This is a genomic window from Pantoea pleuroti (assembly GCF_014156615.1).
Taxonomy (GTDB): Bacteria; Pseudomonadota; Gammaproteobacteria; order Enterobacterales; family Enterobacteriaceae; genus Pantoea; species Pantoea agglomerans.
This window is the reverse complement of the sequence record NZ_SBFD01000002.1, coordinates 119,746-230,696: the sequence shown is the minus strand read 5'-3', so window position 1 is coordinate 230,696 and position 110,951 is coordinate 119,746. Positions and strand designations below refer to the sequence as shown.

Annotated in this window: 120 protein-coding genes and 6 tRNA genes (2 of these 126 only partly in view); 81 read left to right on the top strand and 45 right to left on the bottom strand. The window is 56.0% G+C overall.

Going from position 1 to position 110,951, the window contains the following annotated elements:
• Positions 1-307, top strand: partial view of a TfoX/Sxy family DNA transformation protein gene (locus EPG66_RS05125; RefSeq protein ID WP_182686133.1) — the 3' portion only. It extends 323 nt beyond the left edge of the window; only the last 307 of its 630 coding nucleotides appear in the window; its start codon lies beyond the left edge, outside the window; its stop codon occupies positions 305-307.
• Here the strand turns inward: EPG66_RS05125 and yccS are convergent.
• Entirely contained in the window at positions 304-2,463 is a 2,160-nt protein-coding gene (gene yccS / locus EPG66_RS05120; RefSeq protein WP_052270880.1) for a YccS family putative transporter, read from the bottom strand. The two genes, EPG66_RS05125 and yccS, sit on opposite strands and share 4 nt — an antisense overlap.
• Positions 2,447-2,887: a YccF domain-containing protein gene (locus EPG66_RS05115; protein ID WP_010669786.1), complete on the bottom strand. Its 441-nt coding sequence runs from the start codon at positions 2,885-2,887 to the stop codon at positions 2,447-2,449. Before EPG66_RS05115 ends, yccS begins: the two co-directional genes overlap by 17 nt.
• A gap of 123 nt (positions 2,888-3,010) precedes the next feature.
• Here EPG66_RS05115 and helD point away from each other — a divergent pair, with 123 nt between their 5' ends.
• On the top strand, positions 3,011-5,065 hold the full coding sequence (helD, locus tag EPG66_RS05110; RefSeq protein ID WP_182686131.1) for a DNA helicase IV: 2,055 nt from the start codon (positions 3,011-3,013) through the stop codon (positions 5,063-5,065).
• A 1-nt stretch (position 5,066) separates the two neighbouring features.
• Here the strand turns inward: helD and mgsA are convergent, their stop codons facing one another.
• Positions 5,067-5,525 (bottom strand): methylglyoxal synthase, encoded by a 459-nt coding sequence (mgsA, locus tag EPG66_RS05105; RefSeq protein WP_010246657.1) that lies wholly within the window; start codon positions 5,523-5,525, stop codon positions 5,067-5,069.
• 69 nt (positions 5,526-5,594) lie between these two features.
• Positions 5,595-6,236 (bottom strand): YccT family protein, encoded by a 642-nt coding sequence (locus EPG66_RS05100; protein ID WP_182686129.1) that lies wholly within the window; start codon positions 6,234-6,236, stop codon positions 5,595-5,597.
• Between the two features lie 176 nt (positions 6,237-6,412).
• Here EPG66_RS05100 and EPG66_RS05095 point away from each other — a divergent pair, with 176 nt between their 5' ends.
• Positions 6,413-6,832 (top strand): CoA-binding protein, encoded by a 420-nt coding sequence (locus tag EPG66_RS05095; protein WP_182686127.1) that lies wholly within the window; start codon positions 6,413-6,415, stop codon positions 6,830-6,832.
• A gap of 31 nt (positions 6,833-6,863) precedes the next feature.
• On the opposite strand, the gene hspQ is transcribed toward EPG66_RS05095, so the two are convergent.
• Positions 6,864-7,181 carry a heat shock protein HspQ gene (gene hspQ / locus EPG66_RS05090; protein WP_010246651.1) on the bottom strand — a complete coding sequence of 106 codons (318 nt, stop codon included), beginning with the start codon at positions 7,179-7,181 and terminating at the stop codon, positions 6,864-6,866.
• Between the two features lie 59 nt (positions 7,182-7,240).
• Positions 7,241-8,431 carry a 23S rRNA (cytosine(1962)-C(5))-methyltransferase RlmI gene (gene rlmI / locus EPG66_RS05085; protein WP_022625919.1) on the bottom strand — a complete coding sequence of 397 codons (1,191 nt, stop codon included), beginning with the start codon at positions 8,429-8,431 and terminating at the stop codon, positions 7,241-7,243.
• Positions 8,432-8,516: 85 nt separating this feature from the next.
• On the opposite strand from rlmI, the gene yccX reads away from it, so the two are divergent.
• Positions 8,517-8,795, top strand: a complete 279-nt coding sequence (gene yccX / locus EPG66_RS05080; protein WP_010246647.1) for an acylphosphatase — start codon at positions 8,517-8,519, stop codon at positions 8,793-8,795.
• Here the strand turns inward: yccX and EPG66_RS05075 are convergent, their stop codons facing one another.
• Both EPG66_RS05075 and yccA read right to left on the bottom strand, forming a co-directional pair.
• Positions 8,796-9,122: a TusE/DsrC/DsvC family sulfur relay protein gene (locus EPG66_RS05075; protein WP_010246645.1), complete on the bottom strand. Its 327-nt coding sequence runs from the start codon at positions 9,120-9,122 to the stop codon at positions 8,796-8,798.
• Positions 9,123-9,226: 104 nt separating this feature from the next.
• Complete coding sequence (gene yccA / locus EPG66_RS05070) at positions 9,227-9,880, bottom strand: FtsH protease modulator YccA (protein ID WP_003850014.1); 654 nt, start codon at positions 9,878-9,880, stop codon at positions 9,227-9,229.
• A 220-nt stretch (positions 9,881-10,100) separates the two neighbouring features.
• Here yccA and EPG66_RS05065 point away from each other — a divergent pair.
• The 3 genes from EPG66_RS05065 to agp all read left to right on the top strand — a co-directional run bounded on the left by EPG66_RS05065 (position 10,101) and on the right by agp (position 12,303).
• Positions 10,101-10,188: transfer RNA gene (locus EPG66_RS05065), tRNA-Ser, on the top strand.
• A 67-nt stretch (positions 10,189-10,255) separates the two neighbouring features.
• Positions 10,256-10,343: transfer RNA gene (locus EPG66_RS05060), tRNA-Ser, on the top strand.
• A 271-nt stretch (positions 10,344-10,614) separates the two neighbouring features.
• Positions 10,615-12,303, top strand: coding sequence for a bifunctional glucose-1-phosphatase/inositol phosphatase (gene agp, locus EPG66_RS05055; protein WP_182686125.1), 1,689 nt, complete (start codon positions 10,615-10,617; stop codon positions 12,301-12,303).
• A gap of 65 nt (positions 12,304-12,368) precedes the next feature.
• Here the strand turns inward: agp and EPG66_RS05050 are convergent, their stop codons facing one another.
• Genes EPG66_RS05050 through wrbA form a run of 3 tightly spaced genes read right to left on the bottom strand, consistent with a single transcriptional unit; the run spans position 12,369 to position 14,646 of the window.
• Positions 12,369-13,742, bottom strand: a complete 1,374-nt coding sequence (locus EPG66_RS05050; RefSeq protein WP_109653171.1) for an NAD-dependent succinate-semialdehyde dehydrogenase — start codon at positions 13,740-13,742, stop codon at positions 12,369-12,371.
• A 53-nt stretch (positions 13,743-13,795) separates the two neighbouring features.
• Positions 13,796-14,026 (bottom strand): YccJ family protein, encoded by a 231-nt coding sequence (locus EPG66_RS05045; RefSeq protein ID WP_010669794.1) that lies wholly within the window; start codon positions 14,024-14,026, stop codon positions 13,796-13,798.
• 20 nt (positions 14,027-14,046) lie between these two features.
• Positions 14,047-14,646: an NAD(P)H:quinone oxidoreductase gene (wrbA, locus tag EPG66_RS05040; protein ID WP_022625914.1), complete on the bottom strand. Its 600-nt coding sequence runs from the start codon at positions 14,644-14,646 to the stop codon at positions 14,047-14,049.
• A gap of 300 nt (positions 14,647-14,946) precedes the next feature.
• Between wrbA and EPG66_RS05035 the strand changes: the two genes are divergently transcribed.
• Both EPG66_RS05035 and EPG66_RS05030 read left to right on the top strand, forming a co-directional pair.
• Positions 14,947-15,120: a con-10 family general stress protein gene (locus EPG66_RS05035; RefSeq protein ID WP_010246636.1), complete on the top strand. Its 174-nt coding sequence runs from the start codon at positions 14,947-14,949 to the stop codon at positions 15,118-15,120.
• 96 nt (positions 15,121-15,216) lie between these two features.
• Positions 15,217-16,131, top strand: coding sequence for a DMT family transporter (locus EPG66_RS05030; RefSeq protein ID WP_010669796.1), 915 nt, complete (start codon positions 15,217-15,219; stop codon positions 16,129-16,131).
• A 4-nt stretch (positions 16,132-16,135) separates the two neighbouring features.
• On the opposite strand, the gene rutG is transcribed toward EPG66_RS05030, so the two are convergent.
• The 6 genes from rutG to rutA are packed head-to-tail and all read right to left on the bottom strand — an operon-like array spanning position 16,136 to position 21,075.
• Positions 16,136-17,464, bottom strand: coding sequence for a pyrimidine utilization transport protein G (rutG, locus tag EPG66_RS05025; RefSeq protein WP_182686123.1), 1,329 nt, complete (start codon positions 17,462-17,464; stop codon positions 16,136-16,138).
• Between the two features lie 46 nt (positions 17,465-17,510).
• The gene (gene rutF / locus EPG66_RS05020; protein WP_029518970.1) at positions 17,511-18,026 is read right to left on the bottom strand and encodes an NADH-dependent FMN reductase RutF; all 516 of its coding nucleotides are present in this window, start codon (positions 18,024-18,026) and stop codon (positions 17,511-17,513) included.
• A gap of 19 nt (positions 18,027-18,045) precedes the next feature.
• Positions 18,046-18,855 (bottom strand): pyrimidine utilization protein D, encoded by an 810-nt coding sequence (gene rutD / locus EPG66_RS05015; protein WP_083068515.1) that lies wholly within the window; start codon positions 18,853-18,855, stop codon positions 18,046-18,048.
• Complete coding sequence (gene rutC / locus EPG66_RS05010) at positions 18,855-19,250, bottom strand: pyrimidine utilization protein C (protein ID WP_010246626.1); 396 nt, start codon at positions 19,248-19,250, stop codon at positions 18,855-18,857. The genes rutD and rutC overlap by 1 nt, the downstream gene beginning before the upstream one ends.
• 20 nt (positions 19,251-19,270) lie before the next feature.
• On the bottom strand, positions 19,271-19,984 hold the full coding sequence (gene rutB, locus EPG66_RS05005) for a pyrimidine utilization protein B (RefSeq protein ID WP_010246624.1): 714 nt from the start codon (positions 19,982-19,984) through the stop codon (positions 19,271-19,273).
• Entirely contained in the window at positions 19,984-21,075 is a 1,092-nt protein-coding gene (rutA, locus tag EPG66_RS05000) for a pyrimidine utilization protein A (protein WP_010669800.1), read from the bottom strand. Before rutA ends, rutB begins: the two co-directional genes overlap by 1 nt.
• 306 nt (positions 21,076-21,381) lie before the next feature.
• Between rutA and rutR the strand changes: the two genes are divergently transcribed.
• On the top strand, positions 21,382-22,017 hold the full coding sequence (gene rutR / locus EPG66_RS04995; protein ID WP_003849991.1) for an HTH-type transcriptional regulator RutR: 636 nt from the start codon (positions 21,382-21,384) through the stop codon (positions 22,015-22,017).
• A 38-nt stretch (positions 22,018-22,055) separates the two neighbouring features.
• Positions 22,056-23,030 (top strand): metal-dependent hydrolase, encoded by a 975-nt coding sequence (locus EPG66_RS04990; protein WP_031593545.1) that lies wholly within the window; start codon positions 22,056-22,058, stop codon positions 23,028-23,030.
• Between the two features lie 47 nt (positions 23,031-23,077).
• Here the strand turns inward: EPG66_RS04990 and cycA are convergent, their stop codons facing one another.
• On the bottom strand, positions 23,078-24,472 hold the full coding sequence (gene cycA / locus EPG66_RS04985; RefSeq protein ID WP_022625909.1) for a D-serine/D-alanine/glycine transporter: 1,395 nt from the start codon (positions 24,470-24,472) through the stop codon (positions 23,078-23,080).
• A 286-nt stretch (positions 24,473-24,758) separates the two neighbouring features.
• Here cycA and EPG66_RS04980 point away from each other — a divergent pair, with 286 nt between their 5' ends.
• The 3 genes from EPG66_RS04980 (at position 24,759) to EPG66_RS04970 (ending at position 28,082) form a co-directional block, all read left to right on the top strand.
• A complete protein-coding gene (locus EPG66_RS04980; protein ID WP_069026041.1) occupies positions 24,759-25,454 on the top strand; it encodes an extensin-like domain-containing protein in 696 nt (231 codons plus the stop codon).
• A gap of 1,171 nt (positions 25,455-26,625) precedes the next feature.
• Complete coding sequence (locus EPG66_RS04975) at positions 26,626-27,348, top strand: autoinducer binding domain-containing protein (protein WP_031593542.1); 723 nt, start codon at positions 26,626-26,628, stop codon at positions 27,346-27,348.
• 122 nt (positions 27,349-27,470) lie between these two features.
• Positions 27,471-28,082 (top strand): acyl-homoserine-lactone synthase, encoded by a 612-nt coding sequence (locus tag EPG66_RS04970; protein ID WP_029518973.1) that lies wholly within the window; start codon positions 27,471-27,473, stop codon positions 28,080-28,082.
• Between the two features lie 33 nt (positions 28,083-28,115).
• Here EPG66_RS04970 and EPG66_RS04965 read toward each other — a convergent pair whose 3' ends face one another.
• On the bottom strand, positions 28,116-28,340 hold the full coding sequence (locus EPG66_RS04965) for a DUF2594 family protein (protein ID WP_003849983.1): 225 nt from the start codon (positions 28,338-28,340) through the stop codon (positions 28,116-28,118).
• A 432-nt stretch (positions 28,341-28,772) separates the two neighbouring features.
• On the opposite strand from EPG66_RS04965, the gene uvrY reads away from it, so the two are divergent.
• The 6 genes from uvrY (at position 28,773) to EPG66_RS04935 (ending at position 32,312) form a co-directional block, all read left to right on the top strand.
• Positions 28,773-29,432 carry a UvrY/SirA/GacA family response regulator transcription factor gene (gene uvrY / locus EPG66_RS04960; protein WP_010246608.1) on the top strand — a complete coding sequence of 220 codons (660 nt, stop codon included), beginning with the start codon at positions 28,773-28,775 and terminating at the stop codon, positions 29,430-29,432.
• The gene (gene uvrC, locus EPG66_RS04955) at positions 29,425-31,257 is read left to right on the top strand and encodes an excinuclease ABC subunit UvrC (RefSeq protein WP_182686120.1); all 1,833 of its coding nucleotides are present in this window, start codon (positions 29,425-29,427) and stop codon (positions 31,255-31,257) included. Before uvrY ends, uvrC begins: the two co-directional genes overlap by 8 nt.
• 69 nt (positions 31,258-31,326) lie before the next feature.
• Positions 31,327-31,875, top strand: a complete 549-nt coding sequence (gene pgsA, locus EPG66_RS04950; RefSeq protein ID WP_010246604.1) for a CDP-diacylglycerol--glycerol-3-phosphate 3-phosphatidyltransferase — start codon at positions 31,327-31,329, stop codon at positions 31,873-31,875.
• Between the two features lie 150 nt (positions 31,876-32,025).
• Positions 32,026-32,101, top strand: a tRNA-Gly gene (locus EPG66_RS04945).
• 40 nt (positions 32,102-32,141) lie between these two features.
• Positions 32,142-32,215: transfer RNA gene (locus tag EPG66_RS04940), tRNA-Cys, on the top strand.
• 10 nt (positions 32,216-32,225) lie between these two features.
• A tRNA-Leu gene (locus EPG66_RS04935) sits at positions 32,226-32,312 on the top strand.
• Between the two features lie 612 nt (positions 32,313-32,924).
• Here EPG66_RS04935 and EPG66_RS04930 read toward each other — a convergent pair.
• Both EPG66_RS04930 and EPG66_RS04925 read right to left on the bottom strand, forming a co-directional pair.
• Complete coding sequence (locus EPG66_RS04930) at positions 32,925-33,227, bottom strand: hypothetical protein (protein WP_083068401.1); 303 nt, start codon at positions 33,225-33,227, stop codon at positions 32,925-32,927.
• A gap of 85 nt (positions 33,228-33,312) precedes the next feature.
• Entirely contained in the window at positions 33,313-33,585 is a 273-nt protein-coding gene (locus tag EPG66_RS04925) for a hypothetical protein (protein ID WP_069026044.1), read from the bottom strand.
• A gap of 387 nt (positions 33,586-33,972) precedes the next feature.
• Here EPG66_RS04925 and EPG66_RS04920 point away from each other — a divergent pair.
• Both EPG66_RS04920 and EPG66_RS04915 read left to right on the top strand, forming a co-directional pair.
• Positions 33,973-34,045: transfer RNA gene (locus EPG66_RS04920), tRNA-OTHER, on the top strand.
• 179 nt (positions 34,046-34,224) lie between these two features.
• Positions 34,225-35,076 carry a substrate-binding domain-containing protein gene (locus EPG66_RS04915; RefSeq protein WP_083068398.1) on the top strand — a complete coding sequence of 284 codons (852 nt, stop codon included), beginning with the start codon at positions 34,225-34,227 and terminating at the stop codon, positions 35,074-35,076.
• A 31-nt stretch (positions 35,077-35,107) separates the two neighbouring features.
• Here EPG66_RS04915 and EPG66_RS04910 read toward each other — a convergent pair whose 3' ends face one another.
• On the bottom strand, positions 35,108-35,275 hold the full coding sequence (locus EPG66_RS04910) for a hypothetical protein (protein WP_010246480.1): 168 nt from the start codon (positions 35,273-35,275) through the stop codon (positions 35,108-35,110).
• A 193-nt stretch (positions 35,276-35,468) separates the two neighbouring features.
• On the opposite strand from EPG66_RS04910, the gene EPG66_RS04905 reads away from it, so the two are divergent.
• Positions 35,469-35,669: a DUF6404 family protein gene (locus EPG66_RS04905; RefSeq protein WP_010669807.1), complete on the top strand. Its 201-nt coding sequence runs from the start codon at positions 35,469-35,471 to the stop codon at positions 35,667-35,669.
• Positions 35,670-35,703: 34 nt separating this feature from the next.
• Here EPG66_RS04905 and EPG66_RS04900 read toward each other — a convergent pair whose 3' ends face one another.
• From EPG66_RS04900 to EPG66_RS04885, 4 genes are all read right to left on the bottom strand, one after another.
• On the bottom strand, positions 35,704-37,209 hold the full coding sequence (locus EPG66_RS04900; RefSeq protein ID WP_022625901.1) for a SulP family inorganic anion transporter: 1,506 nt from the start codon (positions 37,207-37,209) through the stop codon (positions 35,704-35,706).
• A 139-nt stretch (positions 37,210-37,348) separates the two neighbouring features.
• On the bottom strand, positions 37,349-37,609 hold the full coding sequence (locus EPG66_RS04895) for a biofilm/acid-resistance regulator YmgB/AriR (RefSeq protein WP_010246474.1): 261 nt from the start codon (positions 37,607-37,609) through the stop codon (positions 37,349-37,351).
• A gap of 391 nt (positions 37,610-38,000) precedes the next feature.
• Positions 38,001-38,408 (bottom strand): DUF2000 domain-containing protein, encoded by a 408-nt coding sequence (locus tag EPG66_RS04890; RefSeq protein ID WP_039387486.1) that lies wholly within the window; start codon positions 38,406-38,408, stop codon positions 38,001-38,003.
• A gap of 41 nt (positions 38,409-38,449) precedes the next feature.
• The gene (locus EPG66_RS04885) at positions 38,450-39,298 is read right to left on the bottom strand and encodes an AraC family transcriptional regulator (RefSeq protein WP_031594524.1); all 849 of its coding nucleotides are present in this window, start codon (positions 39,296-39,298) and stop codon (positions 38,450-38,452) included.
• 145 nt (positions 39,299-39,443) lie between these two features.
• Between EPG66_RS04885 and EPG66_RS04880 the strand changes: the two genes are divergently transcribed.
• The 23 genes from EPG66_RS04880 (at position 39,444) to EPG66_RS04770 (ending at position 58,853) form a co-directional block, all read left to right on the top strand.
• Positions 39,444-39,875, top strand: coding sequence for a MarR family winged helix-turn-helix transcriptional regulator (locus EPG66_RS04880; protein WP_182686118.1), 432 nt, complete (start codon positions 39,444-39,446; stop codon positions 39,873-39,875).
• A gap of 2 nt (positions 39,876-39,877) precedes the next feature.
• Positions 39,878-41,563: an MFS transporter gene (locus EPG66_RS04875; protein WP_115758923.1), complete on the top strand. Its 1,686-nt coding sequence runs from the start codon at positions 39,878-39,880 to the stop codon at positions 41,561-41,563.
• On the top strand, positions 41,560-42,654 hold the full coding sequence (locus tag EPG66_RS04870; protein WP_182686116.1) for an HlyD family secretion protein: 1,095 nt from the start codon (positions 41,560-41,562) through the stop codon (positions 42,652-42,654). Before EPG66_RS04875 ends, EPG66_RS04870 begins: the two co-directional genes overlap by 4 nt.
• A complete protein-coding gene (locus tag EPG66_RS04865) occupies positions 42,651-44,036 on the top strand; it encodes an efflux transporter outer membrane subunit (protein ID WP_031594528.1) in 1,386 nt (461 codons plus the stop codon). The genes EPG66_RS04870 and EPG66_RS04865 overlap by 4 nt, the downstream gene beginning before the upstream one ends.
• Before the next feature lie 266 nt (positions 44,037-44,302).
• Positions 44,303-44,689: a lipoprotein gene (locus EPG66_RS04860; protein WP_033771404.1), complete on the top strand. Its 387-nt coding sequence runs from the start codon at positions 44,303-44,305 to the stop codon at positions 44,687-44,689.
• 230 nt (positions 44,690-44,919) lie between these two features.
• Positions 44,920-45,651 (top strand): beta-ketoacyl synthase chain length factor, encoded by a 732-nt coding sequence (locus EPG66_RS04855; RefSeq protein WP_182686114.1) that lies wholly within the window; start codon positions 44,920-44,922, stop codon positions 45,649-45,651.
• Positions 45,644-46,444, top strand: a complete 801-nt coding sequence (locus EPG66_RS04850) for a lysophospholipid acyltransferase family protein (protein ID WP_022625895.1) — start codon at positions 45,644-45,646, stop codon at positions 46,442-46,444. The genes EPG66_RS04855 and EPG66_RS04850 overlap by 8 nt, the downstream gene beginning before the upstream one ends.
• A 13-nt stretch (positions 46,445-46,457) precedes the next feature.
• Positions 46,458-46,715, top strand: a complete 258-nt coding sequence (locus EPG66_RS04845; protein ID WP_010669816.1) for a phosphopantetheine-binding protein — start codon at positions 46,458-46,460, stop codon at positions 46,713-46,715.
• Positions 46,716-46,731: 16 nt separating this feature from the next.
• Entirely contained in the window at positions 46,732-46,986 is a 255-nt protein-coding gene (locus EPG66_RS04840) for an acyl carrier protein (protein ID WP_010246453.1), read from the top strand.
• Positions 46,987-46,993: 7 nt separating this feature from the next.
• Positions 46,994-47,557, top strand: a complete 564-nt coding sequence (locus tag EPG66_RS04835; protein WP_083068396.1) for a COG4648 family protein — start codon at positions 46,994-46,996, stop codon at positions 47,555-47,557.
• Positions 47,554-48,873, top strand: a complete 1,320-nt coding sequence (locus tag EPG66_RS04830; protein WP_182686429.1) for an AMP-binding protein — start codon at positions 47,554-47,556, stop codon at positions 48,871-48,873. The genes EPG66_RS04835 and EPG66_RS04830 overlap by 4 nt, the downstream gene beginning before the upstream one ends.
• Positions 48,860-49,207: a 3-hydroxyacyl-ACP dehydratase FabZ family protein gene (locus EPG66_RS04825; protein ID WP_083068393.1), complete on the top strand. Its 348-nt coding sequence runs from the start codon at positions 48,860-48,862 to the stop codon at positions 49,205-49,207. The genes EPG66_RS04830 and EPG66_RS04825 overlap by 14 nt, the downstream gene beginning before the upstream one ends.
• Positions 49,201-50,910, top strand: a complete 1,710-nt coding sequence (locus EPG66_RS04820) for a glycosyltransferase family 2 protein (RefSeq protein WP_182686112.1) — start codon at positions 49,201-49,203, stop codon at positions 50,908-50,910. The genes EPG66_RS04825 and EPG66_RS04820 overlap by 7 nt, the downstream gene beginning before the upstream one ends.
• Complete coding sequence (locus EPG66_RS04815; protein ID WP_064704819.1) at positions 50,903-51,316, top strand: acyl-CoA thioesterase; 414 nt, start codon at positions 50,903-50,905, stop codon at positions 51,314-51,316. The genes EPG66_RS04820 and EPG66_RS04815 overlap by 8 nt, the downstream gene beginning before the upstream one ends.
• Positions 51,310-51,918 carry a LolA family protein gene (locus EPG66_RS04810; protein ID WP_010246442.1) on the top strand — a complete coding sequence of 203 codons (609 nt, stop codon included), beginning with the start codon at positions 51,310-51,312 and terminating at the stop codon, positions 51,916-51,918. Before EPG66_RS04815 ends, EPG66_RS04810 begins: the two co-directional genes overlap by 7 nt.
• On the top strand, positions 51,905-54,211 hold the full coding sequence (locus tag EPG66_RS04805; RefSeq protein WP_083068386.1) for an MMPL family transporter: 2,307 nt from the start codon (positions 51,905-51,907) through the stop codon (positions 54,209-54,211). The genes EPG66_RS04810 and EPG66_RS04805 overlap by 14 nt, the downstream gene beginning before the upstream one ends.
• Positions 54,208-54,780, top strand: a complete 573-nt coding sequence (locus tag EPG66_RS04800) for a DUF3261 domain-containing protein (RefSeq protein WP_039387464.1) — start codon at positions 54,208-54,210, stop codon at positions 54,778-54,780. Before EPG66_RS04805 ends, EPG66_RS04800 begins: the two co-directional genes overlap by 4 nt.
• The gene (locus EPG66_RS04795) at positions 54,777-55,937 is read left to right on the top strand and encodes a beta-ketoacyl-[acyl-carrier-protein] synthase family protein (protein WP_083068384.1); all 1,161 of its coding nucleotides are present in this window, start codon (positions 54,777-54,779) and stop codon (positions 55,935-55,937) included. The genes EPG66_RS04800 and EPG66_RS04795 overlap by 4 nt, the downstream gene beginning before the upstream one ends.
• Positions 55,927-56,403: a hotdog family protein gene (locus EPG66_RS04790; RefSeq protein ID WP_083068382.1), complete on the top strand. Its 477-nt coding sequence runs from the start codon at positions 55,927-55,929 to the stop codon at positions 56,401-56,403. Before EPG66_RS04795 ends, EPG66_RS04790 begins: the two co-directional genes overlap by 11 nt.
• The gene (locus EPG66_RS04785; protein WP_083068380.1) at positions 56,400-57,131 is read left to right on the top strand and encodes a 3-ketoacyl-ACP reductase FabG2; all 732 of its coding nucleotides are present in this window, start codon (positions 56,400-56,402) and stop codon (positions 57,129-57,131) included. The genes EPG66_RS04790 and EPG66_RS04785 overlap by 4 nt, the downstream gene beginning before the upstream one ends.
• Positions 57,128-58,363, top strand: coding sequence for a beta-ketoacyl-ACP synthase (locus EPG66_RS04780; protein WP_181882715.1), 1,236 nt, complete (start codon positions 57,128-57,130; stop codon positions 58,361-58,363). The genes EPG66_RS04785 and EPG66_RS04780 overlap by 4 nt, the downstream gene beginning before the upstream one ends.
• A 133-nt stretch (positions 58,364-58,496) precedes the next feature.
• Positions 58,497-58,640, top strand: a complete 144-nt coding sequence (locus EPG66_RS04775) for a hypothetical protein (RefSeq protein WP_010246429.1) — start codon at positions 58,497-58,499, stop codon at positions 58,638-58,640.
• A gap of 39 nt (positions 58,641-58,679) precedes the next feature.
• Positions 58,680-58,853 carry a hypothetical protein gene (locus tag EPG66_RS04770; RefSeq protein WP_010246427.1) on the top strand — a complete coding sequence of 58 codons (174 nt, stop codon included), beginning with the start codon at positions 58,680-58,682 and terminating at the stop codon, positions 58,851-58,853.
• Here the strand turns inward: EPG66_RS04770 and EPG66_RS04765 are convergent.
• On the bottom strand, positions 58,841-60,004 hold the full coding sequence (locus EPG66_RS04765) for a glycoside hydrolase family 1 protein (RefSeq protein ID WP_182686110.1): 1,164 nt from the start codon (positions 60,002-60,004) through the stop codon (positions 58,841-58,843). The two genes, EPG66_RS04770 and EPG66_RS04765, sit on opposite strands and share 13 nt — an antisense overlap.
• Positions 60,005-60,159: 155 nt before the next feature.
• On the opposite strand from EPG66_RS04765, the gene EPG66_RS04760 reads away from it, so the two are divergent.
• Entirely contained in the window at positions 60,160-61,620 is a 1,461-nt protein-coding gene (locus EPG66_RS04760) for a phospholipase D family protein (RefSeq protein WP_182686108.1), read from the top strand.
• Between the two features lie 218 nt (positions 61,621-61,838).
• On the opposite strand, the gene mdoC is transcribed toward EPG66_RS04760, so the two are convergent.
• Positions 61,839-62,972, bottom strand: coding sequence for a glucans biosynthesis protein MdoC (gene mdoC, locus EPG66_RS04755; protein ID WP_182686106.1), 1,134 nt, complete (start codon positions 62,970-62,972; stop codon positions 61,839-61,841).
• A 268-nt stretch (positions 62,973-63,240) separates the two neighbouring features.
• Between mdoC and EPG66_RS04750 the strand changes: the two genes are divergently transcribed.
• The 3 genes from EPG66_RS04750 to EPG66_RS04740 all read left to right on the top strand — a co-directional run bounded on the left by EPG66_RS04750 (position 63,241) and on the right by EPG66_RS04740 (position 67,695).
• Positions 63,241-64,776 carry a glucan biosynthesis protein G gene (locus EPG66_RS04750; RefSeq protein WP_182686427.1) on the top strand — a complete coding sequence of 512 codons (1,536 nt, stop codon included), beginning with the start codon at positions 63,241-63,243 and terminating at the stop codon, positions 64,774-64,776.
• Positions 64,769-67,321: a glucans biosynthesis glucosyltransferase MdoH gene (mdoH, locus tag EPG66_RS04745; RefSeq protein ID WP_115758933.1), complete on the top strand. Its 2,553-nt coding sequence runs from the start codon at positions 64,769-64,771 to the stop codon at positions 67,319-67,321. The genes EPG66_RS04750 and mdoH overlap by 8 nt, the downstream gene beginning before the upstream one ends.
• Before the next feature lie 134 nt (positions 67,322-67,455).
• On the top strand, positions 67,456-67,695 hold the full coding sequence (locus EPG66_RS04740; protein ID WP_010669829.1) for a YceK/YidQ family lipoprotein: 240 nt from the start codon (positions 67,456-67,458) through the stop codon (positions 67,693-67,695).
• Here EPG66_RS04740 and EPG66_RS04735 read toward each other — a convergent pair.
• The 3 genes from EPG66_RS04735 to EPG66_RS04730 all read right to left on the bottom strand — a co-directional run bounded on the left by EPG66_RS04735 (position 67,686) and on the right by EPG66_RS04730 (position 69,936).
• The gene (locus tag EPG66_RS04735) at positions 67,686-68,087 is read right to left on the bottom strand and encodes a MysB family protein (protein WP_064704827.1); all 402 of its coding nucleotides are present in this window, start codon (positions 68,085-68,087) and stop codon (positions 67,686-67,688) included. The two genes, EPG66_RS04740 and EPG66_RS04735, sit on opposite strands and share 10 nt — an antisense overlap.
• A 130-nt stretch (positions 68,088-68,217) precedes the next feature.
• A complete protein-coding gene (locus EPG66_RS22970; protein WP_052270943.1) occupies positions 68,218-68,484 on the bottom strand; it encodes a hypothetical protein in 267 nt (88 codons plus the stop codon).
• 528 nt (positions 68,485-69,012) lie between these two features.
• The gene (locus EPG66_RS04730) at positions 69,013-69,936 is read right to left on the bottom strand and encodes a Kdo(2)-lipid IV(A) acyltransferase (protein WP_010246409.1); all 924 of its coding nucleotides are present in this window, start codon (positions 69,934-69,936) and stop codon (positions 69,013-69,015) included.
• 252 nt (positions 69,937-70,188) lie between these two features.
• Between EPG66_RS04730 and trhO the strand changes: the two genes are divergently transcribed.
• Positions 70,189-71,238, top strand: a complete 1,050-nt coding sequence (trhO, locus tag EPG66_RS04725) for an oxygen-dependent tRNA uridine(34) hydroxylase TrhO (RefSeq protein ID WP_010246407.1) — start codon at positions 70,189-70,191, stop codon at positions 71,236-71,238.
• A gap of 39 nt (positions 71,239-71,277) precedes the next feature.
• Here the strand turns inward: trhO and EPG66_RS04720 are convergent, their stop codons facing one another.
• The 9 genes from EPG66_RS04720 to grxB all read right to left on the bottom strand — a co-directional run bounded on the left by EPG66_RS04720 (position 71,278) and on the right by grxB (position 77,662).
• On the bottom strand, positions 71,278-71,853 hold the full coding sequence (locus tag EPG66_RS04720) for a YceI family protein (RefSeq protein WP_010669831.1): 576 nt from the start codon (positions 71,851-71,853) through the stop codon (positions 71,278-71,280).
• A 1-nt stretch (position 71,854) separates the two neighbouring features.
• The gene (locus EPG66_RS04715) at positions 71,855-72,430 is read right to left on the bottom strand and encodes a cytochrome b (protein ID WP_029519566.1); all 576 of its coding nucleotides are present in this window, start codon (positions 72,428-72,430) and stop codon (positions 71,855-71,857) included.
• Positions 72,431-72,725: 295 nt separating this feature from the next.
• On the bottom strand, positions 72,726-73,838 hold the full coding sequence (gene solA / locus EPG66_RS04710; protein WP_064704829.1) for an N-methyl-L-tryptophan oxidase: 1,113 nt from the start codon (positions 73,836-73,838) through the stop codon (positions 72,726-72,728).
• A gap of 94 nt (positions 73,839-73,932) precedes the next feature.
• Complete coding sequence (gene bssS, locus EPG66_RS04705; RefSeq protein WP_003849911.1) at positions 73,933-74,187, bottom strand: biofilm formation regulator BssS; 255 nt, start codon at positions 74,185-74,187, stop codon at positions 73,933-73,935.
• Between the two features lie 247 nt (positions 74,188-74,434).
• Positions 74,435-74,707: a hypothetical protein gene (locus EPG66_RS04700; protein WP_010246397.1), complete on the bottom strand. Its 273-nt coding sequence runs from the start codon at positions 74,705-74,707 to the stop codon at positions 74,435-74,437.
• Between the two features lie 145 nt (positions 74,708-74,852).
• The gene (gene dinI / locus EPG66_RS04695) at positions 74,853-75,098 is read right to left on the bottom strand and encodes a DNA damage-inducible protein I (protein WP_010246395.1); all 246 of its coding nucleotides are present in this window, start codon (positions 75,096-75,098) and stop codon (positions 74,853-74,855) included.
• Between the two features lie 62 nt (positions 75,099-75,160).
• On the bottom strand, positions 75,161-76,204 hold the full coding sequence (gene pyrC, locus EPG66_RS04690) for a dihydroorotase (RefSeq protein ID WP_060679927.1): 1,044 nt from the start codon (positions 76,202-76,204) through the stop codon (positions 75,161-75,163).
• Between the two features lie 133 nt (positions 76,205-76,337).
• Positions 76,338-76,901, bottom strand: a complete 564-nt coding sequence (locus tag EPG66_RS04685) for a lipoprotein (protein WP_010246390.1) — start codon at positions 76,899-76,901, stop codon at positions 76,338-76,340.
• 113 nt (positions 76,902-77,014) lie between these two features.
• Complete coding sequence (grxB, locus tag EPG66_RS04680; protein WP_033757257.1) at positions 77,015-77,662, bottom strand: glutaredoxin 2; 648 nt, start codon at positions 77,660-77,662, stop codon at positions 77,015-77,017.
• A gap of 299 nt (positions 77,663-77,961) precedes the next feature.
• On the opposite strand from grxB, the gene rimJ reads away from it, so the two are divergent.
• From rimJ to murJ, 4 genes are all read left to right on the top strand, one after another.
• Entirely contained in the window at positions 77,962-78,552 is a 591-nt protein-coding gene (gene rimJ / locus EPG66_RS04675; RefSeq protein ID WP_031593649.1) for a ribosomal protein S5-alanine N-acetyltransferase, read from the top strand.
• Positions 78,553-78,568: 16 nt separating this feature from the next.
• Complete coding sequence (locus EPG66_RS04670) at positions 78,569-79,207, top strand: YceH family protein (RefSeq protein WP_182686104.1); 639 nt, start codon at positions 78,569-78,571, stop codon at positions 79,205-79,207.
• A 1-nt stretch (position 79,208) separates the two neighbouring features.
• Positions 79,209-80,129, top strand: coding sequence for a Gfo/Idh/MocA family protein (locus EPG66_RS04665; RefSeq protein WP_182686103.1), 921 nt, complete (start codon positions 79,209-79,211; stop codon positions 80,127-80,129).
• Between the two features lie 121 nt (positions 80,130-80,250).
• On the top strand, positions 80,251-81,789 hold the full coding sequence (gene murJ / locus EPG66_RS04660; protein WP_010246379.1) for a murein biosynthesis integral membrane protein MurJ: 1,539 nt from the start codon (positions 80,251-80,253) through the stop codon (positions 81,787-81,789).
• 702 nt (positions 81,790-82,491) lie between these two features.
• On the opposite strand, the gene flgN is transcribed toward murJ, so the two are convergent.
• From flgN to flgA, 3 genes are all read right to left on the bottom strand, one after another.
• Positions 82,492-82,923, bottom strand: coding sequence for a flagellar export chaperone FlgN (gene flgN, locus EPG66_RS04655; protein WP_010246377.1), 432 nt, complete (start codon positions 82,921-82,923; stop codon positions 82,492-82,494).
• A 5-nt stretch (positions 82,924-82,928) separates the two neighbouring features.
• Positions 82,929-83,237: a flagellar biosynthesis anti-sigma factor FlgM gene (flgM, locus tag EPG66_RS04650; RefSeq protein WP_010246375.1), complete on the bottom strand. Its 309-nt coding sequence runs from the start codon at positions 83,235-83,237 to the stop codon at positions 82,929-82,931.
• A 104-nt stretch (positions 83,238-83,341) separates the two neighbouring features.
• Positions 83,342-84,001 carry a flagellar basal body P-ring formation chaperone FlgA gene (gene flgA, locus EPG66_RS04645; protein WP_010246373.1) on the bottom strand — a complete coding sequence of 220 codons (660 nt, stop codon included), beginning with the start codon at positions 83,999-84,001 and terminating at the stop codon, positions 83,342-83,344.
• Positions 84,002-84,156: 155 nt separating this feature from the next.
• On the opposite strand from flgA, the gene flgB reads away from it, so the two are divergent.
• The 11 genes from flgB (at position 84,157) to flgL (ending at position 94,128) form a co-directional block, all read left to right on the top strand.
• On the top strand, positions 84,157-84,570 hold the full coding sequence (gene flgB / locus EPG66_RS04640) for a flagellar basal body rod protein FlgB (protein ID WP_009090882.1): 414 nt from the start codon (positions 84,157-84,159) through the stop codon (positions 84,568-84,570).
• A 2-nt stretch (positions 84,571-84,572) separates the two neighbouring features.
• The gene (gene flgC, locus EPG66_RS04635) at positions 84,573-84,977 is read left to right on the top strand and encodes a flagellar basal body rod protein FlgC (protein ID WP_013357440.1); all 405 of its coding nucleotides are present in this window, start codon (positions 84,573-84,575) and stop codon (positions 84,975-84,977) included.
• Positions 84,978-84,989: 12 nt separating this feature from the next.
• Positions 84,990-85,664, top strand: coding sequence for a flagellar hook assembly protein FlgD (flgD, locus tag EPG66_RS04630; RefSeq protein WP_031592458.1), 675 nt, complete (start codon positions 84,990-84,992; stop codon positions 85,662-85,664).
• Between the two features lie 26 nt (positions 85,665-85,690).
• Positions 85,691-86,947: a flagellar hook protein FlgE gene (flgE, locus tag EPG66_RS04625; protein ID WP_182686101.1), complete on the top strand. Its 1,257-nt coding sequence runs from the start codon at positions 85,691-85,693 to the stop codon at positions 86,945-86,947.
• Positions 86,948-86,967: 20 nt separating this feature from the next.
• Positions 86,968-87,723: a flagellar basal body rod protein FlgF gene (locus EPG66_RS04620; RefSeq protein ID WP_010669843.1), complete on the top strand. Its 756-nt coding sequence runs from the start codon at positions 86,968-86,970 to the stop codon at positions 87,721-87,723.
• A 17-nt stretch (positions 87,724-87,740) separates the two neighbouring features.
• The gene (gene flgG, locus EPG66_RS04615) at positions 87,741-88,523 is read left to right on the top strand and encodes a flagellar basal-body rod protein FlgG (protein WP_003849881.1); all 783 of its coding nucleotides are present in this window, start codon (positions 87,741-87,743) and stop codon (positions 88,521-88,523) included.
• Positions 88,524-88,583: 60 nt separating this feature from the next.
• Positions 88,584-89,294 carry a flagellar basal body L-ring protein FlgH gene (locus tag EPG66_RS04610; protein ID WP_029518984.1) on the top strand — a complete coding sequence of 237 codons (711 nt, stop codon included), beginning with the start codon at positions 88,584-88,586 and terminating at the stop codon, positions 89,292-89,294.
• Between the two features lie 9 nt (positions 89,295-89,303).
• On the top strand, positions 89,304-90,413 hold the full coding sequence (locus EPG66_RS04605; protein WP_031592460.1) for a flagellar basal body P-ring protein FlgI: 1,110 nt from the start codon (positions 89,304-89,306) through the stop codon (positions 90,411-90,413).
• The gene (flgJ, locus tag EPG66_RS04600) at positions 90,413-91,375 is read left to right on the top strand and encodes a flagellar assembly peptidoglycan hydrolase FlgJ (protein WP_010246357.1); all 963 of its coding nucleotides are present in this window, start codon (positions 90,413-90,415) and stop codon (positions 91,373-91,375) included. Before EPG66_RS04605 ends, flgJ begins: the two co-directional genes overlap by 1 nt.
• Positions 91,376-91,498: 123 nt before the next feature.
• Positions 91,499-93,148: a flagellar hook-associated protein FlgK gene (gene flgK / locus EPG66_RS04595; protein WP_010669846.1), complete on the top strand. Its 1,650-nt coding sequence runs from the start codon at positions 91,499-91,501 to the stop codon at positions 93,146-93,148.
• Between the two features lie 14 nt (positions 93,149-93,162).
• Positions 93,163-94,128: a flagellar hook-associated protein FlgL gene (gene flgL, locus EPG66_RS04590; protein ID WP_031592461.1), complete on the top strand. Its 966-nt coding sequence runs from the start codon at positions 93,163-93,165 to the stop codon at positions 94,126-94,128.
• A 339-nt stretch (positions 94,129-94,467) separates the two neighbouring features.
• On the opposite strand, the gene rne is transcribed toward flgL, so the two are convergent.
• Positions 94,468-97,908: a ribonuclease E gene (gene rne / locus EPG66_RS04585; RefSeq protein WP_182686099.1), complete on the bottom strand. Its 3,441-nt coding sequence runs from the start codon at positions 97,906-97,908 to the stop codon at positions 94,468-94,470.
• 573 nt (positions 97,909-98,481) lie between these two features.
• On the opposite strand from rne, the gene rluC reads away from it, so the two are divergent.
• Complete coding sequence (gene rluC, locus EPG66_RS04580) at positions 98,482-99,438, top strand: 23S rRNA pseudouridine(955/2504/2580) synthase RluC (RefSeq protein ID WP_031592464.1); 957 nt, start codon at positions 98,482-98,484, stop codon at positions 99,436-99,438.
• 11 nt (positions 99,439-99,449) lie between these two features.
• On the opposite strand, the gene EPG66_RS04575 is transcribed toward rluC, so the two are convergent.
• Positions 99,450-100,037 carry a Maf family protein gene (locus tag EPG66_RS04575; RefSeq protein WP_163657309.1) on the bottom strand — a complete coding sequence of 196 codons (588 nt, stop codon included), beginning with the start codon at positions 100,035-100,037 and terminating at the stop codon, positions 99,450-99,452.
• Positions 100,038-100,177: 140 nt separating this feature from the next.
• Here EPG66_RS04575 and yceD point away from each other — a divergent pair, with 140 nt between their 5' ends.
• The 14 genes from yceD to ptsG form a co-directional block, all read left to right on the top strand.
• Positions 100,178-100,699, top strand: a complete 522-nt coding sequence (gene yceD / locus EPG66_RS04570) for a 23S rRNA accumulation protein YceD (RefSeq protein WP_010246346.1) — start codon at positions 100,178-100,180, stop codon at positions 100,697-100,699.
• Positions 100,700-100,713: 14 nt separating this feature from the next.
• Positions 100,714-100,884, top strand: a complete 171-nt coding sequence (rpmF, locus tag EPG66_RS04565; protein ID WP_003849870.1) for a 50S ribosomal protein L32 — start codon at positions 100,714-100,716, stop codon at positions 100,882-100,884.
• A 25-nt stretch (positions 100,885-100,909) separates the two neighbouring features.
• A complete protein-coding gene (plsX, locus tag EPG66_RS04560; RefSeq protein ID WP_039392475.1) occupies positions 100,910-101,950 on the top strand; it encodes a phosphate acyltransferase PlsX in 1,041 nt (346 codons plus the stop codon).
• Positions 101,951-102,904, top strand: a complete 954-nt coding sequence (locus tag EPG66_RS04555) for a beta-ketoacyl-ACP synthase III (protein ID WP_182686097.1) — start codon at positions 101,951-101,953, stop codon at positions 102,902-102,904.
• A 16-nt stretch (positions 102,905-102,920) separates the two neighbouring features.
• A complete protein-coding gene (gene fabD / locus EPG66_RS04550; RefSeq protein ID WP_182686095.1) occupies positions 102,921-103,853 on the top strand; it encodes an ACP S-malonyltransferase in 933 nt (310 codons plus the stop codon).
• Positions 103,854-103,863: 10 nt separating this feature from the next.
• Positions 103,864-104,598, top strand: coding sequence for a 3-oxoacyl-ACP reductase FabG (gene fabG / locus EPG66_RS04545; protein ID WP_010246337.1), 735 nt, complete (start codon positions 103,864-103,866; stop codon positions 104,596-104,598).
• Positions 104,599-104,752: 154 nt separating this feature from the next.
• Positions 104,753-104,989 carry an acyl carrier protein gene (gene acpP, locus EPG66_RS04540; protein WP_003849865.1) on the top strand — a complete coding sequence of 79 codons (237 nt, stop codon included), beginning with the start codon at positions 104,753-104,755 and terminating at the stop codon, positions 104,987-104,989.
• Positions 104,990-105,074: 85 nt separating this feature from the next.
• Positions 105,075-106,316: a beta-ketoacyl-ACP synthase II gene (gene fabF, locus EPG66_RS04535; protein ID WP_022625869.1), complete on the top strand. Its 1,242-nt coding sequence runs from the start codon at positions 105,075-105,077 to the stop codon at positions 106,314-106,316.
• Positions 106,317-106,407: 91 nt separating this feature from the next.
• Positions 106,408-107,223: an aminodeoxychorismate lyase gene (gene pabC, locus EPG66_RS04530; protein WP_182686093.1), complete on the top strand. Its 816-nt coding sequence runs from the start codon at positions 106,408-106,410 to the stop codon at positions 107,221-107,223.
• Positions 107,220-108,239, top strand: a complete 1,020-nt coding sequence (yceG, locus tag EPG66_RS04525) for a cell division protein YceG (RefSeq protein ID WP_031592470.1) — start codon at positions 107,220-107,222, stop codon at positions 108,237-108,239. Before pabC ends, yceG begins: the two co-directional genes overlap by 4 nt.
• Entirely contained in the window at positions 108,229-108,861 is a 633-nt protein-coding gene (tmk, locus tag EPG66_RS04520; protein WP_033766939.1) for a dTMP kinase, read from the top strand. The genes yceG and tmk overlap by 11 nt, the downstream gene beginning before the upstream one ends.
• The gene (gene holB / locus EPG66_RS04515; protein ID WP_182686424.1) at positions 108,861-109,850 is read left to right on the top strand and encodes a DNA polymerase III subunit delta'; all 990 of its coding nucleotides are present in this window, start codon (positions 108,861-108,863) and stop codon (positions 109,848-109,850) included. Before tmk ends, holB begins: the two co-directional genes overlap by 1 nt.
• An 18-nt stretch (positions 109,851-109,868) precedes the next feature.
• Entirely contained in the window at positions 109,869-110,660 is a 792-nt protein-coding gene (locus tag EPG66_RS04510) for a metal-dependent hydrolase (RefSeq protein ID WP_033757273.1), read from the top strand.
• Between the two features lie 289 nt (positions 110,661-110,949).
• Positions 110,950-110,951: a 2-nt sliver of a PTS glucose transporter subunit IIBC gene (gene ptsG / locus EPG66_RS04505; RefSeq protein ID WP_010669858.1), read on the top strand. 1,435 nt of this gene lie beyond the right edge of the window; only 2 of the gene's 1,437 nt are visible here; the start codon is cut by the window's right edge — 2 of its three bases fall inside, at positions 110,950-110,951; its stop codon lies off the right edge, out of view.

The following is a 110,951-nucleotide window of genomic DNA, read 5'->3' as shown; positions in this document are numbered from 1 at the left end:
GTTGCAGGAACGCCAATCCTCACCGCGGTTAAAAGATCTGCCAAATCTCAGCGTACGTATGGAGATGATGCTGTACGAGGCGGGCGTCATGAGCGTCAATCATCTTTACCAGATGGGGGCTAAACAGTGCTGGCTGAAGCTAAAAGCGATCAACCAGCACGTTGGGTTCCAGACGTTACTTGCGCTGCAAGGGGCCATCACGGGCCACCATGCCGCCGCGTTGCCGCAGGCGACACGGGCGGAGCTGAATGCGTGGTTCCAGCGCACGCTTTTATCAAACCCCAATCTCAGCGGCGGTGAAGGCTAATCAGTGATTAGCGTGCGGCGCAGGCGAGCCACATCGGGCATTAATGCCACCAGCAGACCGAGTTGCTGGAGCACCAGCGGCGCACGCGTATCCGCATCTGCGGCCAGCTGGCTGATTCGCTGAGCCAGTTGATGGCGCATCGTTTCAACGTGCTCATCGCTGACAACTTCCGTCTGAAGGACATCCTCCACATAGCAAACCGTATCATCCAGCAATGTCAGCAGTTCGGGTGCGGTAATTTTATCGCGATGCGCGCCCAGCGCAGAAATGTAACTCAGAAACGAATGGTTGGAGCAAAGCAGCTGAAAAGCCGAATCGCGCAGCTTCTGGCTGGTGCGGCTTTCACTGCTCATATTTGAGACCACCGACGCCAGTTCAGCATCCGCGTTATGCGCATCACGTCGTGCAATGCGATAGGCGAGACGGTTATCTTTGCCCTGATGATATTGCTCCATGATCGCGTCCAGATAGCGACAATTCGCTTTCAGCGTTCGTTCTGCCACGGCAGGTAACTGACGAAAGCGCCAGTCAGGCCAGATAAACGCGACAGCCAGCCAGGCCAGGCCACAGCCCAGTAAGGTATCCACTACCCGTGGCAGGGCAACTTCAAACCCTTCACCCAGCAGGTTAAAGCAGAGCAGCACCAGCAGAGTGATAAACAGCGTGGCCTGTGCATACTGCACCTGCCTGAAAGCGAAGAACAGTACGCCCGTGATCACTATCAGGATTAACTGACCTTCAATCGAAGGCACCAGCCATAAAACGGGCAGACCAATCGCAATCCCCGCCAGCGTTCCGCCGATGCGCAAGGCCAGTCGTCGCTGCGTTGCATTGTAGTTGGGCTGGCAGACAAACAGGCTGGTCAGCAAAATCCAGTATCCCCGCTCCAGTCCGGTTACCTGAATAAAACCATATCCAATACAGAGCACCACTGACATGCGGACCGCATGCCGGAACAGCGCCGATGCGGGAGAAAGGTGGCGGCTGAAGCGCAGTCGGATATCACTCCAGCCACTCAATCCTTCGCGTGACAGCAGATTGTCACTGTGCTGAGGATCTTCACCGGCCAGCGTCTGTTCTGATTCAATCGAAGCAAGCTGTGCGTCGATGGCGCGCAGGTTGCGCAGCAGCCAGAAAAGAGCACGGGTATGCGTAGCGTCGGGATCATGCTGCTCCAGACGTTCTATCGCTTTCTGTAATCGTTCAAATGCACGCTCAAAACGGCTGTCATGCACCCACCTTTGACGCATCAGAATGCAATGTGCAAGCTGGCGACAGGCCTGAGCCTGCATATTCAGCAGGCGCTGAAAGCGAAACAGAATTTCGTTGTAGCGCCAGTCGCCGCGCAGCAGATGATATTGCAGATGGGAAGAGCTGGCCCGTTCATGAATATCCTGCGCCACAAAGTAGTAGTGCAGACTACGGCGGGTGCCGCGCGACCCGCGATCGCCGCGCAGACGACTCTGCAGTGTGGTCTTGGTCAGATTAAGTTGCGCCACTAACTGGCTGTTGACCATCGCCGCATCGATAAACGCGGCATCATCCTGATCGCCCGCGTCGGGATCGAAAAGATTCGCTTTGGCATCAAGGTAACGCGCCAGTTGTGAAAAACTCCCGGCCAGCTGTTCCTGCACCGGCCGGACCGGAAACATCAGATGGCCCAGTAATGTCAGCAGGTTGTACCACAGCGCGCCGACCAGCAGCAGCATCGGCTGCATATACCACTGGCTGAACAGTCCAATGCCGAGCATGGTATAGACCGCAATCAGCAGAGCACCAAAGGCGATAGTCGCGTAGCGCTGGCCAAGGGCGCCCAGCAGAATAAAGCCCCAGGTCGAGATTGCCAGCCCGATAATAAAGGCGAACGGATAGGGAAACAGTAACTCGACTGAAACCGAGGCGATGCAGAAGCAGAGCAGGGTAATCAGCAGATTCTTCAGGCGACCGGCCAGGCGATCATCGAGATCGGCCAGCGCAGCAGCGACCACTCCCAGCGTCAGAGGGATCGTCCACTCAATCTGATGCAGCCACCAGGGAATGGCGGCGCAGCCACTCAGTGCAAACAGGATCCGCAGCAGATAGCGCCACGTACTGTTAAACAGATATTTGCGCCAGCCTGGCACGGCATCCGACATCATATTAGTAGCGGCGGGCATTGGCTTCGCGCGCGGCACGCGCCTCTTCCACCGACACCACCCTGCGCCCAACCGGCCAGAGCGCGATAGCGGCGATCTTAAAGTTCGCAATTCCTACCGGAATACCGATGATACTGATGCACTGCACAATCCCTACGGAGATATGCGAAAGGCAGAGCCACCAGCCGAAGAAAATCAGCCAGAAGATATTCAGAAAGGTGCCGCCGGTATTCAGGATATGACTCTTACTTTCCGGACGCAGCACATCAACATGCACCGCCTCGTTGCCAAACGGCAGCAGCGAGAGTTTGGTGATTTCCCAGCAGGAGCGGGTCAGTGGCAGGGTAAAAATCAGCACGATGCTGATTAACGTGGCAAACAGCCAGCTCAGGGTGGTGAAAAAACCGCCCAGAACAAAATTAAGAATATTTAAAACGGTGCGCATGATCTTCTTTTCCTTTTGCATTCCGCAAGATGTGACGCCAAGTTTAGCCTGTTTTAAGGCTGGAGCGCTAAGGGTCTGACAGGTAAACTCCCCCTAATCCTATTCTCTGACGTTGGTGTCGGCGTGGAACTGAAAGCAACCTCGATGGGCAAACGGCTTGCCCAGCATCCTTATAATCGTGTCCGTTTAATGGCGGCAGGCGTCGAAGTCAGCGGCGATAAGCATGAGTATCTGATCCCCTTTAACCAGTTACTGGATATCGCCTGCAAGCGCGGGCTGGTGTGGGGCGAGCTGGAGTTTTTGCTGGCCGATGAAAAAGTGGTCCGCCTGCATGGCACGGAATGGCAGGAAACGCAGCGCTTTCACCACTATCTGCTGCAGGCCTGGCAGAGCTGGAGTCTGGAGATGAGCGCAGTGTGCTGCGAGGTGCTGCAGGCGCTACGCGACGAAATCGACGCGTTTGGCGCACAGGATCGCTGGCTGAACCGCCACGAGTTGCAGGCGCTGAAAACCAACATCCTCAAACAGTTCGATGCGTTGCCGATGCCGCTCTCCCGCTTAAAAGATTTTGCTGACTGCCGGGATAACTGGCAATTCTGTCAGCGCTGGCTGGAGCAGGGCGAAACGGCGTTGCGGCAGCGAAACCGTGACTGGACGGCCGCCATGCTCACCCGCTATCAGGATTTCTTTGCCAGCGTCGAGAGCACGCCACTCAATCAGTCGCAATGTGAGGCTGTGGTTAATGGCGAGAATTCTCTGCTGGTGCTGGCAGGTGCGGGCAGCGGTAAAACCTCGGTGCTGGTGGCCCGTGCAGGCTGGTTAATGCAGCGCAAGCTGGCCAGCGCCGATCAAATCCTGTTACTGGCATTTGGCCGCCAGGCGGCTGAAGAGATGAACGCACGTATCCAGTCGCGGCTTTCCGCCGCTGACATCCAGGCGCGGACCTTTCATTCTCTGGCGCTGCATATTATTCGCGAAGGCAGTAATAAGCAGCCGGTTATCAGCAAACTTGAGAGTGATGCCGATGCACGTCGCACGCTGCTGATCCAGCAGTGGCGGCAGCAGTGTCATGAGAAGAAGGCACAGGCAAACGGCTGGCGTCAGTGGCTGCGTGATGAACTGGAGTGGGAGTTGCCCGATGGGCCATTCTGGGAGGACGACAGGCTGGCAAACCGGCTGGCGTCACGACTGGAGCGCTGGCTCGGTCTGATGCGTATGCATGGCGGTGCGCAGGCAGCGATGATCGCCGACGTGCCCGAAGAGATCCGCGATCTCTTCAGTAAGCGCATCAAACTGATGGCACCGTTGCTGAAAGCGTGGAAGAGCGCATTAAAAGAGGAGGGCGCGGTCGATTTTTCGGGTCTGATTCACCAGGCGATTGCCATTCTGGAAAAAGGACGGTTTATCAGTCCGTGGAAACACATTCTGGTGGATGAATTCCAGGATATCTCGCCTCAGCGTGCCGCGTTGCTGAGCGCATTACGCCAGCAGAATAAGCGTACTGCACTGTTTGCTGTTGGTGATGACTGGCAGGCTATCTACCGCTTTAGTGGGGCGGAGATGACGCTGACGACGGCATTCCATCACTATTTTGGTGAGGGAGACCGCTGCGTACTGGACACAACCTACCGTTTTAACGACCGCATCGGCGACATTGCTAACCGGTTTATACAACAAAATCCGCAGCAGCTGGCAAAACCGCTGAACAGCATTACCAAAGGCAATAAAAAGTCGATTTCGCTGCTGGCGCAGGATCAGCTGGAAGCCTTGCTGAACAAACTCAGCGGTTACGCGAAGCCTGATGAGCGAATTCTGCTGCTGGCTCGTTATCACTATCTGCGGCCGGATTTACTCGATAAAGCCAGAACCCGCTGGCCAAAGCTCAATCTGGAATTTATGACGATTCATGCCAGCAAAGGTCAGCAGGCGGATTACGTTATTCTGCTGGGATTACAGCAGGGTAAAGAGGGCTTCCCGGCAGAGGCGCGCGAATCGATTATTGAACAGGGCTTATTACCGCAGCCAGAAGCGTTCCCTGATGCAGAAGAGCGCCGTCTGGCCTATGTGGCACTGACGCGTGCGCGTCAGCAGGTTTTTCTGATGTTCGATAAGGCAGCGCCGTCACCGTTTGTCGATCACTTCCGCGAGCTGGGTGTGCCGGTGTTGCGTAAAGCCTGAGTTACTTCAGACGATCGGCCAGATAGCGCTGATAGTCGGGGATCATAATCTCAACGCTTTGCGCAAACAGTGGCGACTGAATGATAAAGTCAGCCGTGGAGCGGTTAGTGGCTACCGGGATATTCCATACGGTAGCCAGACGCAGCAGCGCTTTGACATCCGGATCGTGCGGCACTGCGTTGAGTGGATCCCAGAAAAAAATCAGTGCATCGATCTTCCCTTCCGAAATCAGCGCACCCACCTGCTGATCGCCGCCCATCGGGCCGCTCAGCATGGCTGTCACATTCAGACCGGTATCGCGATTGATCAGATTACCGGTAGTGCCGGTGGCATAGAGGATGTGCGATTCCAGCGCGGGCTGGTTTTGTTTCACCCAGTCAAGCAGGGCGGCTTTGCAGTGGTCGTGGGCGACCAGCGCGATATGTTTTGTGGTGCCGAGGGTACGAACAGTCTGTTCCATAAAGGCGTCCTGGTAAGGCTCATGCGCAAGAAGAGAGAGCACGAGTGTACCTCTGGCCTTTCAACTCTATCAACTCGTACGTAGCATTTTGACCAGCGTCAGAAGCTGCTGACGCGTGGCTTCATCGAAGCGGTGAAACCAGCGGTGCAGCGAGGGCAGTTCGGCCTGAGTGGTCCAGTCCAGATCGGCGGTAAGCCGGACGGAAGAGAGCGTAGCAGAAGTGGTATTTGCAAACCGGGGCACAGAGGCAATCTGGCGGGTGCGATTATAATTCAGCATCGCTTTTTCCATATCTGCGGATGTGGTGACCGGCAGGTGGTCGCGCACGCTGGTAATCTCCGTGCCTTTTTCATCCACCAGCTGAAAGTTCAGGCTGCGGTCAAAATGATAACGCTCGCGTTTTGTCTCCAGCGCAGGCAACCGAATGGTGATGGTTTTGGCTACCGCGGTGAACGTGACGATCATCGGCACCGATTGATAAGCGATGACGTTCTCTTTCTGACCTTTGCGCTGCTGCTCTACCCGAAACAGAAACTGATGCTGACCGCGGTCCAGCTCCAGGCTGTCTGCGCCTTTGAGGAGGGAGCCTGAAATTTTTCGACCATCCAGCACCAGCAAATCGATCTGAGGATCGAGCTTTAATGTGATGGCAGAACAGGACGCCGAAACGAGGAGGGTAAGTAACCCCGTTACAGCCAGCGACAGCTTCATTTCAACTCCGGTAACTGAAGACACAAAGGATGGTGTGTAGCAAATTCTTACATTATGGCAGTTAATTTACATTTAAACATATTTATTCGTGTGCGGGTTCAATTAATTTCGCTGAGGGCTTACCCGCTAAAGGGCACGCCAATCTACACTCAACACTGGCCTGAAAGGAGATAAACATGAACGATCAGACAATTCGTGAGGTGCTGACGCGCACCCAACGTATCGCCTTAGTCGGGGCAAGCGACTGCCCCGAACGTCCCAGTTACGGTGTGATGAAATATCTGCTCGACCAGGGATATGAAGTGATCCCGGTCAGCCCGAAACTGGCAGGGAAAACGCTGCTGGGGCAGCAGGGGTATGCCAGCCTGGCGGATGTACCGGGCAAGATTGATATGGTGGATGTCTTTCGCAATTCTGAAGCCGCGTGGGGCGTGGCCCAGGAGGCTATCGCCGTGGGGGCAAAAACATTATGGCTGCAGCTGGGTGTGATTAATGAGCAGGCGGCGGTACTGGCACAGGATGCGGGCATGACGGTGATTATGGATCGCTGCCCGAAGATTGAAATTCCGCGTCTGGGAATAACGCGTCAGAAATGATGAGTGTGGCGGCAGAGCGTGCCGCCACTAATTAGTGTCGCAGATGAGGTGCCTGTAATTGCTGACGTACCGATGCTGCCAGCTCATCCATTGAAGGCTGTTCAGGGTGTTCAATGCTGGTTTCGCCGGAAAGCTGAATCTCAGCAACATAGGTATGTACCTGATCGCCTTCCTCATCTTCCATCACCACATGATACCAGGGCGCGGTGCGCATTTTCTCTTCCGCGCCAACATCTTCAATTTTAGGCTCATCTAACGAGTATTCAGGATCGACATCGACGATAACGCCCAGTACGCCGGACAAACGATGACGAACCTGCTGACCAATACCAAATTTACTGGCAATCATTGTGACCTCCGAAAAAAAAGCTCTCTTACCAATATGGGGGCAGGAGCCGTTTTTTCAAGTCACATGACGCGGCAGGCGAAACCTTTCAGGTAGAGACCTTCCGGATAGCTGGCGATCACCGGATGATCTGCGGCCTGGCGGAACTGCTCAATAAACTGCACTTCACGGCCCGCATCCAGCGCGGCATCGGCGATGATCTTCTGGAACAGATCGGTGGCCATCAGACCGGAGCAGGAGAAGGTCATTAATACGCCGCCCGGATTCAGTAACTGAATGGCGAGCATATTAATGTCTTTATAGCCGCGACAGGCGCCCATCAACTGGCTTTTGTTTTCGACGAACTTTGGCGGATCCATAATGATCAGATCAAATTTCTCGCCACTGTCACGATAACGACGCAGCAGTTTGAAAACATCATCACGCTCAAATTGCGCGCGGGAGAGATCCAGCTCATTCAGTTCAACGTTCTGACGGGCAACGTCCAGCGCTTCCTGGGAGGTATCCACGCTGATCACTTCTTTACAGCCACCCATTAGCGCAGAAACCGCGAATCCGCCGGTGTAAGAGAAGCAGTTAAGGACGCGGGCATCCTGCGCGTAACGACGGGTGGCGAGACGGCTATCACGCTGATCAAGGTAATAGCCGGTTTTGTGACCGCCCTGGATATCTACCAGCAGCTTCATGCCATGTTCAGTAATCGGCAGCAGCGGCGGTGGCAGTTCACCGGTAACGGTGCCCTGCGTCAGCGCCAGACCCTCTTTCTTACGAACGGCGACGTCAGAACGGTCATAGATGGCGCAGCCAGGGAAACAGTGCTGCAGGGCGGTGATGATCGCTGCACGCTGATATTCTGCGCCTGCTGAGAGCAGTTGCATCACTAAGAAGTTGCCAAAGCGGTCGATGGTAACGCCCGGTAAACCATCAGATTCACCGGCGATCAGGCGATAGCTGTCCAGACCATCGCGTGCCGCCAGCCATTCGCGCCACTGCTGCGCCTGTTCAAACCGGCGGACAAAGAAGGCGATATCGATGGATTCATCGGCCTGCCAGCTCCAGACGCGGGCGCGGATCTGCGACTCGGGTGAATAAGCGGCGCGAGCCAGCCATTTACCGTTGCTGTCACAAACGTCAATGGTTTCACCCAGTTGCGCTTTACCTTCCAGACGCGCAACGGCACCTGAAAAGACCCATGGATGGCGACGGAGCAGGGACTTTTCACGTCCCTTTGCGAGAATCAATCTGACTGTCATAGTTTGCTATGCTTACCTGAAAAAATGAGGCGCCATTGTCCGGTGGATAACGGGAAATTGCAACGAACAGCAGCAGGAGAGAATAATGTCAGCAGCCTGTTTTAAAGCATGGGTTCATGGCCGCGTCCAGGGCGTCGGGTTTCGTTACAGTACTCAGGCAGAAGCCAGGACGCTGGGCGTACTGGGCTATGCGCGAAATCTGGATGACGGCAGTGTCGAGGTGCTGGCCTGGGGTGAGGCGGAGCAGGTCGATGCGCTGATCGCCTGGCTTAAAGCGGGCGGGCCACGCAGCGCGCGCGTTGAAAAGGTGCTGGTGGAGCCGCACCAGCCCGCAGAGCCGCCCCGCGATTTTACGACCGGTTAATTACAGACATTTCGCCGGTTTAGGCAGGCCGGCGATTTTCGTCGCCTGTTTAGCCGGCCCTTCAGGGAACAGGCGGAACAGATAGCGGCTATTGCCTTTCTCTTCGCCATATTTCTGCGCCATCGCCTTCACCAGCATTCGCACGGCGGGTGAGGTGTTATATTCCAGATAAAAGGCGCGCACAAAATGGACCACTTCCCAGTGTGCTTCAGTCAGGGTCAGGCCTTCCTGATCGGCGATGTGGACAGCCAGTGCTTCACTCCAGTCGCCGGGATGCTTCAGATAGCCTTCGGCATCGACGGCGATTTCGTTACCGTTAAAATTCACGTGACATCCTCTTAGTAAATGACGGCGCAGTTTATCAAACCTGGCGGGCAGTAAAAGCAAAAACCCCGCCGAAGCGGGGTTTTACAGGCTACTGTCACTGTGGATTAGTTACTGCGGGCAAATCCCAGCAGGCTCAGCAGGCTGACAAAGATGTTATAGAGCGAAACATAGAGGCTGACCGTCGCCCGAATGTAGTTGGTTTCGCCCCCGTGAATGATGTTGCTGGTTTCCCACAAAATCGCACCGGCTGAAAACAGAATGAACAGGGCGCTGATGGCCAGATGCAATGCAGGCAGCTGCAGGAAGATGTTGGCTACGACAGCAACCAGCAACACAACGAAACCTGCCATCATCATGCCGCCGAGGAAGGACATATCACGACGGGTGGTCAGCACGTAGGCCGAACAGCAGAAGAACACCAGCGCCGTGCCGCCCAGCGCCAGCGCTATCACGTCACCCATGCCTGCGGTTAAGAATGAGCTCAGGATAGGCCCCAGGCAATAACCCAGGAAGCCCGTAAAGGCAAAAGCGGCCAGGATGCCCATCGGGCTGTTAGCCAGACGGTAGGTTAAAAACATCAAGCCATAGAAGCCAACCAGCATCAGGATTAAACCCGGCGCAGGCAGGGCCAGCAGGGTGCTGGCGGTAGCCGTAACGGCTGAGAAGGCCAGAGTCAGTCCGAGAAGAAAATAGGTATTGCGCAGAACTCTGTGCGTAGACAGCAGTGAGGACTGCGATGAGGTGACAATTCTTTCCATGTTGCGCTCCTTTAAGCAGAACACCAAATATGTGCCGAGAATACGCAGGCCATTAAAGAGGGAAAAGGCGTTTTACCCTTCTTTACGCGCTAAACTGCTAATTGTTTGAGCAGAGTGGCGATTTTGACACCGAAAAATCACAATCTGGCTGTTTTTCAGGCGAATAGACAGATAGGTGCTTTACATCCCTAAACGGGGTGTTTATAGTGCGCGTCATTGCGGAGGGGTGGCCGAGCGGCTTAAGGCAGCGGTCTTGAAAACCGCCGATGGGAAACCATCCGAGAGTTCGAATCTCTCCTCCTCCGCCACTTTATCTGCCCTGGGCAATAAAGCGGCAAAAATAAATATTTTGCCAATGCAGTACAGTTTCAAAACGGAGGGGTGGCCGAGCGGCTTAAGGCAGCGGTCTTGAAAACCGCCGATGGGAAACCATCCGAGAGTTCGAATCTCTCCTCCTCCGCCACATTTTACAGGCCAGCACTCAGTGCTGGCCTGTTTCGTTTCTGCCCTCACTGTTTCTTCTTCCTGTCCGAAAAAAGCGTGTCTCTCTCTGTGACGCGTGGCTGCGCATTCATCTCTCCGGTGCATCTCTGCTATAGTCCACTCACCGTTTTTGCAAACATCTGGCGCTTTTCTGAGGCGAGCTGAGTTACACTGTTGATTACATCGCTCTGAGGCGAGCTAATCGGTTGATAGCCAGAGTGTTTCTTTACTGAATGAATGGAATAGGCACAATGATCAAGAAACTGAGTCTTTGCGCATTGTCAGTGCTCGCTGCATTGCCGGTCGGAACGGTAGCATTTGCTGCTGAGGGTGATATGCAGCTGCAACAGGTGCTGATGTTAAGTCGCCACAATCTGCGTGCACCGCTGGCTGATAATGGCAGCGTGCTGGCGCAGTCGACCAAAAAGAGCTGGCCGCAGTGGGATGTTCCCGGCGGACAGCTGACCACTAAAGGTGGTGTGCTGGAAGTCTACATGGGTAACTACACCCGTCAGTGGCTGGCACAGCAGGGCCTGGTGAAGAACTGCAGCTGTCCTGACAGCAATAACGTCTTTGTTTACGCCAACAGCCTGCAGCGCACTGTGGCCACCGCCCAGTTCTTTGTTAATGGCGCCTTCCCGGGCTGTGACGTCGCTGTCACTCATCAGGATGAAATGGGCTCCATGGATCCTATTTTCAATCCGGTTATCACAGATGGCAGTGAAGCATTCAATAAGAAAGCGCTGGCTGAGATGGCCGCTGCGAATGAAAAACTGTCGCTGAAGCCTGCCTTCCAGCGCCTGGAAAAGATTGTCGACTACAAAGCATCGCCTGCCTGCAACAATAAAAAGCAGTGTGACCTCAGCAGTGGTCAGAACACCTTCAGCGCTGAAAATGGTAAAGAACCGAATGTCAGTGGCCCGCTGAAAACGGGGAATTCCCTGATGGATGCGTTCACGCTGCAATATTACGAAGGTTTCCCGCTGGATCAGGTTGCATGGGGCCAGATCAAAACGCCTGAGCAGTGGAAAGAGCTGTCAGCGATTAAAAATGGTTACCAGGACGCGCTGTTTACCAGCCCGGACATTTCCCGTGAAGTGGCGGCACCGCTGGTGGACTACATCCGCAGTCAGTTAGTGGATCAGGACAAAGCCAACGCGCCAAAAATTACGCTGATGGTAGGCCATGACTCAAACATCGCCTCGCTGCTGAGCGCGTTGCAGGTCAAGCCTTATGAACTGCCTGATACCTTCGAAAAAACGCCGATTGGCGGTCAGGTTGTTTTCGAACGCTGGCATGATGCGAAAAATGATAAAGACCTGCTCAAAGTTGAGTATGTCTATCAGAGCGCCGATCAGCTGCGCAACGCAGACGTGCTGAGCCTGAAGAACCCACCGAAGCGCGTTACGCTGCAGCTGACGGGTTGTGAGACCGATGCAAACGGCTATTGCAGCTGGGATCAGTTCTCTCAGGTGCTGAATGCTGCGCTGCAGGGCACGCCAATGCAGCCAGCGGCGGCACCACAACCGGTAGCCCAGTCTGACAACGACAGTGCGAAAGCCGCAGCGACGAATGACGCTGCTGCTGATAAGGCTGAAGCGGATAAAGCGACCGCAGCCAAAGAGAAGGCTGACGCCGATAAAGCTGCCGCTGAGAAGTCTGAAGCGGATAAAGCCGCCGCTGAAAAAGCAAAAGCGGACAAAGCAGCAGCCGAGAAGGCAAAAGCGGACAAGGCAGCAGCCGATAAAGCTTCAGCCGAAAAGGCAAAAGCGGACAAAGCAGCAGCCGATAAAGCCGCCGCTGAGAAAGCGAAAGCGGACAACGCGGCAGCGAAATCAGCCAGTGCCGATAAAAGCGCGGCTGACCAGGCTAACGCCTCGAACACGCCTGCAACAGCGCACAACGACGAATCAAAGTCAGCGGCTGTGGCGGCACAGTAATCGCGCTATCCGGCCGATAATAAAAAACCCCGTCGAGACGGGGTTTTTTTATGGCTGCAAGGCGGTTAACCCGCCACGACCACCAGTTTCTGGTTAGCAAACTCTTTGATGCCCAGATCAGACAGCTCACGGCCATAACCTGAACGTTTCACGCCACCAAAGGGCAGTTCCGCTGAGGTGTCGCTCTGAGAGTTGATAAACACCATGCCGGTTTCAATGGCAGAGGCCAGTTTACGACCCCGTGTAATATCGCGTGTCCAGACCGAGCCGCCCAGACCATAGTGAGAGTCGTTCGCCAGCGCCACAGCCGCCTGATCGTCACCTATGACATAAACCTGCGCGACCGGACCGAAGAACTCCTGATAATAGGCGGGATTATCCGGGGTAATGCCAGTGAGAATGGTTGGCTGATAGTAGCAACCTGCACCGTCAACGGCTTTGCCGCCCGTGACCAGTTTTGCGCCATTGGCGACGGCTTCGTCTACCTGTTTCACCAGGCGGTCACGCGCGTCAGCGGAGGAGAGCGGGCCAAGCGTGGTCTTCTCATCCAGCGGATCGCCCAGCGTAGCGGAACTCAGTGCAGCGCTGAACTGGCTGATAAAGCGATCGGCAATCTTCTCATGCAGAATAAAACGTTTTGCGGCGGTACAGACCTGGCCGCAGTTGCTGAGGCGAGCCTGCACACCCTGACGTACCGCTTCGTCGAGATCGGCATCATCCAGCACCACAAACACGTCATTGCCACCCAACTCCAGCGTCGATTTCTTAAGATGCTTACCGGCCTGCTCAGCCACGGCGCTGCCAGCGCGCTCGGATCCGGTCAGGGCGACACCCTGCACCCGGTCGTCAGCAATCAGATCGGCGACCTGATCGGTGGAGATGAACAGGTTAGTCCAGGCCCCTTCAGGCGCACCCGCTTCACGAACCAGCTTTTCAAAGATATCGGCACAGTGCGGAACGATATTGGCATGTTTTGCCAGCACCGGGTTACCCAGCGCCAGGTTAGGTGCCAGCACGCGCATCAGCTGATAGTAAGGGAAGTTCCACGGCTCGACGGCGACTAAAACGCCAATCGGGTGATACTCAACCCAGGCTTCGCCCAGATCGCTGGGATAGGACTGCGGCTGCAGAATACGTTCCGCATTCTCTGCGTAGTAGCGGGCAATCTGCGAGCAGATTTTCACTTCTCCGCGGCTCTGACCAATCAGTTTACCCATCTCTTTACTGGCGATGGTGGCCAGTTCTTCCGCGCGGCTATCAATCAGGTCAGCCAGTTTTTTCAGTACCTGCAGACGCGGCTGAATATCACCTTTACTCCATGAAGAATGGAAAAGGCGATCGGCCACTTCGAGGGCATGGCTGACGGCGGCTTCATCGTGTGACGGCCAGCTTTTCAGCAACTGGTTGTTTGCGGGATTAATGCTTTGATAGGAAGACATAGCGTACTCCTTGGTGTGCTAAAAATTGAGGGCGGGAAAGTCCCGCCCCTGAATCAGACGTTCTTACGTTCTACGGGCTTGTCATCCCAGGTCAGGAGATCTTTATCGGTTTTTTCAAAGGCGCGAATCAGCACGTCATCACTGCCTTGCTGACGCCAGATCTCTTCTGCCAGTTTTTCATCGTAATTGGCCACTTCGAAGATGGCCTCAGCAATTTCAGGGGAGGTATGACGCAGACTGGCCCATTCGCCAACGTGATGTGCTTTTGATTGTTCAGTAGACATACTTTTCTCCTTTGATTAAATCAGTCCTGCAGTTTGACTGTCAGTCCGGCCACATGTTCACCCTGGAAACGGGCGATATTGAGTTCTGCTTCGGTAGGCTGACGCGAACCATCGCCGCCCGCCAGTGTGGTGGCTCCATAAGGCGTGCCACCGCGAACCTGAGAAATATCGAACAACTCTTTGGTGCCGTAGCCGATTGGCACAATCACCATGCCGTGATGCGCCAGGGTGGTCCAGACAGACGTGATGGTCTGTTCCTGACCGCCGCCGGTGCCGGTTGAGGTAAAGACGCTGGCAACCTTGCCAAACAGCGCGCCTGACGCCCAGAGTCCGCCGGTGCGATCCCAGAAGGTACGCATCTGTCCGGCCATGTTGCCGAAGCGGGTCGGGGTACCGACGATAATTGCGTCATAGTGCGGCAGCACCTCAGGCGTGGCTTCTGCTGCCTGCTGATCGGTTTTGCCGCCCACCTGTGCAAAGCGATCGGCCTCCATCGTTTCTGGTACCCGCAGGATATCCACTTCCGCGCCGGGAACCCGACGAGCGCCTTCTGCAACCGCGTTCGCCATTGTTTCAATATGTCCGTACATCGAGTAGTAGAGCACCAGAATCTTAGCCATTGATCTCTCCAGATGGTTTTGACGTCCAGAAAAAGTATAGAAGAGCTTTCGTTTTACGCAGGCGATGCCGAAGCCGAAGCGGAGGAGTCGGGCAATAAATCAGCAGCTAATCGGTTGTAAGTCGGCAGAGTGTTCGTTGTTTAGCCAAATTTCTGGTGATTACTCTGTTGCTAAATGTGACTGGCGGAAGAGTGAAAGGATAATCTGGCTATTATTTAAACATGGGCTGCTCCCGGGTTTCGGGCCGTCAGCCCTCTGTTTTTAATTCTTAATTATCGCACTACGCGACAGGAGCAAATCATGACAACACATCGTGGGGGTTCTGGAAATTTTGCTGAAAACCGTGAACGTGCCGCAGAAGCGGGACGTAAAGGGGGAAAAAACAGCGGCGGTAATTTTAAAAACGATCCGCAGCGCGCCGCGCGCGCGGGTGAGAAGGGGGGACGCAGCAGTCCTAAAAAACCGGACGCCTAACCCCACCCTGCCGCCGGTGGAGACCGGCGGTTAACGTCGTTGCTTTTCCCCCTCGCTCTCCCCACAATATTGTCCGGACACATCATCAGGTGAATTATGTCGGACACACTCCGTGGTTTAACCCTGCGCCTGACGCGGCAGGAGCTGGTATTACTATTCATAACCATGATCTGGGGCGGCACCTTTCTGGTGGTGCATCGTGCGATGCAACATTCCGGCCCGTTCTTCTTTGTCGGCCTGCGTTTTGCCACCGCCGCGCTGTTGCTGGCGCTCTTTTTCCGCCGTTATCTGGCAGGCATGACCTGGCTGGAGGTGAAAGCGGGCGCGCTGATTGGCCTGTCGATCGCCGGGGGCTATGGTCTTCAGACCTGGGGAATGCAGACCATCTCCAGCAGTCAGTCCGCCTTTCTCACCGCGCTCTATGTCCCTGTCGTGCCGTTGCTGCAATGGCTGTTTCTGCGCCGTCCGCCGGGATTGATGTCGTGGCTGGGGATTGTACTGGCGTTTACCGGCCTGCTGCTGGTGGCCGGGCCGCAGGATGGTCGCATCACTCTGAATGCGGGTGAAATAGCGACGCTGATCAGTACCCTGGCGATCGCTGCCGAAATCATCTTAATCAGCCGCTATGCCGGTAAGGTCGATGTGCGCCGTGTGACCCTGATCCAGCTGGCGGTGGCGTCGCTGTGCGCCTTTGGTCTGATGATCCCCAATGGGGAAACGGTGCCTGCCATCTCAACACCGCTGCTGCTCAGCGCGCTGGGGCTGGGTGCGGCCAGCGCCCTGATTCAGGTCACCATGAACTGGGCGCAACGCAGCGTTTCGCCGACCCGCGCCACGGTGATTTATGCCGGGGAACCGGTCTGGGCCGGCGTCGTGGGGCGTATTGCGGGTGAGCGCCTGCCTGCGCTGGCGTTGCTGGGCGGGGCGCTGATCGTCTGCGGGGTGATCGTCAGTGAGCTGCGGCTGAAACGAAAAAAAGCGGTGCAGCCTGCTGCCACACCGCTGGAGTAGTTAGTTAACCCTGCTGTCGCGCCAGTGGCTTGTCCTGCTTTGCCGCACTGCGTCGGCGCAGAATAGCATTGAGGATAATCGCGCCAAAGGTGGCGGTACCGATACCCCCCAGCGTGAAAGAACCGATTTTCAGCGCGAAATCACCAGCTCCGAGCACCAGTGTGGTCGCCACCATGATCAGGTTACTGTTCTGGCCTAAATCGACATGGTTCTGCACCCAGATGCGGGCACCCGCCACCGCAATCAGCCCGAACACCACGATGGATGCGCCGCCAATCACCGGGGCCGGAATGGTGTGGATCAGCGCACCAAACTTCGGCGAGAAACCGGCGAGGATGGCGATAACCGCCGCGGCGACAAACGCCAGCGTAGAGTAGACTTTGGTCACCGCCATCACCCCGATATTTTCGGCATAGGTGGTGACGCCACTGCCGCCGATCGAGCCGGAGAGCATGGTGGCCAGGCCATCGCCAACAAAAGCGCGTCCCATGTAAGGATCGAGATTGCGTCCGGTCATGCCCGCCACCGCTTTCAGATGCCCGAGGTTTTCAGCCACCAGAATGATCGCCACCGGGGCGATCAGCACCATCGCCTGCAGATCAAAGGTGGGAGCGGTGGTGTGCGGCAGGCCAAACCTGGCGGCCTGTGACAGCAGGGTAAAATCGACCGGCTTACCCAGCCCCAGACCGTTGGTCAGCAGCGCATAGATCGCCCAGGCCAGAATCAGGCCGACCAGAATCAGCAGTCGCTGAATCATCCCGTGGGTAAATACCGCTACCAGACCAATGCAGAGCACGGTCATCACCGCAACCCAGCTGTCGAATGACGAGGCGGAGACGCTGTGAACCGCAATCGGGGCCAGATTCAGCCCGATAGCCATCACCACTGCACCGGTCACGACCGGCGGCATCAGGCTTTCAATCCAGCGCGTGCCGGACTTCATCACCACCAGACCAATCAGCGTGTAGAGCAGGCCGCAGGCGATCACGCCGCCCAGCGCCACGCTGAGATTGGGATTCAGCCCCTGACCGCTGAAGCCGGTTACCGCAATGACCACGCCGACAAAGGCAGCGCTCGACCCGAGATAGCTGGGCACCCGACCGCCGGTGATAAAGAAGAACAGCAGCGTGCCTATACCCGAGACCAGAATGGCCAGGTTGGGATCCAGCCCCATCAGCAGGGGCATCAGCACCGTTGCGCCAAACATCGCTACCGCATGCTGTAAACCCAGCACCAGCGTCTGCCCCAGAGGCAGGGTCTCATCCGGGGCGATAATACCGTTTTCTGTTAATGCCGACTTCTTTTGCCATTGCGGAAACCAGGATCGTGCCATCGTCTACTCCAGAGCGTTATGAATGCCGGTGGGATTCAGGGAAGCGTTAACAGGCATCCTGCCGCAACAGGGGATGGTATCCCCGGTCAAACCACGCCAGACCGTGGGTGTCGTCATTGCGCACTAACCCCACGACTTCGCAGAACAGCGTGTCATGCGTACCGACGCTGACAATCTGAGTGATGCGACAGTCAAAGGACGCGACGGCGCCGCTCAGCACCGGCGAGCCGGTCACGGCCGTTGACCACTCAGCGGCAATAAAACGATCAGCCATTGGCGTTTTGCCGCCGAACAGATTGGAGAGCGTTTCATGGCCCGCTGCCAGCGTATTGACGCAGAGCTGCATGTTTTCGCGGAACACCGGGTAAACCGAGGCAGAGCGGTTAAGGCAGACCAGCAGCGTCGGCGGCGAATCCGTGACGCTGCACACCGCCGAGGCCGTAAAGCCTGCGCGTCCGGCCGGGCCTTCCGTGGTGATGATGTTGACCGCAGCACCCAGCCGCGACATCGCATTACGAAACTCAGTTTTCTCAACGGCAGGGGTAAGGGTATCCAGGCTCATCGTGTTCTCCGCGAAAAGGTTATCCGACGACGCGCTGCAGCGGCTGCACGTCATCAGTCTGATCCAGCCACTGCAGCAGCAGGGCATTAAAGTTTTCGGGGGCGGTGACGCTCATGGCGTGGCCGCCCCAGGCCATCATCTGTTCAGTAGCATTGGGCAGGGCCGCGGCCAGCTCAGTTGAGCAGCTCCACGGCACCAGCAGATCGTCCTGGCTGGCGATCACCAGCACCGGTTGTGGAATGGCCGCAGCCCGCGCGCTGAAGTCGGCGCTCATCAGGGCGTGCAGCCGCCGCATCAGATTTTCCATCCCCTGAAAATGTGCGACGTGATGGCTATCTTCCTGCTCCAGCCGCGTCTGATGCTGCGCCATCCACTCCGCTGGATAGAGAAACAGCGGCTGAGCGCGGACAAATGCCTCGACGCCGACGTTGAGCAGCAGGTCCTGACGCACCTGAAAGCAGCGACGGGTATGGGGATGCAGCGTCAGCCAGCCATTGATCACCGCGATCCGTTCGATCCGATCCGGATAATCCAGCGCCATCTGCATCCCCATCAGACCGCCCAGCGCGTGACCGATCAGGCTGAAGCGCAGGATGCCGTGCTGCGCCAGCGCGGCGGCCAGTTCCGCCGCCATCATCGCCATGCTGTAGCCTTCCGGCAGGCTGTCAGCGCTGCGGCCGGTGCCGCGCTGGTCATAGATCACCACCCGATAGCGTGCCGTTAGTGCGGCCAGCTGCGGCTGCCAGAAACCCGCCACGCCGCCCAGACCGGATGAGAGCACCAGCGTCGGTGCATCGGGATTTTGCAGACCCAGAATATCCAGCTGCATCAGACCTCCGCTTTGCCGATGTGCGCCACGCTGGCGATCTCAATCAGCGCATCAGGCTTGACCAGACCGCACTGAATACAGAAGCGCGCCGGTTTTTCGCCGGGAAAGTACTCGGCATAAACCTGATTCACCGCGGCGTAGTTCGACCAGTCAGTAATAAAAATCGAATTAAACGTCACATCGGCCATGCTGCCACCGGCGGTCTCAATTACCTTTTTAATGGTTTCCAGCACGTGGCGGGTCTGCGCTGCGGCATCACCCACATGCACCACGTTGTTGTCAGCATCAAACGGCAGCGTACCCGAGACATAGACCACGCCATCCGCCAGCGTGCCGGGAACGAACGGGGCGATGGGGGTGGTGGTGCCTGGCGGAACAATAATACTTTTCGGCATAGCGTCGTCCTTATCGTGGATTAGCGGGCATTCAGGCTTTCGCAGAAGGTATCGACATCTGATACCCAGCCAAAAAAGGTTTCGATATTGAACAGGGCAGCCTGCTGAGCAAAGGGCGGGCCGGCCTGATAAGTGGCGTCTTCCAGCACCACGCCGAAGTACTCCAGAAAGAAGCCGTCGCGCAGCGTCGATTCAACGCAGACGTTGGTGGCGATGCCGGTAAACATCAGATGACGGATCCCGCGGCTGCGCAGCATGCTGTCGAGCGGGGTGTTATAGAAGCCGCTGTAACGCGATTTCGGCAGCACGATATCACCGGGTTGCGGCACCAGTTCATCGACCAGCGCGTAATCCCAGCCGCCTTTCGACAGCAGCGAGCCCTGCAGTTCAGGCCGTTTGCGCATGGTTTTCAGGGCATTCGATTTATGGAAATTGGGGGAACCGGCGTCGCCCGCTTCTACATAGTCACTGTCCCAGCCGTTCTGGAACCAGATGATCTGAACGCCTGCCGCACGGGCCGCCGTCACCGCCTGATGGATTTTCGCAATCACCGGCTTTGTGGCGGAAACATCGAAGCCCGCCAGATCGAGATAGCCGCCTTCAGTGGCGTAGGCGTTCTGCATATCCACGACAATCAGCGCGGTCTGGCCAGGCGGAAAGGCGATCGGTTCTGGCCGCGCCGGCAGTTCAACCTGTGGAACATCCGGCGTGTGAGCACAATAAACGGTAGCCATCATGCCACCTCCTGCTGTGCGTCGAGCAGGGCGCTGCGACAGGCCATCAGCGGCTGAATGTGCTGCCCGAAGTTCTCGATACCCTGCAGGAAGTCATCAAACGTCAGCAGCACGCCGTGGGTGCCTTCGACCTGCGCAACCTCATCCAGCATCCGCGCCACGCTGGCATAAGATCCCACCAGAGTGCCCATATTGATATTGACTGCCGAGGTCGGATCCGCCATCTGGCGCACATTGGTGTCGCTGCCCGATTTGGTGTCCTGCTGACTCTGGGTGGTGAGCCAGGAGAGCGCCTCTTCATCCGCACCCGCTTTGTAGTGTTCCCACTTCGCCCGCGCTTCTTCGTCCGTTTCAGCAGCGATGATCATAAACAGCACATAGGAGCCGACATCGCGGCCCGCTTTTTCAGCGGCCTGCTTCATGCGAATCGAGGTAGAGCTGAACGCGGCGGGTGTGTTAACACCTTTACCAAAGCAGAAGTTGTAATCGGCGTGCTGAGCAGAGAAGGCCATACCGGCATCGCTCTGTCCGGCGCAGATCACCTTCATCGGGCGCTGCGGCTGCGGACTCACGCGGCAGTCGTTCATGGTGAAGAACTCACCTTTAAAGTCCGATTTTCCGGTGCCCCACAGATCGCGCAGCACGGTAACGTATTCGGTCAGATAAGCGTAGCGGCTGCTGAAGTACTCATCGCCAGGCCACATACCCATCTGTTCATATTCCGGTTTCTGCCAGCCGGTCACCAGGTTGACGCCAAAGCGACCGCCTGAAATGGAATCGATGGTGGACGCCATGCGCGCCACAATCGCCGGAGGCAGCGTCAGGGTGGCGGCGGTGGCGTAGATCTCAATGCGCGATGTCACGGCGGCCAGCCCAGCCATCAGGGTGAACGATTCGAGATTATGATCCCAGAACTCGGTTTTTCCGCCGAAGCCGCGCAGTTTGATCATCGAGAGCGCAAAATCGAAATGGTAATGCTCTGCTTTCAGCACGATCGCTTTGTTCAGTTCAAAGGTCGGCATGTACTGCGGCGCATTGGACGAAATCAGCCAGCCATTGTTACCAATCGGAATAAAGACGCCTATCTTCATGTGAAACCTCGTTGCGATGGGGGAAAGGTGTTTCACGCGCTGCACTGCATCCTGCATCGTCCATGTGGGCCGCGCTCAGTCACAATTCTGCAAACTGTGTGCCACTTTTTTTATTGTTTTATATAACAATGAGTTAAAATTAACCCGAAAGAGGTAAGTGGAGTAACTGGTCCATTTCAGACCGTCTGGTCAAAATTCGCTGCACGTTTTCCATGCAGGCTGAGCAAAAAAGGTGCAGGGCGCGGATTGGGCAGCGATGAATCCCTTTGCTATGATGCGCTGACACCAGAAGGATGAGGTAAACGTGTGAATACCGATGAAAAAAAGCCAACGCGTCGTTCGCGTGCGGTCGCAGCGAAGCGGGCCGCCATACTGGAAGCGGCATTAACCTTCTTCTCACAGTTTGGCATTCACGGCACCAGCCTCGATAAGGTAGCCGAGCTGGCCGATGTCTCTAAAACTAATCTGCTCTACTATTTTCCCTCTAAAGAAGTGCTCTATGTGGCGGTGCTTAAGCAGATTCTGGATGTCTGGCTGGCACCGTTGCGCGCGCTGGCGCACGATCAGGATCCATTGGTCGCGATTCGGCGCTACATCCGGCTCAAGCTGGAAGTGTCGCGCGATCATCCTCAGGCTTCCCGGCTCTTCTGTCTGGAGATGCTGCAGGGTGCTCCGCTTCTGAAAGGGGAGCTGGCAGGCGATCTTAAGCAACTGGTGGATGACAAAGCGGCAATTATTGAACGCTGGATTGATGAAGGACGTCTGGCGGGCGTACAGCCGCAGCATCTGATCTTTATGCTGTGGGCCACCACGCAGCATTACGCCGATTTTGCCACTCAGGTTGAGGCCGTTACCGGCCAGACGCTCAGCGATCCGGCGTTTTTCGATCAGGCGGTTGATAATGTGCAGCGCATGATCATCGAAGGGATTCGCGTACGCTAATTCAGGATACATCCACGGTTCAGGTACGGAGTTAATCAATGGATTCTGTTTCGCAGCTGGTGCTGGGTGCCTCAGTCAGTGTCGCAGTGATGGGACGTCGGGTACCGGTCTGGCAGGCCGCGCTGGTGGGCGGCGTCTGCGGTACCTTACCCGATCTCGATGTCTTTCTTGATCATGGCGATGCGATACGCAACATGACCCTGCATCGCACGGAAACGCATGCGCTGCTCTGGCTCACGCTGCTCTCGCCACTGATTGCATGGCTGGTGGCGGGGCTGTTTCGCCAGCGGGTGAAGTGGGCAGCATGGTGGCCTGCCATCTGGCTGGCGCTGATCACCCATCCGCTGCTCGATTTGATGACGGTGTATGGCACCCAGCTTGGCCTGCCGATCACCGATTATCCTTACGCCATCGGCAGTATCTACATCGTCGATCCACTCTATACGCTGCCGCTGCTGGCAGGCCTGGGCGTCGCGCTCTGGCGGCGCAGTGATAAAGGGCTGCGCGGAAACCGGCTCGGGCTGATGCTGAGTACCCTTTATCTGGTCTGGAGTGTGATGATTCAGGGCGTTGCAGGCTGGCAGATCAGAGCTTCGCTGGCGGAGCAGGGTATTCCGGACAATAAAGTGCTGGTGACGCCGACGGCCTTTAATACGCTGGTATGGCGCAGCGTGATTATGACGCCGGATCGCTATGGTGAAGTTTACTGGTCGCTATTGTCGCCCTCACGGCCACTGCAGGTGGCGTGGTACCCGCGTCATCCTGAGCTGTTCGACGCCTTTCGGGGCAGCTGGTATGCAGAACGTGTTGCCTGGTTCAGCCACGGCTTTTACGCCCTGCGTGAGCAGGACGGGCAGACGACGATTGCCGACCTGCGCATGGGCGAAGGCGATAAGTATACCTTCACCTTTGGTCTGGGCACGCCTCAGCAGCCCGATCCCCGGCCGCAGCGCTTACCTTATGAACGCCCCTCTTTATCCGCCATTTTCTCTGCGCTGGGCGATCGCCTGTAAAAAAAAAGCCCGGTCATCTGACCGGGCTTTGTTCATGATATTACCGATTAGCGGCTACGACGATTACGCAGCATCCAGCCTACACCAAGCAGGGCAAACCAGAGTGGCGTAACCATCAGCGCCTGGCGCGTATCTTCCTGCAGCGTCAGCAGCACCAGCACAAATGCGAAAAATGCCATGCAGACCCAGCACATGAATTTGCCCAGCGGCATCTTAAATGCCGACTCCGCATGGCGCTGCGGATGCTTTTTACGGTAGGCCAGATAGCTGCACAGAATGATGGTCCAGACGAACATAAACAGAATGGCCGAGACGGTGGTCACCAGCGTGAAGACCTTCATCACATCCGGGATCAGGTAGATCAACGCCACTCCAATCAGCAGGCACAGGCAGGAGAAAAACAGGCCGGTAGTCGGCACCGCACGGGCAGAGAGTCGGCCAAAGGCGCGGCTGGCCACACCCTGCTGCGACAGGCCATAGAGCATACGGCTGGTGGAGAAGATGCCGCTGTTGGCTGAGGAGGCGGCAGAAGTCAGCACCACAAAGTTAACGATACTCGCAGCAGCAGGCAGACCAATCAGAACGAACATCTCAACAAACGGACTGCGATCGGCCATCACCTGGGTCCAGGGCGTTACAGCCATAATCACCATCAGCGCCAGCACGTAAAACATAATGACCCGCAACGGAATCGCATTAATCGCGCGCGGTAACACTTTATGCGGATTGTGGGTTTCAGCCGCTGCCGTGCCCACCAGTTCAATGCCGACAAAGGCAAACACCGCAATCTGGAAGCCGGCAAAGAAGCCGCTGAGGCCTTTCGGGAACATGCCGCCGTGATCCCAGATGTTGCTGAGTGACGCTGTGCCGCCGCCCGGTGAAGGGTAGTGAATCGATACCAGCACAATCCCGGTTACGATCAGCGCCACAATGGCGACAATTTTAATGATCGCGAACCAGAACTCCATCTCGCCAAACAGCTTGACGGTGGCAATGTTGAGCGCCAGAAAAACCACCACGCAGAGCAGGGCGCTCATCCAGATCGAGAAGCCCGGAAACCAGAGCTGGAAATAGGCGCTGATTGCCACCACGTCGGCAATGCCGGTTACCACCCAACAGAACCAGTAGGTCCAGCCGGTAAAGTAGCCTGCCCACGGGCCAAGCAGATCAGCGGCAAAATCGCTAAAGGATTTGTACTCAAGGTTGGAGAGCAGCAGTTCCCCCATGGCGCGCATCACAAAGAACAGCATAAAACCGATGATCATATAGACGAAAATGATCGAGGGGCCAGCCAGGCTGATGGTTTTACCGGAACCCATAAACAGGCCGGTACCGATAGCGCCACCAATGGCGATCAGCTGGATGTGACGATTGTGCAGATTGCGCTGGAGTTTATCGGGCGTTTCGTGGGTGCTTGCGGTTTCTTTAGATTGATCAACCATAGAATTGTCTTTCCTGTCGTGATGTTGTGTTCAGCTCTGCTGGCTGTTAGTCAAGGCGTCTGCCTGAGGGCAAGTCGGCATAAGATAGAGGAAGAGAGCCGGAATCGGGTAACGCTTTTTTACCAATTGTGATGCCTGCCGTCCCGGAAGCAGCAATAAAGCGCGATTTTGTTCAAACCTTCGTCAGTCTGGGTAATTATTCATCACGTTATGTCAGTCAGGCGGCGTAAAGGGCGATGGGCTTCTACACTTTTTGTTTGCTAATCATCAACCTGCGAGAGGGACTATGCGCACGCTTATCCTGTTTTTGCTGTTGCTTGCGCTGGGATGGGTCAGCTTACCCTGGCTTAAGCAGCATCTGCCGCCGCAGTTTAATCCCTTTACGCCACTCTCTGTTACCGATCCGCCGGGCTGGATGACGCAGATTAAGATGAAAAGGCTGGCCAGCGATCCTGACGCATGTCTGGCGGTGATGCGCCGCGCTCAACAGGCGGGCTGGGTCAGCTTCAGCGAGCGTCCGGACGTCACGGGTCACTGTCCGCTCAGTCATCCGCTGCGGGTTCAGAAATTTGGCCCGGTCAGCCTCAGCAGCAGCTTTCTGGCCAGTTGCCCTATGGCCGTCGCCAGCACCATGTATGCTCTGCGCAGTCGTGAACAGATCGCCAGAGAGTTGCACAGTCCACTGGTACGAATTACCCATGTCGGCAGTTACGCCTGCCGTAATATTTATCATCGTGCCCAGGGGCGGCTCAGTGAACATGCCACCGCCGATGCCTGGGATGTGACAGGCTTCCAGTTGGCTGATGGCCAGCGGCTTGAGGTCAGTCGTCACTGGCAACAGCCGGAAGAAAAAGCGGCAATGCTTCATACGCTGTGGCGTGGCGGCTGTGAGGTATTCGGCAATGCGCTGGGGCCGGACTATAACGCCGCTCACGCCTCACATTTTCATCTGGGTATGCGTGGTGCAGGATACTGCCGATAAATCATCAGACAGGATTAATACCGTGTTTGATTAAGAAATGTTCTTATGGTGCCAGTAAAACCCATCCAGTTATCATTGCTGAACCTGATCCCTTACTGAAATAGTCTGACAACAGGTCAGGATGCTCCTAAAAAAACCGATTTCAGGGCCATTTGTAAGAATAAAACGATGCCTGCGGGATAAAACTCTTGCGCAAATTCTCAGCGTCATTTGCTCAGCGCCTGCTGGCGGCATGATGAAATTATTTCATGATTGCGCTGGCAGAAATAAGGGAAAGGTATCGCATAAATAAAAAAGTGCGTGATTAAGAAAAGAACGGATTTTACCTGCAAATTTATTTTCAGATGATTTAGTTGCGTGACTATCGGTAAAGTGATTTAACTGATTAAAATAGAGTCAGTGCTGAGCGTTACGCCGCAAATAGTGATCTTCGCCACGTATTGCGGCCAGGTAGCAGATTAAGTAAAGGTGACTATTACGGCCGTGCTGTCCTGGGTCAGGTACCCGCAGTCAGGTAAGTGGATAAACCACAGCAGGATATGAATCGACTGGCGCAGAGCACGGTCGGGCAGGGGAGAGCAGAAAAGGTTTATTAAACAGCCCATCGTTACGCTTACAGGGCTGCCACTGAAAACCGGGACAGGTCTGTAACCGGCAAGCGCGTGGCGCGGGCAGCAAGCCGGTTAGCTGCCTCAGCAGACGCCACAGGGGCAGCGGGGACGTCTGACGAAGCCTGTCCTGATGGCTGCAATGACATAGCCGGTCTTATTTCCTGATAAAAAATATGTCAGAAATTTGCCACTGCGGCTTCGCTTATAATGGAGTAATTAACGCCTTGTTTACTCGTTATTTACCCAACAATCAGCATCGCGATTCAATATTTTCAGCAGACTTTTCAAGTCTGAGAAAAAATTGCACCGGAGGTCAGGGATTGAAATCCTATCAGAAAAATCTTATTCTTCTGGGGTGATTGAAATTGCTGTGATCGGCCTCACCTTGTAAAGGCAGGAACACTTTTTCACTCCGCTCCAACGGTGAAAGGTTAAATGCGCTGTAGATCGGGACAGGTTCGTCCTGCACGATAAATTAGTTTTCTTCTGCAAATTTATTTTATCCGATGAATCTGAATGAATATTACCGGAAGGGCGAGTGAAATTAACGCTGAGGCAATATGAGTACTGAAAATTATTTCGCCTGGCGAGCTGAGGCGAAAGAAAAATTTCAGGCATTAACGGTTTCTTCTGAATTGAAGCCGTTATTGCAACAATTTATTGAATCATTAGGCTTCGATTATTTTGCCTTTTTGATTCAGCACCCGGTGCCTTTTACCCGACCGCGTATTCATTTACATAGCACCTATCCCAAACTATGGGTTAAACGCTATGAGAAGCAGAATTATTACGCTGTCGATCCGGTGCTCAGGTTGTGTCAGCGACCGGGCAGAGGCATGGCGTGGACGGAGGAACTGTTCGCTGACGCCAGCAATTTGTGGCGTGAGGCGAGAGAATATGGGCTGCAGAGCGGATTTTCTTGCTCTGCAATGGCACCAAATCGCGTCATTGGTATATTATCTATATCGTCGCAACAGCCCATTTCTGTCCAGCTCTGCCATGCTGAGCTGGAGGTGAAACTACACCTTTTAGCGGAACTAAGTCTGGATACGCTGGAACGCTTTAGCGATGATGCAATGATGGTACTAAAAAAAGAGTTTAGTCAGCGCGAGCTGGAAATTTTGAAATGGACAGCCGAAGGAAAAACGGCGGTCGAAATTTCACTTATTTTATCCATCTCTGAACATACCGTTAACTTTCACCAAAAAAATATGCAAAAGCGTTTCAATGTTTCCAATAAAACGCAGATTGCCTGCTATGCAGCGGCAATCGGACTGATCTGAACTTAAAGCAACGGCTACATTTAGCTGTTCCTTTGCACAGGTCTGTTGTCTATTCTGCGCCGGGACTTTGCCAGGCTGGCGCAAAGAAATCATTGCAAACATGGGGATGTCAGAGGCGCATGATGAAAATAGTGCAAACGCAATTAAAGGATATGCCATCCTCTTTGCTTGCCGAACTCGGCAGCTACCGATACAGCGTCTTTGCGCGCGGCGAAGGGTGGTCAATTCCGCCACGTCTGAGCACGCCAGGACAGGAATATGATCGCTACGATCGTTCAGATGTCACCTGGCTGATCGCATGGAATGCGCGGGAGGGCATCAGCGGCTGTGCGCGTCTGATGCCCTGGTTCGAACCTGAACTGAGTGAAGGCATCGTACTGCCTTTCAGCCATGAGAAAGTGTGGGAAATGTCGCGCTTCTCGGCACGGCTGGATGTGGACGCTGAGCTGCCACTGAATATTCTCTGGCACGCCGTGCAGCTGGCAGAATTGAACGGTATGGAATACATCATCAGTTCGGCAACGCCGATGCTGGAGAAGATGTTTGAAGAGCATCAGGTGGTGTATGAGCCGCTGACGCCGGGACTTATTCTGTCAGAAGATAATCTGTTTGCGATCCGTATTCCGGTGGTTCAGCCAGCGCTGGCTGAAAAGTATCGGGGAACGCGGCGCTTTAGTCCGGAAGAGGTGCTGCCTACGCTGGGCGTTTCGGTTAACTGGCAGGCGCATAGTTAATTAATTTGCCCCCGCGGCTGGGGGCAAGCAAGCTTACTGACGGTAGGCTGTTTTAATCTGCTTAATGGTATTGCTGAATACTTCGGCCTGGGGCTTGTCGCCCAGCGTCTGTACATAGCGTTCCATATTGATAATCACTTTGCCGGCATCAGCCTGGCCCATACCTTTCAGGATCAGGGTGATCATCATCTTCAGACCCGCGATTTCATCCGCTAATTTCCGGGCTTCCTGCGAAGTTGCAAAATCTTCATCGCTCATGCGTTTCTCCTTGGTGAATGACAATGTGTCGGCAATCTGTCCGAGCAGCAGTGCGTGAGTATACCACAGGGGCAGTAAGTTGCTGGAGCAGCCGGTTCGCTTCGCTATAAATAGCTGGTTTGTCCAGTACAACTAATCAATCGCTGAAAGTAATTACAGGCGTTGCCGGGCCAGATATCACAAGGGCCTGCAGCGATAAGGGACAGCCAGACTTGGTGTTAATGCCATGAAATACGAAGAGTTTAAGGATTATTCAGTACGCCTGTCGGTGGTAAGAAATCTCTGTTATTGCTGGCTGCACGGGGCTGGAAATCGTTATGCAAAGCGTCGACTGTTTTGGTTTGTTGATGTGCTTTTGAGGTAAAAACGGGTATGATTATCGCCTGTATTCATTAATTGCTTCCTCTTTTTTTAGCCTCTGGAGTTTCCCCGTTGATCAGTGTGCTTCTTGTTGATGACCATGAACTTGTCCGTGCCGGAATCCGTCGCATCCTGGAGGATGTCAAAGGTCTGGCCGTGGTCGGAGAGGTCAACTGTGGCGAGGATGCCGCTAAGTGGTGTCGTGCCAATCAGGTTGATGTGATCCTCATGGACATGAACATGCCGGGCATCGGTGGACTGGAGGCGACGCGCAAAATCGTGCGTTACAATCCCGATATCAAAATCATCATGCTGACCATTCACACGGAAAATCCGCTACCTGCGAAAGTGATGCAGGCGGGGGCTGCAGGCTACCTCAGTAAAGGGGCTGCGCCACAGGAGGTGATCAATGCGATTCGCTCGGTCAATGCCGGACAGCGCTACATCGCTTCAGATATCGCCCAGCAGATGGCGCTGAGCCAGATTGAGCCACAAAAAGCGGAATCCCCCTTCAGCTGTTTGTCGGAAAGGGAATTGCAGATTATGCTGATGATCACCCGTGGACAAAAGGTGACGGAAATTTCCGAGCAGTTAAATCTCAGTCCTAAAACCGTTAACAGTTACCGCTACCGGATGTTCAGCAAGCTGAATATCAGTGGCGACGTAGAGTTAACGCATCTGGCCATTCGACATGGCCTCTATAATGCGGAGCCGTTAATCAGTAGTGAATGACGTTTTTGATCCCAAAGCCTTTCTGAGTACGGTAACCAGCAAGCCCGGTGTTTACCGCATGTATGACGCCTCATGCACCGTCATCTATGTAGGCAAAGCCAAAGACCTGAAGAAGCGTCTGACCAGCTACTTCCGCACTCAGGTCGGCAGCCGCAAAACCGAAGCGCTGGTTAGCAATATCCAGCACATCGATGTCACCGTAACCCACACCGAAACCGAAGCGCTGCTGCTTGAGCATAACTACATCAAGCTCTACCAGCCGCGCTACAACGTGCTGCTGCGCGACGATAAATCTTACCCCTACATCTTTCTTAGCAGCGATACCCATCCGCGACTGGCGATGCACCGTGGTGCAAAGCATGCCAAAGGCGAATACTTTGGCCCGTTCCCCAACGGCTATGCGGTGCGTGAAACGCTGGGATTGCTGCAAAAAGTTTTCCCTATCCGCCAGTGCGAAAACAGCGTCTACCGCAATCGCTCCCGGCCCTGTCTGCAATATCAGATTGGCCGCTGTCTGGGTCCCTGTGTCGCGGGACTGGTCAGTGAGGAGGAGTATGCACAGCAGACCGATTACGTGCGCCTGTTCCTGGCGGGTAAAGACGATCAGGTTCTCAACCAGCTGGTCAAACGGATGGAAGAGGCGAGCACGGGCCTGCGCTTTGAAGAGGCGGCACGCCTGCGCGATCAGATTCAGGCTGTGCGACGGATCACCGAAAAGCAGTTTGTCTCGAATCAGGGCGATGACCTTGATGTGATGGGTGTGGCTTATGAAGCGGGCATGGCCTGTCTCCACGTGCTGTTTATCCGTCAGGGCAAAGTCTTAGGCAGCCGCAGCTACTTCCCGAAAGTGCCCGTCGATACCGATCTGGCTGAGGTCGTTCAGACCTTTGTCGGGCAGTTCTACCTGCAGGGCAGTGAGGCACGTACGCTGCCTGGCGATATTCTGCTGGACTTCACCTTGCCAGAACGTGAACTGCTGGCTGAGTCGCTCAGTGAACTGGCCGGACGTCGGGTGAGTATTCAGAGCAAGCCGCGCGGGGATCGCGCCCGTTATCTCAAACTGGCGCGTACCAACGCCGCGACGGCGTTAACCACCCGGCTGTCACAGCACTCCACAATTCATCAGCGGCTGATGGCGCTGGCGGAGTTTCTTGAGCTGGACAAAATTAAACGCATGGAGTGTTTCGATATCAGTCATACCATGGGTGAGCAGACCATCGCCTCCTGCGTAGTGTTCGACCAGAATGGTCCGCTGCGTGCCGATTATCGTCGCTACAACATCAGCGGTATTACGCCGGGGGATGACTACGCCGCCATGAATCAGGTGCTACGCCGCCGCTATGGTAAAGCGATTGAAGAAGATAAGATTCCGGATGTGATTCTGATCGATGGCGGTAAGGGCCAGCTGTCTCAGGCGAAGCAGGTCTTCGCGGAACTGGATGTGCCCTGGGACAAAAGCCGGCCGATTTTACTCGGCGTAGCGAAAGGCAGCGATCGTAAAGCCGGACTGGAGACGCTGTTCTTTGAAGCGGAAGGTGAGGGCGTTTCACTGCCACCCGATGCGCCGGCGCTGCATGTGATCCAGCATATTCGTGATGACGCTCACAATCATGCCATTTCAGGCCACCGTAAAAAACGGGCCAAAGTAAAGAACACCAGCGCACTGGAAAGCATCGAAGGGGTGGGGCCTAAACGGCGTCAGCAACTGCTTAAGTACATGGGGGGCCTGCAACCGCTGATGAACGCGTCGGTGGAGGAGATCGCCAATGTACCCGGTATCTCACATGCTCTGGCAGAAAAAATATACTACTCGTTGAAACACTAGCATTGAAACGGGGGGGGCAATGTAGGAACATAGGCTAAATTCTACCTATATCCAGACAGTTACCGGCATATGCAATTAAACATCCCGACGTGTCTCACCCTGTTTCGAGTCGTGCTCATCCCGTTCTTTGTGCTGGCTTTCTATCTGCCGTTCACCTGGGCGCCGCTGGCGACTGCACTGATCTTTGTTTTTGCTGCCATCACCGACTGGTTTGATGGCTTTCTGGCGCGCCGCTGGAAGCAGACAACACGCTTTGGTGCGTTTCTCGATCCGGTAGCGGATAAAGTGATGGTGGCCATTGCGCTGGTGCTGGTGGCTGAATATTTCCACGCCTGGTGGATTACGCTGCCCGCCGCCACCATGATTGCACGCGAGATCATTATCTCTGCGTTGCGTGAATGGATGGCGGAGATTGGTAAACGCAGCAGCGTGTCGGTTTCCTGGATTGGTAAAGTGAAAACCACTGCCCAGATGTTCTCACTGTTTGCCTTGCTGTGGCGTCCTGATGCCACCGTCGTGGCGATTGGTGTGGTGGCGTTATACATTGCTGCCGTGCTGACTTTCTGGTCTATGTTCCAGTATTTAAGCGCCGCGCGCGGCGATCTGCTCGAACCGTGATCGATACGATTTAAAAAGCAGCAAACGGACGCGCTGTGAGGATAATTTTATTGACTCATTGCGTCATCTAAGTAGAATGCATCGCATCGAACGGCAGCCAGGCTGCCAGAAGATAAATAAAATCAGCAGGTTCGACGAAATTGCTGAATTGCGGGAATAGCTCAGTTGGTAGAGCACGACCTTGCCAAGGTCGGGGTCGCGAGTTCGAGTCTCGTTTCCCGCTCCAGATTCGCAGGTCAGGTTAACCTGACGGCACATCAGTTTAAGGCGCGTTGGCAGAGTGGCTATGCAGCGGATTGCAAATCCGTGTACCTCGGTTCGACTCCGGGACGCGCCTCCAGTTACACCCTGCCCGGGTGGTGAAATCGGTAGACACAAGGGATTTAAAATCCCTCGGCTGTAAGGCTGTGCGGGTTCAAGTCCCGCCCCGGGCACCATATTTCTGCCGAAGAAAATCTAATAAAATAAAAGCAATATGCAGTAATGTCGTAACCGCCCAAGGGCGGTTTTTTTGTGCCTGTCATTCCGCAATAACTGTCTCCTTTCTGTCACAATGATCCTGCATCAGTTAACTGACTGTGAAGCAGTTGTTGTTCGCCACTTCTTTGTTTCCTGGTGATGCCTGGTAATTGATCAATGTGCCTGGAGAGGCAGAGCCTGAGCCGCCATTTCTCTGAGGAGCATTACGACATTCATGCAAACGACGTTGCACAGGTTCCGGATAGGAACCGTTTTCATTGATTGCGGATTGCCACATGTCCAGATATCTGAACAGCCCTTCAGGTGTAGCTGATCGGGCTGCTTAACTCATTCCTGAATCCCGAAGGAATGAAAGACTGGAAGAGTTGCAGTAAAAGCATTGCCACATGGTTTACATAGGGGAGGACATAACTGCAGATGATGTCTGCTCAGAGAAGTGAGATGTTGAAGGTTTAACGGCGCTAAAAGGCGGCCAGCTTAGAAATGGCTGGCCACATGTCTGACATTTTTATACTGTGTGAGAAAACGAACAGTTTAAAAAGATGTGCTACATTCCGATTAATTTTTTTTCAGCCGATATCTTTGAGGATACCCATAAAGAAACCCTCTGATTCTGCGGGTGTATGAGAGGCGCCATAAATCGCACCACCAATTCCGCCAATAGCCAGACCAGCCGCGACACCGACGAGTTGTGACAGGCCGAAAGTCAACAGGCCCGCAATCCCTCCAGCCCATTTGCCAAAAGAAAATGAAAGTATTGTTGCGCCAATTACTGCGCCATTTAAAATGGCTTCACCCGTTGCTTCAACTTCAATAGCGGTTGCGACACCGCCTGCAACGATGCTTATTTCATGATGACTCAGATGTCGCATAAGATATTTTCTCTGATTTAAAAATAAAAAAGAGTGCTATCCTGGATTCATTCCTGGTATAGCACTCTCCTGATGGCTTAACGTATTAACCAGCAAAATCCATGACGTTGTTGAAGAAGGTTTCAACCTGCTCGGATGTATGGGTTGCGCCATACAGTGCACCGCCGACCCCACCGATAGCAAGGCCCAGGAAGGTGCCTACGAGTTGAGCAACACCGAAGCTGGTGATACCTGAAGCCATCGCCCATTTACCACCGATAAACGCATAGGTCGTCGCGCCAATAACAGCGCCTTCAAAACTCTCCTGCCAACCTGCACCAGAAACCATTTCGATTTGATTTACGCTAAGCTCTTTCATGGTCATTCCCTTTTTTAATAGATGATATTGTTATGCCACCTCTGACATAACAGGGGGGATTATAAGGGGCCACTGATAATAATATAAATAGCAATATATCCAAAAGTTTCAATGTTTATCAATAAACCCCAGAAGTAGGTCACAGATAATGTTTGGGGCCTTAATAATTCATTTTCGGGGTAATGGATGTTGTAGAATTATATTTTTTAAAAAGCGGTGCACTTTGGTAATTTTAAAAATGTATATAGCGAGAAGATAACGTATTAATAGGTTTAATTAGCAACCAACTCATCCATGTTTTGAAAATAGTTACCGCTTGCGCTTGCCTGGTCAGAGAGTCGTACTACGCTTCCTGTTCACACAGCGCGGCTTTTCCAGGCACGCCATTCGGGCATGGTATAAAGGTATTACTGCAACTCTTAACGGGTTGACGATGCGGGTTCAACTCCTGCTGCCCGGTCCCTCTCCTGCATCTACGTAAACACCAGCCTTATCCCTTTAGGGGTTCTGCCGATCCATCCCAATTACATCCGATTTCACTCATTTTTGCGGCCTGTGTCGAACTCTGTAACCTGTTGAAACGGTGTGGTTTACCGTATTGTGGTAGCTATTGTTTGCCGCCGCAGAGAATTAACGCCAATGATTACACCTTTCACACCTGACTTAACTGAACCGGCGGTAGCCCCGGTTATCGGTGTTGTCGCCAGCCAGTTGCTCAATCCCTATCAACAAAAAATGCTGGACGAAGTGATGCGCCAGCTTAACGCGCGCGGTGTTATCACGGTGCTACTGAGTGCTGAAACCGAAGACACGCTGACCGCACTTATCCGGCAGGCTACACCGCTCGGGCTGCGTGGTTTGCTGTTACTCCCCGGTAACCGCGTTACTGATGCCTGCCATTTGCCAGTGCTTCAGATTGACGCTGAGCCTGAACTGCAGGCGGATGCACTGCGGGCGGGTGAGATGACAGCGGAATTATTGCTTAAACAGGGGCATCAGCGGTTTGGCTTCATGCAGGGTCAGCCAGGCGCACTGGCGCAAAAACAGGGCTATCGCGCCACTCTGCTGGCGGCGGGCATGGCGCTGAACGCCGAACTGACTGTAGGTAGTGATGATCGTGACTGCGCTTACCAGGCGATGATGTTTTATCTGAAAAAGACACGTGCTGCTGAGCGTATTCAGGCACTCTTCTGTGAAAGCGACCTGATGGCCTTTGGTGCAATGCAGGCGATTCGGGATTTTGGTCAGGGCATCCATCTGGCAGTGGCAGGTTTTGGCGATAGTGAAGAAGCCCGCAGCTCAACCTGGCATCTTACCAGCTGGTCACCTGACATCCGGCAGATCGCTGGCCGCGCGCTGGATCGCTGGCTGGGACAGCAGGCAGGCAACAGCAGTGCTGAAGAGCAGGAGCAATTACAGCGGCGTCACTCTCACGCAGGCAAAGTGCTGCCGGGTGAGATGTCAGCCTGCGGCTGCGCCTTCCGGCATTAACCAGCCCGCAACGCAGGCTGGCAGAATATTGTCAGGCCTGCGGTTGTCCTGCCGGGCCGCTGCCGCCAGGTGCGCCCACCGGCTGCTGCCCGCCAGGTGGCGGCGGTGGCGGGGCATCTCTGCCCGGTGGCGGCGGTGCACAGGCCGTAAGCGTGGCGAGGATAGCCAGTGTGGATAACAGATAAGCAGTACGTTTCATCGTAATTCCCCGATCAGGTAAGCGGAACGTTGAGTATAGAGAATCGCAACAAAATCGCCCGGAGAGGGCTAAATCATCAACACGCATGGCAAATTGTCGACGATTATTTGAGACGCCTCGCAACTCGTGCATGCTGGCAATGCGTTTCAGACCGGAGCGCGCTAAGGTAGCGCTTCATTTAAGAGGAGTCGTTATGAATGGCATGATGAAGTTCGTCCGCGGGTGGCTGGTGTTCTCTGTACTGTGGGGCGTATTCATGTGGTTTATGTCATGGCATCAGCAGGGCAAAGAGCCTGGTCTGGCGATTCTGACAAGTCTCTACGCCGGTTTAATCTACCAGGCGCTGATTACCATGGTTGGCCGCTACCGCGCGCGGCGGCAACAGGCTGAGTGAGTTCTGCTGCCGGAGAGGCAGCAGAATGGCGTTTTTAGCCGAAATTACCGGTCAGGCGCTGATGGAAGTCCGTGCTGCGTGGATCCAGCCCCTCAATGGTTACCTCTGCGCCATAACGCTGATAGCGATACTCAATGCCATCCAGCGCCGCGACGCTGGACGCATCCCAGATTTGCGCGTGCGTTAAATCGATAGTGACCTTTTTAGGGTCATGGGCATAATCGAAATGCTCGAACAGATCGTTGCTGCTGGCGAAAAACAGCGGGCCGCGCACCACATAGCGCACCGACTCGCCATCTTCGCTCAGCTGACGCTCCGCATGAATAACGTGCGCAATACGGCGGGCAAACAGCAGCATAGCCAGAATTACCCCAGCCAGAACGCCCAGAGCCAGATTACCTGTCCAGACAGTCACCGCTACCGTCAGCACCATAATCAGCGTCTCTGACCACGGCATACGTTTCAGGGTAGCGGGTTGCAGGCTATGCCAGTTAACGGTTTTTACGGCCACCACCATCATGATCCCGGCCAGTACCACCATCGGGATTTGCGCCATAATCCTGCTCAGTCCGGTCACCAGTAACAGCAGCACCAGACCGGCGGCTACGGTGGAAACCCGGCTACGCGCCCGGCCCAGTTCAACATTGACGATGGTCTGACCTATCATCGCGCACCCGGCGATACCGCCATAAAAGCCCGCCAGAATATTCGCCACACCCAGGCCCCAGGACTCACGACGCTTACTGGAGGGGGTATCGGTCAGGTCATCGACCAGTTTGGCGGTCAGCAGTGACTCCATCAGCCCGACAAAGGCGATGCTCAGGGCCGTGGGCCAGATAATCTGCAGGGTCTGCAGGTTAAGTGGCACCAGCAGGCTGTTAAAACCGGGCAGACCGGGACTCATCGGCCCTTCATCGCCCACGTTCGGCATGCGATAGCCCATTAACAGCGCGACGGCAGTCACTACCACAATGGCAACCAGCGGTGAAGGAACACTTTTTATCAGACGCGGCAACAACAGCACGATAGCCAGTGTGACGGCAAAGAAGATCCACACCAGTGATGACTGCCCCCAGACGTGCGGCACCTGAGCAAAGAAAATCAGCACGCCGAGCGCATTCACAAATCCCAGCATCACCGAGCGGGGAATATAACGCATCATGCGCGCCAGACCAGCCACACCAAACAGAATCTGAATGACGCCGCCCATCACCACCGCGGGCAGAATATATTCAACGCCGTGCAGATGGACCATCGGCCCGATAACCAGCGCCACTGAACCCGCAGCCGCTGTTACCATCGCCGGGCGTCCGCCCAGTATCGACAGGGTCAGGCAGAGCACCACCGAGGCGACGAGGCTGACTTTAGGGTCTACACCGGCAATAACGGAAAAGGAGATCACTTCAGGGATCAGCGCCAGCGCGGTAATCACCCCGGCCAGGCATTCGCGGGTCAGCAGTGCAGGCGAACGCAGAACGCGCCCTACACTGATATCGCCCGCCACAACGTCGGTTGCGGCAATATCATTGGTTTGAGTCATAAAGGATTGCAGGCTCTTTAGTTATTTTGCTCCCGCGCGAGGGGCGGGAAGATCAGGATAAACAGTGAGGGGCAGATAGTACCGGGCGACTGGCGAAGATACCAGAAAAAGGCGGATGACTCCCTCCGTGGAGTCGATGCTACAGTGAAAAATCGTCCGGGGTTTTATGGACCACCAGTTCAAGCAGCTGTCGATAGATATCCAGTAATTCCCTGTCGCTTTCCAGCTCCAGCCGATGAATAAGCTTTGAGATAATCGCTTTATTGTTCACTGGCATGCCTGACTGCAAAATTTCCGCAACCAGGATACCCAGCATCTCCATCTCGCTGGCGGGTTTATTGGCGGCAGGATTAAAATAATCAGCGATTTCCTGATTGGTCCGGGGAAGAATATATTGCATGTGTAAGCCCTTCAGAACAGCCCGATTCCGGTTCGGATGTCAGGACAAAAGCGATCAAAAAAACCACCGCATGGACAGATGCGATGGTACCAGTGTCACAAATTGAACAGAAAAAATAACCTCTGAAGGTGGAAATCCACTGACACCTTCAGAGGCGACGCAAGTGCATCATTCGTTACAGAGTCGCATGACAACTCGTGGCAGTAAACTTATACAATGAAGCCCAATCTGTACAAACGAATTCTTTAACAAAGTGTGCTATTTGACACTTATCAGCAGCTTATAAGGACTATTCCGAAACGAAAGCTGTACAAATAACCTGTACAAACGGCGGGGCTGAGGGGCGGGATGGGCAAAAACGGGAAGCCATGGCCAGCTTCCCGCAAAAAGATTAGCTGAATAGCGCCAGTTTTGCCGTCAGCTTTCGCAGGGCTTTTTTATCGCCGACGATGGCGACGCCCAGCAGGCGCCACTGCTGACGCGGTTGCTGTCGCAGGACGGCGCTCAGCGCCTGATAATCGGTGGTGGTCTGGCCCTCTTCCGGAAACAACACCAGATCGTATTCAGCCTGTTCGCACTGTTCCCGCAATGCACTGAGCTGTTCTTCAGTCGCGGCCAGCACCGGAATCCCGGTGGTGATCAAACCTGGGGAAGGGCGCCTTTCAGCATCCTCCAGGGTGTCGCCAACCAGCGCCGGATGTCGCTGTCCCAGTGTTAATGCCATCACGGCGGCAGCATTGGTGGCTTTGCCTGGCGGCAGAGCGGCATTGAGTATCATCACACAGCGTGGGTCTTGCATTGCGCTTCTCCTGATTAAAAAAGCGCATTGTGGCAAGTGGCTTAACCCAGGTCTGGAAGATTTGTGCAGGCGTGCTGATAACGGGATGGGGTAAGCTGGCAGGCGCGTTTGAACCAGCGGCCCAGGTGACTCTGATCGGCGAAACCCAGCGCGGCTGCCACATCGGCGACGGGCTGACCCTGCGCCAGCTGACGACGCGCCTGGCTCAGCCGCCACTGCACCAGCCAGGCGTGGGGCGGCAAACCCCAGTGAGCCTGGAACAGGCGCGATAACCGGAAGCGATCCACCTGCAGGTGCTGCGCCATCTGCTCCAGGCCGGGATTATCCGCATGATGGGCAATCAGCCAGTCACGCGCCTGCAGCGCCAGCCGGGCATCTTTATCCGGTGTCTGAGCGGGCAGTGACCACTGCCGGTGCGGAGTAAGCTGACCAAACATCCGGTCCAGCGCCGCCTCTTTGATGATGGCGGGATGGTTGTGCCACAGCGCATCAAACGCATGCCAGACGGCATAAGCCAGTGGACGCTCGTCGCGCAGCGTGGCGGCAAAACGTAGCTCACGCAGTGAGGGTTTATCAGCCAGCATCGGAGCCAGGTGCTGCGCAATCTGCTGCGGCGAAAGATAGAGCATCCGGTAGGTAAAACCGCTGTCGTTGATGGCATCCCCGTCATGCAGCTCCTCCGGCTCCAGCATAAAGACCGTGCCTGGTCGGCTCTGATGCTGTTTGCGCCGCGAATGAAACTGCTGTACACCTTGCTCGGTCACGCCAATCAGATAACTGTCGTGCCAGTGAGGATCATAGGCGTGTCCGGTAAAATGGGCGCGTAGCGCCTCGATACCGCTGACGGCGTCACGGCGCAGATCGACCCAGTTTGCTGATGCCTGTTTCATGTTATCCGGCTCCCGGTTGCGGCCTCTGGACATTCTGCCGCGATCCACTAATTTTTAACAGACCGGACGCTTTTCATTGGCGTTTCGCTTTGCGTATAATAACGCCACCACTCAATTAGAACTCTTACTATTAGGCTGCTAACATTTGTCTCAGCACACGCGTACCTTTACCCACTTATTGCATCTGACCGCACATGCCTGGCGCCTGGCGGTGGATCGTCACCTTAAAGATAGCGGCTTAAGCATGAGCAGCTGGATGGCCATCGGGCTGATTGCCAGTGAGCCGCAACGCATGACCCAGACCGAGCTGGCACAGCTGCTGGGGCTGGAAGATGCCAGTATGGTGCCGCTGGTGGATCGGCTGGTGAAACAGTCACTGCTGATGCGGGTACAGCCGCCAGAAGATCGACGTAAGCGTCATCTGGTGCTGACTGAAAAGGGTAACGAAGCGTTCGCCAAAGTGAAAACCGAGGCTGACACACTCCGTACTGAAATGCTGGCCGATATTGACCCTCAGGATCTGGCCGTGACCGAGCGCGTATTGCAACAACTCCTGAGCCGCATGGGAAGTATGTAGCAGTGGCAAAGCGAAATCCCTACGCTGCACGCGAGTGGTTGCCGCACGAAAAACCGATGCTGCCGGGATCGCCCTCGACGCCGCTGCATCCGATGCCAAAACGCCTGGCATTTGGCCTGATCGGTTTACTTATCTCGCTGACCGGTGCGCTGAGTAACGCGCTGGTCACGGCGAATCTGGTCAACCTGCAGGGTACCTTTGGTGCCTGGTCGAATGAAATTGCCTGGCTGCCTGCAGTCTACGTAATGGGCAACATCTCTATTAACCTGCTGCTGGTGAAATTCCGTCAGCAGTTTGGCCTGCGTGTCTTTACCGAGGCGTTTCTGGTGCTGTATGTACTGGTGGCGTTTTTCCATCTCTTCGCCAACGATCTCAGTTCGGCGATCATTGTGCGCACCGCTCACGGTATGGTAGCTGCGGCGCTCAGCTCTCTGGGCATCTACTATCAGGTACAGGCCTGGCCTGCGAAACATCGCCTGAAAGCGCTGGTGATTGGCCTGACGGTATCGCAACTGGCTATCCCGCTGGCCCGCTTATTCTCTTCGGAATTGCTGCAGCTCAACGAGTGGCGCGGTCTCTATCTGTTTGAACTCGGTCTGGCGCTGATTGCGCTGGGCGGGGTACTGCTGGTGAAATTGCCACCGGGCGATCGCATCAAAACCTTTGAAAAGATGGACTTCGTCACCTTTATCCTGCTGGCACCCGGTATGGCGCTGCTGTGCGGCGTACTGACGCTGGGCCGTATTGAGTGGTGGTTTACCACGCCGTGGCTCGGTATCTGTACCGCGATCGCCCTGACGCTGATTGTCGCTGCGATCGTCATTGAGCATAACCGGCGCAACCCGCTGATCAATACCCGCTGGCTCAGCAGCGGCATGATGGTGCGGCTGGGCATTGTGATGATCATGATCCGTATCGTACTGGCGGAACAGAACACCGGCGCAATCGGCTTTCTGCAGCAGGTTGGCTTGCAGAACGATCAGATGCGCGGTCTGGCGCTGGCGATCATGGCCGGGGTTATTGCGGGCATCGCCGCCAGTGCGCTGACCATCAAGCCCAATCATCTTAACTGGCCGATTGTCACCTCGCTGGTGGTGATGATTATCGCCTCGCTGATGGATGCGCAATCCAGTCCGCTGACCCGCGCCAGCAATATGTATTTCAGCCAGTTTCTGCTGGGCTTCAGCAGCGCCTTTTTCATGGCACCCGCGATGCTGATGGGCATTGGCAGCGTGGTGACTCAGCCGAAAAATCTGGTGAGCTTTGTGGTGCTGTTTGGCATGAGTCAGAACCTCGGCGGGCTGATCGGCTCGGCTATTCTTGGCACGTTTCAGGTCTGGCGGGAAAAATATCACTCCAGCCTGCTGGGCGATCAGCTGTCACTGCTCGATCCCAACGTCACCGAACGGCTCAGCCAGTATAATGCGCTGTTTAATTCGCTGGTGGGTGACAACGTTCTGCGCGGGGCGCAGAGCACCAGCCAGTTACAGGTAATCGCCACGCTGCAGGCCAACGTGCTCGCCTATAACGACACCTACCTGTTAACTGCCGCGCTGGCACTGGTCACCCTGATGTGGGTGATCTGGCGTTTGACCCGTCGTCGTTATCTTGACTGGCGTCAGGCGCAATTTAACCTGCGTGAGCAGCAACAGCTGGCCGCATTACAGGAATCAACGGAGAAACAATGAGTCAGCAGGATGAGCTTCAGGCGGCGGAACGCGAACGCGCGAACCGCCGTCGTATTCTTTCTATCGCCGCAGGCAGCGGCATTGTGGTGATTGGCGTACTGGTTATTCTTTATGCCTGGCAACTCTGGCCCTTCACCAGCGCAATACAAAGCACCGAGAATGCCTATGTGCGCGGTCAGGTGACCTTTATCAGCCCGCAGGTTAATGGTTATCTCACCTCAGTCGAGGTGATCGATCTGCAGCCGGTGAAAAAAGGGCAGTTGCTGATGACGATTGACGACCGTATCTATCGCCAGCGGGTGCATCAGGCGCAGGCGCAGCTGGCGATGAAGCAGGCGGCGCTGAACAATAACCTGCAGCAGCGTCGCAGCGCAGAAGCGACCATCCAGAGCAATAAAGCGGCACTGGAGAATGCCAAAGCACAGGCGCTGAAAAGCGGCTTCGATCTGAAGCGTGTCGAAAATCTCACGGCGGATGGATCCCTGTCAGTGCGTGAGCGCGACGCCGCCCGGGCCGCAAATGCCCAGGCGCAGGCGCAGGTACGTCAGGCTGCGGCGCAGATCGCCGTCGCCCAGCAGAATCTGCAAACCGTCATCGTTAACCGTGACGCGCTGAAAGGCGATGTCGACAGCGCCCGCGCCGCGCTGGAGCTGGCAGAGATCGATCTGGCGAATACCCGGATTACCGCGCCCGATGATGGCCAGCTCGGCCAGCTGGCGGTCCGCACCGGCGCCTATGTCACGGCAGGTACGCGCCTGACCTCGGTGGTGACCAATCACAAATGGATTATCGCGAATCTTAAAGAGACCCAGCTGGCAAATATTCGTCCTGGCCTGCCGGTGACGATTCGGGTCGATGCGCTGGATGGCAAACGCTTTACGGGGCAGGTTGAATTTATCTCTCCGGCCGCAGGCTCAGAGTTCAGCGCGATTTCGCCCGACAACGCCACCGGAAACTTCGTTAAAATTGCGCAGCGCATTCCGGTTCGCATCCGCATCAATGACCAGAATATGCATCAGTTACGTCCGGGTATGTCGGTCGAAGTCAACATCGACACCGCCGCACAACCTGCTGGTGAGGGCGCGCCATGATACGGCGCGGCTTAATGGTAAGCGCGCTGGCACTCCTTCTGACCGGCTGCACCACGCAGGTTGAAAAGGCACCCGCCTCTCTGCCGATCCCCGACGCCTGGCGCAATAGTGTGGGGCCATCTGCTGCGCCGGAGGCGGAGTGGTGGCGTGCTTTTCATGATGAAAATCTCAACCGGCTGGTGACGCAGGCGCTGCGCAATAATCCCGATATCCTCACGGCGCGATCCCGGGTTGACCAGTATCGCGCCCAGCTGCGCGCCACGCAGGGCGATAACTTTCCGACCCTGAGCGCTGGTGTGGCCGCGACCCGGGAGCGTACGCTCTCGTCAGTGACGGGCCAGCCCTATGAAACCGATATTTTTCAGGGCTTATTACAGGCGAACTACGAGGTCGATCTCTGGGGAGCACGCAGCAGCAGCATCACCGCATCGCAGGCGAGTTTAGCGGCGCAGCAGGCCGCCGCGTCTGCCGCGGAGCTGACCATCGCCAGTTCGGTGGCATCAGGTTATCTCAACCTGTGCGCGCTGGATGAGCAGTTGCGGGTCACGGAGGCGACGCTGGCGACCCGCAATAATTCGCTGAAGCTGGCACAGCGTCAGTTTGAAACCGGCTACACCTCCAGGCTGGAGTGGATGCAGGCCGCCTCGGAATATCAGTCGGCCAAAGCGCAGATGCCCCAGTTGCAGCACCAGATCACTCAGCAGGAGAATGCGCTGAGCCTTCTGGTCGGTATGAACCCGCGCAGCATCGCCCGTCGTCAGCAGTTTGACCAGATTTCACCGCAGCGGATGCCGTCGCTGCTGCCATCAGAGCTGCTTAATCGCCGTCCGGATATTGTGCAGGCTCAGCGTCAGTTACTGGCCGCAGATGCCAGCCTGGCATCGTCGCGCGCTAAGCTGCTGCCCGGGCTTAACCTCACCGCGACCGGCACTCTGCAGAGTTCGGTGCTGCACCAGCTCGCGGATGATCCGTTCCGGCTCTGGAGCGTGGGCGGCAGCATCCTGGCACCGCTGCTGAACCGTGAAGCGCTGACGGCGCAGGTGGATGTCTCAATGGCGACGCGAAATCAGGCACTTTATGGCTATGAAAAAGTGGTGCGCAACGCCTTCTCGGAAGTTAACGATGCAATAGACGCTATCAGGCAGCGTGAGGCACAACTTCAGGAGCTGCAAAAGCAGGAAGCCTATGTAACGGAGGCGCTGCGCATTGCCCGCAATCGCTATCAAAACGGCTACGCCTCCTATCTGGATGAACTCGATGCGCAGAGAACCCTGTTTTCAACGCAGCTGAATCGGGTGACTGTCAAAAATAACCTGCTGCTGGCGCAGATCGATCTCTACCGCGCGCTGGGCGGTGGCTGGACACCCGCCTCCACACAGTAATCTTCAGACCGATCCAGCCGCAGCCAGAGTTTCTGCGGCCTGGATCGGCCTCTGCGCTGTCGCGGCGACTGCGTATATTCCCCGCTTTAATCCCCCAAATAACCCCCTAAAACCCATGCATACTTCTGCTTACCTGTCTTTACATTCGGTGGTATCATGCGCGGGTTTTAAGCCAGCCAGACGGAAAAGCGCACTGAAAGCTTAGCCTGCGCGAGGCGGATTAATCATTTAACTTACTGATATAAAAATAAAAGAAGGGATTCATCATGAATAAAAAAACTATTTTCACGCTGGCCGTGGTCGCTGCGTTATTAACCGGCTGTGCGCGCACTGCGCCGATTCATAACGTGAATCAAACGCTCACTCAGCGTTACAGCGACAACCAGATGAAACTGGCGATCATCGAAGCGGGTATTGGCCGGAAATGGGTGATGACTCCCGTTTCGCCTGGCGTGATCAATGGTCGTCTGGCCCAGCGTGATTTCGTGGCGACTATTCGCATCACGTATACCAGCCAGAACTACCGCATCGATTATGTCAGCAGTGAGAACCTGAAAGCGGAGCAGGGCGAGATCCACAATAACTACAACCGCTGGATTGCCAATCTCGATCAGGATATTCAGTTACGACTCTCTGCTCTTGCCGCTCAGTAATGCGTGCGCTGTCGCAATGATGTGTCGACAGACGATCAAAGCATAAAGATCTCCGGCAGCCGGCCGACAAATCAGATGAGCCGCTATTGCTGAACCACTGAGTAACCCTCTACCGTGAAGGCCTGATGCGGAATCGGCAGAGGGTTTCCCGGACGCATTTTTTTTGCAGAGGGCCGGGATGACGCCCCGATGAACGCCGACGCCACACATATGACAAAAAGAGTGTTGAGATGAGACTCGCTTACTCACTGGTCGACTGGCAGGCTCTGGCTCCGGGATTACACGGGTGCGAGGGCTGGCAGCACTGGGCGCAACAGGGCACCGTCATAGACCCTAAAGAGGCGATGGCAAAGCCGCAATTTTTACCGATGATGACAGCACGTCGTCTGAGCGGCGGCAGTCGTGCGGCGGTAGAGTGTGGGCTGGCGCTGCTTGCGCGTCAGCAGGTTGACGCTATCGTGTTCACCAGTCGTCACGGTGAACTGGAACGTAATCTGCGTATCCTCACTACGCTGGCCGATCAGCAGTCTATGTCACCCACGGATTTTGCCATGTCGGTTCACAATTCGGCGGTCGGCAGCCTGACCATTGCAGCCAAAGCACCACTGGTCTCCACCTCAATCGCTGCCGGAGTCGACTCGTTTCAGCAGGGATTGATCGAAGTCAGCGCGCTGCATCAGGCGGGTTATCAGCAGGTACTGCTGGTCGATTTCGACGGCATCGTGCCTGACTACTATCTGCCGTGGCTGCCGGAACAGCGTGTGAACTTTCCCTATGCGGTGGCGCTGCTGCTGCGCCCAGGCGACCAGCTGCACTGCACTGGCCGTGCTGGCAGAGAGGAGAGGGCAGACTCAGGGTTACCGCAGAGCCTGCGCTTTCTGCAGGAGTGGCTGGCGAAATCGCCCACCTTCAGCCTGCCGGGCGAACGCCTGACATGGCACTGGGAGAGACATCATGGCTGATTGTTCACAACCGGCGCACTACACCGGCAGCCGCATGAACTATTGCTGGCGGCTGGTGATGACGGCGGTGAGTTTTACGCTGTTTGGCATAGGCGGGCTGCTGCTGTCGCTGATTGGCTTCAACCTGCTGCTGCTGGTACAGCGCGATTCGCTGCGCCGCCGCCTGCTGGCCCGACGCGCTATCGCCTTTAGCTTCCGCTGCTTTCTGCGATTCTGCCGGATGACCGGGGTCTATGACTACCGGATTGAAGGCGCAGAGCTGCTGCAACAGGATCGCGGATGCCTGATTGTCGCTAATCATCCATCACTGATCGACTACGTGATGATCGCTTCAGTACTGCCAGAGATGGATTGTTTGGTTAAGGCCGATCTGCAAAAAAATCCCTTTATGCGTGGGGTGATCCGCGCCGCGGACTATCTGATCAACAGTGAAGCGGAGACGCTGTTGCCGGACAGTCAGCAGCGACTGGCACGCGGCGACAATATCCTGATCTTTCCGGAAGGCACCCGTACCCGCTACGGTCATCCACTGACTCTGCAGCGCGGGGCAGCCAATATCGCGGTGCGCGCCGGATGCGATCTGCGCGTGGTTCACATCACCTGTAGCCAGCGTATGCTCGATAAACAGAGCCGCTGGTATCAGATTCCGCCGGTTAAACCGCTGTTTACCGTGCGTGTACAGACGCGAATCGACAGTCAGTCGTTTTGTGAAAGCAATCCCGATGCGCAGCCGCTGGCCGCGCGTCGCCTGACCCGCCATTTACAGCAGGCGCTGGTCCCCCAGAACAGGTAAGACGAAAACCGGTATGGATTCATTAATTAACGATATCAAACAGATGATTATCGACACGCTCAACCTTGAAGATCTCAGTCCCGATGATATAGAGACCGACGCTGCACTGTTTGGCGACGGGCTGGGGCTGGACTCGATTGATGCACTGGAACTTGGCCTGGCAGTGAAAAATCGCTACGGCGTGGCGCTGTCCGCTGAGAGTGAAACCCTGCGCGCCCACTTTTTCTCTGTTGCGACGCTGGCTGCGTTCGTCAACCAACAGCGCGGCTGAAAGCGGAGACAACCTTATGATGAACAAAGAACAGATCTATCAGGAAGTAGCTTCGCTGCTGACCAGCCTGTTTGAAATTGCGCCTGAGGATATCCATCCCGAGGCACGTCTGTATGAAGATCTCGAACTCGACAGCATTGATGCCGTCGATATGGTGGTTCATCTGCAAAAACGTACCGGCCGTAAAATTAAACCGGAAACTTTCCGCGCAGTGCGCACCGTGCAGGATGTGGTGGATGCCGTGGAACAACTGATGCGCGAAGACGCCTGATCCCGCCGTGCCTGCTGCTACGCTTCGCCTGCTGAATCTGCTTACGCTGCTGGCCTGGCCACTGCTGGTCTGGCTGGCGCTGACCCAGCCGCGCTGGCAGGGGCTTTTCTGGCTGCTGGCGCTGCTGTTTGGCCTGCGCTGGCTGCAGTTGCGTCGTCAGCAAAACGCCATGGGCGCGGTCATGGGCTGGCTGGCGCTGCTCGGCGCACTGCTCTGTGTCAGCAGCCAGCTATTACGCACTCAGCATCTGCTGCTGTGGTATCCGGTGGCGGTCAATCTGGCGATGCTGCTGGTGTTTGGCGCCTCACTCTGGAGTGCGATGCCGCTGGTGGAACGCATCGCCCGGCTGCGTGAGCCCATGCTCCCCCCTGCGGCAGTGCGCTATACCCGCCGCGTCACCCAAATCTGGTGCCTGTTTTTTATCGGCAACGGCAGCATGGCGCTCTATACCTGTTTGCTGGGCGATCTGCGGCTCTGGACGCTGTGGAATGGCGGCATAAGTTATCTGCTAATCGCAGCGCTGATGAGTGCTGAATGGCTGGTACGTCAACGCGTGAGGCGAAAAGCATGAGGGTAGCCGACTGGCTGACGGGAGACGATCGAGAGGTCGCCTGGCGCGGCGATCAACGCTTGATGCTCAGCACGATGCATCGTCAGGTCGTGGCGCTCAGCCAGCGATTAGTAGCACAACCGGGCAGCCACTGGGCGCTCTGTTTTGATGACAGTTACCGTTTTTGTGTGGCGCTGCTGGCATGCTGGTATGCCGGTAAAACGCCGGTGATGCCGGGCCACTGCCGCGCCGCGCTGCTGGATGAGAGGCAGGATCGGCTGGATGGCGTGCTGTGCGACATGCCGCTGGTGGTCAGCCTGCCGCTGCTGGCGTGGGACGACGCAGAAACGCAGGGGCCGCTGCCACCGCTGCCGGAGAGTGCAGAGCTGGTGCTCTTCACCTCGGGATCCACCGGCGCGCCGCGTCAGGTGGTAAAGTCGCTGGCGGTGATGGAGCAGGAGAGCCGCTGGCTCAGCAGCCTGTGGGGCGAACCGTTGCGGGGGTGCCGGGTCATCGCCTCGGTCAGCCATCAGCATCTCTACGGTTTATCGTTTCGACTTTTCCTGCCGATGACGCTCAGGCTGCCGTTTGCCGCCCAGCCGCTGTTTTACGGTGAACAGCTGGCCCGGCTTCCGCGCGACGTTCGCTATGCCTTTATCAGCAGCCCGGCCTTTTTATCGCGGCTGGACAGCGCGCTGAAAGCGCCCGCCTGTGAACTGATTGTCTCTGCCGGTGGCGCACTGCGCGACTCTGATGCGGAGCAGGTCTGCCAGCGATTTGGCTGTCAGGTCAGTGAAATCTACGGCAGCACCGAAACCGGAATTCTGGCCTGGCGTCAGTGTGATCGGGCGGAGGCGCCGTGGCGCTGCTTCCCGCAGGTCAGGCTGGAGCAGGTGACGCCCGATCGCTGGCAGGTCTGGTCGCCGCTGATTGCCGATGACAGCGGGCTGCAGCTCGACGATCGACTGACTATGCAGCCGGACGGCGGATTTCAGCTGGCAGGACGCCACGATCGCATCGTAAAAATCGGTGACAAGCGCATCTCATTAAGCGAGATAGAGCGCCGTCTGACCGACCTGCCGGAAATCGAGGATGCCGTGGCGCTGGTGGTCACGCGTCATGAGCGTCAGGCGATTGGCGTCGTGCTGGCGCTGAACAGCGCGCTGGATGAGGCGGCTCTGCATCAGCGCAGGCAGCAGTGGAAACGCCAGCTGCAGCGCTGGCTGGAACCGCTGGCGATGCCGCGCTACTGGCGGATTGTGGCCACCATTCCGGTAACCACCCAAAGCAAACGCGCCTGGCCGCAAATAGAGGAACTTTTTCATGTTGCCGATTGAACGAAGCCGGGAGCTGCGGGCTGACAGCGCCACGCTGACCCTGCAGATTGATGCCGGACTCTTCTGGTTTCAGGGCCACTTTCCGCATCTGCCCATTCTGCCCGGTGTGGCTCAGCTCGACTGGGTGATGCACTACGGGGTGTCACTGCTTGCGCCCGGCAAACAGTTTGTTGCCGTTGATAACATTAAATTTCAGCAGCCGGTATTACCCGACTCGCTATTGCAACTGCGTCTTGACTGGGACGCTGAAAAATCCCGCCTGAGTTTCCGTTACAGCCTGCTGAAGGACGACGGCGAGCAGACCGCCAGCAGCGGGAAGATCGCGCTGTGTTAAGCGCCCCATTTTCACCCTGCGTGGTGATCCCCTGCTACAACCACGGCGCGATGATGGCGTCAGTACTGGCACGGCTGGCACCCTTTAATCTGCCGGTAATCGTGGTGGATGATGGTAGTGATGCGGCCACTCAGCTTCAGCTGGCGACGCTGCACGCCCCGCAGCTCAGCCTGCTGCGACTCGACAGCAATCAGGGTAAAGGCGCGGCGGTGATCCACGGACTGCGGGCCGCGGCGGCACGCGGCTTCACCCATGCGGTGCAGCTCGACGCGGACGGCCAGCATCAGGCGGAAGATCTGCCGCTGATGCTGGCGGAAGCGGAGCGTTATCCCGACGCGCTGATCTCCGGTCAGCCGCTCTATGACGACTCGATCCCCAAATCACGCCTTTACGGTCGCTACATCACCCACTTCTGGGTCTGGATTGAAACGTTGTCGCAGTCGATCCGCGACAGCATGTGCGGCTTCCGCGTCTATCCCCTGGCCGCGACGCTGGCGCTGTGCGATCGCCGGGCCATCGGTCAGCGCATGGATTTTGACACCGAGATCATGGTGCGACTCTACTGGCAGGGAACCCGCAGTCGCTTTATCCCGACCCGCGTCACCTATCCGGCCAGCGGGCTGTCACACTTCGATGCGCTCTACGACAACCTGCGCATCTCCTGGATGCATACCCGGCTGTTTTTCGGCATGCTGCCGCGCATTCCCCGTCTGCTGGCGATGCGCAAACCGCCGACGCACTGGTCTGTGGAAACGGAGCGGCGCGGACAGTGGGGATTACGTTTTATGCTGGCGGTCTATCGCTACGGCGGGCGCCTCCTCTTTACGCTGCTACTCTGGCCGGTAGTGGCGGTCTACTGGCTGAGCGGACAGCGCGCGCGACGCGCTTCCCGGCAGTGGCTGGCGCAGGTCACTACCGCCGCGCAGCAGCAGCAGATTGCGTTACCGCCACGGCTTAACAGCTACCGCCATTTCCTGCGGTTTGCCGGGGCAATGCTGGATAAAGTGGCCAGCTGGCGCGGCGATCTGCGCTGGGGACGTGATATCGATTTTGCGCCAGGCGCAGAAGCGGTGATCCGTACACCCACGCCGCAGGGCAAGCTGATTCTCGCTTCCCATCTTGGCGACATTGAAGCCTGTCGCGCGATGGCGCAGCAGGTCAGCGGGCTGGTGATTAATGCGCTGGTGTTTACCGACAACGCCCGGCGTTTTCGGGCGGTGCTGGAAACCATTGCTCCACAGGCGGGGGTGAATCTGATGCCAGTGAGCGATATCGGGCCGGAGACCGCTATCCTGCTGCAACAGAAGCTGGATGCGGGCGAATGGGTGGCGATTGTCGGGGATCGCACTGCGGTCAATCCGCAGCGCGGCGGCGAGCGGCGGGTGATCTGGAGCGACTTTCTGGGCCGCGCCGCGCCCTTTCCACAGGGGCCGTTTGTACTGGCGGCTGCGTTGCGCTGTCCGGTGCTGCTGATGTTCGCCCTGCAGCAACAGGGTAAACTGCGTATTCACTGTGAGCCCTTCGCCGATCCGCTGCTGCTGCCGCGTGCACAACGTCAGCAGGCACTGCAACAGGCGGTCGATCGTTACGCAGCGCGGCTGGCCCATTACGCACTGCTGGCGCCGCTCGACTGGTTTAACTTTTTCGATTTCTGGACGCTGCCTGATCAACAGGCGCACCACAAGGAGTCTGACCATGACTGAACATCATGCTGAAGTCGTGCTGACCGTCTCATTCCACGACTGCGATCCTATGGGCGTGGTCTGGCACGGCAACTATTTCCGCTTTTTCGAAGTGGCGCGTGAAGCCCTGCTGCGCAGCATTAACTACAGCTATGTCGAGATGGCCGCCAGCGGCTACGTCTGGCCGGTGGTCGATACCCGGGTCAAATACCGCCAGCCACTGCGCTGCGAAGAGACAATTCGCGTCAGCGCCCGGATCACAGAATATGAGAATCGTCTGCGCATCGACTATGAAGTGCGAAATGCTGCCGGCCAGATCACCACCAAAGCGCATACTCTGCAGGTGGCGGTGGAGCAGGAGAGTCAGGCGTTGTGCTTTGTTTCACCCGATATTTTACTGGAACGTTTAGGAGTGAAAGGATGCTGAAAATTGTGCTTACCAGCCTGCTGCTGTGGGCCAGTGCCGCCAGTGCGGTCACGCTGGATCAACTGCAGCAGCGTTTTGCCAGCCAGCCGGTGATTCGTGCAGACTTTATCCAGACGCGCACCATTTCCGGCATGCGTCAGCCGCTGGTCTCGCACGGGCAGATGCTGATCGCTCGCGAGCAGGGCTTATGGTGGCATCAGCAGACACCCTTTGTGATGACGCTGCTGCTGGATGATAAACGCATGGTGCAGAGCCTCAGCGGCCAGAAGCCTCAGGTGATCACCGCCGACAGCAACCCGCAGATGTTCCAGTTCAACCATCTCTTGCGGGCGCTGTTCCAGGCCGACCAGAAAGTGCTGAACGAGAACTTCAGCGTGGCCTTCAGCGATCGCGGCAACGGAGCCTGGACGCTGGAGCTGACGCCCAAAGCGGCGCCGCTCAATAAAATCTTCAACCGTATCTCGCTGGCGGGCAGCGCTTACCTGGACAGCATCAACCTGGATGATAAGCAGGGCGATAAAACGCAAATAGAGCTCAGCAACACCCGCATTGAACCGCCGCAGTTAAGCGACGAGGAGCAGGCGCGTTTTGCCGGGCCGTAACGATCGGCTGCTGGCCCTCCTGTGGCTGGCCCTCTGTCTGCTGCTGGCGGCAGCGCTCTCTTTTTTGCTGCCGCGCAGTCAGCTCAACAGCAGTGTGCTGGCGCTGCTGCCGCAGCAGAATCTGGGGGCGGCACCGCCTGCGCTGCAGCAGGGCTTTATGCAGCGACTGGATCGCCAGCTGGTGTGGCTGGTTTCACCCGGAGAGCAGGACGATCCCCAGGTCGCCGCCTGGTGGCTGGCCCAGCTGCGCGCGCTGCCTGACCTGAAACAGGTGCAGGGTGATCTCGACGGGCAACAGCAGCAGCAGTGGGGCCGCTTTGCCTGGCAACACCGTAACGGCCTGATCGATGAGGTGACGCGCGACCGCTTGCAGAACGGCGGTGAGGCGCAGGCTGACTGGCTGCTGGCGCAGCTCTTTTCGGCTTTCTCTGGGGTCAGCAGTAAAGAGTTGCAGGGCGATCCTCTGATGCTGGTGCGGGGTTCGCAGCTGGCGCTGGCACAAAACGCCGGGCGCATGACGCTGCATGATGGCTGGCTGACAGTAAAAGATGCACAGGGTCAGCAGTGGTATTTTCTGCATGGCGAACTGGCGAACAACGCCTTCAGTATGCAGCAAAGTCATGCGCTGGTTACCCGGCTCAGCGCGCTGGAGCAACAGCTTAAAAGCCGCTGGCCGCAGGCGAAACTGCTGACGCGTGGCACGGTGCTGTTCAGCGACAACGCCAGCCAGCGTGCGCAGCATGACGTAAAAACGCTGGGCAGTGTGACGCTGGGGGGCGTCATCCTGCTGGTGCTGCTGGTCTTCCGTTCACTGCGCCCGCTGTTGCTGACTGTCACATCCGTGGTCATCGGCGCGATGGCGGGCACGGTGATGACACTGCTTTGCTTCGGTGAACTGCATCTGATGACGCTGGTGATGAGCCTGAGTATTGTCGGCATCTCGGCCGATTACACGCTCTATTATCTCACCGAGCGCATGGTTCATGGCGATCAGCAGACGCCGTGGCAGAGCCTGCGAAAAGTCCGCGGCACGCTGCTGCTGGCGCTCGGGACCACCGCCATCGCCTGGCTGCTGATGCTGCTGGCACCCTTTCCGGGGCTGCGGCAGCTGGCGGTGTTTGCCGCGAGCGGCTTAACGGCTTCCTGTCTGACGGTGATTCTGATCTATCCGTGGCTGGTACGCGGATTACCGGTGCGTCCGGTACCGCTGATGGTGCCGCTGGCGCGCTGGCTTGCCGCCTGGCGTCGCCAGCGCGGGCTGCGCGTCGGATTACCGGTGGCGATGGCGATCTTTGCGCTGGCCGGTATCGCCCAGTTAAAGGTGGATGATGATATCGCCCATCTGCAAAGTGCGCCTGCGCATCTGCTGGAGCAGGATCGCCAGCTGGCAACCCTGACCGGACAGCGCGCCGATCAGACCTGGTTTGTGGTCTGGGGCGATGACGCGCAGCAGACGCTGCAGCGGCTGGAAAAACTGGCACCGGATCTGCAGCAGGCGCAGCAGCAGGGCTGGCTGCAGCACTATCGTCTGCTGCCGCTGACGTCGCTGGCGCAGCAACAGCGGGATCTTCAGCTGTTGAAAGAGGCAGCACCGGATATTACGGCCCGCCTGCAGCAGGCGGGTATCACGCTGCCGGCACCGGATCTGACCCCGATGCCGGTAACACCAGAGGCGTGGCTGGCGAGTCCGCTGAGTGAAGGCTGGCGACTGCTGTGGCTGACGCTGCCAGACGGGCGCAGCGGTGTTTTGATCCCCACCAGCGGCGTAAAAAACAGCGCTGCACTCGCGGAGCTGACCAAACAGCATCCGGGCGTCAGCTGGATTGACCGTAAATCAGGTTACGATTCGCTGTTCAGTTTCTGGCGCACCCTGCTGAGCGGGTTACTGGCGCTGGCGCTGCTGCTGATCACCCTGAGTTTTGTTATGCGACTGGGGTTAAAAGCGGGCTTACGCAGCGCGCTGCCGTCAGTGCTGTCGCTGGCGATGGCGCTGGCAACGCTGGGCTGGATCGGCGCGTCGCTGAATCTGTTTGCCCTGCTGGCACTGATTCTGGTGCTGGGCATCGGCATTAATTACACGCTCTTTTTCAGCAACCCGCAGGGTACGCCGCTGACCTCGTTGCTGGCGGTGTCGCTGGCGATGATTACCACCTTACTGACGCTGGGGATGCTGGTATTCAGCAGCACCAGCGCGATTGCCAGTTTTGGCACAGTGTTATGCAGCGGCATCTTCAGCGCTTTCCTGCTGTCGCCGCTGGCGATGCGACCCACCCGATCAAGGAGTAAACGATGATCCGCGCCGCTCTTATTCTGCTGACGGCTCTGCTGCTCAGCGCCTGTGCCGGACCTGCACCTGACAGCAGCCGTCCCACCGCCTGGCTGAAACCGGGCGTGAAGGTGACGCTGCCACCGCCGGGCATCCGTCCCGCCTTCCAGCAGCAGCAGTTGCTGACCGGACAGGTGAAAGGCCAGAGTCAGTCACTGCTGGTGCTGCTCAGCGCCGATGAACAGCAAATTGATCTGGCCGGACTCTCCTCGGTGGGTATTCGCCTGTTCAGCCTGCGCTACGATGCCAGCGGTATTCACACTCAGCAGCTGATGCCGCTGCCGCAGATGCCGCCTGCCAGTCAGGTGCTGGCGGATATTATGCTCAGCTACTGGCCACGGGATCTGTGGCAAAAACAGCTGCCGCCAGGCTGGACGCTGCAGGATCAGGGGTTAAAGCGACGGCTGATCGATGCCGATAACCAACTGGTCACCGAAATCGATTATCTGCAACGCGGTAATCAGCGCCAGCCCATCAGCATTCAGCAGCATGCGTTTGGCTATCAGATCCGCATTCAACATCTGGATGCCTTATGATTTACATCTCTGCCATCGGCATGCTGAATGCCCTGGGGAATAATACTCAGCAGATTGCGGCCAGTCTTACCAGGGGTGAGGCACCCGGCATGCAGCTGCGTCATGGCTGGCTGAGCGGTGACCGCACCTGCTGGCTTGGCAGAGTTGAAGGTGATTTGCCATCGATTCCTGCTGCCCTGAGCGTGCACAACACCCGTAATAACCAGTTGCTGCTGGCCGCACTGGCGCAAATCCGTCCGGCGCTCGACGCGGCGATTGCGCACTATGGTGCCAGCAGAGTGGCAATTGTGCTGGGAACCAGCACTTCGGGCGTGGATGAGGGCGATCAGCAGATTGGCGGCAGTCAGTCCGGTTATCACTATCAGATGCAGGAGCTGGGCGATCCTTCCCGTTTCCTGGCTCACTTTCTGTGCCTGGATGGCCCGGCCTATACCATTTCAACCGCCTGCTCCTCCAGCGCCCGCGCCATTATCAGTGGTGAGCGTCTGATCGCGGCGGGGCTGGCGGATGTGGCGCTGGTGGGCGGTGCGGACTCGCTGAGCCGGATGCCGATCAACGGATTCGACAGCCTGGAGTCGCTCTCTGAACGTCGCTGCGCCCCTTTCAGCCGCGATCGCGACGGCATCTCCATTGGCGAAGGGGCCGCACTGATGCTGCTGACGCGGGAACCGCAGCCGCTGGCGCTACTGGGAGCTGGCGAATCGTCTGACGCCTGGCACATGTCCGCTCCCCATCCGCAGGGCGAGGGCGCTGAACGGGCGATGCGTATGGCGCTGCAACAGGCGAACCTGTTGCCAGAGCAGGTGGGTTATATCAATCTGCACGGCACTGCAACGCCGCTTAACGACCAGATGGAAGCTGCCGTGATTCAGCGTCTGTTTGGCAATGCGGTGCCGTGCAGCTCGACCAAACATCTGACCGGCCATACGCTCGGCGCAGCAGGAGTATGTGAAGCCGCCCTCAGTGCGCTGATCCTGCAAAACAATCTGCCACTGCCCGCACAGGATTTCAGTGCGGCGGCGCAGGATGAGACGCTGCCGGATTGCGGATTGTTATTACAGCCGCAGGCGCTGCAACGGCCGGTCATCGCCTCTAACTCCTTCGCCTTTGGCGGCAACAACACCTGTCTGATTCTGGGACGCCAACATGGTTATTAATTCTTCCGCGGCACGCTGGCTGCCGCATGCTGCGCCGATGCTGCTGCTTGATCAGCTGATCGCCGTGGATGATGAGCAGGTCCACTGTCAGGTGTCGACCTGCGCCGGTGGCGTACTGACACCGTTTCTGACGCCTCAGGGTGAACTGCCCGCCTGGTTTGGCGTGGAAATGATGGCGCAAACCGTGGGCGTCTGGTCGGGCTGGCATGCAAAGCAGGGCGGCGCAACCCTTATCCCGCCCGGCATGCTGCTGGGCGGACGCGGCTGGCGGGCAGAGCGATCCCTCTTTCCCGCCAGTGTTACGCTGGATATCAGAATGACGCTGCTGATGCGCGATGACCGCATGGGCAGCTTTGAGGGCGACATTCATTACGGCACCCAGCGGCTTGCCAGCGGTCGCCTGAATACGTATCAACCCAATGAAGCAGAATTACAGCAATTGATGTCACAAGGAAATCAGCCATGACAGATTCGGTATTAGTGACGGGCGCCAGTAAAGGGATTGGCCGCGCGATTGCGTTGCGTCTCGCCCAGGATGGCTATCAGGTTATCGTCCATTTCAACCGTGACCGCGCAGGCGCTGAGGAGTGCCTGCAGCAGATCGAAACCGCAGGCGGCAGCGGCCGTGTGCTGGGATTTGATGTGGCCGATCGGGCAGCAACCCGCGCTGCGCTGGAGGCGGATATTGAGCAACATGGCGCCTATTATGGCGTGGTAAGCAACGCCGGTATCACCCGCGATGCGGCATTTCCTGCCCTGACGGATCAGGAGTGGGACAGCGTCATCCACACCAATCTCGACAGTTTTTACAATGTGATCCAGCCCTGCGTGATGCCGATGATCGGTCTGCGGCGCGGCGGCCGCATTATCACCCTCTCGTCGGTGTCGGGGATAATGGGCAATCGTGGTCAGGTGAACTACAGCGCGGCGAAAGCGGGCATTATTGGTGCCACTAAGGCGCTGGCGATTGAGCTGGCGAAACGCAAAATCACCGTTAACTGCATTGCGCCAGGCCTGATTGATACCGGAATGGAGGGGCTGGAACCTCAGGTGATTGAGGAAGCGATGAAGATCGTGCCGATGAAGCGCATGGGCGCGGCTGAAGAGGTCGCCGGACTGGCGAGCTATCTGATGTCCGATATCGCAGGCTACGTGACGCGTCAGGTCATTTCTATAAACGGAGGCATGCTGTGATCCAGCGGGTAGTCGTAACCGGCATGGGCGGCGTAACCGCCTTTGGTGAGTCCTGGGCTGAAGTTTCGGCACGGATCCGTGCGGGCCGCAATGCGGTGCGCTTTATGCCGGAGTGGCAGATCTACGACGGGCTGCATACGCTGCTCGGCGCACCGGTGGATGACTTTGTGCTGCCTGCGCACTACACCCGCAAGCGTATCCGCGCCATGGGCCGCGTTTCGCTGCTGGCAACGCGCGCGACCGAGCTGGCGCTGACCCAGGCGGGCCTGATTGACCATCCGGTGCTGACCAGCGGAGAAACGGGTATCGCCTACGGTTCTTCCACCGGCAGCACCGGGCCGGTCAGCGAGTTCGCCACCATGCTGACCGAAAAGCACACCAACAATATCACCGGCACCACCTATGTGCAGATGATGCCACACACCACGGCCGTCAATGCCGGGCTCTTTTTCGGCCTGCGCGGCCGGGTGATCCCGACCTCCAGCGCCTGTACCTCTGGCAGCCAGGCGATTGGCTATGCCTGGGAAGCGATTCGTCACGGGTATCAGACGGTGATGGTGGCTGGCGGCGCAGAAGAGCTCTGTCCGTCGGAAGCCGCGGTGTTCGACACCCTGTTTGCCACCAGCCAGCGTAATGACGCGCCGCACACCACACCTGCACCTTTTGATCAGCAGCGCGATGGTCTGGTAATTGGCGAAGGGGCGGGCACGCTGATCCTTGAGTCGCTGGAACATGCCCTGGCACGCGGTGCAACGATCTACGCCGAGCTCACCGGTTTCCATACCAACTGCGACGCCGCCCATATTACTCAGCCGCAGCGGGAAACCATGCAGATCTGCATCGAGCGGGCGTTGCAAAGCGCCGGTATCACGGCCGCAGACGTTGGTTATGTAAATGCGCACGGCACCGCCACTGAACGGGGTGATATGGCCGAAAGTCTGGCGACGGCGGCGGTGTTTGGCGAAACGACACCGATCTCCTCGCTGAAGTCCTATTTTGGCCATACGCTGGGTGCCTGTGGGGCGCTGGAAGCCTGGATGAGTATTGAGATGATGCGGGAAGGGTGGTTTGCGCCAACCCTGAACCTGACGCAACCGGCAGCAGATGGCGGCCAGCTGGATTACATCATGGGTGAGCCGCGTGAGCTTGAAACCGACTATATCCAGAGCAACAACTTTGCCTTTGGTGGCATTAATACTTCACTGATCTTCAAACGCTGGCGCGGCGTCTGATCTCAGGCCCGTGCCGCGCTGGCACGGGCCAGTTTATTTTTCGGACGAAAGAACCGGACGATAATCAGCCTTTCATCTACACTGTCACTCACCGCATCACAACCCGGCGGCCCATGTTTTTCACAGGATAGTTATGTCTTTACCCTTGCCACCCGACGATCACGATGAGCCAATTCGCCAGTCACTTGACGATGCGCACTTTGCGATAGTGGTGCTTGCGGTGACCTCGGTAACGCTTATAATCTTTGTCCTGATGATTACGCTCTGGATGAGCTGACACGCACAGGGATTCAACGGATTGAATAAGGAGAAGGCGATGGACTCCGGAGATGACAAATTAATCGCAATTATCGGTTTGCTGGCGGCCTGCCTGATCGGGGTGACCTTCCTGTTTACCATGGTCTGGCTGACCGACGTACGTCATCCTGCCGATCCCTCTCTCGACGTTCGCTCCTGTTACCCTAAAAAGCCACCTTCTCAGCACGTCTGATTACGTGTCGCAAACTTAATCTGCTGACTGCGCAATACCAGCGCCAGCGGCTCATGCAGATTACGGTTGCCATTGGGATCGGCTAATCCCAGCAGCGGGCCAGGCGAACGCCGGTCATCGGCCCAGGCCGGATACTCCACTACCGGATAGAGCGAAATCCCCTCCACTGCAATGCCCTGATCCAGCGCCACCGCCACGTTTTCACTGATCTCCTGCAGCCAGGGGGCGCGCGCTTCACCCTCTGCGCCGGTTTCAGCAATCAGCATCGGACGCTGGTAGCGCTGCCAGCACTGCGCCAGCAGGATATGCAGCGGCACACGCTCCGGATCCTCCAGCGACATTGGCTGGTCGGGGAAAAACCAGTGATTATCGGGATAGTAGTTCAGGCCGAGGATATCCAGGCAATCTTCACTGCCGCCCAGCTCCTTATCGACGCGACCGGCCAGCATGTCCCAGGCTTCGAACTGCGCCTGATGCTGCGCATCGGCATAAGGTTTGCTGTCCGGATTGTCGGGATGATGAGCGATCTGCACCAGCGGGTCAGTCAGCACAAAGCGCGCCTCCGGATAGACCTCGCGAATGGCATGTATCGCCGCCAGCGAGGCGCGGACCAGCTGGCGCTTCAGCTCTTTACCGCGCTGCGCAGCATGAGGATTAAACCAGGCCACATCCGCCCCGGCCCATGACCAGAATGAGATTTGATTAACCGGTGTAAAGAAGGGGCGTTCGATGCCCTGATCGCGCATCAGTTGTGCCATCGCGCGAGCGAAACGACTAAAATGGTCAACAAATTCGGCTTTCCAGACATTAAGATGATCGGGATAACCGAAATGAGCCAGCTCCCAGATGATCTCCATCTGCTGACGTCGCGCGGCTTCGACCATCGGCAGAAAGCTCTGCCAGTCATACTGGCCAGGGATCTTTTCAATCAGATGCCAGCGCGCACCGTCGCGGGCGGTGAGCAGATGCTGCTCAGCCAGGGCGGCATAATCTTTTTCCAGCAGCATATCGTGTCCGCTGCTGATCACCATATCCAGCCGTTTCCCGGGTGTACGGCAGGCAGTGGAACAGGGGAAACTGCCCTGGAAAAAGCTGCGAAACAGGCTGGGATGATAGCGCTGGCGGGCATCTGTAAGGGATTGATGAGACATATTCCTCTCCTGCCGGGATAATGCCGGTCACAGATCGTCCGGTTAAGTCTAGACTAAAAAACGCCCGTGACCCCTCACTAAGTCGGAACAGAGGAATAGCATCAGAGGTCGGACCGGGGAATAATAAAAATAACTGCATTTTACAGGGAAATGTCATGACCGAAGCGTTTGAGCTCTCCCAGCCATTGGAACAGTCCAGCTGGCTTGAAACACAGCTGGAGCCAGAGTGTCTGCGCCATCCGGGGCTGAGCGGCGTCCATCAGTTAAGCGACGGGCTGGATGCCTTTGCTGCCCGCTATCTGCTGATGCAAAAAGCGGAGCGTTCACTCGATATCCAGTATTACATCTGGCAAAACGATCTCTCTGGCCGGTTGCTGTTCAGCGCTGTGCTGGAGGCTGCCCGTCGCGGGGTAAGAGTGCGGCTGCTGCTGGATGACAACAATACGCCGGGCCTGGACGAGACGCTGGCCCAGCTCAACCGCCATCCCAACATTGAGGTGCGGCTGTTTAATCCGTTCTCGTTTCGCACCCTGCGCGCGCTGGGTTATCTCACCGACTTTGCCCGTCTGAACCGACGCATGCACAACAAAAGCTTTACGGTGGATGGCGTCACGACCGTGGTCGGTGGGCGCAATATCGGCGACGAATATTTCGGCACCGGCAATGAACCGCTGTTTGCCGATCTCGACGTCATGGCAATAGGCCCGGTGGTTAAAGAGGTCGCAGAGGATTTTGAGCGCTACTGGCGCAGCAAGCCGGTTTCTCCACTGCAGCAGGTGCTGGATGAAGAGGAGCCGGAAGAGGACAGTGTGAGTCTGCCAGCAGAGTGGCGTCACAGTGAACCGGTGCAGCGCTATCTTCAGCGGCTGGAAAATTCTTCGCTGCTGCAGGAGCTGGAAGAGGGCTCGCTGGCTCTGACCTGGGCAAAAGCGCGCCTGCTGAGCGATGATCCGCGTAAAGGGCTGGGCAAAGCGCGTGCCAGAAGCCTGCTGCCGCAGCGAATGCTGGAGGTGATAGGCACGCCACAAAAGCAGTTCGACATCATCTCGGCCTATTTTGTACCCACCCGCGCAGGGGTCGCTCAGCTGCTTTCGCTGAAGCGCAAAGGAGTAAAAATTGCCATTCTGACCAATTCACTGGCGGCTAACGATGTGTCGATTGTCCATGCCGGCTACGCTAAGTGGCGCAAAAAACTGCTGCGTCATGGTATTGCGCTCTATGAGCTGAAACCGCAGGCGGGCGTGCCTGATGCCCCGCACGACCGGGGATTAACCGGTAACTCCGGCTCCAGCCTGCATGCCAAAACCTTCTCAGTGGATCAACAGACGCTGTTTATCGGCTCGTTTAACTTCGATCCCCGTTCAGCGGTGCTGAATACGGAAATGGGACTGGTGATTGAGAGTGCGGCGCTCGCCGCAGAGACGCATCAGCGTTTCAGCCAGTCAATGCGCGATCGGGCATGGACGCTGCGGCTGGATAAGTGGGGCAGGGTAAACTGGCTGGAGTATCCGGATGAGCCGCAGCAGATTGTGCATAAACACGAGCCGGGCTGCTCCTGGTGGCAGCGCCTGCAGGTACGTCTGGTGTGGCGACTGCCGATTGAGTGGCTGCTGTAAGCTGGACCTTGCCTGGGTCCAGGCGCTGGCTCATGAAGCATACGCCCTCCGCAAAGACGCAAAACCCGCCATCCCTGGCGGGCTCAGCGCGGGCCATCCCTGGCCCGCTATGCTTTGCTACTGGCGTATGCTCCCATCGCTTTAAACTCTTAAGCTGTCTGTGAGACACATCATTTATAGCCTGACCTCACTTATGGCCCGAGGTCACTGATCGCCTGTCATTGTGCTTGTTTACGCTCAAATTTCCCCGAGAACAGGAACCGCAGCAGCGGGATGCGCAGGTGAATCTCATACAGCAGAAACGCGATGCCAAACACCATTAGCAGGCCGACGAAGAAGCCCAGCGTGTTGTTTTCAATCCGCGGCGTCACGTAAATGCCATACAGCAGCGTCAGCGGATGGTGCACCAGATAGATAAACAGTGACGCATTGACCAGATACATAATGCGCGGCGAATGTGAATTCAGCAGCTTATGACCAAAGCAGAAGCAGACGTTGAGCATGCAAATGCCCATCAGCGTCGAGATAATCGCATCCAGTTCATACAACAAGCCCTCACCGCTGCTCAGTCGCTGGTTGGCGCAATAGGCCGCAAACATCAGCAGCGCACCGACCCACATCACCAGATTGAAGCGGACAAACAGCTGCTTCAGCGGGGGGTGTTTCCACGCCAGCGCTCCCAGCATAAAGAACGGCAGATAGAAGAGTGTCTGCATCACAATGATGCTAAACAAACCATCCATTAGCCACGCAGGCTGGAAAATAAACACCAGACGGCGGAACACGCACCAGAGCAGCGCCCATGCCAGTACGCCCGCCGTCAGCGATCCCCAGCCAACCCGCGAATAATCAATGGTGCGATGCTGATCGCGCAGCCAGCGGAAGGTCACCATCCCCAGCGTGGTCAGCATCACCAGCACCACCAGGAACCACAGGTGTGAAATCAGCTCCCACATCAGGTTATTAAATTTCTGATAGGGGGTGAAGCGGGGCCAGTCAGCCAGCTTAGCCGTCCACTCTTTCAGCATAAAAAATTGCGGCAGCGTCAGCAGCGGAATGGCGGTCAGCAGTGGGATACCTACCCGTTCCAGACGCACCTTCAGGAAGCGACGTGGCTGATAGCGCAGATACAGCATGTAGGAGAAATAGCCCGAAATGACGAAAAACACCTGCATACGAAACGCATGAATAAAATCATTCAGCAGCGTCAGCCATAACGACGCTTCATGACTGTTTACTGCCCATTTCTGCGCAGAGTAAATGAGGGAAACGTGAAACGGCACCCCCAGTAACATCAGATAGGCGCGGATGGAGTCGAGGAAGTATTCACGTTCAGGTTTTACAGTACTCATAAAGTTCCAGTTCGTTAGTACGTTTGACCGGTTTCACCCTGAAACCGGATTATGCTCTGTGAAAATTCTACCTGGGATAAACCAGGTATACTATCAGTGGAATCCGTAGTGTCTAATTGTCCTAAAAGTAGCGTAATGCCAGACGAAATGCGGGAACAATGTTGCGCATAAGCTGTCGGAAAACCGAATAATCCTTTAAGATAAACGGGTTTGATTTAAGCACACGAAAGGGGGGGATGTGCCGACTAAAGAAAAAAATAAAGCCGGACTGATGAAGGTACGCTGGATTGGTACTGCAGTTCTGCTGGCGTTGTACGCCAATAACAGTTGGGCGTTTAACATCGATGATGTTGCCAAACAAGCCAAAGCGTTGGCAGGGAAAAGCTTCGAAGCGCCTAAAAGCAATTTACCCTCTCAATTTCGTGAAATGAAATTTGCTGATTATCAGCAGATCCAGTTTAACCACGATAAAGCGTATTGGGGCAAACTGCGCACGCCGTTCAAGCTGGAGTTTTATCATCAGGGTATGTATTTCGATACCCCGGTGCAGATCAACGAAGTGACCGCCAGCGCGGTGCGCGAGATTAAATACAACCCCGATTATTTTAATTTCGGTAATGTAAAACATGACGCGGATGCGGTAAAAAACCTCGGTTTTGCCGGTTTCAAAGTGCTTTACCCACTCAACAACAAGGGTAAAAACGATGAGATCGCCAGCTTCCTGGGCGCGAGCTATTTCCGTGTCATCGGTGCCGGTCAGGTTTATGGCCTGTCGGCGCGTGGACTTGCCATCGATACGGCGCTGCCGTCCGGTGAAGAGTTCCCGCGCTTTAAAGAGTTCTGGATTCAGCGTCCTAAACCACAGGACAAACAGCTGGTGATCTACGCACTGCTCGATTCGCCGCGTGCGGCGGGTGCGTATCGCTTTGTGCTGCATCCGGGTGACGCTTCAACGGTTGATGTGCAGTCAAAAGTTTACCTGCGTGATAATGTCGGCAAACTGGGTATTGCACCGCTGACCAGTATGTTCCTGTTTGGTCAGAACCAGCCATCAACGGTGAACAACTTCCGTCCGGCACTGCACGACTCTGACGGTCTCTCTATCCACAATGGCAACGGGGAGTGGATTTGGCGTCCGCTGAACAACCCGCGTCATCTGGCAGTGAGCACCTTCACCATCGAGAATCCGAAAGGGTTTGGTCTGCTGCAGCGTGGGCGTGACTTTAACAACTATCAGGATCTTGATGACCGCTATGATCTTCGTCCAAGCGGCTGGGTTGAGCCAATAGGCGACTGGGGTAAAGGCCGGGTTGAACTGGTTGAAATCCCGACGGCAGATGAAACCAACGACAACATCGTTGCGTTCTGGACGCCGGAGACACTGCCAGAGCCTGGCAAAGAGATGAACTTCAAATATCGTCTGCACTTCTCGCGCGACGAAAACCAGCTGCACTCCGATGATACGGCCTGGGTCAAAAATACCCTGCGTTCAGCGGGTGACGTCAAGCAGTCTAATCTGGTGCGTCAGCCGGATGGCACCGTGGCTTTCACCATCGACTTCGTGGGTAAAGACATGAGCAAGATGGCGGAAAACAGTCAGGTGGCACCGCAGGTCAGCGTGGGTAAAAATGCTGATGTGGTTGAACAGAGCGTACGTTATAACCCGGTCACCAAAGGCTGGCGTCTGGTGTTGCGTCTGCGTGTGAAAGATGCCAAACAGTCCACCGAAATGCGTGCGTCCCTGGTTAGCGGCGACAAGACATTGACGGAAACCTGGAGCTATCAGTTACCTGCCAATGAATAAATCGACTTTTACACCTCAACGTTATGTGGAATCTCTGCCGCTGGATGCGGCAGGGAAGGCCCGCCTGAGCGTCTCATTGCAGAATGCCGGCGAGTTCCACTTCATCCATGATGTGCTGGGCAGGGATGTCGCAGCCAGTGACCGTCCCGACGATGCGCCGTTAAAATCGGTCTCATCGCGGGTTGAAATGGCCTGGCCCGATTCGCTGGCCGAAGGTCAGCAGTTGGGTAAAGATTATCTCGACCGCACCACGCTGAAGGCGATGCCGAAGGTCAAACGCTCACTGATGTTCCCGGAAGCCTGGCGCACCAACCCGGTCGCCCGTGCCTGGGACTCACTGCGTGGACACAAATCGGTGCCGCGTTATGCCAATGCGGAAGAGCGACGTGCCGAGGAAAAGTGGCGTCATGTCGGTTCGATTCGACGCTACATTCTATTGATCCTGACCATTTTCCAGACTGTGGTCGCCACCTGGTACATGAAGAGTATTCTGCCGTATCAGGGCTGGACGCTTCTGGATCCGATGGAGATGATCAATCAGAACTGGCAGCAGTCAGTGATGCAGATCCTGCCTTATTTGTTGCAGACCGGCATCCTGTTCCTGTTCGCCATACTCTTCTGCTGGGTCTCTGCCGGTTTCTGGACGGCCCTGATGGGCTTCCTGCAGCTGCTGATTGGACGTGATAAATACAGTATCTCTTACTCAACGGTCGGAGATGAACCGCTTAACCCGGAACATCGTACCGCGCTGATTATGCCGATCTGTAACGAAGACGTTGAGCGTGTTTACGCCGGTCTGCGTGCGACCTGGGAGTCGGTGGTTCGTACCGGTAACGCTGAACACTTCGACGTCTATATCCTCAGCGACAGTTACGATGCGGATATCGCGATTGCCGAACAGAAAGCCTGGATGGAACTGGTGCGGGATGTTGGCGGGGCAGGCAAGATTTTCTATCGCCGTCGTCGTCGTCGTGTGAAGCGTAAAAGCGGAAACATTGATGACTTCTGTCGTCGCTGGGGCAGCAACTACAGCTACATGGTGGTGCTGGATGCCGATAGCGTCATGAGCGGAGAGTGTCTCACCGGTCTGGTACGCATGATGGATGCCAACCCGAATGCCGGGATCATCCAGTCGTCGCCGAAAGCATCGGGTATGGATACGCTTTATGCGCGCTGTCAGCAGTTTGCGACCCGCGTCTATGGTCCGTTGTTTACCGCCGGTCTGCATTTCTGGCAGCTGGGCGAGTCTCACTACTGGGGTCACAACGCCATTATCCGCGTGAAACCCTTTATTGAGCACTGTGCCCTGGCACCGTTACCGGGAGAGGGCTCCTTTGCGGGTTCAATCATGTCGCATGACTTCGTAGAAGCTGCGCTGATGCGTCGTGCCGGTTGGGGCGTCTGGATTGCCTATGACCTGCCGGGATCCTATGAAGAACTGCCACCGAACCTGCTGGATGAGCTGAAACGTGACCGCCGCTGGTGTCACGGCAACCTGATGAACTTCCGCCTGTTCCTGGTGAAAGGGATGCACCCGGTTCACCGTGCGGTGTTCCTGACGGGTGTGATGTCCTACCTCTCGGCTCCGCTGTGGTTTATGTTCCTGGCGCTCTCCACTGCCCTGCAGGTAGTGCATACGCTGATGGAACCGACCTACTTCCTGCAACCGCGGCAGCTCTTCCCGGTCTGGCCGCAGTGGCGTCCTGAACTGGCGATAGCGCTGTTCTCGACCACCATGGTGCTGCTGTTCCTGCCGAAAATGCTGAGTGTGGTGTTGATCTGGTTTAAAGGATCGAAGGCCTACGGCGGACCTCTGCGGCTGCTGGCTTCACTGGTGCTGGAAACGCTGTTCTCGGTGCTGCTGGCTCCGGTGCGTATGCTGTTCCATACGGTATTTGTGGTCAGCGCCTTCCTCGGCTGGGAAGTTGTGTGGAACTCACCGCAGCGTGATGACGATGCAACACCGTGGAGCGAGGCGTTTAAACGTCACGGTTCGCAGATGGCATTAGGTCTGGTGTGGGCGATTGGTATGGGACTGCTGGATCTTAACTTCCTGTGGTGGCTGGCACCGATTGTCTTCTCACTGATTCTGTCGCCGTTTGTCTCGGTCATGTCGAGCCGCGCAACGCTGGGAATTAAGAGCAAGAAAGCGAAGCTGTTCCTTATCCCGGAAGAGTACTCGCCGCCGCAGGAGCTGGTGGATACCGATCGCTATGTGGTGCTGAACCGTCAGCGCGCGCTGGAAAATGGCTTTATGCATGCCTTATTCCATCCTGCCTTCAACGCGCTGGCAACGGCACTGGCCACATCGCGCCACAAGCAGAGTCAGTTACTGGACTATGCGCGTGACCGTCGGGTTGATCAGGCGCTGAGCGATGCGCCGGATAAACTGGGCCGCGAACAGCGTCTGCAGCTGATCAGCGATCCGGTGGTACTGGCCCGTGTTCATACCCGACTGTGGGAAGATGCGGACAAGTATCATCAGTGGGTTGAGAGTTATCAGAAACTCACACTCAACCCCAACGCGCTGGCAACCAACGCGTAATCTGAAAAAGCGGCAGCGATGCCGCTTTTTTTATCGGATTAAAACAGCGATTCGCTGATAAATTTATTGCTGGCAGTCACCGCGAGCAGCGTGTGACGATCTCAATGGCTGTTTCTTCATGGCGGATATGAGTGTTGAAAGGGTGCTTAAAGGCGGGTGTTATCGTCGCGGCTGTGCTCTGCTTAAGCGGATGCGGCAGTATTATCAGTCGTACCATTCCCGGGCAGGGGCACGGTAATCAGTACTATCCCGGCGTACAGTGGGATGTTCGCGACAGCGGATGGCGGGTCCTGACGATCCTCGACCTGCCGCTGTCGCTGGTGGTTGATACCCTGTTGTTACCGGTGGATGCCAGCCACGGTCCTTACGAGTAACTGCGATCGGAATCGCTGTTATCATCTTCCCACTCTTGCGCGGCGGCTTCGCCCTCTTCGGTGTCCAGCGGCGGCTCCAGCTGGAACTCGCCGTCATCCCACTCGTGCAGGGTATTTTCTGCTAACCACTCCTGACGCAGTTCCACTTCGTCAAAATCTGCATCAAAAATAGCCTGTGCCGCTTCACCGCTACGGTAAGGCAGACATTCGCCTGATTCACCTTCTTCTGCCATGAATTCAGCCTGCCACATGATATCGCCATCCTGCATCACATACTTTTGCAGACCAAACTGGCTGATTGATGCATCCCCCTCCTCAAGCTCTGGGTGGTTAGCGAGGAACTCTTCACGTGCAGCATCGATGGCTTCCTCTAAGGTACTGTACATGCTCATCGCTCTTCTCCTTCACGGGTCTTTGACTATGGATTTATTTGATTTCAATGAAGGATAGACGAAATCTGAAGGAGGGAAAGGTCAGGCCGGTGCAACTGGCGGGAAATAAGCCATTTCCCGCCGGTCAGGGTCACATCATCTTTTGCGGAAAATGCAAAACCGGTTGAACGGACTCATGAATCACGGGTGCTGAGTAGCGGATACAACATTTTATACATGGCTTAACTTTCTTAAAATTAATCCTTGCGATGGAGAGGGCCTGACTCAAGTTATATAACGTGCCGATAAATATGACCTCTTCTTTATCAGGCATACGCTTGCACCCTTTACGATGAAGAAAGTGATAATTTTCCTGATCGGTACCAATTGTAACGTAATAGTAGAGACCTTTGTTCATATTAACTGTCCCATTAGAGGTTTGCTGTGTTGTCTTTTTATAATTCTGGCCAGAGCCGTTAAAGGCCTGACTGTTACAAACGAAACTACCGATAAGCTTTAATTTCTTCAAATGCCATAACGGTCTATCGGGATGTTAAAAAGATGTAAAATGGAATATAAGCCAAATCCGCAAGGCAATAGCTTGTATTGTAAGTTAATTTTTACCGATTCATAAGCAGTGAGACACCGTTAAGACCGGCTAAATAGGATTAGGCCTGGCGTGCAGAATAATCAGCGCCATCACGCATTTAATAGCACTCGCTGCAATATTAATTAATAAAAAGCGAAACAGGCTGAATGCCGCCTGCCGTCCTGTTAATTGATAAGCAGTTTTAACTTTAAACAGAGAGAAATTATATTATGAATACGGGCGTTTATTAATTACTGGACCTGCGGTTTCGCTTACAGGAGGAGTCAGGCATGAGTGATTTATTTAGCGGGGGAGTAAAATGCGCTAAATGCCTGACAGACATTTAGCGCGAAATGATTAGTAGCGTGAGGGTTCGCCCTCGGGGCGCGTTTTAAAGCGGCGGTGCAACCACATGTACTGTTCCGGTGCCAGCAGCACACCCTCTTCAACAACCTGATTCATTCTGGTTGCGGTTGCGACATCACTTTCCAGCGTAAATTCGCCGCTGATGTCAGGCAGTATCATCAGTTCATAGCCGCGCCCCCCAGGCAGACGACGCGGTACGAAAGGGATGACAGCCGGTTTACCGGTGCGGATCAGCAGATGGGTGCCCACCGTTGTGGCCGCTTTTTCCACGCCAAAGAAGGGCACAAAGACGCTGCTGCGCGGGCCATAATCGTGGTCGGGCGCATACCAGATAATGTCACCCTGTTTCAGTGCGCGGATCATTCCTTTGAGATCTTTACGGTCGAGCATGCTTTTATTCGACCGCATCCGACCTTTGACCTGAAGCCAGTCGATCAGTTTGTTGTCATTAGGGCGATAGACGCCAATGCCAGGGTTATGGATACCAAACATGCGTGCACCAATCTCCAGCGTCAGAAAGTGCATGCCGATAAGCAACACGCCGCGCTGGCTATCGCGCGCCTGCTGAATATGCTCCAGCCCCGAAGGCGTATGCCATTTATTGATGCGCCAGTCAGGCCAGAACCACGCCATACCGGTCTCGATTAATCCCATGCCGACCGATTCGAAATTGTGTTTAACCATCGCTTCGCGTTCATTTACCGGCATATCCGGAAAACTTAATTCCAGATTACGCCGGGAAATACTGACGCGGTGTTTCATAAAACGCATCCCAATGCGGCCAATATTACAGCCGAGAACATAAAGCAGGGGATAAGGAAGTAGCACCAAAAGATAAAGAGAAGCGACACCCAGCCAGGTCAGCCAATAGCGCGGGTGAAGCAGTTCTCGTGAAAACTGAGGCAACTGAGTCATGTGAAGGTTAATTTTCCTGCGTCGCGCACCGTGCGGTGCTGATATCTCGTTGATTTACACTATTGTGCCAGTTTTTGACGTGCGCTTAAATATCACTATCGGAACGTGCCATCAATGAACAAAGGTTAATAGTCCAATGTTGCTGGAAAAAACGGCAACAGGCGATCAATCTGGTCACTGGCCTTTGCATCCCGGTGAAATCAGGTATCATGTGCGCGCTAAATTTCTTCTATTGATAACAGGACGAACACCATGCCAGTGTTACATAACCTCGTTTCCAATAAAGAGCTGAAGGCGCGCATGCTGGCTGAAACCGAGCCGCGCACCACTGTCTCTTTTTATAAATATTTCCAGATTGCCGATCCCAAAGCATTCCGTGACGCGCTCTATCTTGGCCTGACGGCTCTTAAGGTCTTTGGTCGCGTTTACGTGGCCCACGAAGGCATCAATGCGCAGATCAGCGTGCCAGCCAGCCAGTATGAAAAGATGAAAGAATGGCTATATGGCTTTGATCCGGCGCTGAATAACCTGCGGATGAATATTGCGCTGGATGATGATGGTAAATCGTTCTGGGTGCTGCGTCTGAAAGTACGCGACCGCATTGTCGCGGACGGTATTGAAGACGACAGTTTTGATGCCAGCGATGTGGGTCAGTATCTTAAAGCGGCGGACGTTAACGCCATGCTGGACGATCCTGACGCCCTGTTCGTGGATATGCGTAACCACTACGAATATGAAGTGGGTCGCTTCGACAACGCGCTGGAAGTGCCTGCTGACACCTTCCGCGATCAGCTGCCGATGGCGGTTGAGATGCTGCAGGATCAGAAAGACAAAAAGATCGTAATGTACTGCACCGGCGGGATCCGCTGTGAAAAGGCCAGCGCCTGGATGCGGCACAACGGCTTTGAGGATGTCTATCACATTGAGGGCGGTATCATAGAGTATGCCCGACGCGCCCGTGAGCAGGGATTACCGGTACGCTTCAAAGGCAAAAACTTTGTTTTTGATGAGCGGATGGGTGAGAGGATCTCTGACGATGTGTTGTCGAACTGTCATCAGTGCGGCGAACCCTGTGATACCCACGTTAATTGCGTCAATGACGGTTGTCATCTGCTGTTTATTCAGTGCAAAAGCTGCGCGGAGAAGTTTGAGAACTGCTGTAGCCCGATCTGCCAGGAAGAGGCGAAGCTCTCACCGGAAGAGCAGCGTGCGCGTCGGGCAGGACGTGAAAATGGCAACAAAATCTTTAACAAGTCGCGTGGCCTGTTAAACATGACCATTCCCTCGCCGCTGAAGAAATAAGCGTGGCCGCCTGAAGTCAGCTTCAGGCGGCTTGCTCTTTTACTGGCGTACACCCTCAACCGAGATCATCAGCTGAACCTTCTGGGAAGCTGGCCCCAGATCTTTGGTGATGTTGAAATCTTTCAGTGCAATTTCCCCTTCGGCCTCAAAGCCAGCGCGGTAGCCGCCCCACGGATCTTTACCTTCTCCCAGCATTTTTGCCTCGAGCGTTACCGGTTTGGTCACGCCATTCAGCGTAAGGTCGCCAGTAATCTTCAGCTCATCACCCTCTTTTTTTACCGCTGTGGATTTGAACGTGGCCTGCGGGTTTTTGCTGGTGTTCAGGAAGTCCGCACTGCGCAGGTGCTTGTCACGTTCAGCATGGTTAGTATCGATACTGCTGGTGTTAATAGTGACGTCGACTTTATCTGCGGCAGGATTCTTCTCATCAAAGGTGAAGCGGCCATCAAAATCCTTAAAGGTGCCGTAGAGCCAGCTGTAACCCAGATGCTGGATACGGAACTGAATAAAGGCGTGCTGGCCCTCTTTATCGATTTTGTAGTCAGCGGCAGAGGCGGTGAGTGAGCCGAGCAGCAGACTGGCACCGGTCATCGCCAGCAGGGTCTTTTTAAACATATTATTTATCCTTTTCAGAGGGAGAGGTGAAACGCAAACCCGACATCCGTTTTAAGGTGATATCGCGATCGATAAAGTGATGTTTTACCGCAGCCAGACCATGCAGCAGTGACAGGACCACAACCGTCCAGGCCAGCCAGAGGTGAATGTCGCCCGCAAGATCAGCCTGTTCGCCAGCACCGCTGAACAGCGCGGGCAGGGTGAACCAGCTGAATACTGAGATGGGTTTGCCATCGGCGGTGGAGATCAGATAGCCGCTGATCAGAATCGCCAGCAGCAGGGTATACAGTAACAGGTGGGCCACCACCGAACTGATGCGTACCAGCGGGGAATAACTGCTAAGCGGTTTTGGCGGCGGTGAAATAACGCGCCACAGCAGGCGAACGATCAGCGTCAGCAACAGGATCACGCCGATGCTTTTATGGATCTCAGGCGCGTCGTGATACCAGCTGTCGTAATAGCCGAGGCCGACCATCCATAATCCCAGCGCGAACATGGCATAAATCGCCAGCGCCATCGACCAGTGCAACAGCACGGCAACCAGGCCAAACTGATGAGATGAATTACGTAATAACATAATGGGGTTTTCATGAAGTAATAATCTGAAATAAGCATCCACATTATGAAATATAAAAGCAACCATCCTTACGCTTCTATAACTTTAATTTTATATTGTGAAAAGGTTGAATAAACCGGGCGTGAAATGCGCAATATTACTGAATGAGTTATTTCTGACGCGCTGGTCGTCAACTAAAAAGGGCCGGAATTAACCATAAGGGCGAAATATAATCTGGCCTTATGTCAGTAATAGTCAGTTTTTGTCAAAGCCTGTCAATCGGGCGGCATCAACCTGATACCACCCTTTATCAGAGTCAGAAACGTGAGAGGCGGAAGGGGGTCAGATCAAAAGAGAACGGTTTTTGCTGGGCAAATTCTGCAGCCAGTTCGCCCAATACGCTGGCAAATTTAAACCCGTGTCCACTAAGCCCGGTAATTAACAAGCGGTCTGGTTCACCCGGCAGGGTATCAATAATAAAGTCTTCATCCGGGCTAAAATCGTAGCTGCAGGCTTCGCCATGCAGACAGACACCGACGCCAGGTAAAAACTGACGCAGAAATCCAAAAGCTTCACTGCCATCGGCCGCCACCGCGCCAAAAGGTTTACGATCCTCAGGCTGCTGCATCAACTGACCGCCATCATGACGACCCACTTTCAGGGCGTTGTTATCCGCCGGGAAGCCATAAAACTGGCTGCCATCGCCCATTTCCACCGTAAAACCGGGAAACTTATTGTTCTCACTGTAGCGGCCATCTGCCTGATACCAGGCGAATACCTTGCGGGTGGGCGCAACCGGCAGGTCAGGCACTAATTTGCCAACCCAGGTGCCCGCACTGATCAACATTTTGCGGCCCCGGTAGACGCCATCCAGGGTAGTGACCTGCTGCAGATCGCCATCGCGACCCAGCTCTGAAACCGGGCAGTTAAACAGCTGCGCGCAGCCCGCCTGCTCCGCCAGCTGGATCCAGCTGCGTACCGCCTGTTCACATTTCAGATAGCCAGACTGCGGCTCAAATACGCCCAGATAGCCCTCAGGCACATTGATTTGTGGCCAGCGCCTGCGCACGTCGTCAGGCTGCATCACCTCGATATTGAGCTGCCAGCGGGTCGCGCTGTCGATAACGTTCTGAATAAACGGCGACTGATTCGGGGCGAGGTTAAGTACGCCGCTGCGATGCATGATGCGCTCACCGGCACGCTGTTCCAGCTCATCCCACAGCGTTTGCGCCCGCAGAACCAGGGGAACATAGCGTTCACCTTCACCATAAGCGTGACGAATCAGCCGGCTCTCGCCATGATGTGTGCCCTGATTATGGGGAGGATGGGCGCTGTCGATCATTAACACCGATAAACCCGCCTGGGTGGCATAGTAGCCTGCCGCCGCGCCCACAGAACCGCTGCCAACGACGATAAGATCATAAATCATGGTAACTACGCTCTAAGAGACAGATAATCAAAAGCATACCAGAAACAGAAACGAAAAAGGCACCCCTGAGGGCGCCTCTTTGATGCGGCAGAAATTAATGCTTATTGAGGAGTCGTTCTATCTGCTCGGCTGACTCTATCTTGGCGATGCCTGCTTCGAGGATCGAGATAAATTGCCTTGCCACATCCGTTGTCAGCCAGTATGTCGGGCCAACATCCGCTTCTTCTTCTTTTTGATCCTGCGACGACAACGAGTGCAGGCGGATCATCATGGCGTCATAGCTGTCAACGGTACTGATATCCCAGCCCACCAGTGGGTGAGTCTGTATAACGTCTTTTCTTCTGTCCATTATAACCTCCTTATTACTCGTTAAACGAAGTGCATGATGAGGTTCAATGCGGCTTTTTTATTCCAATAGCGAAACAATTATAACAGTAAACGAGGGTATCACTGTTTAAAAAATGCCGTGAGTCAGCTTCTCACAGAATATTTGCGTTTGAAAGAGGGGGTAAAAAAATAAAATGCCTGACGGGCAGGCATTTTTATCAGCAGTCAAAAGACAGGCAAAAAGCGGGCTATGCCGCGTGAGCGGGGACTCAGAGAGCCGGCGTTTCTGGCACTACGCCGCCGCCGCGTTTTTGCAGTGTTTCTGCCAGACGGGCAAAGTGCTGCTGAAGCTGCTCATCATGGTTTTGATTTTGGGCTTCCAGCGACAGATTGTGTACCAGTAGCTGACTGGCACGATCGTCAAGACAGAAAATCAGACTGGAAAAGGCATTTTCCAGCACCGTTAAACGACGCTTCTGATCACCAATCAGTGCTAACAACTCACCAAAGGTCATCGCCTCTTCCGGTTTATCAGTAGTCATGGTGTCGCACCTCCTGTTATGCGTGACGAGCGCAAGGATAGGGCATTGATCATTAAGAGTCTAGATGCAGGACGGGGTAAGTGCGAGAGGGGAGAAAAGATAAAAAAACCGGGTGGCGACACCCGGAAAAAAAGCACAGTGGCGGTTAATCAGTATTGAACCAGTCATCAGCGCTTTCCCACGTCTGCTGCAGGATTTCGCTGATCTGGTCGCGCGTCTCTTTTCCACCGCCCAGCACGCTGAGATTATTGGCACTGGCATAACGTACCTTGACGTGATTGGTCGAGTCAGGGAACTGTTCATCAATGCGGCGCGATAATTCATCGCTCAACGCTTCTATCGCACCAGCAGGAAGAGGTCGGGTATTTGATACGGTAATTTCAACGCGCATAACAGCCTCCGTTTAAGATACTGTATATATTTACAGTATCAGCAGGCCGGAGGCAAGTAAAATTATGCGATGCGCCAGTTCAGCGTTTCACCCGCCAGGAACGGCACCAGTGAGTGGCTGCCGAGTGCGATGGACTCTGGCACCTGCCAGGGCTCACGCACCAGGGTGATCGTCCCTTCATTCAGCGGCAGGCCGTAAAAACGCGGGCCATTCTCCGAACAGAACGCTTCAAAATGTTCCAGCGCGTTCAGCTCTTCAAAGACGGTGGCGTAAGCGGGTAACGACGCTGGCGCATTAAATACCCCCGCGCAGCCGCAACTGGCCTCTTTAAGATGACGCAGATGCGGTGCTGTGTCGGTGCCGAGGAAGACGCGCGGATGACCACTCGCCACTAATTTGCGCAAAGCCTCCTGATGCACGTTGCGCTTAAGAATCGGCAGGCAATAGAGGTGCGGACGAATTCCGCCCACCAGCATGTGATTACGGTTAAACATCAAATGCTGCGGGGTAATGGTCGCGCCCAGCGTCTCATCGGCGGCGGCAACATATTCTGCGGCGTCCTGAGTGGTAATGTGCTCCATAACTACTTTCAGTGCCGGAAACTGGCTGCGCAGCGGCACCATGACCGTTTCGATAAACCGGGCTTCGCGGTCAAAAATGTCGACATGGGCATCGGTGACTTCGCCGTGGATCAGCAGTGGCATACCGAGCTTCTGCATCCGCTCCAGCACGCGGGCAATGGAGGCGATATCGGTAACGCCATGGCTGGAGTTCGTCGTAGCGTGCGCCGGATAGAGCTTAGCCGCGGTAAACAGACCGGAGGTGAAACCGCGCTCAAGCTCATCAGGATCAAGCGAGTCGGTCAGATAGCAGGTCATCAGCGGCGTAAAGGCGTGATCGGCGGGCAGCGCCGCCAGGATGCGATCGCGGTACGCTTCACCTGCTGCCACGCTGGTCACCGGCGGCACCAGGTTAGGCATCACAATGGCACGACCATTCACCGCGCTGGTATAGGGCAGGACCGTGTTGAGCATCTCATCGTCGCGCAGATGAATATGCCAGTCGTCAGGGCGACGCAGGGTAAGTTGCTGAGGTTGTGCTGTCATCAGTGAAGCTCCGGCAGAAGGGAAACAAAAGGCGTGTTTTGGCCGGGGTCTAAGCATAAGGATTCAGGCAACCGTTTGCACCTGCTTTTTATGCTGATAAAGAAAATCCGCGCCAGGGGCGCGGATAACGGCGTTACTGCGTAAAGGGAATAACCAGTTCGCCAGGTTTCACTTCCAGTCCTTTGGCAAACTTCTTCGCCAGCGACTCGCCTTTGCTGCGGTCGGCGCTGAGCACGTAAGCCGGCTTTTGATCAAAGTAGTTTTTCAGCGACTGATTCAGATAAGGCGTCAGCGTTTTCATAATGGAGGCCATTTTTTCCGGCGCAACCTGCGCATCAACAATTTCCAGATCGCGCAGATAGATTGCACCCTGCTGCTGGTCATAGACCGGCTGAGCACGCATCTTCAGTTGCATATCGGCCTGCTGCGGACCAAACAGTGACGTCACATTGATTTTAGCATTGCCAGAGAGCGTCACTTTACCTGGCTCTTCACGGCCAATCTGACTGGTCAGGTTGTTCAGGACGATGTGCGCATTAACCAGCCCGGAAACGCCAATATCTTTCTCATAGTTGTTGTGCTTCTGCAGCGCCTGGTTTACTTCCTGTTCGCTGATGGTGTATTGCGTCAGTTGATTACAGCCGCTCACCAGCAGCGCGATCAACAGGGCAGTCAGCCCGAAAAAAGCCTTTTTCATCGATCTTATCCTGAATAGCAGAGCCAATAAACAGGCCATAGCCTGCCTGAATGCGTAGCGGGTGTCATCAGGAAAGAGATGAGAAACGCCGCAGCGTCTCTCATCGGGAGGGGTTAGTGAGCTATCGAGGAGAGCAGATTCACCTGGGTCTGTTTAGCCATGTTATCGCGGTAGTCAGCGACCCGGCTCGGCCAGTCGATACCGGCCACCAGCGTCAGAGAGCGCAGCAGCGGGAAGAGATTAAAATCATCTTCGGACAGCTCGCCATTCACCGCATTGGGCTGGGCGATTAATTTGTCCAGCTTGCGCAGATCGTCGCTGACGTTTTTGATCAGGCCAGCAGAGTGACTTTTCAGCGTGTCGAAATCACCGATGCTCGCCTGCTTTTTGTTGCGGAAATAGTCACGCGCCTCAGGCGTCGCAAATTCGGCAAACGCCGCTTCTGCAATGCGCGGCAGCAGCAGTTTATTGACATAGCTGTTCATGTGACGCAGCCAGTCGCCGATCGCCGGATTCAGCGCGCCGATGATCAGCGGTTCGCCATCCTGCTGATCGACATAGTGTACGATCTCCATACTTTCAGGCATCGCGCTGCCATCCTGCTTCTGCAGAATGGGCGCCATTTTCTGTCCGATCAGTCGTTTCGGCGTCTCTTCATCGTCGTTGAGCATTACCACCAGCTCAACCGGTTTGTTTTTCAGGCCAAAAATCATTCGCGCTTTAACGCAGAAAGGGCAGTGGTCGTAGATATAGAGCTTCATCCTGATCTCCCGGGTTTTACAGGTTTAGTGTTTAACAGAGTGAATCAATTCATCCTGCTTTCGGGCTCGTAAAAAGTATGGAAGAGATTACCCCACAGGGCAAACCTGCCTGTCAGGCGCGCTGCAGGATCCGCTGGTGATGCTGCCTGCAGCAGGGGTTATCCGCGGTGCGACCCGAGCAAAATCAGCCTCTTTATCGCTAAACCGCTGTAACGTTTTACCGCAGCCCAGGCGGCGGTTATAGTGAAAGCCGGGTAATGACGGCTCATCTCTATCAGCCATTGATTTCAGGAGTCAGGATGTTTGGCTATCGTTCTGCCGCGCCCAGGGTGCGATTAACCACCGATCGGCTGGTGGTCCGTCTGGTTCACGAGCGTGATGCCTGGCGAATGGCAGATTACTACGCGGAAAACCGCCTGTTTTTAAAGCCGTGGGAGCCGGTGCGCGATGACAGCCACTGCTATCCCTCGGGCTGGCAGGCGCGGCTCGGGCTGATTTCCGACATGCATAAGCAGGGTTCGGCCTTCTATTTCATTTTAATGGACAGCAATGAAACCGAAGTGAGGGGAGTGGCGAACTTCAGCAACGTGTTGCGTGGATCCTTTCATGCCTGTTACCTCGGCTATTCACTGGGTGAAAAGTGGCAGGGGCAGGGGTTCATGTTCGAAGCGTTGCAGGTGGCTATCCGCTATATGCAGCGCCAGCAGCATATTCACCGCATCATGGCTAACTACATGCCGCACAACCAGCGCAGCGGCGATCTGCTGGCGCGACTCGGTTTTGAGAAAGAGGGTTACGCGAAAGATTATCTGCTGATCGACGGACGCTGGCAGGATCACGTGCTGACAGCCTTAACCCTGCGGGAATGGACGCCTGACCGGCGTGGATAATAATGAGGATGCGAGCATGAAGATGACTTTATCGGCGCAGGCGATGCGCGTGCTGGGCTGCCTGCTGGAGAAGCAGGTCACCACGCCGGAACAGTATCCGCTGTCACTGAATGGCGTGGTGGTTGCCTGTAACCAGAAATCGAACCGCGAGCCGGTGATGGAGCTGAGCGAAAGTGAGGTACAGGATCAGCTCGATAAGCTGGAAAAACGGCATCTGATTACCGCCAGCAGCGCCGCCGGGCAGCGGGTCGTGAAATATGAGCAGCGTTTCTGCAACTCCGCGTTTGGCACGCTAAAGCTTAACAGTGCAGAAGTCGCTCTGCTGACGCTGCTGTTACTGCGCGGGCCCCAGACGCCAGGCGAACTGCGTACCCGCAGCGGTCGTCTGCACGAGTTCAGTGATGTCAGCGAAGTTGAGCAAACGCTGGAAGGATTGATGCAGCGCGACGACAGTGCTCAGGTGATCCGTCTGTCGCGTGAACCTGGCAAGCGCGAAAGCCGCTTTATGCATCTGCTGGGCGATGAGCCTGACCAGCCGCAGGCAGCAGACGCGTCGGAAGAGCAGGGCGATCTGGCGGCGCGGGTCGCAACGCTGGAACAGCAGGTTGCAGCGCTTCAGACACAACTCACCCAACTGCTGCAACCGGAGAGCTGAGATGACCTTACGTATTGGCGTAGTGGGATTAGGCGGTATCGCGCAGAAAGCCTGGCTGCCGGTGCTGTCGGCGGCGACGGACTGGACCCTGGCAGGGGCGTTTTCCCCGAACCAGGCCAAAGCCCGGCCGGTCTGTGACAGCTATCGCATGCCATGTTTTGGTTCGCTGAATGAATTAGCCGCTGCCTGCGACGCGGTCTTTGTCCACAGCAGCACCGCCACGCACTATGAAGTGGTCAGGGCGCTGCTGCTGGCAGGAAAGGATGTCTGCGTCGATAAGCCGCTGGCTGAAACCCTGGAGCAGGCTGAGGCGCTGGTGGCGCTGGCGGAAAAACGGCAGCGTAAGCTGATGGTGGCGTTTAACCGGCGGTTCGCCCCGCGCTATCAGCAGTTGCGGGCAGAGATGGCGGACGCCGCTTCTCTGCGGATTGAAAAGCACCGTAGCGACAGCGTCGGGCCACAGGATCTCCGCTTTACCCTGCTCGATGACTATCTGCATGTGGTGGACACCGCTCTCTGGCTGGGCGGGAAACCCTTTCGCCAGGTTCAGGGACGCATCGACACCAACGAACAGGGGCAGATGCTCTATGCTGAGCACCATTTCGCTGTTGAGGGCTTGTCGATTACCACCAGCATGCACCGGCGCGCAGGCAGTCAGCGCGAGCGGGTCAGCGCAGTATGTGACGGTCAGTGCATCGACATCAGTGAGATGCGCGACTGGCAGGAAGAACGGCGTGACGGGCTGCTGATTACGCCACCGCCCGCCTGGCAGAGTCATCTGACCCAGCGCGGTTTCAGCGGTGCGGCTCGCCATTTCATCGACTGCGTACAAAATCAGACGAAGCCTGAAACCAGCGGTGAGCAGGCGCTGATGGCGCAGCGTGTGGTGGAAAAATTGTGGCGTGAGGCGACGCAGGAATAACGCCTTGTAACACTCCGTGCTGGTCATTTCCCTCCGTGGCAGTAGACTGTCGCCGGGCATCTTCTGGGTGCCCGCGCTAATTCTCCTTTTTGCTGATTCTTTTCAGGATGCGCCGTCAATTATGAATTTGTTGAAATCGCTGGCAGCGGTCAGTTCTATGACCCTGTTTTCCCGCGTACTGGGCTTTGCCCGTGATGCCATCGTGGCGCGGGTGTTTGGCGCCGGAATGGCGACCGATGCGTTCTTTGTTGCGTTTAAACTTCCCAATCTGCTGCGGCGTATTTTTGCTGAAGGCGCCTTTTCTCAGGCCTTCGTGCCCATTCTGGCTGAATATAAAAGCAAGCAGGGCGAAGAGGCGACGAAACTGTTCCTGGCTTACGTCTCGGGCCTGCTGACGCTGGCGCTGGCGCTGGTCACGGTGGCGGGCATGATTGCTGCGCCCTGGGTCATCATGGTGACGGCACCCGGCTTTGCCGACAGTCCCGATAAGTTTGCGCTCACCAGCTCGCTGCTGCGGGTGACCTTTCCCTATATTATGCTGATTTCGCTGGCGTCACTGGCGGGTGCGGTGCTGAATACCTGGAACCGCTTCTCGGTACCGGCCTTTGCACCGACCCTGCTGAACGTCAGCATGATTGGCTTTGCGCTGTTTGCCGCGCCGCACTTCCACCCACCGGTAATGGCGCTGGCCTGGGCCGTGGTGGCTGGCGGCGTGCTGCAACTCGGCTATCAGCTGCCACACCTGAAGAAACTCGGGATGCTGGTGCTGCCACGCCTGAATCTGCGTGATGCGGGCGTCTGGCGGGTCATGCGTCAGATGGGACCTGCCATTCTGGGCGTTTCTGTCAGTCAGATCTCACTGATCATCAACACCATCTTCGCCTCGTTTCTGGTCTCAGGTTCGGTCTCCTGGATGTACTACGCGGACCGCCTGATGGAGTTCCCCTCGGGTGTGCTGGGCGTGGCGCTGGGCACCATTCTGCTGCCGTCGCTGGCCAAAAGTTTTGCCAGCGGCAACCATGATGAATATTCCCGGCTGATGGACTGGGGTCTGCGCCTCTGTTTCCTGCTGGCGCTTCCCAGCGCGGTAGCGCTGGGCATGCTCTCCGGCCCGCTGACCGTGGCGCTGTTCCAGTACGGCAAATTCACTGCCTTTGATGCACTGATGACGCAGCGCGCCCTGATCGCCTACTCCGTCGGACTGATGGGGCTGATCGTGGTCAAGGTGCTGGCTCCGGGCTTCTATTCCCGTCAGGACATCAAAACGCCGGTTAAAATCGCGATTATCACGCTGATCATGACGCAGGTAATGAACCTGGCGTTTATTGGTCCGCTGAAACACGCCGGTCTGTCACTGTCGATTGGGCTGGCAGCCTGTCTGAATGCGTCGCTGCTCTACTGGCAGCTGCGTAAGAAGAATATATTTATGCCGCAGCCGGGCTGGAGCAGCTTCCTGATCCGCCTGCTGATAGCCGTAGTGGTGATGGCAGGCGCGCTGTTTGCCATGCTGCAGTGGATGCCAGCCTGGGAGCAGGGATCGATGCTGTGGCGGCTGCTGCGACTGGCCGCGGTCTGTGGTGTGGGCGGCGGGGCCTACTTCCTGGCGCTGGGGCTGCTGGGCTTCCGGCTGCGCGACTACGCGCGTCGCACCGCTGTGTAATGTTTGCCACAATGAGTAAACTTAACTCCCTGTGAAAATACAATATCAAAGCGAATCGTAACCGAGGGCCTAAATCACGCCATAAAAAATCCCGCATCAGGCGTAATGCCAGTCAGTTAAGCGACAGGTGATAACGCAGTCTGGTGCCGGGCAGGGGCTGGCGGTCCTCGCGCCGCTGCGGGGTTCCTTCACGTCATTCCTCTGCCTGACGGACCGCCGGGGATGGCACATCCTGTGCCGCCCCGCCTTTCGCCCGCGTGCTGCGGGCTCTCCTGGCAGACTGATTCTGTTCAGCGCTGCGGATTGCCTGCCCCTGCCCGCCACCGGCCTGCTCTGAAACTTCAGTGTGTATTGTTAAAAAGAGCACGAGAGTGAAGGCCTGAGCGCCTCTGCTGCTGAAAGGGCTATCCGCAGCGCTGAGGCGCTCAGGCGGGCCAGAAGTCCACGCCGGGAAGCGTGGAGAGTTCGGGGCCGGCCATGGAGGGCCGATCCCCGAACGGTTCGTCGGCACGACGTCAAAGCCGAAGGCACCGCATGAGCGGCGCGAGGACGGCCCGGCAGCAGCAGAGGTGCGCTGGCCCGCACTGCGGCTCGCCCGCCCGGAAAAAAGTCTGCCACGTTTGACCGTGGCAGCCTTTACAAATCTAATCTTAACTGATCAGCATTACGCACCAGGCGGGATTTTTTTCGCTACTATCCGGTTCAGGCTTTGCGACTTAACGTCGCCTGGCCTTTACCCATCCCATCCGGGCCGTAAAATGCCTGGGTCTGATGCGGCTTCAGCACGTCAAGCGCATCCTGGGTGTAGCGGATCTGGTGTTGCAGCAGCAGGCCGTTATGAACATTGGCATCCTGCAGACGACGGCTATGCTGCTGGATAGTGTCCCAGCGGCGCGCCATGTCGTTCTGACCACGATAAGGTGCAGATGTCGCCTGACTCTGTTCAGCGGTGCGGCGCATCTCATCCAGATAGTTCAGCGTACTGAGCAGCGCGCTTTTATCTTCGGTAATACGCTGCAACAGATTGCTGTTAATGTTTCCGGCGGCCAGCTGCTGCTGCTCTTCTTCCAGCACGGCTGAGAGCGACGCCAGCACGTCCTGCATCTTATCTAAGGTGGTCTGCAAATTACTCATGGGAACTAATTACCCTCTAAATACGCCTTGGTGTCGGCAATCAGCGCATCGGCGATTTTGCCGGTATCCATCTTCAGTTCGCCATTACGAATGGCGGTTTTCAGTTGTTCAACGCGCTCGACGTTAATATCTTTGCTGCTCGGCTGCATCAGCTGCGACTGCGCGCTGCTCAGGCTGACCTGGGCTGCTGCAGGGGTCGTGGCTGCTGCCACCGGGCTGGCGCTCTGGCGCACTTTGCTGCTGCCGGACTCACTGCTATCGCGGCTCTGTACGGTGCTGGCGGGTTTCAGAGGTTGCGTTCTGTCAATGCTCATGTTCGGGCTCCTGTACGGTCAGGGGAAGTCTGCCACCTGAATCAGAATAGCGTTATCGCTTCGTTGATTCTTCTATCGGCAGCACTACTGGCTTCTTTAACACTTTACAGCGTTATAAGAATATTCCCATCCTCGCGTACCTTACCGCTGACAATCTGGCCATTTCCCATCCTGACCCGGACCGACTGCGATCGGGCGGCGTTATTCAGCGCCTTGCCCTCACCGCTGGCGTCAAAGCCGTCACCGCTGGCAATCACCATCACATTCTGACCTGCCTTGACACGCCACGGCTGACGCAGCGTAGAGGGATTAATCGGCTGTCCTGGCTGGATATCACGTAGCACCACGGCGTCTGCGACCGAGTCCGCATTCAGCAGGGCGCGGGCAGGCAGAGTATCGAGGCGGCCGGTCTGCAGAGTGAAATCACTCTCGCTCACGCTACTGCCCTGGCTCAGCAGCCGGTTCGCCACCAGATAGGAACCGGTGACCTGCACCTGAACCTGAATATAACGGCGGTTCTCGCCACAGTTTGCCGCCACGCTCATATTGCCCCACAACCGGCTGTTGCCGGGCAGGGTGAACTGTGGCGCCTCACAGGCTGGCCACTGTTCCTGCGGCGTGCGTACCACCACGACCATGCCATCAGCATGCTGGGCGTCACGCGCTTTAAAAAATTGATTCAGTTGTGCATTAAGATCCCCGGCGGAAACCGGCAGGGCGATCGCGACCAGCAGACTGGTCAGCAGGGTCAGATATCGACGCATTGTGCATTTCCTCACTGATGATGGCGACGAGTGTACTCCCTTAAGAAAAATCCTTAATTGTCAAAATAGCGGTCATTTGAGGCCTTATTCAGACGATGACCCCTTGCGTTTTCAAATTAAGCTGCGAGCTCGAAATTCTCATACGCGGAGGAAACATGCTCGACAAACTGGATGCGGCGCTGAAATTTGGTACGGAGGCCCTCAACCTGCGTGCTCAACGTCAGGAGATCCTGGCGTCAAATATTGCCAACGCCGATACCCCTGGTTATCAGGCCCGGGATATCGACTTTGCCAGCGAGCTGAGTCGGGTGATGTCCAATGGTCGTGCGGAAGGCAGCAGCATGGCGTTAAAAGTCACGTCAGCTCGCCATATTGAAGCACAGACAAACGGCGTGCCATCGATGGATATGCTTTATCGCATTCCTGACCAGCCTTCTGCCGACGGCAACACCGTAGATATGGACCGTGAGCGTACGCAGTTCGCGGATAACAGCCTGAAATATCAAACCGACCTCACCCTCATCAGCAGCCAGATCAAAGGCATGATGAGCGTGTTACAAGGACAATAATTATGGCCTTGCTGAATATTTTTGACATTGCCGGTTCAGCGATGACCGCGCAATCACAGCGATTAAACGTCAGTGCCAGTAACCTGGCGAACGCCGACAGCGTCACCGGCCCCGATGGCAAGCCTTACGTGGCAAAGCAGGTGGTTTTCCAGACCGATGCGGCACCAGGCTCAGCCACCGGCGGCGTGAAAGTGGCAAGAGTCGTGGATGACCCTACACCGGCCAAGCTGGTCTATGACCCGGGCAATCCGATGGCAGATGCCAAAGGCTACGTGAAGATGCCGAACGTGGATGTGGTCTCTGAAAGCGTCAACACCATGTCGGCGTCACGTAGCTACCAGGCCAACGTCGAAGTGCTCAACACCGTGAAGTCGATGATGATGAAAACCCTGACGATCGGGCAATAACGGAGAAAAATTATGGCTATCGCGGTAGGCGTTAACGAAAGACTGGACCCCACGGTCCTTAGCTCTTCTAACACCAGTGGCACCGGCAACAATGCGCAGGATCTGCAGAATCAGTTCCTGACCATGCTGGTGACGCAGTTAAAGAACCAGGATCCAACTAATCCGATGGATAACAGTCAGCTCACCACGCAGCTGGCACAGATCAATACCCTGAGCGGCATTGAAAAACTGAATACCACGCTGGGATCGATCTCCGGCCAGATCAGCACCAGCCAGTCGCTGCAGAGCTCCACGCTGATTGGGCATGGCGTAATGGTCAATGGCGGACAGATTCTGGTAGGCAACGGTACCACAACGCCATTTGGCGTTGAGCTGGCCTCCGCCTCAACCGGCACATCGGCCACCATTAAAGATGCCAGTGGCACGGTGATCGACACCGTCGATCTGGGCGCGCTGAGCGCTGGCGTGCACACCTTCTCGTGGGACGGCAAGCTGACAGATGGCTCTGTCGCCCCGGATGGTAAATACAGCGTTGCGATTGCCGCAAGCAATGGCAACGCACAACTGGTGGCACAACCGCTTAACTACGCCTACGTCAATGGGGTGAGTACTGCGAACAACACCACAAAACTGGATCTCGGCACCATGGGCTCCGCCACCCTTGACGACGTACGTCAGATTCTCTGATTAACCTGTAGACAGGAAACAAACACATGTCATTTTCCCAAGCGGTCAGCGGCCTTGGCGCTGCTTCAAGTAACCTTGATGTCATCGGTAACAACATTGCCAACTCCGCCACTGCGGGCTTTAAATCGAGCACCATCGCGTTTGCCGATATGTTTGCCGGTTCTAACGTCGGCCTCGGTACCAAAGTTGCTGCGGTAATCCAGAACTTTAACGACGGCGCCACCACCACGACCAGTCGTGGCCTGGACGTTGCGCTGAGCGGCAACGGTTTCTTCCGTATGACCGACAGCAGCGGCGGCGTCTTCTATTCACGCAATGGTCAGTTAACGCTGGATGCCAACCGTAACCTGGTCAATACCCAGGGTCTGAACGTGACCGGCTATCCGGCCAGCGGCTCACCGGCCACTATCCAGGCAGGTGCTAACCCGGTGGCGCTGCGTATTCCTACCGAGCAGATGTCAGCCCGCGCGACCACCACTGCCGGTCTGGTTGCCAACCTGAACTCAACGGATACAGCGCCATCTGTGGCCACCTTCTCGACGGCGAACGCAGACAGCTACAACAAGAAAACCACGGCAACCGTGTTCGACTCGCAGGGTAATGATCACGCGCTCGACATGTATTTCGTGAAAGACACCACCAGCAACAGCTGGACCGTGCGCACCATTGATGGCAACACCGGCAGTTCAGCGGGTGACTTCAGAATGGCGTTTGACACCAGCGGTAAGCTGACCAGCGTCTCTAAGCTGGATGCCACCGGCGCTGTCGTCAGCACGACTACCGATGGCACCGTCGGCCTGACGCTGAACGTGGGCGGAGCGAATGGCGCAGTCGCCAATCAGCCGATCAACCTGAGCATGCTGGGCAGCCTGCAGCAGAACACCGGCAGCACCACCTTTGGCAGCCCGACGCAGGATGGTTATGCGCCTGGCGATCTGACCAGCTACGCGATCAATGATGACGGCACCATCACCGGCAGCTACTCAAACCAGAAAACCCAGCTGCTGGGTCAGATTGTCCTGGCGAGCTTCTCTAACCCGGAAGGTCTGCAGTCTCAGGGCGACAACGTCTGGTCTGCGTCAAGTGCATCCGGTCAGGCAGCAATCGGTCTGGCGAATACCGGCACCTTTGGTTCACTGACGGCTGGCGCACTGGAATCTTCCAACGTCGACATGAGTAAAGAGCTGGTGAACATGATCGTCGCGCAGCGTAACTATCAGGCGAATGCGCAGACCATTAAAACTCAGGACCAGATTCTCAACACGCTGGTTAACTTACGTTAATTCGCTAACAGGATTGCCATATGGATCACGCGATATATACCGCGATGGGCGCGGCCAGCCAGACGCTGGATCAGCAGGCGGTTACCGCCAGCAACCTCGCCAACGCCTCTACACCGGGTTTTCGTGCGCAGCTGAATGCGCTGCGCGCTGTGCCGGTGAGTGGCTGGTCGCTGCCAACCCGTACGCTGGTCGCCGCCTCGACACCGGGCGCCGACATGAGTCAGGGCGCGATGGATTATACCGAGCGTCCGCTCGATGTAGCGGTGCAGCAGGATGGCTGGCTGGCGGTGCGTACCGCTGACGGCAGCGAAGCCTATACCCGCAACGGCAATATGCAAATCAGTCCGACCGGTACGCTGACGGTTCAGGGCAATCCTGTGATGGGCGATGGCGGTCCGATTGTGATCCCGCAGGGCACTGAAATCACCATTGCAGCCGACGGCTCGATCACCGGGCTGAATGCCGGTGATTCGCCGAACGCCACGGTTCAGCTGGGCAAGCTGAAGCTGGTCAGGGCAACCGGACAGGAGCTGCAGCGCAGTGATGACGGCATGTTCCGGCCTACTGCGTCGACGCAGGCGACCCGCGGTGCCGCGCTGCAGGCTGATGCCACTATGCAGGTGATGCCTGGCGTGCTGGAAGGCAGCAACGTCAAACCGGTAGAAACCATGGTCGATATGATCGCCAACGCCCGACGTTTTGAGATGCAGATGAAAGTCATCACCAACGTCGACGAAAATGAACAAAAAGCCAACCAGCTCCTGAGCATGGGCTAAGGCACGAGGATAACAACATGATTCGTTCTTTATGGATCGCTAAGACCGGTCTTGATGCGCAGCAGATGAACATGGATGTCATTGCCAACAACCTGGCAAACGTCAGCACCAACGGCTTTAAGCGTTCGCGTGCCGTGTTCGAAGATCTGATGTACCAGACCATGCGCCAGCCGGGCACCCAGTCATCTGAACAGACAACGCTGCCATCTGGTTTGCAGATCGGTACCGGTGTACGTCCGGTGACCACTGAACGTCTGCATACGCAGGGCAACCTGTCGCAGACCAGCAACTCAAAAGATATCGCCATTAACGGCCAGGGTTATTTTCAGATTCAGATGCCGGATGGCACCTCTGCTTATACCCGTGACGGCGCGTTTCAGGTTGATCAGAACGGCCAGCTGGTGACCAACTCCGGTTTCCCGGTACAGCCAGGCATTACTATTCCGGCTAACGCCACCAGCATCACGGTGTCGCGTGACGGTGTGGTCAGCGTGACGCAGCAGGGGCAGGCCCAGGCCGCGCAGGTCGGTCAGTTAACCCTGAGCACCTTTATGAATGACGCCGGTCTCGATAGCGTGGGTGAAAACCTCTACAAGGAAACGCAGGCATCGGGCGCTCCGACGGACAGCACGCCAGGCCAGAACGGCGCGGGTCTGCTCTATCAGGGCTATACCGAAACCTCGAACGTTAACGTGGCGGAAGAGCTGGTCACCATGATTCAGACGCAGCGCGCTTACGAAATCAACAGCAAGGCGATCAGTACCTCTGATCAGATGCTGGCGAAATTAACTCAGCTTTAATCCCGAACAGGGCCAGCGCGTGCTGGCCTGAATGACAGACATTAATAAGGTCGTGACGCCGTGGCGAAGCAACAGATTCTCAAGCCTGGACATTGGTTAGTCGCCTCGTTGCTGCTAACTCTCAACGGATGTGCCCTGGTCCCGCGTACCCCTCTGGTCGAAGGTGCAACCACAGCGCAACCAATGCCGTCCGCGCCACCGGTGGTCAACGGCTCTATATTCCAGGGCGTCGCGCCGCTTAACTACGGCTATCAGCCGCTGTTTGAGGATCGCCGTCCACGCAACATTGGCGATACTCTGACCATTACGCTGCAGGAAAACGTCAGCGCCAGCAAGAGCTCCTCAGCCAATGCCAGTCGCGATGGCAGCAACAGCTTTGGTGTGAGCGCGGTGCCGACCGGTCTGGCAGGCCTGGTGGGTGCAGGTGGTGAAAAAGCCAACCTCAGCGCCGAAGGCAAAAATGATTTCGCAGGTAAAGGCGGCGCATCCGCCAATAACACCTTTACCGGCACCATTACCGTCACCGTGGATCAGGTGTTGTCAAACGGCAACCTGCACGTGGTCGGTGAAAAACAGATCGCCATTAATCAGGGCACGGAGTTCATTCGCTTCTCGGGCGTGGTCAACCCACGCACCATCAGCGCCAGTAACGCCGTGTTATCTACCGCTGTCGCCGATGCACGTATTGAGTACGTCGGAAATGGTTACATCAATGAGGCGCAGACCATGGGTTGGTTCCAGCGTTTCTTCCTGAACATCTCGCCGATGTAAGAGGTTTCAATGAAAAAGTTAACGCTGTTACGCGCCGGGCTGGCGCTGCTGCTGGGCTTCAGCCTGCTGGCAAAAGCCGATTTGATTCGTGATTTAACCACGGTACAGGGCGTTCGTGATAACCAGCTGCTGGGCTACGGCCTGGTTGTGGGGCTGGATGGCACCGGTGACCAGACTACCCAGACGCCATTTACTACCCAGACAGTGAGCAACATGCTGTCGCAGCTTGGTATTACCGTTCCCACCGGGACCAACATGCAGCTGAAGAACGTGGCGGCCGTCATGGTCACCGCTAAACTGCCCTCGTTTGCCCGTCAGGGACAGAACCTGGATGTGGTGGTCTCGTCACTGGGTAACGCCAAAAGCCTGCGCGGCGGCACGCTGTTAATGACGCCGATGAAAGGGGTCGATAACCAGGTTTATGCGCTGGCGCAGGGTAATATTCTTGTCGGTGGCGCGGGTGCGTCAGCGGGCGGCAGCAGTGTTCAGGTTAACCAGCTGAACGGTGGCCGTATCACCGGCGGTGCAACCGTTGAGCGTGAACTGCAGAGCAACTTTGGTACGCAGAACACCATTAATCTGCAGCTTAACAGCGAAGATTTCTCGATGGCGCAGCGAATTGCTGATGCCATTAACGCCCGTGGCGGCTACGGCGCAGCGCAGCCGCTGGATGCCCGTACCGTGCAGATCCGCGTATCGCCTAATAATGGTGCGCAGGTGCGTCTGCTGGCTGAGATCCAGAACATTAATGTGTCGATCCCGGTTGAAGATGCCAAAGTCATCATCAACTCCCGTACCGGTTCGGTGGTAATGAACCGTGAAGTGACGCTGAATCAGTGTGCGGTGGCGCAGGGCAACCTGTCGGTGACGGTTAACCAGCAGCAGAACGTCAGTCAGCCTGATACCCCACTGGCCGGTGGTCAGACGGTGGCGACGACGCAGACTCAGATCGATCTGCGCCAGACCGGCGGTGCGCTGCAACGCGTCAACGCCAGCGCCAACCTGAACAACGTGGTGCGTGCGCTGAATGCGCTGGGTGCGTCACCTATCGAACTGATGTCAATTCTGCAGTCGATGCAGAGTGCCGGCTGTCTGCGTGCCAAACTGGAAATTATCTGATGGCTGATATGCAATCTCTGACGAGTTCGGCTTTCGACAGCCGTTCCCTGAATGAACTGAAACGCCAGGCCAGCAACGATCCGAAAGGACAAGCGTTGCAGGTGGCGCGTCAGGTCGAAGGGATGTTTGTACAGATGATGCTGAAGAGTATGCGCGAGGCGTTGCCGCAGGACGGCATTATGGGCAACGAGCAGACCAAACTCTTTACCTCTATGTATGACCAGCAGATTGCACAGGAGATGGGGAAGCGCGGCCTCGGCCTGGCGGAAACCATCGTCAAACAGATGCAGCCCGCCACCGCGCCGGATGAAAAAGCCGGTACGGTGCCGATGAAGCTGGATAACAGCTTTATTCTCAGCACCAGCGGGGCAACACCACTGCCCGCGCAGCAGCTGGAGCAGATTGTGCGTAAGGCAATGCCGCGTCTGCCGCCGGTCGCTTCACCGACGGGTCTGCCCAGTGACAGCCGCGAGTTTATCGCCCAGCTGACGCAACCGGCCCAGGCTGCCAGCCAGCAGAGTGGCATTCCTCATCACCTGATTCTGGCGCAGGCTGCGCTGGAGTCGGGCTGGGGCCAGCGTCAGATCCTGACCCGCGACGGCAAACCGAGCTACAACGTGTTCGGGATTAAAGCCAGCGGCGACTGGAAAGGTGACACCACCGATATCATGACCACCGAATATGAGCAGGGCGAAGCGAAGAAAGTGCGTGCCAGCTTCCGCGTCTATAACTCCTATTTCGAGGCGCTGACCGACTACGTCAAACTCCTGACCAAAAACCCACGCTATGCGGCGGTGACGAACGCCTCAAGCGCAGAGCAGGGTGCGCAGGCCTTACAGGCGGCCGGTTATGCCACCGATCCAAAATATGCGCAAAAGCTGGTGGGAATGATTCAGCAATTCAAAAGTATGGGCGACAAAGTCGTCAAAGCTTACAGTCAGGATATGGGCGACCTGTTCTGATCATTGCGCCTCAAGTTTCACTTTAGCAAGCCGATAACATCCCTATAGCCAGAAGCGTTTTCGCCTGCTGGCGCCCACTTTGATGTCTGCCAGCCCGGTTGACGGGGAACGTAAGGAACCGAGATGTCCAGCATAATTAACTCCGCGATGAGCGGATTGAGTGCCGCGCAGGCCGCTCTGAGCACCACGAGTAACAACATTTCCAATTACACCGTGGCGGGCTATTCACGTCAGACCACGGTACTGGCGCAGGCGAACAGTACCCTGCAGGGCAATAGCTATTATGGTAACGGCGTGAATATCACCGGTGTACAACGTGAATATGATGCGTTTATTGCTACGCAGCTGCGCGGTTCCAGCGCGAACTACAGCGCGGTAAGCACCCAGCACAGCCAGATTTCTAACATTGACGATCTGCTGTCGACCTCGACTACCAGCCTGTCGACCTCGCTGCAGGGCTTCTTTACCAACCTGCAGAACGTGGTCAGCAACGCCAACGATCCGTCGGCGCGTCAGTCGATGCTCAGCAATGCGCAGGGGCTGGTCAGCCAGTTCCAGACGTCAGCACAATACCTGAATAATATGCAGAACAGCGTCAACGCCGATGTCGATTCCAGCATCAAGCAGGTCAATACCATTACCAGCCAGATTGCCGATCTGAACAAACAGATTGGCAAACTGAGCACGGCAAACGGTGCCGCACCTAACGATCTGCTCGATAAGCGCGATCAGCTGGTGAATACCCTGAATAACGTGGTTGGTGTGACGGTATCGCAGCAGGATGGCGGTTACACGGTCGCGATGGCCAATGGCCTGACGCTGGTGAACGGCGACAAATCTCACGATCTGGTGGCGATGCCCTCCAGCAGCGATCCGACACGCACTACCATCGGCTATGTCGATAAACAGGCGGGCAACGTCGAGATCCCGGAAAAGCTGATCACCACCGGTTCGCTGGGTGGTCTGCTGGCGTTCCGTACTCAGGATCTGGATCTGGCACAGAACCAGCTGGGTCAGTTAGCGGCGGCGTTTACCACCAGCTTTAACGATGTTCACAAGCAGGGCTTTGATAGCAAAGGCAATCAGGGCGTCGATTTCTTTAATATCGGCAGCCCGATCGTGGTGGGCAACAGTAAAAACAGCACCGCCGCGTCCGTCACCGCTGAGTGGACCGATACCAGTGCACTGAAAGCGTCCAACTACACCGTGAGTTATGACGGCAATAACTGGACCGCGACCCGCGCCTCAGACAGTACGGCCGTTACCATCACGCCAGGTACCGATGCCAGTGGCAACACCACGCTGAGCTTTGACGGTCTGAAACTGACCGTCGCCGGCACGCCTGCACCTGCTGCCAAAGACAGTTTCCTGGTGAAGCCGGTCCAGAACGCCATCAACGATATGTCAGTCGCGATCACCAGTGAATCGCAGGTGGCCGCCGCGGGTGCAGTAGGCGGTGAGAGTGATAACCGCAATGCGCAAAAACTGCTGAATCTGCAGGATGTGAAACTGGTCGGCGGCAACGCCACGCTGTCTCAGGCCTACGCCACCATCGTCAGTAGTGTGGGTAACAAAACCAGTTCACTGGAAACTACCAGCACCACTCAGAAAAGCGTGGTCAGCCAGCTGACTCAGCGCCAGCAATCGGTCTCTGGGGTAAACCTCGATGAGGAGTACGCCAACCTGACCAAATATCAGCAATATTACATGGCTAATGCGCAGGTGCTGCAGACTGCCAGCACCGTGTTTAATGCATTGATCAATATTCGCTAAGGGCAGGAGATAACATGCGAATCAGTACCAATATGATTTTTGAGCAGCAGGTGCGCGGCATCACTGACTCACAGGCCTCCTGGCTGAAATCAGGCCAGGAGCTTTCCAGCGGCCGCCGTGTGAATAATCCTTCGGACGATCCGATTGCCGCCTCTCGTGCTGTCGTGTTGTCTCAAACCCAGCAGCAGGGCAAGCAGTATGAGCTGGCGCGTACCTTTGCCGAGCAGGGTCTGTCACTGGAAGAGAATACGCTGAAAGGCGTCACCGATGGGATCATTGCTGCGCAAGGGCTGATCGTCAACGGTTCAACCGGTACGCTGAGCGACGATGACCGTGGTTCGATTGCTACCCAGCTGGAGGGTATCCGCGCCCAGTTGCTGAACCAGGCAAACAGCCAGGATGCCAATGGCCGCTATATTTTTGCCGGTTATAAAACTGACAGCGCGCCATTTGTGGATGCGGCTGGCACCGGCGTCGGTTACGCAGGCGGCACCGATGCGATCACTCAGAAGGTCGATACCAGCCGTACGATGACCGTGGGCCATACCGGTGACAATATCTTTATGGCGATCTCCGGCAATGCCACCAAAGAGCCGGATGGCAGCGCCAGCGAAACGAATGTGTTTACGATGCTGGATAGCGCCATTGCTGCACTGAAAGTGCCGCAGGATGATGCTGACGCCGCAACCAAACAGACTTTCCAGGCGGCGATGGATAAAACCAACCGTGGCCTGGGTAACTCGCTGAATAATGTCTTAACCGTGCGTTCTGAGATTGGTACCCAGCTTTCAGAGATCGATACGCTGAATGCCCAGGGCGATGACCGTAGTGTGATTTACAGCTCGCAGATGAGTGACCTGGTTAACGTGGATTTAACCGAAGCGGCTTCTAACTACACCATGCAGCAGACGGCATTACAGGCGTCCTATAAGACCTTTACCGACATGTCTAAGATGTCCCTGTTCCAGATGAACTCGTAGTCTGACCTGAAATTTTGAGCGTACTTTAACCGGATGCGCTTACTTTTTCCCACCCTCCTGATAAAGGAGGGTGGGATTTTTTTGCCTGCGATTCAGCCGGTGGCGGGAGTGATAGAAATTAAACCGGGTTGATTTACATCGCAGGCTGCTCGCATGGCAGTCCTGCTTTCACGCTTTACGCTTTCACGCACACACTTTCCTGATTCCTGATTCCTGATTCCTGATTCCTGATAAACGAGGAGGGGAGGTTAATTATCCTCTGTCCGCTGGCGGGCAGAATCGCAGGCATAAAAAAACCCCGGCTTGCAGGCCGGGGTTCAGTTCACAACAGCCTATGCGTTACGGCTTGGTCGCCGGGGCAGTGGCATGATGTGTGGCGCTATGACCACCTGCAGAACCGCGACCGTCGAACTCATAAGGTGCACGCACCCAGTCACTATGTGGTGCCGGTTCTGACTGCCAGACTGGCGCAGGTGCTTTAGTCATCGGCGCAGAGGCAAAATGTTTCCAGCGCGTACCATCATTCGGCACTGAGGCAGTTGCAGGCACTGATACAACAGGTTCGGCTGCAGTCACCGGTGCTTCAGGGGCGACATCGCGTGCGGCTACCGGAGCATGAGGTTCACGAACAGGCGCTGTTTCAGCTTCAGCAGCGACCGGCGCATTCAGAACTTCTTCAACTTCTGCTGCGATCGCTTCGCTGACGTCGGTAGCCGATTGCTCAGCAACTTCCACAGGCTGTGCTTCTTCTGCAACCGCTGCAGGCTGTGCAGTCTCAACCGCTGGTGTCACAACCGGCGCTTCAGTGACAGGCTCAGCAGGCACGGCTTCGGCTGCTACCGCTTCCGCTTTTGCTTCATCTGCCGCCGGAACAACGGAAGGCTGCTCGTCAACCGGCGCGTCGATAGCACGGGTATCGTCAGTATTCACGACCGGCACTGGCGTTTCTGCCTGCGGCTCGGCCTGTTGCACTGGCGCTTGCTGAGCAACAGATTCAACAGCGGCAGCAACGGGCAGCGCACTCGCGGCGTCTGCTGTCTCTTCGCGGTTGTACGCTGGCGTCTCGTGAGTCACATTCTGAACCTGCTCTTCGCTGGCCTGGCTCACCGGGTAACGGATCCAGACTTTACCGGATGCCATCTCTGGCGATGCAGCTGCAGCGGCCAGCGGCATTGCTGACTGAGTCGGATAACGCTCATCACGGTAACGACGACGACGCTGTCCGCTGACGCGCAGATGACGAGGCGAACGACGTGAACGACGCGGCATATTGGCGTTATCACGGTTGTCGTTGTCATCCTGCTCTTCACCCTGCGGTGCCTGGAACTCAGGCTGTGGCTGAGCCACGTCTGTCTGCTGAGGCTGACGCACTTCAGCCGGCTGGGCAAAGTCGCTGGCTTCGGCTGGCATAGGTGGACGGTTATCATCAACACGCACCTTCTGGTTCAGCTGACGCGGCTTGCGACGCGGCATAACCTGTACGCGCTCATCATCCTGCGGCTCGGTCACGTCCGGAACGTCGGCTACCACTACTGGCTGCTCAGCCACTTTGGCGGCTTCTTCACCGGCACGTTTCTCTTCCTGACGACGACGCTGACGCTCAGCACGCTGTTCACGGCGCTGTTGCTGCTGCTCATCACGCTGCTGGCGCGCTTCTTCGCTCAGTGCCGGACGCTCTTCACGCACTTCACCAGACTGGGACTGACGCTTGTTGCGGCGATTATCGTTGCCCTCGCGCTGCTCGCGATTTTCACGTGGCTCGCGACTTTCGCGCGGTTCACGGCTTTCACGAGGTTCGCGGTTTTCACGAGGCTCACGGTTTTCGCGTGGTTCACGGCCTTCACGCGACTGCGCGTTATCTCCGTTACGCGGCGTACGCTCACGACGATTATTGTTACGGCGGTTGTTGTTATTGCTGCGGCGCTCGCCACGGCCATTGCCGTTTTCCTGCTCGCTTTCAGGCGCTTTCTGGGGTTCTGCAACCTCAGTGGCCACGGGTGCGGCGGCAGGGGCTTCTTCGCCTGCGAACATTTTTTTCAGGCCACCAAGCAGACGGCCAAAGAAGCCGGTGCTGACGGTAGCAGGCGCAGCCACAGCAGGTGCTGCTTTTGCGGCCGGCTGGGCTTCAGCGCGCTGCGCTTCTGGCTCAACTTCTACCGGTGCCGGAGGCGCATCAGGCATCACAAACGCGGCCAGAGCAGGCTGCTCAGGACGACGACGTTCAGCATGTTCCTCTTCCGACGGCATCGCCATTTCGGCTTCATGCAGCTTCGGCAGATGATAGCTCAGGGTCTGCGTCTCTTCGCCTTTGCGCACGCGCAGCACGGAGTAGTGTGGGGTCTGCATCTTGTCGTCAGGAACGATGATAGCCCGCACGCCACCCTGGCGTGTTTCAATGGCGTTAACCGCTTCACGTTTTTCATTCAGCAGGTAAGAGGCCACCTGAACCGGAACAATGGCGTGAACTTCTTTGGTGTTGTCTTTCAGCGCTTCTTCTTCAATCAGACGCAGGATCGACAGCGCCAGTGACTCGTTATCACGGATGGTGCCGGTGCCGCTACAGCGTGGGCAGACGTGATGACTGGATTCACCTAATGACGGGCTCAGACGCTGACGGGACATCTCCAGCAGGCCGAAACGTGAAATGTGGCTGATCTGAATGCGGGCGCGGTCCTGACGGACAGCTTCACGCAGACGATTCTCAACCGCGCGCTGATGGCGTACCGGCGTCATATCGATGTAATCGATAACGATCAGGCCGCCCAGGTCACGCAGACGCAGCTGACGAGCAATCTCATCGGCCGCTTCAAGGTTGGTGTTGAACGCCGTCTCTTCGATATCACCGCCGCGCGTCGCACGTGCTGAGTTGATATCGATAGCGGTGAGTGCTTCGGTACTGTCGATCACAATCGAGCCACCGGAAGGCAGGCGGACTTCACGCTGGAAAGCGGATTCGATTTGCGATTCGATCTGATAGTGGCTGAACAGCGGGATTTCACCGGTGTAGAGCTTAATTTTGCTGCTGAAGTCCGGACGGCCCAGCGCAGCGATATGCTGACGCGCCAGTTCCAGTACTTTCGGGTTATCGATAAGGATTTCACCGATGTCCTGACGCAGATAGTCGCGGAAGGCACGCACAATCACGTTACTTTCCTGATGGATCAGGAACGGAGCAGGGCGGTTTTCAGCGGCTTTCTTGATCGCTTCCCAGTGTTTGAGACGGAAGCTTAAATCCCACTGCAGCGATTCGGCTGATTTACCGACGCCCGCAGTACGGACAATCAGGCCCATACCTTCCGGCAGTTCCAGCGCCGACAGGGCTTCTTTCAGTTCGGTACGATCGTCACCTTCGATGCGGCGAGAGATACCACCTGCACGTGGGTTATTCGGCATCAGTACCAGATAGCTGCCCGCCAGAGAGATAAAGGTAGTCAGCGCAGCGCCTTTATTGCCACGCTCTTCTTTATCGATCTGAACAATGACTTCCTGACCTTCACGCAGCACGTCTTTAATATTCGGACGACCATGCGCGTTGTAGCTGGAGGGGAAGTATTCGCGGGAGATTTCTTTTAACGGGAGGAAACCGTGACGCTCTGCGCCGTAATCGACAAACGCAGCTTCAAGGCTGGGTTCAATGCGAGTGATTTTACCTTTGTAAATGTTGGCTTTTTTCTGCTCGTGTCCAGGACTTTCAATATCCAGATCGTACAGACGCTGACCGTCAACCAGGGCAACGCGCAACTCCTCCTGCTGAGTTGCGTTTATTAACATTCTTTTCATCGTGACTTACTCGTTATTCTTTCATGAGTGATTACAGCTGCGGGCATAGTTACCCTGGACGAGTATCAACCGATGGCCCCGTGACTTAGTGCAATGTCGTCAACCTCACGGCTGTCGACCGCGCGAGGGGCGCAAATAACGTCGGTGGCCTGTTTTTCATAAGGGAAAACAGCACCAGATAGTGGAAATGCCTGAGAGAATAAAGAAAACCCGTGCATCCCATACTGTTGTCCAGGCCGCAACCCGCAGCCCGCTAAGTGCCTGATTTCACATTACGTCTTACGCCATTGCTGCGTGTCTGCTCAATCCGGCAAAATGACAATTTCGCTCTTTTTCTGCCCTGAAATGCAACAGGCAAGAAACTCAAGCATTATTCCATTGCTAACCTTCATATAGCAAGGCGACTTTAGCCAGCTTGTGAAGTTTCTTTACATTTAAATTGCTAATGTGTCGGACAAAACAGCGCTTTGCTGAAAAAGCCAGCAGAGAGGCGACCTGCCGTCACATCAACTCCAGAGTTAAGCACAGAAAAAGGGGTGGCGCTATCAGGGGACACTATTTAGAATCGCCGCCATGAAAACAGAGAATCCCGGCGTACATTTTGTCGCCATCACGGCTGAAAATGCCGGACAACGCATTGACAACTTTTTGCGCACCCAGCTCAAGGGTGTGCCCAAAAGCATGATTTATCGCATCGTTCGCAAAGGCGAGGTGCGGGTGAATAAAAAGCGCGTCAAGCCAGAATATAAGCTGGAGGAGGGCGATGAGGTGCGCATTCCGCCGGTTCGTGTAGCGGAACGCGATGAAGATGCCGTTTCCCCCAAACTGGCGAAAGTGGCTTCACTGGCCAATGCCATCCTGTTTGAGGATGAGTCGCTGCTGGTGATGAACAAGCCTTCCGGCACAGCAGTGCATGGCGGTAGCGGACTCAGCTTCGGGGTGATTGAAGGGTTACGTGCCCTGCGGCCGGAAGCACGCTTTCTGGAGCTGGTGCATCGGCTGGATCGTGACACCTCCGGCATTCTGCTGGTCGCTAAAAAGCGTTCGGCGCTGCGTTCCCTTCATGAGCAACTGCGTGAAAAGGGGATGCAGAAAGATTATCTGGCCCTGGTGCGTGGCAATTGGCCGTCACACCTGAAGGTGGTTCAGGCGCCGCTGCTGAAAAACATCCTGCAGAGCGGTGAGCGCGTGGTGCGCGTCAGCAGCGAAGGCAAAGCTTCAGAAACCCGCTTTAAAGTAGAAGAGCGGTTCGAGTTTGCCACGCTGGTGAAAGCGAGCCCGGTCACCGGTCGTACCCATCAGATTCGCGTCCATACGCTGCATGCCGGGCATCCCATTGCCTTCGACGATCGCTACGGAGAACGTGAGTTTGACAGTCAGCTGGCGGCAACCGGTTTAAAACGCCTGTTCCTGCATGCTGCGGCGCTGACCTTTACGCATCCCGGCACTGGCGAAGTGATGCGGGTCGAAGCGCCACTGGATGATGGCCTGAAGCAATGCCTGCTTAAGCTGCGTCAGCTGAAAGCGTAATCTCTCCGGCATCAGTTCGTTAAAGGATTGATGCCGGCCTGCTGCAACATCTCATTGAGCGCGATCAACGGCAGCCCGACCAGCGTATTGGGATCGCGTCCCTCCAGCCGATCAAACAGACAAATCCCCAGACCTTCACTTTTAAAACTGCCCGCACACTGAAGCGGCTGCTCCTTTTCCACATAGCCGTTGATTTCAGCGTCAGTTAACGTGCGGAAATGAACCACAAAGGGCTCACAGCAGTGCAGCAGCGTGCCACTGACCGGATGAAATAGCGCCAGACCGGTGTAAAAGGTAATGGCTTTTCCGCTGGCGGCACGCAGTTGCGCCTGCGCATTCTCAGCGGTATGAGGCTTACCGGCGATTGCGCCATCCAGCACGCAAACCTGGTCGGAGCCGATTATCCAGTGGCTGGGATACGTTTTTGCCAGTGCCTGCGCTTTAGCCACGGCAAGACGGGTCACCAGTGCTTCAGCGGTCTCATCGGGCTGGGGTGACTCATCAACCTCAGGCGCGGCGGTAATAAAAGGCAGGCCCAGTTTATGCAGTAATGCCTGCCGAAAGGGCGAGGTTGAAGCTAAAAGAATCGATGGCGTCATTTTTTTTCAATAGTGATAGCGAATTGGTGACAGTCATTTTAAACTGTGCGCCGCACTGGATGCGAATAGTGGTTGAAAGATGCTGTTTAACGGCCTTTTTCTTTGACTCTATGACATTACAAAGTTAATATGCGCGCCCTATGCAAAAGGTAAAATTACCCCTAACGCTGGACCCTGTCCGCACTGCTCAGAAGCGCCTTGATTATCAGGGTGTCTACACATCTGTACAGGTGGAGCGTGTGGCCGAGTCGGTCGTTAGTGTGGACAGTGATGTGGATTGTGCCATGTCGTTTGCGGTTGATAACCAACGTCTGGCAGTACTGACGGGTACTGCTGAAGTACAAGTGACGTTGCGTTGCCAGCGCTGCAACCAGACCTTTCCTCATCACGTAAAAGTGAGTTACTGCTTCAGCCCTGTCTCTTCTGAAGAGCAGGCCGAGGCATTGCCGGAAGCGTACGAGCCGGTCGATGTCAACGAGTTTGGTGAGATCGATCTGCTGGCGGTTGTCGAGGATGAAATTATTCTCGCGCTGCCGGTCGTTCCGGTGCACGATTCTGAACACTGTGAAGTGTCCGAGGCGGACATGGTCTTTGGTAAACTGCCTGCAGAGGTGGAGAAACCAAATCCATTTGCCGTATTAGCCAGTTTAAAGCGTAAGTAATAGGAGTAAGGTCCATGGCCGTACAACAGAATAAACCCACCCGTTCTAAGCGTGGTATGCGTCGTTCACACGATGCGCTGACCACTGCTGCTCTGTCAGTAGATAAAGTTTCTGGCGAAACTCATCTGCGTCACCACATCACTGCGGACGGTTACTACCGCGGTCGCAAGGTTATCGTTAAGTAAGTTTCTTGCTTAGCAAGGCGATACCTTGACACGTTTGACCCTGGCGATTGATGCCATGGGCGGGGACTTCGGTCCCTGCGTGACAGTGCCTGCAGCATTGCAGGCACTGGCCTCTCATTCGGAACTATTCCTTCTTCTGGTCGGACACCCCGACACTCTCATGCCATTGCTTGCCAAAGCGGATTCCTCCCTGATGGGGCGTTTGCAGGTCATCCCTGCCGAATCGGTTATTGCAAGTGATGCGCGGCCCGCTCAGGCCATCCGCAACAGTCGCGGCAGCTCAATGCGTGTGGCACTGGAGATGGTTAAAGAGGGACGTGCGCAGGCCTGCATCAGCGCCGGGAATACCGGTGCGCTGATGGGGCTGTCGACACTCTTATTAAGACCGCTGGATGGAATTAAACGCCCGGCGCTGATGTCCGTTTTACCGCACCAGCAACAGGGTAAAACCGTGGTGCTGGATCTGGGCGCAAATGTGGGCTCAGACAGTGCGATGCTGGTGCAGTTTGCTGTAATGGGGTCGGTAATGGCTGAGCATGTGCTTGGTATTGCACGGCCCCGTGTCGCGTTGCTCAATATTGGTCATGAAGAGACCAAAGGGCTGGAAACGATCCGCGACGCCGCGGCAGTGCTGCGAGAATCACCGCAAATCAACTATATTGGTTACCTTGAAGGTAACGAACTGCTCACCGGTAAAACGGATGTGATGGTCTGTGACGGTTTTGTCGGAAACGTCACGCTGAAGACTATGGAAGGCGTGGTAAGAATGTTTCTTTCTCTGCTGAAGTCATCAGGGGAAGGTAAAAAACGGTCATGGTGGCTTCAGTTGCTGGGGCGCTGGATTCAGAAACGTCTGACGAAGCGCTTCGGGCATCTCCACCCTGACCAGTACAATGGCGCTTGTCTGTTAGGATTGCGCGGAACAGTGATCAAGAGTCACGGTGCGGCAAATCAACACGCCTTCGCTGTGGCGATAGAACAGGCAGAGCAGGCGGTGAGGCAGCAAATTCCCGAGCGAATTGCTGCGCGCCTTGATGCTGTATTAGCCAGGAGTGACAAAGCCTAGATGTATACCAAAATTATCGGTACGGGCAGTTATCTGCCAAGCCAGATCCGCACCAATGCCGATCTGGAAAAAATGGTGGAGACGTCGGACGAGTGGATTGTTACCCGTACCGGCATCCGCGAGCGCCGTATTGCTGCGCCTGAGGAAACCGTCGCCACTATGGGATTCAGTGCGGCGCAACGCGCCCTTGAAATGGCAGGCATTGAAGCGAACGATGTTGGGCTGATTATTGTCGCCACAACCTCTTCCAGCCATGCCTTCCCCAGCTCTGCCTGCATGATCCAGCAAATGCTGGAGATCAAAGACTGTGCGGCGTTTGACCTCGCTGCCGCCTGTGCAGGTTTCACCTATGCACTGAGCGTGGCCGATCAATACATCAAAAATGGTGCAGTGAAACATGCTCTGGTGATTGGTGCTGATGTCCTGGCTCGCGCACTTGATCCGGAAGATCGCGGCACTATCATCCTGTTTGGTGATGGTGCAGGCGCGGTCGTGCTGGGTCAGAGCGAAGAGCAGGGTATCATCTCTACCCATCTTCATGCTGATGGTCGCTATGCACAGCTGCTGACGCTGCCTTATCAGGATCGTGCGCATCAGGATCAGCCCGCTTATGTCACCATGTCAGGCAACGAAGTCTTCAAGGTTGCCGTCACCGAGCTGGCTCACATCGTTGATGAAACGCTGCAGGCCAATAATCTCGATCGTGAAATGCTGGACTGGCTGGTGCCGCATCAGGCAAACCTGCGCATTATCAGCGCCACCGCGAAAAAACTCGGTATGACCATGGATAAAGTGGTCGTCACTCTGGATCGTCATGGCAATACCTCTGCCGCATCGGTGCCAAGCGCACTGGATGAAGCGGTCCGTGATGGCCGCATCAAACCCGGACACCTTATTCTGCTGGAAGCCTTTGGTGGTGGATTCACCTGGGGTTCTGCGCTGGTTCGCTTTTGATTGACAGGAACGAAAAATGACGCAATTTGCATTTGTTTTCCCCGGTCAGGGTTCACAGACCGTGGGCATGCTGACTGAATTAGCGGCAACGTATCCGCTGGTAGAAGAGATCTTCCGTGAAGCCTCTGACGCGCTGGGATATGATCTGTGGCAATTAGTGAGTCAGGGTCCGGCTGAAGAGCTGAACAAAACCTGGCAGACTCAGCCTGCACTGTTAGCTGCCTCCGTGGCAATCTACCGTGTCTGGCAGCAGCAGGGCGGTGAACAGCCAGCCCTGATGGCCGGTCACAGCCTGGGTGAATATTCAGCGCTGGTTTGCGCGGGTGTGCTTAACTTTGCGGATGCAGTGAAGCTGGTTGAACTGCGCGGCAAACTGATGCAGGAAGCGGTGCCTGAAGGCACTGGCGCGATGCAGGCGATTATTGGCCTGGATGACGCGGCTATCCGCAAAGCCTGTGAAGAGAGCGCGCAGGGTCAGGTTGTCTCACCGGTTAACTTTAACTCGCCGGGCCAGGTGGTCATTGCGGGTAACAAAGAAGCTGTTGAACGTGCGGGTGCCGCCTGTAAAGCAGCGGGCGCTAAGCGTGCCTTACCACTGCCGGTCAGCGTTCCTTCTCACTGCGCACTGATGAAGCCTGCGGCCGATAAACTGGCGGTGGCGCTGGAGAGCATCACCTTTAACACGCCTGCGGTACCGGTGATCAACAACGTCGATGTGAAAGCTGAAACCGACGCTGCAGCCATCCGCCATGCGCTGGTCCGTCAGCTCTACAGCCCGGTTCGCTGGACCGAGAGCGTGGAAGCGATGGCAGCACAGGGCGTGACGCAGCTCCTGGAGATGGGGCCAGGTAAAGTCCTGACCGGACTGACGAAACGTATTGTCGATAGCCTGACAGCGGCTGCCGTTAACGATACTGCATCCCTGACGGCTGCACTCGGTAAGGAATAAGAGGAAAATCATGAGCTTTGAAGGTAAAGTTGCGCTGGTTACCGGCGCGAGTCGCGGCATTGGTCGTGCGATTGCAGAAACACTGGCGGCACGCGGTGCTAAAGTGGTAGGAACTGCAACCAGCCAGAGTGGCGCCGACGCCATCAGTGCTTACCTTGGCGACAAGGGCAAAGGCCTGTTACTGAATGTGACTGACGCTGACTCAATCAGCACTGTTTTAGAGAATATTCGTGCTGAATTTGGCGAAGTGGATATTTTAGTCAATAATGCAGGCATTACGCGTGATAATCTTCTCATGCGCATGAAGGACGATGAGTGGGAGGATATCCTGGATACCAACCTCACATCGGTATTCCGCCTTTCCAAGGCGGTCCTGCGTGCCATGATGAAAAAGCGCGTGGGCCGTATCATCACCATTGGTTCCGTTGTTGGAACCATGGGTAATGCGGGCCAGGCAAACTATGCGGCAGCAAAAGCGGGTTTGATTGGCTTTAGCAAATCACTGGCGCGCGAAATCGCGTCACGTGGCATTACCGTCAACGTCGTGGCTCCAGGCTTTATTGAGACTGACATGACGCGGGCACTGAACGAAGATCAACGTTCCGGTATTTTGGCGGAAGTTCCTGCGGGTCGCTTAGGCGATGCTCAGGAAATCGCCAATGCTGTGGCATTTTTAGCCTCTGACGAAGCAGCCTACATCACAGGTGAAACGCTGCACGTCAATGGCGGAATGTACATGGTCTGATAAATCACGAAATGATTTGCTTTATTTGCGGTTAGAACCGCAAAATAACGCAAAATCGTGGTTCGACCAGCCGGGATTTTGTTGCATCTTTTTCACCATTTTATACACTACGAAAACCATCGCGAAAGCGAGTTTTGATAGGAAATTAAATAGTATGAGCGATATCGAACAACGCGTTAAGAAAATCATCAGTGAGCAGCTGGGTGTGAAAGAGGAAGAAGTCACCAACTCTGCATCTTTCGTAGAAGACCTGGGTGCCGATTCTCTTGATACCGTTGAGCTGGTGATGGCTCTGGAAGAAGAGTTTGATACTGAGATTCCAGACGAAGAAGCTGAGAAAATCACTACCGTTCAGGCAGCGATCGACTATATCAATAGCCATAAAGGCTAATGAATATCTTCAGGCGGTCGCTCGACCGCCTGATTTTTTTGTTTGTCCCACATAGTTCCCTATTTCCCCTCCCTGGAGGACGAACGTGTCTAAGCGTCGTGTAGTTGTGACTGGTCTTGGCATGTTGTCTCCTGTCGGCAATACCGTAGAGTCTACCTGGAGTGCTCTCCTTGCCGGTCAGAGCGGCATTACCCTGATCGACCATTTTGATACCAGTGCTTATGCAACACGTTTTGCAGGTCTGGTAAGAGATTTTAATTGTGATGACTACATCTCGCGCAAAGATCAGCGCAAGATGGATGCCTTCATCCAGTACGGCATTGTGGCCGGTATGCAGGCCATGCAGGACAGTGGTCTGGTTGTTACCGACGAAAATGCAAGCCGTATGGGCGCAGCAATTGGCTCCGGCATCGGTGGTTTAGGTCTGATTGAAGAGAATCATACTTCACTGGTCAACGGCGGCCCGCGCAAAATCAGCCCATTTTTTGTGCCTTCAACCATCGTTAACATGGTGGCGGGTCATCTCAGCATCATGTATGGCCTGAAAGGTCCAAGCATCTCTATCGCGACAGCCTGTACCTCTGGTGTGCATAACATCGGTCATGCCGCACGTATCATCGCCTATAACGATGCTGATGTGATGCTGGCGGGTGGCACAGAGAAAGCCAGTACGCCATTAGGCGTCGGTGGCTTTGGCGCAGCACGTGCTCTCTCAACCCGTAATGAAAACCCGCAAGCGGCCAGCCGCCCGTGGGATAAAGATCGTGACGGTTTTGTGCTGGGTGACGGCGCTGGCATTGTGGTACTCGAAGAGTATGAACATGCGAAGAAACGTGGTGCGAAAATCTACGCGGAAATCGTAGGTTTTGGTATGAGCAGCGATGCCTACCACATGACTTCACCACCAGAAGATGGATCAGGCGCCGCGGCGGCAATGATCAACGCATTGCGCGATGCTCAGCTTACGCCAGAGCAGATCGGCTATGTCAACGCGCACGGCACCTCCACGCCAGCGGGTGATAAAGCGGAAGCGCGGGCGGTGAAATCGGTCTTTGGGGCAGCAGCCAGCAGCGTGATGGTGAGCTCGACCAAATCAATGACCGGGCACTTACTAGGTGCGGCAGGCGCGGTTGAATCGATCTATTCGATTCTGGCGCTGCGCGACCAGGCCGTTCCACCGACCATTAACCTCGACAATCCGGATGAGGGCTGCGATCTCGACTTCGTGCCTCACACCGCGCGTCAGGTTCCCGGTCTGGAGTACACCCTGTGTAACTCCTTCGGTTTCGGCGGAACCAACGGTTCGTTGATCTTCCGTAAAGTGTAATCGTTGTTGATTGCTAAAAAGGCCCGCGATGCGGGCCTTTTTTTATCCTGCAGAATGCGCTGAAATCACGAGTCACGCTCAGGAGAGAACCATGTGGATTAACGGGTTAAAACAATCGGTGCTGGCCGCCAGCGACCGTGGCCTGCAGTTTGGCGATGGCTGTTTTACTACCGCCGCCGTGCGTCAGGGTAAAATCGTGCTGCTGGAGAGCCACATTCAGCGACTCAAAGAGGGCTGTGAGCGATTATGGATTGATGGCGTCGACTGGCTTCAGCTTGAGACTGAAATGCGACAGGCCGCGCAGCAACAAACCCAGGCGGTGCTGAAAGTGATTATCAGTGCCGGCAGCGGCGGGCGGGGCTACAGCCGGCGCGGCTGTGGTGAACCCACGCGGATCGTCTCGCTGGCGCCCTGGCCGCAGCACTACGCCGATTTACAGCAGCGTGGCGCGTCACTCCGACTCAGCCCGATCCGTCTGGCACGTAATCCACAGTTTGCCGGAATCAAGCACCTTAATCGTCTGGAGCAGGTGATGATCAGAGCTCATCTTGACCAGACAGACGCCGACGAGGCGCTGGTGCTTGACACTGAAGGTTGGGTGGTGGAATGCTGTGCGGCCAATTTATTCTGGCGTCAGGGCTCGCAAATTTTCACGCCTGATCTGTCAGCGTCGGGCGTGGATGGCATTATGCGGCGGAGTCTGATGGCGCAACTTGCTGCCGCAGGCCAGGCTTGCCAGGTAATAAAAAGCGAACCGGCGCAGTTGCTGGCCGCCGATGAAGTGGTGATATGTAACGCGCTGATGCCGGTCCTGCCGGTCCGACAGATAGAAGCGGTAGAGTTTACTGAGCGCTCGCTGTTTAATCAGTTGCGCGCAAGCTGTGAAAAGATAATGGATGCATCATGATTCGAAGCAAAAAAATCGTCGTCAGCCTGCTGGCGATCGTGGGTCTCGCGGCTGTGCTGAGTTACTGGCAGGTTAAGCGGTTTGCGGCCACCCCGTTAACTCTGCAGCAGGAAACGATCTACACGCTGCCTGCCGGCACGGGCCGGGTCGCACTTGAAGCGCAGCTGGAAGAGCAGAAGATTATTCCGCACAGTATCTGGTTTGGCGCGCTGCTGCGTCTGGAACCTGAACTGGCGACCTTCAAGGCGGGTACCTATCGCCTTGAGCCGACCATGACGGTGCGCTCACTGCTACAACTGCTGGCCAGCGGTAAAGAGGCGCAGTTCCCGGTGCGGTTCGTGGAAGGCCAGCGGCTGAAAGAGTGGCTGAGTGAGCTGCGCAAAGCGCCTTATATCCGGCATACCCTGAAAGATGATCAGTTCGCCACCCTTGCCAGCGCACTAAAAGTTGAGCCTGAGCAGCTGGAGGGCAACTTCTTCCCGGATACCTGGCTCTACACGGCTAATACCACCGATATGGCGCTGCTGCAGCGCGCTCATGAGCGGATGAAAAAAACCATTGATGAGGTGTGGCAGGGACGGGCGGATAATCTGCCCTATAAAACCCCACAGGAGCTGGTGACCATGGCCTCAATCATTGAGAAAGAGACCGGCGTCAGCGAAGAGCGCGCGCGCGTTGCCTCGGTGTTTATCAACCGCCTGCGCACCGGTATGCGGTTACAGACCGATCCCACCGTCATCTATGGCATGGGCGACAGCTATAACGGGACGCTGACCCGCAAAGATCTTGAAACGGCCAGCGCTTACAATACCTATATCATTAACGGTCTGCCGCCTGGTCCGATCGCCATGCCGGGTAAAGCCTCCCTGCAGGCAGCGGCCCATCCCGAGAAAACCAACTATCTCTACTTTGTTGCGGACGGCAAGGGCGGCCATACCTTTACGACTAATCTTGCCAGCCATAACAAGGCGGTGCAGGTTTACCGGCAGACGCTAAAGGAAAAAAATGAACAGTAAGTTTATCGTCATTGAAGGCCTGGAAGGCGCCGGTAAAACCACCGCGCGTGACGCCATCGTCGCCACGCTGCGTGCACGTGGCATTCACGATCTGGTCTTTACCCGTGAGCCTGGCGGAACACCGCTGGCAGAACAGCTGCGGATGCTGGTTAAGCAGGGTATTGAGGGCGAGCAGGTTACAGATAAAGCGGAACTGCTGATGCTCTATGCGGCGCGGGTTCAGCTGGTGGAAACGGTCATTAAACCAGCGCTGGCTCGCGGTGCCTGGGTGATCGGCGACCGTCATGATCTCTCTTCTCAGGCTTATCAGGGGGGCGGACGTGGACTTGACGCCGATCTGATGCAGACACTGCGTGATACCGTGTTAGGTGATTTCCGCCCCGATCTGACGCTCTATCTTGATGTGACACCCGACATCGGTCTGCAACGCGCCCGTGCGCGCGGTGAGCTGGATCGCATTGAGCAGGAATCATTACGCTTCTTTGAACGCACCCGCGCGCGCTATCTGGCGCTGGCAGCGGAGGATCCCACCATCATCACAATTGATGCCACACAATCACTGGGTGATGTGACAGCGTCACTTCAGGCGGCGCTGGATGGCTGGCTGGCGGAGCAGGCGTGATGAACTGGTATCCGTGGCTGAATCAGCCTTATCGCCAGGTGATTGGCCAGCATCAGGAGAATCGCGCTCACCATGCGTTGTTGATCCAGGCGATGGCTGGTATGGGCGATGAGGCGCTGGTCTGGGGGATGAGCCGCTGGCTGATGTGCCAGCAGCGGGATGGCCTGAAAAGTTGCGGGCAGTGTCACGGTTGCCAGCTGATGCAGGCCAATACCCATCCTGACTGGTATCGGCTTGAAGCGGAGAAGGGCAAAAGTACCCTGGGCATCGATGCGGTGCGGCAGGTTACGGAAAAAATGTACCACTTTGGTCAGCAGGGCGGCGCGAAAGTGGTCTGGCTGCCGGATGCCGCGCAGCTTTCGGAAGCGGCGGCCAACGCCTTGCTGAAAACGCTGGAAGAGCCGCCACCCAACAGCTGGTTCTTCCTCAGCAGCCGCGATCCCTCGCGCCTGCTGGCCACGCTGCGCAGCCGCTGCATGGCGCTGCATCTGACGCCGCCGGACGAGGGACAAAGTCTGCTCTGGCTGAAGAAGCACGCTGCGCACGACGAACAGATGCTGCTGGCGGCTCTGCGCCTGAGCGCAGGTGCACCGGGTGCGGCACTGAGCCTGCTGGAAAACGGGCCCTGGCTGGCCCGGCAGAAGCTCTGCGATGCGCTGTCCGCTGCGTTGCAGCAGGACATCCTGCAACTGCTGCCTGCGCTGAACGCCGACGACGCTGCAGCACGTATCGGATGGCTGCTCTCTTTGCTGCTGGATGCAATGAAGTGGCAGCAACATGCAGGTCAGTGGCTGAGTAATATCGATCGTCAGGATGTGGTGCAGTTGCTGGCCGGATACTTTTCTGCCAGCGCGCTCAACAGCAGCATCCAGGACTGGATGCGCTGTCGCGAGCAGCTACTGCATGTGGCATCGGTAAATCGCGAATTATTGCTGACCGATCAGCTTCTGAGCTGGGCGGACAAACAGAAGCCCGCGCAGGTGTGCTAAACCTATCTGAGAGTAATTATGTTTATTGTGGATTCCCATTGCCATCTTGATGGCCTGGACTATGAAAAGAACCATCGTGACCTGGATGATGTGATCGCCAAAGCGGCGGCGCGTGATGTGAAATTTATGCTGGCAATCGCCACCACGCTGCCGGGTTTTCATACCCTTAAAAGTCTGGTCGGCGAACGGAAAAATATAGCACTCTCCTGCGGTGTGCATCCGCTGAATCAGGAAGAGGCTTATGATGTTGAGGAGTTTCGTCGGCTCTCTGCCGATCCTCAGGTAGTAGCTCTGGGTGAAACCGGGCTGGATTATCACTATCAGCCAGAAACGAAAGATCAGCAGCAGCGCTCGTTCCGTGAACATATCCGTACCGGTATTGCGCTGAACAAACCGATCATTGTTCACACCCGTGATGCCCGCGAAGATACGCTGGCGATTCTGCGTGAAGAGCAGGTTGAACGTTGCGGCGGCGTGCTGCACTGCTTCACTGAGGATCAGCCCACCGCAGCAAAACTGCTGGATATGGGCTTCTACATCTCTTTTTCCGGCATTGTTACGTTCCGCAATGCTGAGCAGTTACGTGAAGCCGCACGCTATGTGCCGCTGGATCGGATGCTGGTGGAAACGGATTCGCCTTATCTGGCCCCGGTGCCTTTCCGTGGTAAAGAGAATCAGCCCGCTTATACGCGCGATGTTGCCGAATATCTGGCTGTCTTAAAAGGGGTGGATTTAGAAACGCTGGCAGCCACCACCACCCAAAACTTCTCCACGCTGTTTCATATCCCGATGAGCCAGCTGGGCGCCTGATCAGCTATTATTTCAGCCTCTGTAATTAATCTGTAACCTGCGTATATGACCCTGTTTTTTCAGACAGGGTCAGCTTTTTATCGCCGATTACTGGTGCGGATCAGTAAGAAATTTCGTAAAGTGCGCCCTTGTGATTGTCGAAACGTGATACCCGTCAAAGTAACAAATCGGGAATTATTTTACCCTTCGTAATAAATCAAAAGGCGGTCACCGCCAGCCCGGCAAAGAATCCTCCCTCTTTGCCACGCGCACTGCGCAAATATGCACTCATACTCAGGAGCTTCACGCTAT

Bases quoted from the DNA above. Each gene is read 5' to 3' on its own strand.
- EPG66_RS04925 (WP_069026044.1), bottom strand. From the start codon at position 33,585: ATGAAAGAGCTTAGCGTAAATCAAATCGAAATGGTTTCTGGTGCAGGT.
- rutA (WP_010669800.1), bottom strand. From the start codon at position 21,075: ATGAAGATAGGCGTCTTTATTCCGATTGGTAACAATGGCTGGCTGATT.
- EPG66_RS04670 (WP_182686104.1), top strand. From the start codon at position 78,569: ATGAAGATGACTTTATCGGCGCAGGCGATGCGCGTGCTGGGCTGCCTG.
- EPG66_RS05050 (WP_109653171.1), bottom strand. From the start codon at position 13,742: ATGTCTTCCTATCAAAGCATTAATCCCGCAAACAACCAGTTGCTGAAA.
- fabG (WP_010246337.1), top strand. From the start codon at position 103,864: ATGAGCTTTGAAGGTAAAGTTGCGCTGGTTACCGGCGCGAGTCGCGGC.
- rimJ (WP_031593649.1), top strand. From the start codon at position 77,962: ATGTTTGGCTATCGTTCTGCCGCGCCCAGGGTGCGATTAACCACCGAT.
- EPG66_RS22970 (WP_052270943.1), bottom strand. From the start codon at position 68,484: ATGAACAAAGGTCTCTACTATTACGTTACAATTGGTACCGATCAGGAA.
- EPG66_RS04665 (WP_182686103.1), top strand. From the start codon at position 79,209: ATGACCTTACGTATTGGCGTAGTGGGATTAGGCGGTATCGCGCAGAAA.
- rluC (WP_031592464.1), top strand. From the start codon at position 98,482: ATGAAAACAGAGAATCCCGGCGTACATTTTGTCGCCATCACGGCTGAA.
- EPG66_RS04775 (WP_010246429.1), top strand. From the start codon at position 58,497: ATGTCTTTACCCTTGCCACCCGACGATCACGATGAGCCAATTCGCCAG.
- rpmF (WP_003849870.1), top strand. From the start codon at position 100,714: ATGGCCGTACAACAGAATAAACCCACCCGTTCTAAGCGTGGTATGCGT.
- EPG66_RS04815 (WP_064704819.1), top strand. From the start codon at position 50,903: ATGACTGAACATCATGCTGAAGTCGTGCTGACCGTCTCATTCCACGAC.
- EPG66_RS05095 (WP_182686127.1), top strand. From the start codon at position 6,413: ATGAACGATCAGACAATTCGTGAGGTGCTGACGCGCACCCAACGTATC.
- wrbA (WP_022625914.1), bottom strand. From the start codon at position 14,646: ATGGCTAAGATTCTGGTGCTCTACTACTCGATGTACGGACATATTGAA.
- EPG66_RS04830 (WP_182686429.1), top strand. From the start codon at position 47,554: ATGAGGGTAGCCGACTGGCTGACGGGAGACGATCGAGAGGTCGCCTGG.
- pabC (WP_182686093.1), top strand. From the start codon at position 106,408: ATGTGGATTAACGGGTTAAAACAATCGGTGCTGGCCGCCAGCGACCGT.
- holB (WP_182686424.1), top strand. From the start codon at position 108,861: ATGAACTGGTATCCGTGGCTGAATCAGCCTTATCGCCAGGTGATTGGC.
- tmk (WP_033766939.1), top strand. From the start codon at position 108,229: ATGAACAGTAAGTTTATCGTCATTGAAGGCCTGGAAGGCGCCGGTAAA.
- EPG66_RS04865 (WP_031594528.1), top strand. From the start codon at position 42,651: ATGATACGGCGCGGCTTAATGGTAAGCGCGCTGGCACTCCTTCTGACC.
- EPG66_RS04855 (WP_182686114.1), top strand. From the start codon at position 44,920: ATGAGACTCGCTTACTCACTGGTCGACTGGCAGGCTCTGGCTCCGGGA.
- EPG66_RS05035 (WP_010246636.1), top strand. From the start codon at position 14,947: ATGACAACACATCGTGGGGGTTCTGGAAATTTTGCTGAAAACCGTGAA.
- EPG66_RS04790 (WP_083068382.1), top strand. From the start codon at position 55,927: ATGGTTATTAATTCTTCCGCGGCACGCTGGCTGCCGCATGCTGCGCCG.
- EPG66_RS04735 (WP_064704827.1), bottom strand. From the start codon at position 68,087: ATGAGCATGTACAGTACCTTAGAGGAAGCCATCGATGCTGCACGTGAA.
- rne (WP_182686099.1), bottom strand. From the start codon at position 97,908: ATGAAAAGAATGTTAATAAACGCAACTCAGCAGGAGGAGTTGCGCGTT.
- EPG66_RS04885 (WP_031594524.1), bottom strand. From the start codon at position 39,298: ATGAAACAGGCATCAGCAAACTGGGTCGATCTGCGCCGTGACGCCGTC.
- flgC (WP_013357440.1), top strand. From the start codon at position 84,573: ATGGCCTTGCTGAATATTTTTGACATTGCCGGTTCAGCGATGACCGCG.
- trhO (WP_010246407.1), top strand. From the start codon at position 70,189: ATGCCAGTGTTACATAACCTCGTTTCCAATAAAGAGCTGAAGGCGCGC.
- EPG66_RS04810 (WP_010246442.1), top strand. From the start codon at position 51,310: ATGCTGAAAATTGTGCTTACCAGCCTGCTGCTGTGGGCCAGTGCCGCC.
- EPG66_RS04785 (WP_083068380.1), top strand. From the start codon at position 56,400: ATGACAGATTCGGTATTAGTGACGGGCGCCAGTAAAGGGATTGGCCGC.
- rutC (WP_010246626.1), bottom strand. From the start codon at position 19,250: ATGCCGAAAAGTATTATTGTTCCGCCAGGCACCACCACCCCCATCGCC.
- EPG66_RS04900 (WP_022625901.1), bottom strand. From the start codon at position 37,209: ATGACTCAAACCAATGATATTGCCGCAACCGACGTTGTGGCGGGCGAT.
- flgD (WP_031592458.1), top strand. From the start codon at position 84,990: ATGGCTATCGCGGTAGGCGTTAACGAAAGACTGGACCCCACGGTCCTT.
- EPG66_RS04870 (WP_182686116.1), top strand. From the start codon at position 41,560: ATGAGTCAGCAGGATGAGCTTCAGGCGGCGGAACGCGAACGCGCGAAC.
- EPG66_RS04730 (WP_010246409.1), bottom strand. From the start codon at position 69,936: ATGACTCAGTTGCCTCAGTTTTCACGAGAACTGCTTCACCCGCGCTAT.
- flgJ (WP_010246357.1), top strand. From the start codon at position 90,413: ATGGCTGATATGCAATCTCTGACGAGTTCGGCTTTCGACAGCCGTTCC.
- rutD (WP_083068515.1), bottom strand. From the start codon at position 18,855: ATGCAGCTGGATATTCTGGGTCTGCAAAATCCCGATGCACCGACGCTG.
- EPG66_RS05030 (WP_010669796.1), top strand. From the start codon at position 15,217: ATGTCGGACACACTCCGTGGTTTAACCCTGCGCCTGACGCGGCAGGAG.
- EPG66_RS04965 (WP_003849983.1), bottom strand. From the start codon at position 28,340: ATGAGCGATGAAGATTTTGCAACTTCGCAGGAAGCCCGGAAATTAGCG.
- EPG66_RS05045 (WP_010669794.1), bottom strand. From the start codon at position 14,026: ATGTCTACTGAACAATCAAAAGCACATCACGTTGGCGAATGGGCCAGT.
- yccS (WP_052270880.1), bottom strand. From the start codon at position 2,463: ATGCCCGCCGCTACTAATATGATGTCGGATGCCGTGCCAGGCTGGCGC.
- flgE (WP_182686101.1), top strand. From the start codon at position 85,691: ATGTCATTTTCCCAAGCGGTCAGCGGCCTTGGCGCTGCTTCAAGTAAC.
- solA (WP_064704829.1), bottom strand. From the start codon at position 73,838: ATGATTTATGATCTTATCGTCGTTGGCAGCGGTTCTGTGGGCGCGGCG.
- EPG66_RS04685 (WP_010246390.1), bottom strand. From the start codon at position 76,901: ATGAAAAAGGCTTTTTTCGGGCTGACTGCCCTGTTGATCGCGCTGCTG.
- flgM (WP_010246375.1), bottom strand. From the start codon at position 83,237: ATGAGCATTGACAGAACGCAACCTCTGAAACCCGCCAGCACCGTACAG.
- yceG (WP_031592470.1), top strand. From the start codon at position 107,220: ATGATTCGAAGCAAAAAAATCGTCGTCAGCCTGCTGGCGATCGTGGGT.
- EPG66_RS04890 (WP_039387486.1), bottom strand. From the start codon at position 38,408: ATGCAAGACCCACGCTGTGTGATGATACTCAATGCCGCTCTGCCGCCA.
- rutG (WP_182686123.1), bottom strand. From the start codon at position 17,464: ATGGCACGATCCTGGTTTCCGCAATGGCAAAAGAAGTCGGCATTAACA.
- EPG66_RS05115 (WP_010669786.1), bottom strand. From the start codon at position 2,887: ATGCGCACCGTTTTAAATATTCTTAATTTTGTTCTGGGCGGTTTTTTC.
- EPG66_RS04980 (WP_069026041.1), top strand. From the start codon at position 24,759: ATGCGCACGCTTATCCTGTTTTTGCTGTTGCTTGCGCTGGGATGGGTC.
- EPG66_RS04510 (WP_033757273.1), top strand. From the start codon at position 109,869: ATGTTTATTGTGGATTCCCATTGCCATCTTGATGGCCTGGACTATGAA.
- EPG66_RS04800 (WP_039387464.1), top strand. From the start codon at position 54,208: ATGATCCGCGCCGCTCTTATTCTGCTGACGGCTCTGCTGCTCAGCGCC.
- yccA (WP_003850014.1), bottom strand. From the start codon at position 9,880: ATGGAAAGAATTGTCACCTCATCGCAGTCCTCACTGCTGTCTACGCAC.
- EPG66_RS04910 (WP_010246480.1), bottom strand. From the start codon at position 35,275: ATGAAACGTACTGCTTATCTGTTATCCACACTGGCTATCCTCGCCACG.
- flgK (WP_010669846.1), top strand. From the start codon at position 91,499: ATGTCCAGCATAATTAACTCCGCGATGAGCGGATTGAGTGCCGCGCAG.
- grxB (WP_033757257.1), bottom strand. From the start codon at position 77,662: ATGAAGCTCTATATCTACGACCACTGCCCTTTCTGCGTTAAAGCGCGA.
- flgG (WP_003849881.1), top strand. From the start codon at position 87,741: ATGATTCGTTCTTTATGGATCGCTAAGACCGGTCTTGATGCGCAGCAG.
- flgL (WP_031592461.1), top strand. From the start codon at position 93,163: ATGCGAATCAGTACCAATATGATTTTTGAGCAGCAGGTGCGCGGCATC.
- mdoC (WP_182686106.1), bottom strand. From the start codon at position 62,972: ATGAGTACTGTAAAACCTGAACGTGAATACTTCCTCGACTCCATCCGC.
- EPG66_RS04915 (WP_083068398.1), top strand. From the start codon at position 34,225: ATGATTACACCTTTCACACCTGACTTAACTGAACCGGCGGTAGCCCCG.
- EPG66_RS04555 (WP_182686097.1), top strand. From the start codon at position 101,951: ATGTATACCAAAATTATCGGTACGGGCAGTTATCTGCCAAGCCAGATC.
- flgA (WP_010246373.1), bottom strand. From the start codon at position 84,001: ATGCGTCGATATCTGACCCTGCTGACCAGTCTGCTGGTCGCGATCGCC.
- EPG66_RS04770 (WP_010246427.1), top strand. From the start codon at position 58,680: ATGGACTCCGGAGATGACAAATTAATCGCAATTATCGGTTTGCTGGCG.
- EPG66_RS04895 (WP_010246474.1), bottom strand. From the start codon at position 37,609: ATGCAATATATTCTTCCCCGGACCAATCAGGAAATCGCTGATTATTTT.
- EPG66_RS04990 (WP_031593545.1), top strand. From the start codon at position 22,056: ATGGATTCTGTTTCGCAGCTGGTGCTGGGTGCCTCAGTCAGTGTCGCA.
- fabD (WP_182686095.1), top strand. From the start codon at position 102,921: ATGACGCAATTTGCATTTGTTTTCCCCGGTCAGGGTTCACAGACCGTG.
- EPG66_RS04700 (WP_010246397.1), bottom strand. From the start codon at position 74,707: ATGACTACTGATAAACCGGAAGAGGCGATGACCTTTGGTGAGTTGTTA.
- cycA (WP_022625909.1), bottom strand. From the start codon at position 24,472: ATGGTTGATCAATCTAAAGAAACCGCAAGCACCCACGAAACGCCCGAT.
- mgsA (WP_010246657.1), bottom strand. From the start codon at position 5,525: ATGGAACAGACTGTTCGTACCCTCGGCACCACAAAACATATCGCGCTG.
- pgsA (WP_010246604.1), top strand. From the start codon at position 31,327: ATGCAATTAAACATCCCGACGTGTCTCACCCTGTTTCGAGTCGTGCTC.
- bssS (WP_003849911.1), bottom strand. From the start codon at position 74,187: ATGGACAGAAGAAAAGACGTTATACAGACTCACCCACTGGTGGGCTGG.
- rutB (WP_010246624.1), bottom strand. From the start codon at position 19,984: ATGGCTACCGTTTATTGTGCTCACACGCCGGATGTTCCACAGGTTGAA.
- EPG66_RS04715 (WP_029519566.1), bottom strand. From the start codon at position 72,430: ATGTTATTACGTAATTCATCTCATCAGTTTGGCCTGGTTGCCGTGCTG.
- EPG66_RS04825 (WP_083068393.1), top strand. From the start codon at position 48,860: ATGTTGCCGATTGAACGAAGCCGGGAGCTGCGGGCTGACAGCGCCACG.
- EPG66_RS04575 (WP_163657309.1), bottom strand. From the start codon at position 100,037: ATGACGCCATCGATTCTTTTAGCTTCAACCTCGCCCTTTCGGCAGGCA.
- EPG66_RS04850 (WP_022625895.1), top strand. From the start codon at position 45,644: ATGGCTGATTGTTCACAACCGGCGCACTACACCGGCAGCCGCATGAAC.
- rlmI (WP_022625919.1), bottom strand. From the start codon at position 8,431: ATGACAGTCAGATTGATTCTCGCAAAGGGACGTGAAAAGTCCCTGCTC.
- hspQ (WP_010246651.1), bottom strand. From the start codon at position 7,181: ATGATTGCCAGTAAATTTGGTATTGGTCAGCAGGTTCGTCATCGTTTG.
- EPG66_RS04930 (WP_083068401.1), bottom strand. From the start codon at position 33,227: ATGCGACATCTGAGTCATCATGAAATAAGCATCGTTGCAGGCGGTGTC.
- EPG66_RS04795 (WP_083068384.1), top strand. From the start codon at position 54,777: ATGATTTACATCTCTGCCATCGGCATGCTGAATGCCCTGGGGAATAAT.
- EPG66_RS04620 (WP_010669843.1), top strand. From the start codon at position 86,968: ATGGATCACGCGATATATACCGCGATGGGCGCGGCCAGCCAGACGCTG.
- EPG66_RS04840 (WP_010246453.1), top strand. From the start codon at position 46,732: ATGATGAACAAAGAACAGATCTATCAGGAAGTAGCTTCGCTGCTGACC.
- yceD (WP_010246346.1), top strand. From the start codon at position 100,178: ATGCAAAAGGTAAAATTACCCCTAACGCTGGACCCTGTCCGCACTGCT.
- EPG66_RS05100 (WP_182686129.1), bottom strand. From the start codon at position 6,236: ATGAAGCTGTCGCTGGCTGTAACGGGGTTACTTACCCTCCTCGTTTCG.
- murJ (WP_010246379.1), top strand. From the start codon at position 80,251: ATGAATTTGTTGAAATCGCTGGCAGCGGTCAGTTCTATGACCCTGTTT.
- EPG66_RS04905 (WP_010669807.1), top strand. From the start codon at position 35,469: ATGAATGGCATGATGAAGTTCGTCCGCGGGTGGCTGGTGTTCTCTGTA.
- mdoH (WP_115758933.1), top strand. From the start codon at position 64,769: ATGAATAAATCGACTTTTACACCTCAACGTTATGTGGAATCTCTGCCG.
- EPG66_RS04975 (WP_031593542.1), top strand. From the start codon at position 26,626: ATGAGTACTGAAAATTATTTCGCCTGGCGAGCTGAGGCGAAAGAAAAA.
- flgB (WP_009090882.1), top strand. From the start codon at position 84,157: ATGCTCGACAAACTGGATGCGGCGCTGAAATTTGGTACGGAGGCCCTC.
- EPG66_RS04720 (WP_010669831.1), bottom strand. From the start codon at position 71,853: ATGTTTAAAAAGACCCTGCTGGCGATGACCGGTGCCAGTCTGCTGCTC.
- flgN (WP_010246377.1), bottom strand. From the start codon at position 82,923: ATGAGTAATTTGCAGACCACCTTAGATAAGATGCAGGACGTGCTGGCG.
- EPG66_RS04765 (WP_182686110.1), bottom strand. From the start codon at position 60,004: ATGTCTCATCAATCCCTTACAGATGCCCGCCAGCGCTATCATCCCAGC.
- yccX (WP_010246647.1), top strand. From the start codon at position 8,517: ATGTCAGCAGCCTGTTTTAAAGCATGGGTTCATGGCCGCGTCCAGGGC.
- EPG66_RS04845 (WP_010669816.1), top strand. From the start codon at position 46,458: ATGGATTCATTAATTAACGATATCAAACAGATGATTATCGACACGCTC.
- dinI (WP_010246395.1), bottom strand. From the start codon at position 75,098: ATGCGCGTTGAAATTACCGTATCAAATACCCGACCTCTTCCTGCTGGT.
- pyrC (WP_060679927.1), bottom strand. From the start codon at position 76,204: ATGACAGCACAACCTCAGCAACTTACCCTGCGTCGCCCTGACGACTGG.
- EPG66_RS04860 (WP_033771404.1), top strand. From the start codon at position 44,303: ATGAATAAAAAAACTATTTTCACGCTGGCCGTGGTCGCTGCGTTATTA.
- EPG66_RS04970 (WP_029518973.1), top strand. From the start codon at position 27,471: ATGAAAATAGTGCAAACGCAATTAAAGGATATGCCATCCTCTTTGCTT.
- rutF (WP_029518970.1), bottom strand. From the start codon at position 18,026: ATGAGCCTGGATACCCTTACCCCTGCCGTTGAGAAAACTGAGTTTCGT.
- agp (WP_182686125.1), top strand. From the start codon at position 10,615: ATGATCAAGAAACTGAGTCTTTGCGCATTGTCAGTGCTCGCTGCATTG.
- EPG66_RS04760 (WP_182686108.1), top strand. From the start codon at position 60,160: ATGACCGAAGCGTTTGAGCTCTCCCAGCCATTGGAACAGTCCAGCTGG.
- EPG66_RS04605 (WP_031592460.1), top strand. From the start codon at position 89,304: ATGAAAAAGTTAACGCTGTTACGCGCCGGGCTGGCGCTGCTGCTGGGC.
- acpP (WP_003849865.1), top strand. From the start codon at position 104,753: ATGAGCGATATCGAACAACGCGTTAAGAAAATCATCAGTGAGCAGCTG.